Annotated in this window: 79 protein-coding genes and 7 pseudogenes; 49 read left to right on the top strand and 37 right to left on the bottom strand. The window is 71.7% G+C overall.

From position 1 onward, the window contains the following. Positions 1 to 1,042: 1,042 nt before the first annotated feature. Genes ABT245_RS15160 through ABT245_RS15145 form a run of 4 tightly spaced genes read right to left on the bottom strand, consistent with a single transcriptional unit; the run spans position 1,043 to position 3,634 of the window. Positions 1,043 to 1,768, bottom strand: coding sequence for a lysophospholipid acyltransferase family protein (locus ABT245_RS15160; RefSeq protein WP_351733520.1), 726 nt, complete (start codon positions 1,766 to 1,768; stop codon positions 1,043 to 1,045). A 51-nt stretch (positions 1,769 to 1,819) separates the two neighbouring features. Next, positions 1,820 to 2,365, bottom strand: coding sequence for a hypothetical protein (locus tag ABT245_RS15155; protein ID WP_351733518.1), 546 nt, complete (start codon positions 2,363 to 2,365; stop codon positions 1,820 to 1,822). Beyond that, positions 2,362 to 3,252 carry a hypothetical protein gene (locus ABT245_RS15150; RefSeq protein ID WP_351733515.1) on the bottom strand — a complete coding sequence of 297 codons (891 nt, stop codon included), beginning with the start codon at positions 3,250 to 3,252 and terminating at the stop codon, positions 2,362 to 2,364. The genes ABT245_RS15155 and ABT245_RS15150 overlap by 4 nt, the downstream gene beginning before the upstream one ends. A 13-nt stretch (positions 3,253 to 3,265) precedes the next feature. Then, positions 3,266 to 3,634 (bottom strand): hypothetical protein, encoded by a 369-nt coding sequence (locus ABT245_RS15145; protein WP_351733512.1) that lies wholly within the window; start codon positions 3,632 to 3,634, stop codon positions 3,266 to 3,268. 23 nt (positions 3,635 to 3,657) lie between these two features. Between ABT245_RS15145 and ABT245_RS15140 the strand changes: the two genes are divergently transcribed. From ABT245_RS15140 to ABT245_RS15115, 6 genes are all read left to right on the top strand, one after another. Beyond that, positions 3,658 to 6,534: a CHAT domain-containing protein gene (locus ABT245_RS15140; protein ID WP_351733510.1), complete on the top strand. Its 2,877-nt coding sequence runs from the start codon at positions 3,658 to 3,660 to the stop codon at positions 6,532 to 6,534. Between the two features lie 77 nt (positions 6,535 to 6,611). Then, the gene (locus ABT245_RS15135) at positions 6,612 to 7,727 is read left to right on the top strand and encodes a tetratricopeptide repeat protein (protein ID WP_351733508.1); all 1,116 of its coding nucleotides are present in this window, start codon (positions 6,612 to 6,614) and stop codon (positions 7,725 to 7,727) included. 436 nt (positions 7,728 to 8,163) lie between these two features. Beyond that, positions 8,164 to 8,679 (top strand): NfeD C-terminal domain-containing protein, encoded by a 516-nt coding sequence (locus ABT245_RS15130; protein ID WP_351733506.1) that lies wholly within the window; start codon positions 8,164 to 8,166, stop codon positions 8,677 to 8,679. Positions 8,680 to 8,766: 87 nt separating this feature from the next. Further along, positions 8,767 to 10,236, top strand: a complete 1,470-nt coding sequence (locus ABT245_RS15125; RefSeq protein ID WP_351733503.1) for a flotillin family protein — start codon at positions 8,767 to 8,769, stop codon at positions 10,234 to 10,236. A gap of 307 nt (positions 10,237 to 10,543) precedes the next feature. After that, entirely contained in the window at positions 10,544 to 10,939 is a 396-nt protein-coding gene (locus ABT245_RS15120; protein ID WP_351733500.1) for a DUF6153 family protein, read from the top strand. 289 nt (positions 10,940 to 11,228) lie between these two features. Next, positions 11,229 to 11,858: a DUF305 domain-containing protein gene (locus tag ABT245_RS15115; protein ID WP_351733497.1), complete on the top strand. Its 630-nt coding sequence runs from the start codon at positions 11,229 to 11,231 to the stop codon at positions 11,856 to 11,858. A 52-nt stretch (positions 11,859 to 11,910) separates the two neighbouring features. Here ABT245_RS15115 and rocD read toward each other — a convergent pair whose 3' ends face one another. The 3 genes from rocD to ABT245_RS15100 form a co-directional block, all read right to left on the bottom strand. Beyond that, positions 11,911 to 13,128 (bottom strand): ornithine--oxo-acid transaminase, encoded by a 1,218-nt coding sequence (gene rocD / locus ABT245_RS15110; protein ID WP_351733495.1) that lies wholly within the window; start codon positions 13,126 to 13,128, stop codon positions 11,911 to 11,913. Further along, positions 13,125 to 13,937 (bottom strand): dimethylargininase, encoded by an 813-nt coding sequence (gene ddaH, locus ABT245_RS15105; RefSeq protein ID WP_351733492.1) that lies wholly within the window; start codon positions 13,935 to 13,937, stop codon positions 13,125 to 13,127. The genes rocD and ddaH overlap by 4 nt, the downstream gene beginning before the upstream one ends. A 155-nt stretch (positions 13,938 to 14,092) precedes the next feature. Further along, positions 14,093 to 14,578 (bottom strand): Lrp/AsnC family transcriptional regulator, encoded by a 486-nt coding sequence (locus tag ABT245_RS15100; RefSeq protein ID WP_351733489.1) that lies wholly within the window; start codon positions 14,576 to 14,578, stop codon positions 14,093 to 14,095. Positions 14,579 to 14,655: 77 nt separating this feature from the next. Between ABT245_RS15100 and ABT245_RS15095 the strand changes: the two genes are divergently transcribed. From ABT245_RS15095 to ABT245_RS15080, 4 genes are all read left to right on the top strand, one after another. Further along, positions 14,656 to 15,408 carry a LytR/AlgR family response regulator transcription factor gene (locus ABT245_RS15095; protein WP_351733486.1) on the top strand — a complete coding sequence of 251 codons (753 nt, stop codon included), beginning with the start codon at positions 14,656 to 14,658 and terminating at the stop codon, positions 15,406 to 15,408. 11 nt (positions 15,409 to 15,419) lie between these two features. Continuing rightward, positions 15,420 to 15,773 (top strand): hypothetical protein, encoded by a 354-nt coding sequence (locus ABT245_RS15090; protein ID WP_351733483.1) that lies wholly within the window; start codon positions 15,420 to 15,422, stop codon positions 15,771 to 15,773. 21 nt (positions 15,774 to 15,794) lie between these two features. Then, complete coding sequence (locus ABT245_RS15085) at positions 15,795 to 17,510, top strand: sodium/solute symporter (protein WP_351733480.1); 1,716 nt, start codon at positions 15,795 to 15,797, stop codon at positions 17,508 to 17,510. A gap of 94 nt (positions 17,511 to 17,604) precedes the next feature. After that, the gene (locus ABT245_RS15080) at positions 17,605 to 18,810 is read left to right on the top strand and encodes a sensor histidine kinase (RefSeq protein WP_351733477.1); all 1,206 of its coding nucleotides are present in this window, start codon (positions 17,605 to 17,607) and stop codon (positions 18,808 to 18,810) included. Positions 18,811 to 18,834: 24 nt separating this feature from the next. Here the strand turns inward: ABT245_RS15080 and ABT245_RS15075 are convergent, their stop codons facing one another. From ABT245_RS15075 to ABT245_RS15055, 5 genes are all read right to left on the bottom strand, one after another. After that, the gene (locus tag ABT245_RS15075; RefSeq protein ID WP_351733474.1) at positions 18,835 to 19,005 is read right to left on the bottom strand and encodes a hypothetical protein; all 171 of its coding nucleotides are present in this window, start codon (positions 19,003 to 19,005) and stop codon (positions 18,835 to 18,837) included. A 116-nt stretch (positions 19,006 to 19,121) separates the two neighbouring features. Beyond that, positions 19,122 to 20,072 carry a cytochrome c oxidase assembly protein gene (locus ABT245_RS15070; protein ID WP_351733471.1) on the bottom strand — a complete coding sequence of 317 codons (951 nt, stop codon included), beginning with the start codon at positions 20,070 to 20,072 and terminating at the stop codon, positions 19,122 to 19,124. 440 nt (positions 20,073 to 20,512) lie between these two features. Next, positions 20,513 to 21,538 (bottom strand): 6-phosphofructokinase, encoded by a 1,026-nt coding sequence (locus ABT245_RS15065; RefSeq protein WP_351733468.1) that lies wholly within the window; start codon positions 21,536 to 21,538, stop codon positions 20,513 to 20,515. Between the two features lie 258 nt (positions 21,539 to 21,796). After that, positions 21,797 to 22,525 (bottom strand): type 1 glutamine amidotransferase, encoded by a 729-nt coding sequence (locus ABT245_RS15060; protein WP_351733465.1) that lies wholly within the window; start codon positions 22,523 to 22,525, stop codon positions 21,797 to 21,799. 30 nt (positions 22,526 to 22,555) lie between these two features. Beyond that, entirely contained in the window at positions 22,556 to 23,794 is a 1,239-nt protein-coding gene (locus ABT245_RS15055) for a MurT ligase domain-containing protein (protein ID WP_351733462.1), read from the bottom strand. Between the two features lie 151 nt (positions 23,795 to 23,945). Here ABT245_RS15055 and def point away from each other — a divergent pair, with 151 nt between their 5' ends. Further along, a complete protein-coding gene (gene def, locus ABT245_RS15050) occupies positions 23,946 to 24,485 on the top strand; it encodes a peptide deformylase (RefSeq protein WP_351733459.1) in 540 nt (179 codons plus the stop codon). Positions 24,486 to 24,907: 422 nt separating this feature from the next. On the opposite strand, the gene ABT245_RS15045 is transcribed toward def, so the two are convergent. Further along, positions 24,908 to 25,549 (bottom strand): TetR/AcrR family transcriptional regulator, encoded by a 642-nt coding sequence (locus ABT245_RS15045; protein ID WP_351733457.1) that lies wholly within the window; start codon positions 25,547 to 25,549, stop codon positions 24,908 to 24,910. Between the two features lie 161 nt (positions 25,550 to 25,710). Here ABT245_RS15045 and ABT245_RS15040 point away from each other — a divergent pair, with 161 nt between their 5' ends. Beyond that, a complete protein-coding gene (locus tag ABT245_RS15040; protein WP_351733454.1) occupies positions 25,711 to 26,937 on the top strand; it encodes an acyl-CoA dehydrogenase family protein in 1,227 nt (408 codons plus the stop codon). Between the two features lie 585 nt (positions 26,938 to 27,522). Here ABT245_RS15040 and ABT245_RS15035 read toward each other — a convergent pair. The 8 genes and pseudogenes from ABT245_RS15035 to ABT245_RS15000 all read right to left on the bottom strand — a co-directional run. Continuing rightward, a complete protein-coding gene (locus ABT245_RS15035; RefSeq protein WP_351733451.1) occupies positions 27,523 to 28,044 on the bottom strand; it encodes a cupin domain-containing protein in 522 nt (173 codons plus the stop codon). Positions 28,045 to 28,051: 7 nt separating this feature from the next. Beyond that, complete coding sequence (locus ABT245_RS15030) at positions 28,052 to 29,266, bottom strand: cytochrome P450 (RefSeq protein ID WP_351733448.1); 1,215 nt, start codon at positions 29,264 to 29,266, stop codon at positions 28,052 to 28,054. Positions 29,267 to 29,274: 8 nt separating this feature from the next. Next, on the bottom strand, positions 29,275 to 30,327 hold the full coding sequence (locus ABT245_RS15025; protein ID WP_351733445.1) for a type III polyketide synthase: 1,053 nt from the start codon (positions 30,325 to 30,327) through the stop codon (positions 29,275 to 29,277). An 803-nt stretch (positions 30,328 to 31,130) separates the two neighbouring features. Beyond that, positions 31,131 to 31,364: a DUF6213 family protein gene (locus tag ABT245_RS15020; RefSeq protein WP_351733442.1), complete on the bottom strand. Its 234-nt coding sequence runs from the start codon at positions 31,362 to 31,364 to the stop codon at positions 31,131 to 31,133. Positions 31,365 to 31,389: 25 nt separating this feature from the next. Further along, on the bottom strand, positions 31,390 to 32,775 hold the full coding sequence (locus ABT245_RS15015) for an NADP-dependent succinic semialdehyde dehydrogenase (RefSeq protein WP_351733439.1): 1,386 nt from the start codon (positions 32,773 to 32,775) through the stop codon (positions 31,390 to 31,392). A 441-nt stretch (positions 32,776 to 33,216) separates the two neighbouring features. Then, positions 33,217 to 33,687 carry an NUDIX hydrolase gene (locus ABT245_RS15010; RefSeq protein WP_351733436.1) on the bottom strand — a complete coding sequence of 157 codons (471 nt, stop codon included), beginning with the start codon at positions 33,685 to 33,687 and terminating at the stop codon, positions 33,217 to 33,219. Next, a complete protein-coding gene (locus ABT245_RS15005; RefSeq protein ID WP_351733433.1) occupies positions 33,684 to 35,222 on the bottom strand; it encodes an ATP-dependent DNA ligase in 1,539 nt (512 codons plus the stop codon). Before ABT245_RS15005 ends, ABT245_RS15010 begins: the two co-directional genes overlap by 4 nt. A gap of 29 nt (positions 35,223 to 35,251) precedes the next feature. Then, positions 35,252 to 35,725: pseudogene (locus ABT245_RS15000) on the bottom strand (FAD-dependent oxidoreductase); the annotation flags it as partial. Between the two features lie 224 nt (positions 35,726 to 35,949). Between ABT245_RS15000 and ABT245_RS14995 the strand changes: the two are divergent. From ABT245_RS14995 to ABT245_RS14970, 6 genes are all read left to right on the top strand, one after another. Further along, positions 35,950 to 36,312, top strand: a complete 363-nt coding sequence (locus tag ABT245_RS14995; protein WP_351733430.1) for a hypothetical protein — start codon at positions 35,950 to 35,952, stop codon at positions 36,310 to 36,312. 582 nt (positions 36,313 to 36,894) lie between these two features. After that, positions 36,895 to 37,191, top strand: a complete 297-nt coding sequence (locus tag ABT245_RS14990; protein ID WP_351733427.1) for a hypothetical protein — start codon at positions 36,895 to 36,897, stop codon at positions 37,189 to 37,191. Further along, positions 37,152 to 38,057 (top strand): endonuclease/exonuclease/phosphatase family protein, encoded by a 906-nt coding sequence (locus tag ABT245_RS14985; RefSeq protein WP_351733424.1) that lies wholly within the window; start codon positions 37,152 to 37,154, stop codon positions 38,055 to 38,057. Before ABT245_RS14990 ends, ABT245_RS14985 begins: the two co-directional genes overlap by 40 nt. A 200-nt stretch (positions 38,058 to 38,257) precedes the next feature. Continuing rightward, positions 38,258 to 38,998 carry a hypothetical protein gene (locus ABT245_RS14980; RefSeq protein WP_351733421.1) on the top strand — a complete coding sequence of 247 codons (741 nt, stop codon included), beginning with the start codon at positions 38,258 to 38,260 and terminating at the stop codon, positions 38,996 to 38,998. A 185-nt stretch (positions 38,999 to 39,183) separates the two neighbouring features. After that, a complete protein-coding gene (locus ABT245_RS14975) occupies positions 39,184 to 39,708 on the top strand; it encodes a hypothetical protein (protein WP_351733418.1) in 525 nt (174 codons plus the stop codon). Between the two features lie 47 nt (positions 39,709 to 39,755). Further along, the gene (locus tag ABT245_RS14970; RefSeq protein WP_351733415.1) at positions 39,756 to 40,166 is read left to right on the top strand and encodes an NUDIX domain-containing protein; all 411 of its coding nucleotides are present in this window, start codon (positions 39,756 to 39,758) and stop codon (positions 40,164 to 40,166) included. Between the two features lie 269 nt (positions 40,167 to 40,435). Here the strand turns inward: ABT245_RS14970 and ABT245_RS14965 are convergent. Then, positions 40,436 to 41,710, bottom strand: a pseudogene (locus ABT245_RS14965) (ATP-dependent DNA ligase); the annotation flags it as partial. 58 nt (positions 41,711 to 41,768) lie between these two features. Between ABT245_RS14965 and ABT245_RS14960 the strand changes: the two are divergent. The 5 genes and pseudogenes from ABT245_RS14960 (at position 41,769) to ABT245_RS14940 (ending at position 45,722) form a co-directional block, all read left to right on the top strand. Further along, entirely contained in the window at positions 41,769 to 42,395 is a 627-nt protein-coding gene (locus tag ABT245_RS14960; RefSeq protein WP_351733412.1) for a helix-turn-helix domain-containing protein, read from the top strand. 196 nt (positions 42,396 to 42,591) lie between these two features. Then, positions 42,592 to 43,569 carry an NADPH:quinone oxidoreductase family protein gene (locus tag ABT245_RS14955; protein WP_351733409.1) on the top strand — a complete coding sequence of 326 codons (978 nt, stop codon included), beginning with the start codon at positions 42,592 to 42,594 and terminating at the stop codon, positions 43,567 to 43,569. After that, a pseudogene (locus tag ABT245_RS14950) lies at positions 43,566 to 44,144 on the top strand (acyl-CoA dehydrogenase family protein); the annotation flags it as partial. The gene ABT245_RS14955 and the pseudogene ABT245_RS14950, both read left to right, overlap by 4 nt. Before the next feature lie 406 nt (positions 44,145 to 44,550). After that, positions 44,551 to 45,414, top strand: a complete 864-nt coding sequence (locus ABT245_RS14945) for a phosphatidylinositol-specific phospholipase C/glycerophosphodiester phosphodiesterase family protein (protein WP_351733407.1) — start codon at positions 44,551 to 44,553, stop codon at positions 45,412 to 45,414. A 113-nt stretch (positions 45,415 to 45,527) separates the two neighbouring features. Continuing rightward, a complete protein-coding gene (locus tag ABT245_RS14940; RefSeq protein WP_351733404.1) occupies positions 45,528 to 45,722 on the top strand; it encodes a hypothetical protein in 195 nt (64 codons plus the stop codon). Positions 45,723 to 45,813: 91 nt separating this feature from the next. Here ABT245_RS14940 and ABT245_RS14935 read toward each other — a convergent pair whose 3' ends face one another. Together ABT245_RS14935 and ABT245_RS14930 are read right to left on the bottom strand one after the other, a co-directional pair. Then, positions 45,814 to 46,173, bottom strand: coding sequence for a DUF779 domain-containing protein (locus tag ABT245_RS14935; RefSeq protein ID WP_351733402.1), 360 nt, complete (start codon positions 46,171 to 46,173; stop codon positions 45,814 to 45,816). A 157-nt stretch (positions 46,174 to 46,330) separates the two neighbouring features. After that, positions 46,331 to 46,454, bottom strand: a pseudogene (locus ABT245_RS14930) (VOC family protein); the annotation flags it as partial. A gap of 394 nt (positions 46,455 to 46,848) precedes the next feature. Between ABT245_RS14930 and ABT245_RS14925 the strand changes: the two are divergent. From ABT245_RS14925 to ABT245_RS14895, 7 genes are all read left to right on the top strand, one after another. After that, positions 46,849 to 49,320: a SpoIIE family protein phosphatase gene (locus ABT245_RS14925; RefSeq protein WP_351733399.1), complete on the top strand. Its 2,472-nt coding sequence runs from the start codon at positions 46,849 to 46,851 to the stop codon at positions 49,318 to 49,320. A gap of 224 nt (positions 49,321 to 49,544) precedes the next feature. Next, on the top strand, positions 49,545 to 50,342 hold the full coding sequence (locus ABT245_RS14920) for an SAM-dependent methyltransferase (protein WP_351733397.1): 798 nt from the start codon (positions 49,545 to 49,547) through the stop codon (positions 50,340 to 50,342). A gap of 377 nt (positions 50,343 to 50,719) precedes the next feature. Then, positions 50,720 to 52,462, top strand: coding sequence for a sensor histidine kinase (locus ABT245_RS14915; RefSeq protein ID WP_351733394.1), 1,743 nt, complete (start codon positions 50,720 to 50,722; stop codon positions 52,460 to 52,462). A 118-nt stretch (positions 52,463 to 52,580) separates the two neighbouring features. Next, entirely contained in the window at positions 52,581 to 53,000 is a 420-nt protein-coding gene (locus ABT245_RS14910) for a roadblock/LC7 domain-containing protein (protein ID WP_351733392.1), read from the top strand. Further along, positions 52,997 to 53,353 carry a DUF742 domain-containing protein gene (locus ABT245_RS14905; RefSeq protein ID WP_351733390.1) on the top strand — a complete coding sequence of 119 codons (357 nt, stop codon included), beginning with the start codon at positions 52,997 to 52,999 and terminating at the stop codon, positions 53,351 to 53,353. Before ABT245_RS14910 ends, ABT245_RS14905 begins: the two co-directional genes overlap by 4 nt. Continuing rightward, positions 53,334 to 53,951: a GTP-binding protein gene (locus tag ABT245_RS14900; protein ID WP_351733387.1), complete on the top strand. Its 618-nt coding sequence runs from the start codon at positions 53,334 to 53,336 to the stop codon at positions 53,949 to 53,951. Before ABT245_RS14905 ends, ABT245_RS14900 begins: the two co-directional genes overlap by 20 nt. Next, positions 53,948 to 55,204 carry a cytochrome P450 gene (locus ABT245_RS14895; protein ID WP_351733385.1) on the top strand — a complete coding sequence of 419 codons (1,257 nt, stop codon included), beginning with the start codon at positions 53,948 to 53,950 and terminating at the stop codon, positions 55,202 to 55,204. The genes ABT245_RS14900 and ABT245_RS14895 overlap by 4 nt, the downstream gene beginning before the upstream one ends. 324 nt (positions 55,205 to 55,528) lie before the next feature. Here ABT245_RS14895 and ABT245_RS14890 read toward each other — a convergent pair whose 3' ends face one another. Beyond that, entirely contained in the window at positions 55,529 to 56,755 is a 1,227-nt protein-coding gene (locus ABT245_RS14890) for a cytochrome P450 (RefSeq protein ID WP_351733383.1), read from the bottom strand. A gap of 266 nt (positions 56,756 to 57,021) precedes the next feature. Here ABT245_RS14890 and ABT245_RS14885 point away from each other — a divergent pair. From ABT245_RS14885 to ABT245_RS14830, 12 genes and pseudogenes are all read left to right on the top strand, one after another. Further along, positions 57,022 to 57,276, top strand: a pseudogene (locus tag ABT245_RS14885) (CoA transferase); the annotation flags it as partial. A gap of 309 nt (positions 57,277 to 57,585) precedes the next feature. Next, positions 57,586 to 58,320, top strand: coding sequence for a cupin domain-containing protein (locus ABT245_RS14880; protein ID WP_351733381.1), 735 nt, complete (start codon positions 57,586 to 57,588; stop codon positions 58,318 to 58,320). Further along, entirely contained in the window at positions 58,317 to 59,369 is a 1,053-nt protein-coding gene (locus ABT245_RS14875; RefSeq protein WP_351733380.1) for a hypothetical protein, read from the top strand. The genes ABT245_RS14880 and ABT245_RS14875 overlap by 4 nt, the downstream gene beginning before the upstream one ends. Beyond that, complete coding sequence (locus ABT245_RS14870) at positions 59,366 to 60,475, top strand: hypothetical protein (RefSeq protein WP_351733379.1); 1,110 nt, start codon at positions 59,366 to 59,368, stop codon at positions 60,473 to 60,475. Before ABT245_RS14875 ends, ABT245_RS14870 begins: the two co-directional genes overlap by 4 nt. Before the next feature lies 1 nt (position 60,476). Continuing rightward, positions 60,477 to 61,325, top strand: a complete 849-nt coding sequence (locus ABT245_RS14865) for a hypothetical protein (RefSeq protein WP_351733378.1) — start codon at positions 60,477 to 60,479, stop codon at positions 61,323 to 61,325. Between the two features lie 103 nt (positions 61,326 to 61,428). Beyond that, complete coding sequence (locus tag ABT245_RS14860) at positions 61,429 to 61,974, top strand: hypothetical protein (protein WP_351733377.1); 546 nt, start codon at positions 61,429 to 61,431, stop codon at positions 61,972 to 61,974. A gap of 77 nt (positions 61,975 to 62,051) precedes the next feature. Then, positions 62,052 to 63,821, top strand: coding sequence for an asparagine synthetase B family protein (locus ABT245_RS14855; protein ID WP_351733375.1), 1,770 nt, complete (start codon positions 62,052 to 62,054; stop codon positions 63,819 to 63,821). A 34-nt stretch (positions 63,822 to 63,855) separates the two neighbouring features. Next, on the top strand, positions 63,856 to 65,208 hold the full coding sequence (locus ABT245_RS14850) for an aldehyde dehydrogenase family protein (RefSeq protein ID WP_351733373.1): 1,353 nt from the start codon (positions 63,856 to 63,858) through the stop codon (positions 65,206 to 65,208). A 349-nt stretch (positions 65,209 to 65,557) separates the two neighbouring features. Then, positions 65,558 to 66,178, top strand: coding sequence for a DoxX family membrane protein (locus tag ABT245_RS14845; protein ID WP_351733695.1), 621 nt, complete (start codon positions 65,558 to 65,560; stop codon positions 66,176 to 66,178). A 121-nt stretch (positions 66,179 to 66,299) separates the two neighbouring features. Continuing rightward, a complete protein-coding gene (locus ABT245_RS14840; RefSeq protein ID WP_351733370.1) occupies positions 66,300 to 67,289 on the top strand; it encodes an Acg family FMN-binding oxidoreductase in 990 nt (329 codons plus the stop codon). Between the two features lie 170 nt (positions 67,290 to 67,459). After that, positions 67,460 to 69,169 carry an aa3-type cytochrome oxidase subunit I gene (gene ctaD / locus ABT245_RS14835; RefSeq protein ID WP_502982124.1) on the top strand — a complete coding sequence of 570 codons (1,710 nt, stop codon included), beginning with the start codon at positions 67,460 to 67,462 and terminating at the stop codon, positions 69,167 to 69,169. A 3-nt stretch (positions 69,170 to 69,172) separates the two neighbouring features. After that, the gene (locus tag ABT245_RS14830) at positions 69,173 to 69,736 is read left to right on the top strand and encodes a hypothetical protein (protein ID WP_351733368.1); all 564 of its coding nucleotides are present in this window, start codon (positions 69,173 to 69,175) and stop codon (positions 69,734 to 69,736) included. Positions 69,737 to 70,201: 465 nt separating this feature from the next. On the opposite strand, the gene ABT245_RS14825 is transcribed toward ABT245_RS14830, so the two are convergent. Then, positions 70,202 to 70,690 carry an inorganic diphosphatase gene (locus tag ABT245_RS14825; protein WP_351733365.1) on the bottom strand — a complete coding sequence of 163 codons (489 nt, stop codon included), beginning with the start codon at positions 70,688 to 70,690 and terminating at the stop codon, positions 70,202 to 70,204. Positions 70,691 to 70,938: 248 nt separating this feature from the next. On the opposite strand from ABT245_RS14825, the gene ABT245_RS14820 reads away from it, so the two are divergent. Next, complete coding sequence (locus tag ABT245_RS14820; protein WP_351733362.1) at positions 70,939 to 71,265, top strand: hypothetical protein; 327 nt, start codon at positions 70,939 to 70,941, stop codon at positions 71,263 to 71,265. A gap of 273 nt (positions 71,266 to 71,538) precedes the next feature. On the opposite strand, the gene ABT245_RS14815 is transcribed toward ABT245_RS14820, so the two are convergent. Beyond that, on the bottom strand, positions 71,539 to 72,147 hold the full coding sequence (locus ABT245_RS14815; protein WP_351733359.1) for an FUSC family protein: 609 nt from the start codon (positions 72,145 to 72,147) through the stop codon (positions 71,539 to 71,541). Between the two features lie 316 nt (positions 72,148 to 72,463). Here ABT245_RS14815 and ABT245_RS14810 point away from each other — a divergent pair, with 316 nt between their 5' ends. Together ABT245_RS14810 and ABT245_RS14805 are read left to right on the top strand one after the other, a co-directional pair. Next, entirely contained in the window at positions 72,464 to 73,261 is a 798-nt protein-coding gene (locus tag ABT245_RS14810; protein ID WP_351733356.1) for a MerR family transcriptional regulator, read from the top strand. Further along, on the top strand, positions 73,261 to 74,475 hold the full coding sequence (locus ABT245_RS14805; protein WP_351733353.1) for a glycosyltransferase: 1,215 nt from the start codon (positions 73,261 to 73,263) through the stop codon (positions 74,473 to 74,475). Before ABT245_RS14810 ends, ABT245_RS14805 begins: the two co-directional genes overlap by 1 nt. Positions 74,476 to 74,663: 188 nt before the next feature. Here the strand turns inward: ABT245_RS14805 and ABT245_RS14800 are convergent. Beyond that, positions 74,664 to 75,024: pseudogene (locus tag ABT245_RS14800) on the bottom strand (IS110 family transposase); the annotation flags it as partial. Between the two features lie 254 nt (positions 75,025 to 75,278). Here ABT245_RS14800 and ABT245_RS14795 point away from each other — a divergent pair. Further along, the gene (locus ABT245_RS14795; RefSeq protein ID WP_351733349.1) at positions 75,279 to 75,479 is read left to right on the top strand and encodes a DUF2191 domain-containing protein; all 201 of its coding nucleotides are present in this window, start codon (positions 75,279 to 75,281) and stop codon (positions 75,477 to 75,479) included. A 221-nt stretch (positions 75,480 to 75,700) separates the two neighbouring features. Here ABT245_RS14795 and ABT245_RS14790 read toward each other — a convergent pair whose 3' ends face one another. The 3 genes from ABT245_RS14790 to ABT245_RS14780 all read right to left on the bottom strand — a co-directional run bounded on the left by ABT245_RS14790 (position 75,701) and on the right by ABT245_RS14780 (position 76,803). Beyond that, entirely contained in the window at positions 75,701 to 75,955 is a 255-nt protein-coding gene (locus tag ABT245_RS14790) for a tetratricopeptide repeat protein (protein ID WP_351733690.1), read from the bottom strand. 108 nt (positions 75,956 to 76,063) lie between these two features. Next, a complete protein-coding gene (locus ABT245_RS14785) occupies positions 76,064 to 76,378 on the bottom strand; it encodes a hypothetical protein (RefSeq protein WP_351733346.1) in 315 nt (104 codons plus the stop codon). Next, positions 76,375 to 76,803, bottom strand: a complete 429-nt coding sequence (locus ABT245_RS14780; RefSeq protein WP_351733343.1) for a hypothetical protein — start codon at positions 76,801 to 76,803, stop codon at positions 76,375 to 76,377. Before ABT245_RS14780 ends, ABT245_RS14785 begins: the two co-directional genes overlap by 4 nt. Positions 76,804 to 77,805: 1,002 nt before the next feature. On the opposite strand from ABT245_RS14780, the gene ABT245_RS14775 reads away from it, so the two are divergent. After that, the gene (locus ABT245_RS14775; RefSeq protein WP_351733340.1) at positions 77,806 to 78,825 is read left to right on the top strand and encodes a hypothetical protein; all 1,020 of its coding nucleotides are present in this window, start codon (positions 77,806 to 77,808) and stop codon (positions 78,823 to 78,825) included. Between the two features lie 293 nt (positions 78,826 to 79,118). Here the strand turns inward: ABT245_RS14775 and ABT245_RS14770 are convergent, their stop codons facing one another. The 5 genes from ABT245_RS14770 to ABT245_RS14750 form a co-directional block, all read right to left on the bottom strand. After that, positions 79,119 to 79,490 (bottom strand): hypothetical protein, encoded by a 372-nt coding sequence (locus ABT245_RS14770; protein ID WP_351733337.1) that lies wholly within the window; start codon positions 79,488 to 79,490, stop codon positions 79,119 to 79,121. A 1,368-nt stretch (positions 79,491 to 80,858) separates the two neighbouring features. After that, a complete protein-coding gene (locus tag ABT245_RS14765; RefSeq protein ID WP_351733334.1) occupies positions 80,859 to 81,065 on the bottom strand; it encodes a hypothetical protein in 207 nt (68 codons plus the stop codon). Continuing rightward, complete coding sequence (locus ABT245_RS14760; protein ID WP_351733331.1) at positions 81,062 to 81,835, bottom strand: hypothetical protein; 774 nt, start codon at positions 81,833 to 81,835, stop codon at positions 81,062 to 81,064. The genes ABT245_RS14765 and ABT245_RS14760 overlap by 4 nt, the downstream gene beginning before the upstream one ends. Then, on the bottom strand, positions 81,832 to 83,970 hold the full coding sequence (locus ABT245_RS14755) for a hypothetical protein (protein ID WP_351733328.1): 2,139 nt from the start codon (positions 83,968 to 83,970) through the stop codon (positions 81,832 to 81,834). The genes ABT245_RS14760 and ABT245_RS14755 overlap by 4 nt, the downstream gene beginning before the upstream one ends. Before the next feature lie 38 nt (positions 83,971 to 84,008). After that, entirely contained in the window at positions 84,009 to 84,464 is a 456-nt protein-coding gene (locus tag ABT245_RS14750) for a hypothetical protein (RefSeq protein ID WP_351733325.1), read from the bottom strand. Positions 84,465 to 84,910: 446 nt separating this feature from the next. Between ABT245_RS14750 and ABT245_RS14745 the strand changes: the two are divergent. Beyond that, positions 84,911 to 85,081, top strand: a pseudogene (locus ABT245_RS14745) (transposase); the annotation flags it as partial. 243 nt (positions 85,082 to 85,324) lie between these two features. After that, entirely contained in the window at positions 85,325 to 86,530 is a 1,206-nt protein-coding gene (locus tag ABT245_RS14740) for an IS110 family RNA-guided transposase (RefSeq protein WP_351733322.1), read from the top strand. 897 nt (positions 86,531 to 87,427) lie between these two features. Here the strand turns inward: ABT245_RS14740 and ABT245_RS14735 are convergent. Continuing rightward, the coding region (locus ABT245_RS14735) for a transposase (RefSeq protein ID WP_351733319.1) at positions 87,428 to 87,753 on the bottom strand (326 nt) is incomplete at its 5' end.

Below are 87,753 nucleotides of genomic sequence, written 5' to 3'. Positions count from 1 at the left end.
TCCAACGGCTGAGGGCCGACGGCAGAGAACCAACGGCTGAGGGCCGACGGCAGAGAACCAACGGCTGAGGGCCGACGGCAGAGAACCAACGGCTGAGGGCCGGCGACAGAGGGTGGAGGCAGGGAGTGGAGGCAGGGGGTGGAGGCAGTGGGTGGGGGTCGGCGGCTGAGGACCGACGGCAGAGGGCCGGCGACAGGGGGTGGGGGTCGGCGGCAGAGGGCCGGCGACAGAGGGTGGAGGCAGGGAGTGGAGGCAGGGAGTGGAGGCAGGGGGTGGAGGCAAAGGGTGGGGGTCGGCGGCAGAGGGCCGACGGCAGAGGGCGGAGGCAGGGGGTGGGGGTCGGCGGCAGAGGGCCGACGGCAGAGGGCCGACGGCAGAGGGCGGAGGCAGGGGGTGGGGGTCGGCGGCTGAGGGCCGGCGACAGAGGGTGGAGGCAGGGGGTGGAGGCAGGGGGTGGGGTCGGCGGCTGAGGACCGGCGGCAGAGGCTCGGCGACAGGAAGTGGAGGCAGGGGGTGGGGTCGGCGGCAGAGGCAGAGGCAGGGGGGCCGGTGGCAGAGACAGGTGGCGGAGGGGCTGGCGGCAGCGGCGCGGCCGGGCGGGTGGCAGCGACATCGTGGGTCCCGTGGCTCGGTCGACGCCCGCGGATCCGCCGGCCGGCCCGCCGGGCGTCGCGCTGTCCGGGCATCGGCCGGATCCGTCTACCCGGCGGCAGAGGCCGGGCCGAAGCAGCGGGACAGAGGCCGAGGGCGCGGACCCGGTGGATCTGTGGTGTGCCGTTGTGCCTCTGCGGGTGTGTTGTGCCCGGTCGCGTAGTTTCCCGCGCTTCTTCGGGGCGCTGGTGCACTCGCCGTCCGCGTGAGCGGGACATGGTCGGCCCGGACGAGGCAGGCGAACCGGCCGGGGCGACGTGCAGGGCGGTTGTGCGGGGGGCTTCGTGGAGTCGGTGGCAAAGACAGGGGCAGAGGCAGCGGGGCAGAGGTCGGGGACAGAGGCAGCGGGGCAGAGGCCGGGGGCTGAGGGGGTGCGGGAGGGGCTGGGGGCTCAGCTCAGGGGGGCCCGGGGGAATCTCCGGCTCTTTGTGCCCTCTGCCGCGGCCTGTTCCGCCTTGACCACGGCCGCGTAGCGGTCGACGTACTCCTGCTCGGACAGCATCAGGATCGCGTACATGATCTCGTCGGTGACCGCGCGCAGCACCGCCTTCTGGTTCTCCATGCCGGCGTACCGGGAGAAGTCGAGCGGCTTGCCGAAGCGGATGACGACGGGATGGACGTTCGGGATGACCTTGCCCGGCGGCTGGGCCTCGAAGGTGCCGATCATCGCGCACGGGACGACCGGGACACCCGCCGTCAGCGCCATCACGGCGACACCGACCTTGCCCTTGTACAGGCGGCCGTCGTGCGAGCGGGTGCCCTCCGGGTAGATGCCGAGCAGTTCGCCCCGGCGCAGCACGCCGAGGCCCTCGCGGATCGCGGCCCGGCCGGCGTCCTTGCCGGAGCGGTCGACCGGGATCTGGCCCGCGCTGCGGAAGAAGAACGCGGTCAGCCGGCCCTTGACGCCAGGACCGGTGAAGTACTCGGCCTTGGCGAGGAACGTGATGCGCCGTTTGAGTATCGCGGGCATCAGGAAGTGGTCCGAGAACGAGAGGTGGTTGCCGGCGACGATGGCCGGTCCGGACGCGGGTACGTTGTCCAGACCCTCCGTGCGGGGCCGGAAGACCAGCCTGAGCAGCGGCCCCAGCAGCACGTACTTCAGCACGTAATAGAACACGGCTCGCCCCTAACGTCGCGTGCACCTGTAGTCATCTGTAACCGTCTTCGGTCAGGAGCCCGCCGGGTGCACCCGCATCACACGCACGCGGCGCCGCTGGAGCCCCGCGACGGTGTAGTCCTCGCGCCGCCACCTGCCGAGGGTGCCGCCCACCAGTTCCTCGGCCTGGTCCCGCCGCAGGTCCCGGTATCTGTGCTTGACCAGCGGCGGCTCGTAGCCGGGCAGCACGTCGAAGTCGTACACCTCGCAGAACCTCTCGCCGATGGGGCCGTCGGCGGCGTAGTAGGTGAGCCATCGGGCGTGGTCCTCCAGCCGGGTGGGGTGCACGCCCGGGTGGCCCAGCACCAGGCCGGCGACGAGGGCCGTGACCTCGGGGCACTTGTTGGTGATCGACGCGACGGGGTCGTTGTCCAGGTCGCCCATGACGACGACCGGCTTGGGCGCGGCCTCGGGCCTGAAGACCCGCACATGGTAGGTCGCGTGGCCGTACCAGTGCGGTGACCGGTACGGCAGCGCGTACTGGTCGATCACCAGGACCGCCTCGTCGCTCGGGGGCGGCGCGTCGGCGGACCCGCGGCGGCGGGAGAACAAGCTCATGTCCGTTTCCTCAGCAATGTGGTGATCTCGGCGCCGACGTCCTCGGTGAGCGGGCCCGCGCACGGAATGCCGAGTCCTTCCGCGAGCCCTCGCCCGTGCAGGTCGACGGCCGACTCGGCCAGTTCCGCGAACGCCACGCCCGCCGCCCGCGCCCGCCACCAGGCCGTCACGGCGGTGACGACGCCGACGATCACCGCCGGCCACCACACGACGCCCACGGCGAGATAGCCGAGCGCCCACGCCACCAGCCGGGACGCCGCGGCCAGACGCCCGCGGGCCGCGCCGATCTCGGCGCGCACGTCCTCGGGCAGCGTCAGCCACAGCCGTGGCCAGGCCGAGGTGAGGTCGAGCCGGTAGGCCGCCCAGACCCGGGTGTCCACCGCGGCGATCCGGTCGCCCAGCCAGAACGGACGGGTGGGCGGCGCGAGGCTGATCCGGTTGCGCCGGGCGTTCAGCTCACGGGCCCGCGCCGCGGTAGCTTCCGCCTCGGGGGTGTGCTCCGCCCTGGCCGCCGCGACCAGGGCGTGCTCGAACCGCTGCTGCGCGGTGTCCCAGCGGCGGCGGCGCCGGGCGGCGAGCCGGCGGGGCCGGGTGGCGAGCCAGGCCCGTTCCACCACGGCGCCCAGCGCGCTGACCGCAAGCCCGAGGCCCGCGGAGACGGCGAGCAGCCCTGCGAGGACGAGGACCAGCGTGCCGGTGTTCCGCAGCGCGGGCTGTGCCGACAGCCGGTCGAGCCGGTCCAGCAGCAGGCCGGTGTCGTACCACCGCCGGTGCCCGAGCGTCGCCCCGGCCGCGGTCGCGCTCATCAGCAGCACACTGGGGCCGAGCAGCAGGGTGAGCCAGCGTTCCGCCAGCTTGCCGCTCAGCGCCGTCAGGAATCCCGTCACGCCAGGAACCCCGTCACGACCTGAGCCTCGTGACCGTCATCGGTCGCCGGTGCACCAGGCAGTCCACCGGTGCCGCACCCGGCGCCTCGATGCGGGGGCAGGTGCCGCCGGGGCAGGCGAGAACTTCGAGGACGGCGCGCCCGTCACCGGCGCCGGGCAGCCGCTCGTAGCCACGCACCGGGCTGAGGCCGCCCGCGTGCCCGGCTCGCAGCAGCAGATCGTCCAACGCGTCGAAGTCGTCGGCGAGTTCCGCGGGCGTGGCGCCGCCACGGACCCGGTCGGCGATCGACTCCGCACGCGCCCGGATCTCCGACGAGGTGCGCACCGCGTCGGCGGCGTCGGCCAAGCGCTCGCACAGCACGGCGAGTTGGTCAGCGGTCACCGTAGTGAGGATAGCCTCGCGTGATGACCCCGACACCCTTCGACCACGAGATCGAGCGGAACCGGCGCCTGGCCGCGGAGGGCTCGGTGAACGCCATGCTCGACCTGGCCATGGGGCTGCGCGACCGCCACCGGCACACGGGAGATCCGACGGATCTGCTGGCGGGGATCACTCACCTGCGTACCGCACTCGGACATGTCTCGGGCCACCCGGTCGGCCATGTGCTGCGGGTCAATCTCGGCGCCCTGCTGCTGGACCACTTCGAGTACTTCGGAGAGGTGTCGGCGCTGCACGAGGCGATCGCCGCATGTGAGGAGGCCGTTCCGCACCTTGACGAGAAGGACCGGCGGGTGGCGGCCACGATGCGGGCCGAGGCGCTGCTCGTGCTGGCCGAGCACACCCGCGACGTCGCGTACGTCGACGAGGCCGTCGCCTCCGCGTCCCGACTGCCGCGCGTACCGGAGGTGCTGTTCGTGCTGGGCAGGGCCCTGTACCAGCGGTACATGCTGACCGACGACCCCTCCGCACTGCCCGACGCGGCCCGCCTGCTCGACGAGAGCGTCCGGACATCGCCGGGCGGCGACCTCAACCATCTGCTGCGGCTCAATCTGCTCGGTGATGTGCTGCAGACCACCGCCGAACACACCGGTGACGAGTCGGTGCGGGAGAGGGCCGTGCGGCATCTGCGGGCCGCGGTGGCGGGCGCCCCGAGCACATCGGGCCTGCTGCTGGACTTCAAGGTCGACCTCGCCGCCGCGCTGCGGGACCGCGGCCGGTACACCGGTGACCTCGCGGCACTGCGGGAAGGCGTGAGCCTCCTGCGCGACGTGCTCGCCGCCACCCCGGCCGACACCCGCCCGTGGGGCAACCGGTGCGAGAACTACCTGATCGCCGTGCACGACCTGATCGAACAGACGGCTGACATCGAACTGCTCGACCAGGCCGTGGAGTTCGGCCGGTCCGCGCGCGGCCGGGGCAGCAAGGACGCCACGATCCCGCTGCTGCTGGGACTGCTGCACCACAGCCGGTTCCTGCACACCCGGCTGCGATCCGACCTGGCAGCCGCGGTCACCGCCTTCACCGAGGTCGTCGAGTCGGCCCCGTACGGCGGTTCGGACCATATGGCGGCGCTGGGCAACCTGGGCCGGGTGTGGCTGTCCGAGTACCGCTTCAGCGGCGATCCGGCGGCGCTCGGCCGGTCCGTGACGGCGCTGGGCGGCGCCGTCCGGGCGAGCGCTCCCGGCACTCCCCGGCGCGGCGCGGCCCAGATCAACTACGGCGACGCCCTGTACGCCCAGTACGAGCAGAGCCTGGACCCCGCCGTGCGCGCAGCGGCGGGACACGCCTTCCGCGAGGCGGCGCGCACCGAGGAGTCGCAGCCCATCACCCGGATCAGGGCCGCACGGGCATGGGCCCGCACCGAGGCGGAGGCAGGACACTGGGAAAGGGCCCGGGACGCCTACGTGTTCGCGGTCGGCCTGCTGCCCCTCGTGGTGCCGCGCCGTCTTGCCCGCCTCGACCAGCAGCGGCTGCTGGAAGAGCTGAACGGTCTCGCCGCCGACGCGGCGGCCGGTGCGCTCTGGGCGGACGACCCGCAGACGGCGGTACGGCTGCTGGAACTCGGCCGCGGCGTGCTCGGCGGGCAGGTGCTGCAGAGCCGCAGCGATCTGTCCCGGCTGCGGGCCGTCGCACCCGAACTCGCCGAACGGCTGCGCGACGCGTTCGCCCGGCTGCCCCCCTCCGGGCCCGTCATGGGCGCCGCGGCGGACGAGCGGCACGGCCTGGACATCCAACTGGGGCGGCTGCTCGACGAGGCCCGCGCACTGCCCGGGTTCGGTGACTTCCTCGCCCCGCCCGAACTGGCCGACCTCCTCGCGTCCACGCGGAGCGGACCGGTGGTGCTCATCAATGTGAGCGGGTTGCGCAGCGACGCGCTCATCGTCGAGCCCTCGGGCGTCACGGTGGTCGAACTGCCGGGCGTGACACCGGACTCCGTGGCGCAGCGGGCCGCCGAGTTCGGTGCCGCGCTGCGGGCCGCGACCCGCCCCGGAGCGGGCGAGACCAAGGCCCAGAACACCGTCACCCAGGTGCTCGGCTGGCTGTGGGACGTCATCGCCGAACCGGTGCTGGAACGACTCGGACACACCACGGCGCCGTCCGGCAGCCCGCCGCGGATCTGGTGGTCGCCGGTGGGACAGCTCGCCCTGCTCCCCCTGCACGCGGCCGGCCGCTTTCCGGGCGACGCCACGGTCCTCGACCGGGCCGTCTCCGCCTACACCCCCACCCTGCGCGCCCTCGGGCACGCCCGCGCCCGGTACGCCCGGGCACGGGAGGACCTGGTCGTCGTGGCGATCGGGGACGCGCCCGGGGCGAAGGCGCTGCGCGGCGCGGAACGGGAGGCGAGCGCGATCGCCGACCTGACCCCGGCGACCCGGCTGACCGGCCCGCAGGCGACGGTCGGCGCGGTCCGCGCCGCGCTCGCCTCGCACGCCTCGGCGCACTTCGCCTGTCATGCGACAAGCGATCCCGACGATCCGTCAGCCGGGCATCTGCTGCTGCACGACGGCCCGCTGTCCGTGCTCGACGTGTCCGCACTGGACCTCGGCCATGTCCGGCTCGCGGTGCTGTCGGCGTGCGAGACGTCCCTCGGCACGCACCGGATCCCGGACGAGGGACTGCATCTGGTGTCGGCGTTCCAACTCGCCGGCTATCCGCAGGTCGTGGGAACCCTGTGGCAGGTCCACGATCGCGTCGCCCGGCTGGTCGCCGTGGATCTGCACCAGGGGATCGCACGGGGCGAGGACGTCGCGACGGCCCTGCACCACGCCGTGCGTCGCTGCCGGGAGCGCTACCCGAGGACGCCGACGCTGTGGGCGGCGTATCTGTACTCCGGTCAATGACGTTCATCTGACGGCCGAACGGTCACATGAACGTCAAACCCATGGGCAGACGACGGTTTCGCGAGCAAGCTGGTGGGGTGGCGTTCTGGGGCAGGAAGAAGACGAAACATGACCGGGCGGAGATCACCGACCACTACGTCGGTGATTTCGGCAGTGCCGAGATCACGACGACGGAGCGGCCCGGTGACGTGCCGCTGATCGACATCAAGCTGAAGGTGACCGAGGAGTTCGCCCGCGGCGCGGAGTTCGAGCGCAAACGCGAGGAACTGGGTCCGACGCACCCGGAGACACTGCATGCCCTGCATGTGTACGCGGTGGCCCTGGGGCGCAAGCCCGACCGGCGCAACGATGCCGTCGAACTGCTGGCTTGGCTGGTCTCCGTCCGCGCGGACGACGAGGAGAACAGGCTGCTGACGCTGAACGACCTCACCCGGCTCTTGCAGGAGGGAGGTCAGCCGGCGCTCGCCGAGCAGCGGCTGCGGGAGGCGCTGACCGGCTGGGAGCGGCTGCGCGGCCAGGACGACGCCCAGACCCTGACGATCGCGACGAACCTCGGGAACGTCCTGCTCGGCCTCGGCCGCCGGGAAGAGGCCGAAGGACTGATGCGGGACACCGTGGCCCGCCGCACCCGTACCCTCGGCGCCACCCATCCGGACACGCTGAGCAGCAGAAACACCCTGGCGGGTACGTTACGTGACTCGCCCGAGCGGCTTGCCGAGGCCGAGTACATGTACCGGGCGATGCTGGCCGACGTCGACGGCGGCAGCGACCTGGCCCTGACCGTACGGCACAACCTCGCCGCCGTGCTCATCCACCAGGGCAGGCACGACGAGGCGCTGGAGATGTACCGGGAACTGGTCGACGCCCGGTCGCGGTTGAAGGGCGAGCGGCACCCGGACACCCTGGTCGCCCGGCACAACTACGCGGTCGTACTGAACCGGCTCGGCCGCGCCAGCGAGGCGGAGACCCTGATCGCCGAGGTGCTGGAAGGCTACCGGCGGGCCTACGGCCACCGGCACGCCAGGACCCTCGGGGTCCAGGTCGATCTGGCGGCGATGAAGGCCAACCAGGGCCGCACCGCGGAGGCGGTGCCGCTGCTGCGGGACGCGATCGACGGCTACCGCAGCACGCACGGCCCCGACCACCCGAGGGTCCGCGAACTCACCGGCATCCTCGCGCAACTCGCCGGCTGACCGCCGCCCGACGGCGCCCGGACGGCCCGGGCGCCGGTGATCGCCGGCACGGTGCCCGCATGCTGCGGCGGACACGGTTCACCGGAGGGCCGCTCAGGCACCGAGCCTCGCGGCCGTCCTCGGTCCGCGCTCGCTCCCCGCGGCGGCCTACGGGTCCGGCGAGATCGCCCGGCGGCTCGGCGCCCCCGCGACCTTTCCGCTGTACGGCGCCGCCGCGGGCGCCCAGGCCACCGACGGCGACCTCGCAGGCCCCGTCACCGTCGCGCCCGGCGGACCTGACGGCCCCGCCGCGGGAACGCGGTCGCGGCACCACGGGGGTGGTATACGGCATCGAAGGGGCCGGAAGATTGCCGAGGCCGGGCAATGCCCGGGACGGTCGAGCCATGTGAACATCTGTTCACCGGCACGGTCGCCGCGCGGAAAGGGGGCAGGGCGGATGGCCTGGTTTCTCGGTCTCGGCATCGCAGGAGTCGTACTGCTCGCGCTGTCCCTCCTCTTCGACGGCATCCTCGAAGGACTCTTCGGCGGCGCCGACGCGCTCGACGGCCTCCTCGACGGCTGGCTGTCGCTCCCGGTCATCGCCGGCTTCGTGTCGATGTTCGGCTTCTCGGGGGCGATCGTCATGGGCGCCACCGGGCTGGGCGCGGCCGTCGCCACCGCGGTCGGCGTGCCCGCCGGAGTCGGCACGGGCTGGCTCGCCTACCGCCTCAGCCGTGTCCTGCTCGACGACCGGTCCGGCGCCGCGCCGCGCGAGGACGACCTGATCGGCGCCGCGGGCTCCGTGGTGACGGCCATTCCGGCGGACGGCTACGGCGAGGTGCTGATCCACCGGGCCGGCCAGCCGGTGAAGCTCGCGGCGAAGAGTCCCAAGCCGGTGCCGCGGGGAACCGAGGTCTGGGTCGCCCAGGCGCTGTCCCAGACGGCGGTGTCCGTGCTCCCGGTGGAACGCTGACCGGTCCGACCGCGCCCGGCGCCACCTGCTCAACCGAACCACCCGTAACGAACTGCCGTCCCCTGGGCGGGCTGAGGGGAATCCATCATGAGTCCAGTCGTCATCGCCGTCATAGGAGTCGTCGTACTCCTCGTCCTGCTCGGCCTGGTGGTCGTCACCCGCTACAAGGTGGCCGGCCCGAGCGAGGCGTTCATCGTCACCGGGCGGCGCGGCAAGAAGGCCACCGACCCGGAGACCGGCCGGGTCTTCACCGACAACAGCGGCCAGAAGGTCGTCGTCGGCGGTGGTGTGTTCGTCGTGCCGTTCGTGCAGCAGAAGTTCAGCCTCGACCTGTCCTCGCGGCACATCCCGGTCGCGGTGCGCGGCGCGGTCACGCTGCGCGGCGTCAAGGCCAACCTGGACGGTGTCGCCATCGTGAAGGTGGGCGGCACCGAGGACTCGATCCGCGCCGCCGCCCAGCGTTTCCTCATGCAGCAGGACGGCATCGTCGGGTTCACCCAGGAGGTGCTGTCCGGCGCGCTGCGCGCCATCGTCGGCCGGATGTCCGTCGAGGACGTCATCCGGGACCGGGCCGCGTTCGCCGGACAGGTCGCCGAGGAGGCGGAGGCCAGCCTGTCCGGTCAGGGCCTGGTGCTGGACGCCTTCCAGATCCAGGACATCACCACCGAGGGCTCCTATCTGGAGGACCTCGGCAGACCCGAGGCCGCCCGCGCCCGGCAGGAGGCCGACATCGCCGAGGCGGTGGCCCGGCGGGCCGCCGAACAGGCCCGGCTGAAGGCGGAGGAGGAGATCGCCGTCGCCCAGCGGACGTTCGCGCTGCGGCAGGCGGAGATCAAGGCCGAGACGGACGAGGCCACCGCCCGTGCGGCCGCCGCCGGACCGCTCGCCGAGGCCGCCCGCCGGCAGGAGATCCTCACCCAGCAGGAGAAGGTCGCCGAGCGGCAGGCCGCGCTCACCGACCGCCAGCTCGACACCGAGGTCCGCAAGCCGGCCGACGCCCAGCGGTACGCCGCCGAGCAGGACGCCGAGGCCAAGCGGGTGGCCCGGGTGAAGCAGGCCGAGGCGGAGCGGCTGGCCGGGATCGCCGCCGCGCAGGCGGAGGCCGAGCGGGCACGGCTGACCGGTGAGGGCGAGAAGCAGCGCCGCAGCGCGCTGGCCGAGGCCGTCCGGCTGGAGGGCGCGGCGCAGGCGGCGGCCATCGGCGCGACCGGCGAGGCCGAGGCCGAGGCGATGCGGAAGAAGGCCGACGCGTTCGCCCAGTACGGTGACGCGGCCGTGCTGCAGATGCTCGTCGAGGTGCTTCCGCACGTCGTCGCCAAGGCCGCCGAACCGCTGGGCGCCATCGACAAGATGACGGTCATCTCCACGGACGGGGCGAGCCAGTTGACCCGCACGGTCGCCGACAACGTCGCCCAGGGCGTCGAACTGCTCGGCTCCACCACCGGAGTCGACCTCGCCGAACTGCTGAAGGGCCTCACCGGACGGGTCGTGGGACAGGACCGCCCCACGGCCGCCGCCCGCTCCGAGGCCAACGGTAAGATCGAGATCGCCGACTGACACGGCTTCACCGAACCGATCGAGCAGCCCGGGCGGCCCCGCCACCCGGGCTTCACCGTGCCCGGTCCCGGAGACGCACGCGCGCACCCGGGCCTCGGGGTGCCGCACAGGCCGCCGACGCCGCCGACGCCCCGGACCTGATGGACCGGACGGCACCGGACATCTCCGGGTGGCACCGGACATCTCCGGGTGGCACCGGACATCTCCGGGCGGCACCGGACGTCGCCGGGTGGCGGACAGGCGTCCGGGTGGGCGGGAAGCGTGCCGCTTGCGGTCCGCCGGGACGGCGCTCCTAGGATGGGCGGCGATGATCGGACCCGAGCGGCACCCGTGCCCGCCCCCGCGGCGGTGGCGGGTGCTGCTTGTGCTCGGGCTGCTGGCCGGCCTGCTCGGCATGCACGCGCTGGCCCCCGGCGGCGCCGTCGCCCGCCCCCACCACGGCCCCGCCCCGAGGGTGACGGCCGCGGTCGCCACCGACCCGGACTGCCCGGACGACGGGCACTGCGGCGGACACCACGCGCGGCACGCCGACCCGACCTGTGCGTCGGGCGCCGTGAGCCGGGGACCGGACCTGCCCGCGCTCGTCCCGCACCCCGTCACCGCCGCCGTGCCCGCCCACCGGGCCGGCTCATACCCGGCCGCCGCCCCCGAAGGGGCCCGCGCGCCGCCGTCCCTGGCAGAACTCCAACTCCTGCGGATCTAGGGCGGGTTTCGAAAGTCCCGGCTGGCCCGCGACGCCTGGCACGGCACTCCCCCAGCCTTCGGCCGGGAGGTGCCCCCACGCCGCGTTGTCGGGATCGTCCGTGTACGCCCAGTACCCGGACGACCCTCCGCCTTGCGATGCACCGCACCGGACGCCGCGGTCCCCGCCCTCCGGGCGGACGACGCTACTTCCGAAACACGCCCTGATGCCGCCCCCACCGCTCCCGGACAGTCCGGACGACGCGGTGTTCGGCATGCCCACCATCCGTTCGTACAGCAGGAGTTCACGCATGACCATCCGCAGCACGACCCCCCGTACCCCGGCGCGCCGCGCGGCCCTCGTCCTGGCCGCGGCGGGTGCCGCACTCGTCCTCGCCGCCTGCGGCAGCGACGGCGACCGCGGCCACTCGGGCCACGGCGCCACACCGTCCGCGAGCGCGGACGCCACCGCCGCGTCCCACAACGCCCAGGACGTCGCCTTCGCGCAGGGCATGATCCCGCACCACGAGCAGGCCCTCGGCATGGCCCGGCTCGCCGCCGACCGTGCCTCCTCCGCCCGGGTCAAGGACCTCGCCACCCGCATCGAGAAGGCGCAGGACCCGGAGATCACCACGATGACCGGCTGGCTTCGGGCCTGGGGCGAGCGGGTGCCCGCGGCGGGCACGGGCCACACCGGTCACTCCGGCATGGCCGGGATGATGGACGACAAGGACATGACCGCGCTGGAGAAGGTCACCGGGCAGGACTTCGACACGAGGTTCCTGACCATGATGGCCGACCACCACAGGGGCGCCGTCGAGATGGCCACGACCGAGAAGTCCAAGGGCTCCTACGGTCCGGCGAAGGTCCTGGCCGACGCCGTCGTGACCGCGCAGAACGCCGAGATCGAGGAGATGGGCCGACTGCTCGGCCGGGGCTGACGGCTGGCTGTGCCCTCCCGGCCCCGCACGGCCGGGAGGGCACGGGCATGCCTCAGACCAGTACCTTCTCCAACGCCCCGAGCGCGGACCGCAGTTCGTCGGCGGTGATGGTCAGCGGCGGCGCCAGCCGGATCGTGGACCCGTGGGTGTCCTTGACCAGGACCCCCTCCCGCAGCAGCCGCTCGCCGACCTCACGGCCGGTGCCGATGGCCGGGTCGATGTCCACCCCCGCCCACAGCCCGCGCGAGCGGAACCCGACCACGCCCCGGCCCACCAGCGCGGTCAGCCCGTCCCGCAGGACCGCGCCCAGATCGGCCGCCCGGCGCTGGAACTCGCCGGTCTCCAGCAGCTCGACCACCGCCGTGCCGACCGCCGCCGCCAGCGGGTTCCCGCCGAACGTCGAACCGTGCTCGCCCGGCCGCAGCACCCCCAGCACCTCCCGGCCGGCCACCACCGCGGAGACCGGCACGATGCCACCGCCCAGCGCCTTGCCGAGCAGCACCACATCGGGCACGACGGACTCGTGTTCCACGGCGAGGGTGCGGCCCGTACGGCCGAGCCCCGACTGGATCTCGTCCGCGACGAACAGACACCCCGCGCGCCGGGTCAGCTCGCGGACCCCGGTGAGATAGCCGTCGTCCGGGATGACGACCCCGGCCTCGCCCTGGATCGGCTCGATCAGCACCGCGGCCGTCGTCTCGTCGACCGCCGCCTCGAGCGCGGCCAGGTCGTTGTACGGGACGATGCGGAAGCCCGGGGTGAACGGGCCGAAGCCGGTCCGCGCCGACTCGTCCGTCGAGAAGCCGACGATCGTGGTGGTACGGCCGTGGAAGTTCTCCGCCGCGACCACGATCGTGGCCCGGTCGGCGGGCACGCCCTTGACCTCGTACGCCCATTTGCGCGCGACCTTGATGCCGCTCTCCACGGCCTCGGCGCCGGTGTTCATCGGCAGCACCATGTCGTGCCCGGTCAGGCCGGCCAGCCGCGCCGCGAACCCGGCCAGCCGGTCGTGGTGGAAGGCACGCGAGGTGAGGGTCAGCCGGTCGAGCTGACGGTGCGCGGCCTCGATCAGCGCCGGGTGGCGGTGGCCGAAGTTGAGGGCCGAGTAGCCGGCCAGCATGTCGAGGTAGCGGCGGCCCTCGACGTCCTCCACCCAGACGCCCTCGGCACGGGCGACGACCACGGGCAGCGGATGATAGTTGTGCGCGAGGACCGGCTCCTCCGCGCGGATGAGGTCGGCGGACGTACGCGTGCGTGCGGGTGCTGTCATGAACGGATCTCCTGAGTGCAGCACTTGATGCCCCCGCCGGCCTTGTGCAACTCCGACAGGTCGACGGGGACGGGGACATAGCCGTGGTCGGCGAGACGCGCGGCAAGGGCCTCGGCCCGCGGCGCGATGAAGACATGACGCCCGTCGGAGACGGAGTTCAGCCCGAACGCCATCGCGTCGTCGCGGGTGGCGAGCACCGCGTCGGGGTACAGCCGCGCGAGCACCTCGCGGCTGCCGGGGGAGAAGGCCCCGGGGAAATAGGCGATGTTGTGGTCGTCCAGGACGAACAGCGCCGTGTCCAGGTGGTAGAGGTACGGGTCCACCAGGGTCAGGCTGATCACCGGCACACCGAAGAACTCCTGCGCCTCGCGATGGGCGTCCCGGGTCGTGCGGAAGCCCGTGCCGGCCAGCAGGTACCGGCCCGTCGGGACCAGGTCGCCCTCGCCCTCGCACACCGACCGGGGGCGGTACACCTCGTAGCCCGCCGTCTTGAACCACAGGTCGTAGTGGCTCGACTCGGGGCGGCGCTGGGGCGCGTGGAAGAGGGAGCCGAAGACACGGCCGCCGACGACGACCGCCGAGTTCGCGGCGAAGACCATGTCCGGCAGGCCGGGGACGCAGGGCAGGGTGTCGACCGTGTGCCCGTGGTCCAGGTAGGCGCGGATCAGCGACTGCCACTGCTCCTGCGCCAGATCGACGTCGACGCTGGTGTCGGGATGCATCCAGGGGTTGATCGCGTACTGCACGGCGAAGTGCCGGGGTGCGCAGACGAGGAAGCGCCGGGGGCGCGGCACACGGCTGTCGGGCACAGAGGTGTTCCTCCGCTCTCCTGCGGTGTCGACTGAGGGGTGGCACCAAGGTAGGAAACGGCGGAGACGGTGGACAAGAAATCAGAGCTGCGTGTGTGGGCAGGAATGCTGCGTCGTGGCTGGAAAATACGCAGCACCGCTGCGCGGGTCCGGGTTTACTCGGGCGCGACCTGGGTGGCGGCGGCCTCGGGGCTCTCCGGCAGCAGATGGGACAGCACCATCACGCTGATCGTCTTCCGGATGAAGGGCTCCACCCGGATCCGCTCCAGCACCTCCTCGAAGTGCTCGACGTCCCGCGCCCGCACATGCAGCAGCGCGTCCGCGCCGCCCGTCACCGTCATCGCGGCCGTGATCTCCGGATGGTTGCGCACCACCTCGGCCAGCCGCCGCGGCGGCGCCGCGCCCTCGCAGTACACCTCGACATACGCCTCCGTGCGCCAGCCCAGCGCCGACGGCTTCACGGTGGCCGTGAACCCGGTGATCACACCCGTCTCACGCAGCCGGTCCACGCGCCGCTTGACCGCGGTGGCCGACAGCCCGATCGCCGAGCCGATCTCGGCGAAGCTGCTCCTGGCGTTCGCCACGAGCGCGGTGACGATCTTCCGGTCGAGTTCGTCGAACGGGGCGGTCCTGCTGTTCATGCGGGCACTGTATCCAGCGGGAACGTCCACGCCCGGCACATGTCCACCCGTACGGATTCCACCTACACTCCACCTTCATGCTGCGCGCCCTCGCCGTCGACGACGAACGCCCCTCGCTGGAGGAACTGCTCTACCTCCTGCACGCCGATCCACGCATCGGCGGCGTCGAGGGGGCCGGTGACGCCACCGAGGCGCTGCGCCGCATCACCCGAGCGCTGGAGTCCGGCCCTGACGGACCCGACGCCGTCGACGTCGTCTTCCTCGATGTGCAGATGCCCGGCCTCGACGGTCTGGAGATGGCCCGGCTGCTCACCGGCTTCACGCATCCGCCGCTGGTCGTGTTCGTCACCGCGCACGAGGACTTCGCGGTGCGCGCCTTCGACCTGAAGGCCGTCGACTACCTTCTCAAACCGGTCCGCAAGGAACGGCTCGCGGAGGCCGTGCGCCGGGTCGCCGAGGTGCGCGGCGCCCCCCGCATCCCCGTGCACGAACCCGACCCGGACCAGTTGCCCGTCGAACTCGGCGGGGTGACCCGCTTCGTCGCCGTCGACGACATCACCCATGTCGAGGCGCAGGGCGACTACGCCCGGCTGCACACCGGCCGCGGCAGCCACCTCGTCCGCATCCCGCTGTCCACCCTGGAGGACCGCTGGCGCTCCCGGGGCTTCGTCCGCATCCACCGCCGTCACCTCGTCGCGCTCCGCCACATCGGCGAACTCCGGCTGGACGCGGGCACCGTGAGCGTCCTGGTCGGCGCCGAGGAACTTCAGGTCAGCCGGCGCCACGCCCGTGAGCTGCGGGACCTGCTGATGCGCCGCACCACCGGATAGAGGAGGCCGCGATGGAGCCCACCGAACGCCGGGTCGTCGTCACCGGACCGCCCCGCCGCGCCCGCCGTACCCCCGGCCACCACCGGCCGCGCACCGAGATCGATGAGCAGACCACCCTCGGCCACACCTATGTCCGCTCCCTGATGCGTACCCAACTGCGGGCCGCGCTGGCCGTGTTCGCGGTCCTGGTGCTGCTGGTCGGCCCGCTGCCCCTGGTGTTCGCGGCGGCCCCGCAGGCCCGCAGCCTCGAATGGCCGGTGCTCGGCTTCGGCCTGTACGCGCCGCTCGTCCTGCTCGCCCGCTGGTACGTGCGCCGCGCCGAACGCAACGAGCGCGACCTGGTGCGTCTGGTCGAGGACCGCTGAGACGGGGGATCGCAGACCACCGTGAACACCAGCTACGCCGTCACCGCCGTCGCCCTCGTCGTCGTCGCCACCGTCCTCGTCGGCGCGTTCGGCCTCAGGGTCTCGCGCACCACCTCCGACTTCTACGTCGCCTCGCGCACCGTCGGACCCCGCCTCAACGCCGCCGCCATCAGCGGCGAATACCTCTCCGCCGCCTCCTTCCTCGGCATCGCGGGACTGGTCCTGGTGCAGGGCCCGGACATGCTCTGGTACCCGGTGGGCTACACGGCGGGCCATCTGGTGCTGCTCCTGTTCGTCGCCGCACCGCTGCGCCGCTCCGGCGCCTACACGCTGCCCGACTTCGCCGAGGCCCGGCTCGCCTCGCAGGGCGTGCGCCGGCTCGCCGGGGCGTTCGTCGTCGGCGTCGGCTGGCTGTATCTGCTGCCCCAACTCGAGGGCGCCGGGCTCACCCTGACGGTGCTCACCGGCGCACCCGACCCGCTCGGCGGGATCATCGTGGCCGTGGTCGTGGTGGCGACGGTCGCGGCCGGCGGCATGCGCAGCATCACCTTCGTACAGGCCTTCCAGTACTGGCTCAAGCTCACCGCCCTGCTCGTCCCCGCCCTGTTCCTGGTCCTCGCCTGGCAGGGCGACGGCGCTCCCCGGCACGCCTTCGACGAGCCGGCCACCTTCCGGGAGCAGCGTTCCCTGCACGTCGAGGACACCCTCGACCTGCGGCTCGACCGGCCGCTGACCGTCACCGTGAGCGGCACGGTCGACGGCCGCCGGCACGACATGGACCGGGTCGCCCTGCCCGCCGGCACCCACCGCTTCGAACGCGGCACCCGACTGGCCTTCGCGCCCGGCGACCCCGTGCCGGCCGCCGTACAGGGCGCGGGCGGCGGCATGTCCACCTCGACGGCCGCGGGGCGCGAGGAACGCCCGCTGTACGCCACGTACGGGCTCATCCTCGCCACCTTCCTCGGCACCATGGGCCTGCCGCACGTCGTCGTCCGCTTCTACACCAGCCCGCACGGCGTCGCCGCCCGCCGCACCACCGTCGCCGTCCTCGCCCTGATCGGCGGCTTCTATCTGCTGCCGCCGGTGTACGGGGCGCTCGGCCGGCTGTACGCCCCCGAACTCACCCTCACCGGCGACGCGGACGCCGCGGTCCTGCTGCTGCCCGGCCGGATGATCGGCGGCCTGGGCGGCGACCTGCTCGGCTCGCTGGTGGCGGGCGGCGCCTTCGCCGCGTTCCTGTCCACCGCGTCCGGACTGACCATGGCCGTGGCGGGCGTGCTCACCCAGGACGTGCTGCCGTCCCGCGGAGTGCGGCACTTCCGGCTCGGCACGGTGCTCGCCATGGCGGTGCCGCTGGCGGCGAGCGTGCTGGTCGGCGGGCTGCCGGTCGCCGACGCGGTGGGGCTCGCCTTCGCCGTGTCGGCGTCGTCCTTCTGCCCGCTGCTCGTCCTCGGCATCTGGTGGCGGCGGCTGACCCCGCCGGGCGCCGCCGCGGGCATGCTGGTGGGCGGCGGTTGCGCGTTCGTCGCGGTGGCCGCGACCATGGCCGGCCTGCCCGGCACCGGTTCCCTGCACGCGCTGCTCGCCTGGCCCGCGCTGTGGTCGGTGCCGCTCGGTTTCCTCACCATGGTGCTGGTGTCGCTGGCCACCGCGGGCCGGGTGCCGCCGGGTACGGCGGCCATCCTGGCGCGGTTCCATCTGCCGGAGGAACTGCACGCCCCGCTGGAGGCGTCATGACGCGCCGTCGGACGTCCGCGGCGGTGCCGTGGCCGGTCGCGCACTTCCCCGTGCCCCTTCGGGGCGCTGCCGGGCCGCGCGCGGAGGCCCGACGATGACCGGTTTCCTCGCGGGCCTGTGCGTCGCCGCCCTCCCGCTGCTCGCCGCCGGCTTCTGGCTCGGGCGGCGCACCGCACGCCCGCAGAGCCTCGGCGACCTCGGCACGCCCGTCGAGCACGCCACCTTCCAGACCCTGCACACCGCCTCGCTCGCCGCGCCTCCACTGCGTGCGGGCCTCACCGAGGAGACCGCGCGCAGATCGGCCCGCAGGCTGCGCACACTGCTCGGCACCGACGCGCTGTGCCTGACCGACCAGAAGGAGGTCCTGGTCTGGGACGGCGTGGGCGGCCACCACCGCGGGGAGATCATGGAGCGGCTGGCGGGGCCGCTGGAGACCGGCCGCGGCGAGGCGTTCCCGCTGTCCTGCGCGACCCCCGACTGCCCGGTCCGCTGGGCCGTGGTGGCGCCGCTCACCGTCGACGACCGGGTGCACGGGGCGCTGGTCGCCTGCGCGCCGCGGGAGTCGGCCGTGCTGGTACGGGCGGCGGGCGAGGTGGCCCGCTGGGTCAGCGTCCAACTGGAGCTGGCCGACCTCGACCGGTCCCGCACCCGGCTCATCGAGGCCGAGATCAAGGCACTGCGGGCCCAGATATCCCCGCACTTCATCTTCAACTCGCTGGCGGTGATCGCCTCGTTCGTCCGCACCGATCCCGAGCGGGCCCGCGAACTGCTGCTGGAATTCGCCGACTTCACCCGCTACTCGTTCCGCAGGCGCGGCGACTTCACCACCCTCGCCGACGAACTGCACGCCATCGACCAGTATCTGGAGCTCGTCCGGGCCCGGTTCGGCGACCGGCTCGCCGTCACCCTGCAGATAGCGCCCGAGGTGCTGCCGGTCGCACTGCCGTTCCTGTGTCTGCAACCCCTCGTCGAGAACGCCGTGAAGCACGGCCTGGAGGGCAAGTCCGACGCCTGCCACATCCAGATCACCGCACAGGACGCCGGCGCCGAGGCGCTGGTCGTCATCGAGGACGACGGCGTGGGCATGGACCCCGAGGATCTGCGCCGGATCCTCGCCGGCGAGATCGGCCCCTCCGGCGGCATCGGCCTGTCCAACGTCGACGACCGGCTCCGCCAGGTCTACGGCGACGACCACGGCCTCGTCATCGAGACCGCGGTGGGAGCGGGCATGAAGATCACGGCCAGGGTGCCGAAGTACCGGCCGGGGGTGCACTCGGCGGCCCGGCGCACCAGCGAGTGAACCCGGCCGGGGGCGAGACGTCGCTCAGTCGCTCTGGGTCATGATCATGGCCAGGGTGAGCAGCCCCAGCACGACCCAGCCGAACCACAGCCAGCCGTTGCTGCCGAGCGCCACCGAGTAGGCCGTCACCACGACCAGTGCGCCGACGGTGAGCACCCCCATCGCCTTCGTGGAAGTGTGCGTGGAACCGGGCATCGCGACACCCTCCTCCTGGTCCGTTCCCTCCATGGTGCCCCGTACCCCGTGGGAACGAATCCGCCCGGTACGGGCCCGGCCGGAAAGAGACCTCGGCGGGCGCCGCCGGTCCGGGGTCAGCCCTGGCGGGCGTTGAGCGAGGCCAGGTAGGCGTTGTAGGCCTCCAGCTCCTTGTCGCCGTCCCGGTCGGCGGCCCGGTCCGTGCGCCTGGCCTGCCGCTGCTCGGAGCTGTACCACTGGAACAGCAGGGCGATCAGCACCAGCACCGACGGGATCTCACTGAACGCCCAGGCGATGCCGCCCGCGGCGCTCTGGTCAAAGAGCGCGTCGATACCGAGCGAGGCCGCAGGGTTGCGGAACGTGTCGACCATCGGCGTGGACGCCATCATCAGCGCGATACCGAAGAACGCGTGGAACGGCATGCCGGCGAACAGCTCCAGCATCCGCATCAGATGCCCGGGCCGGTGCGGGCCGGGGTCGACGCCGATGATCGGCCAGAAGAACACCACGCCCACGGCGAGGAAGTGCACCATCATCGCGATGTGCCCGGCCTTCGAGCCCATCAGGAAATCGAACAGCGGGGTGAAGTACAACGCGTACAGGCTCGCGATGAACATCGGGATGGTGAACGCGGGGTGGGTGACGATCCGCATATAGCGGCTGTGCAGCAGCGCCAGCAGCAGCTCGCGCGGGCCCTTGTGGCCCCGGGCCGCGACCGGCAGGGCGCGCAGCGCCAGGGTGACCGGGGCGCCCAGCAGGATGAGGATCGGCGACAGCATGCTGATCACCATGTGCTGCACCATGTGCACGCTGAACATGACCATGCCGTAGTCGTTCAGCTTTGTGCACATCATCAGCACGAGGGTGAGCACACCGAGGACGAACGACACGGTCCGTCCGACCGGCCATGCGTCACCGCGCCGCCGCAGCCGCACGACACCCCACGCGTACAGTCCGAGCCCCAGCAGACAGGCGACGAGAAAGAAGGGATCCGCCGACCATCCGAGCCCTCGTCCGAGGGTGAACGGCGGCAGATCCATGGTCATGCCATGCCCGCTGTGATCCATTCCGCAGGCTCCTGTTTCGTGGGGTTTGCGCGCTCTCTGTCCCCAGACAGCCTAGAACCGCCCCACCCACCCCCCAACGCCACCCCCCAAGGAGGCTCCCCCAGAGGGACCCCCGAGGGGCCCCGAGGGGCGCGGGGAACTGCGCGCTCAGCCAGACTCAACCCGCACCCGGCCACAAGGAACAACCCCTATGGCGGCCCCCCGAGGTGCGCGGGGAACTGCGCGCTCAGCCACCCCAAACCCGCACCCGGCCACAAGGAACAACCCCTATGGCGGCCCCCCGAGGTGCGCGGGGAACTGCGCGCTCAGCCAGACTCAACCCGCACCCGGCCATAAAGAACAACCCCAACGGCGCTTGCCCGAGGGGCGCGAGGAACCGCGTGCTCAGCCAAAATCAACCCGCACCCGACAACGAAACCCCACCCCCAGGGCGCCCCCCGCTAAAGCACACACTCCGCCTCGTCGTACCGCTCCACAGGCACCGTCTTCAGCGTCTCCACGGCCTCAGCCAACGGCACGGTCACGATGTCCGTACCCCGCAGCGCCGTCATCCTCCCGAACTCCCCCCGGTGCACGGCCTCCACCGCATGCCACCCGAACCGCGTGGCCAGCACCCGGTCGTACGCCGTGGGCGTCCCACCGCGCTGCACATGCCCGAGGATCACCGGCCGGGCCTCCTTGCCCAGCCGCTCCTCCAGTTCGAGGGACAGCTGCCGGGCGATCCCGGCGAACCGCTCGTGCCCGTACACGTCCCGGCCGCCCTCGTCGAAGTCCATGGTGCCGGCCTTCGGCTTGGCCCCCTCCGCGGCGACCACGATCGCGAACCGCTTGCCCGCCTCGAAGCGTGCGCCGACCCGGCGCGCCAACTCCTCGATGTCGAAAGGGCGTTCCGGTACGACGATGGCGTGCGCGCCGGCCGCCATGCCGGAGTGCAGCGCGATCCAGCCGGTGTGCCGTCCCATGACCTCCACGACGAGCACGCGCTGATGCGACTCCGCCGTGGTCTTGAGCCGGTCGAGGGCCTCGGTCGCGACACCCACGGCCGTGTCGAAGCCGAAGGTGACGTCCGTGACAGCGATGTCGTTGTCGATCGTCTTCGGCACGCCCACGATGGGCAGGCCGCTGTCCGAGAGCAGCCGGGCCGCCTTCAGCGTGCCCTCGCCGCCGATCGGGATGATCGCGTCCAGGCCCAGCTCCGCGACATGGCCGCGCGCCCGCTCCACCCCGTCGCGCAGATGGGACGGCTGGACCCGGGAGGAGCCGAGGATGGTGCCGCCGCGGGCGAGGATGCCGCCGACGGCGTCGAGGTCGAGCTTGAGCCAGTCGCACTCCAGCAGGCCCTTCCAGCCGTCCCGGAAACCGATGACCTCGTCGCCGTGGTCGACGACGGCGCGGTGCACGACGGACCGGATGACGGCGTTCAGGCCGGGGCAGTCGCCGCCGGAGGTGAGCACACCAATGCGCATAGCCCGAAATACCTTCTCGAAGTGGGCCGGGCGCCGGACCGCACTGTCCGGCTCGATCCCGGCCACCCTACCGGCGTGAAGGGGCCGCCCCCTAGCGAGCGTCCGCCTGCTGGACGCACTCGCACATGTGAGCGGACAGGCTGTCAACAGCGCCCCGAACAGGCGCGGGGAACGGCGTGACCAGTGCCGGACCCCCACAGCCGTGCAACGACGCTCCCGCCCCCGGCCGGAGTGAATCGCCGCACCCCTGCGGAGGCGTCACGCGGGTTGCTGCGCCGCGCTGATCCGCTCGTTGCGCAGCGCCTCGTACCAGTTGTCGTCCACCGGCGGCAGCGCGTTCACATCGAGTGCCAGCTTCAGCAGCAGATCGGCGATCTGCGGGTTGCGGGCGAGTACGGGCCCGTGCATGTACGTGCCGAAGACGGTGTCGTTGTACGCGCCCTCCGTGCCGTCCCCGGTGCCGTTGCCACGGCCCAGCCTGACCTGGGCGAGGGGGCGGGCCGTGGGGCCGAGGTGGGTGACGCCCTGGTGGTTCTCGAAACCGGTCAGCTGGGGCAGGCCCAGGCGCGGGTCGATGTCCCCGAGGACGTCGCCGACGCACCGCTCGCCCTCGCCGCGCACCGAGACCACGTCGAGCAGGCCGAGGCCGGGCTCGCGCTGGCCGAGGTCGTTGATGAACTCGTGGCCGAGGATCTGGTAGCCCGCGCACACCGAGAAGAGAATCGCGCCGTTCTCCACCGCCTTGTGCAGGCCCCCGTCGCGGCGCAGCCGCTCCGCCGCGAGCCGCTGCGGCCGGTCCTCGCCGCCGCCGATCAGATAGATGTCGCCGGATGTCGGGATCGGCTGGTCGCTGCGCACATCGAGCCGGGCCACGTCGAGTCCGCGCTGCCGGGCCCGGCGCTCCACGACGAGCGCGTTGCCCTGGTCGCCGTAGGTGCTCAGCAGGTCCGGGTAGATCCACACCAGACGCAGGCTGTTGTCGCTCATGAAGTGATCGTCCTTTGTGTCGGTGTGCCGTCAGTTTCCGACGCGGCGGCGCAGGTCCTGGAACGCGGTGTAGTTCGCGATGACCTCGATACGGCCCGGCGGGGACTGCTGGACCGCCTGGTCGAGGCTGTCGCAGACCTGGAAGTGCTGGTTCGCCACCTCCAGACGCACCGCGAGGTCCAGCTTCCGGTCGCCCATGACGACGATCGGGTGACCGGTCAGACGGGTGTAGTCGACGTCCCACAGCCAGGAGGTGTCGGTGCCGTCGGCGCCGCGCGCGTTCACGGAGAGGATCACCGGGGTGGGCGGCGGGTCGATCAGGGAGAAGGTCTCCAGCCAGCCCGCCGGGTTCTTCGCCAGCAGCAGGCGCAGATCGCGGCCCAGGAACTGGACGACGTCATAGCGCCCGGCGACGGCCTGCACCTGGTACATGCGCTCCAGGGCGACCTGCGGCGGCACACCGAAGACGGCGGCGACCGCCGCGGAGCTTGCGGCATTGGCCTTGTTGGCACGGCCCGGCAGCTGGAGATGGATCGGCCAGGCGGAACCGTGCGGATCGAGGACGTGGTCGCCGGACAGCGCCCAGCTCGGCGTCGGGCGGCGGAAACCGCACTCGCCGCAGTACCAGTCGTCGCCGGGGCGCTGCATCACACCGCCGCAGGACGGGCAGGACCAGGCGTCGTCCTTCCACATCTGGCCGGCCGCGACCCAGATCACATTGGGCGAGGAGGAGGCGGCCCACACCACCAGCGGGTCGTCGCAGTTGGCGACGACGACGGCCTTGGAACCGGAAAGGCCCTCGCGCCAGTTCTCGGCGAGCATCCGGGTCTCGGCGGCCCGGTCGAGCTGGTCGCGGGAGAGGTTCAGCAGCGCGATGCACTTCGGGTCGGTGTCCCGGGCCACGCCCGCCAGGTACTTCTCGTCGACCTCGATCACGCCGTAGCGCGCGTCCGAACCGCCCGCGAGGGCCGAGGTGATGCCGGCCGGCATATTGGCGCCGAGCGCGTTGGAGACGACCGGGCCCGCCGCGCGCAGCGCCTCGGCGATCAGCCGGGTGGTGGTGGTCTTGCCGTTGGTCGCCGACACCAGGACGACGTCCAGGTTCTGGGCGAGCCGGGCGAGGAGGTCGGGGTCGAGTTTCAGCGCGACCCGGCCACCGATCACCGATCCGCTGCCGCGCCCGGCGGCACGGGACGCCGCCGCGACCGCCTTGCCCGCGGTCACGGCCAGCTTGGCCCGCGGCGTGAGCGGGTCCGAGTTGCCTGCCATCAGTTCTCGATCCTCCTTGCGTACGCGCCGCGCGTGAGCCATCCGGCAACGTGGTGTGGACGTCAGCCTATCGAGATCCGTTCGCACACCCGAATCCCGGCCCACGCCTGCGCGGCGGGGTGTGGGCCCAGGGAACCGTACCCTTGCGGCCATGCGAAACGGTTCGATCCGGGGAGCCCGCGGGCGGGTCCGGCCCCTCACCCTGCACGGCGACCCGGTGCTGCACGCCCGCTGCGCGGAGGTGACCGACTTCGGCGCGGGGCTCGCGGAGTTGGTGGAGGACCTGTTTGCGACGATGTACGCGGCGCGCGGGGTGGGGCTCGCCGCGAACCAGGTCGGCGTGTCCTTGCGGGTGTTCGTCTACGACTGTCCCGACGACGAGGACATGCGTCACCTGGGGCATGTGGTCAACCCCCGGTTGGTGACGGCGGACGGGGTGGTGGTGCGCGGCCCCGAGGGCTGTCTGTCGCTGCCGGGCCTCGAAGCGGCGACACAGCGGTACGACCACGCGGTCGTCGAGGGGTTCTCGGTGACCGGCGAACCGGTCACCGTGCACGGCACGGGGTTCTTCGCCCGGTGTCTGCAGCACGAGTGCGACCATCTGGAGGGCGGCATCTACGCGGACCGCCTCAAGGGCTGGCGCCGCACCCGCCTGCTACGCCGGGCGAGCCGCGCCCCGTGGCACCCCTGACCTCCGCGTCGGACTGTTCCCGGTGCGGACGCGTATCGGGGCGTCGCGCGGGCGCGGGCGCGTTGTGGCCGACTGCGCGGTTCCCCGCGCCCCTTCGCCCTCGGGGGGCTGCCGGGGGGCGGGGGTGTGTGGTTCGGTCGGGCTGTGGTGAATTGTGGGTGCGGGTGCGTTGTGGCCGGTCGCGCTGGTCCCCGCCCCTTCGGGGCGCTGGCGGGTGTGGTTGGGCGTGAAGATCCCCGCGTTCCTTCGGGAGGCTGCCGGGGGGCGGGGGTGTGTGGTTCGGTCGGGCTGCGGTGAACCGCGGGTGCGGGTGCGTTGTGGCCGGTCGCGCAGGTCCCCGCGTTCCTTCGGGGTGCTGGCGGGGTGTGGTTGGGCGTGCAGGTCCCCGTGTTTCTTCGGGGTGCCGGCGGGGTGGGTGGTGGTCAGAAGCCCGGGCCGCCGAGCTTGTCGCCCGCCGCGGCCAGCCGGCCCCACAGCAGGTCGGCCAGGCTCTTCACCAACTCCGCGCGGGAACAGGGGCGTTCGCCCAGCCACCAGTCGCCGGCCGCGTGCATCATGCCGACGATCCCGTGTCCCCACACCCGGGCCAACTGCTGGGTGCCCGGCCCCAGGTCCAGCCGGTCCTCGATGACCTGGGCCAACTCCTCGCCCATCCGCCGCAGCAGCGGAGCGCTGTGCCTGCCGACGTCGAAGCCCGTGTCGCTCTGCGAGCCCTCCGCCGGATGCATGAGGAAGCGATACACCTGCGGCCGGGCCTCGATCGCCGCGAGATAGGTGTCCAGGGTGGACTCGACCCGCTCCCGCCGCTCCGCCGGGGCATCCAGCGCCGCCCGCAGCGAATCGAGCAACGCGTCCGTGTGCCGCTTGGCCAGGGCCGCGTACAGGCCGCCCTTGTCGCCGAAGTGGCGGTACAGGATCGGCTTGGTGATGCCGGCCTCCGCGGCGATGGCGTTCATCGAGGCCTTCGGGCCATCACGCAGCACCACTCTGTCCGCGGCCTCCAACAGCTCCCGCCGTCGGCGGTCGGCGGACCGCTGCTGATCGGTCCGCTGCGTGGTGTCCATGTGATCTCCCCACCCGTGCTGATTCGGTGACGCCTGCGCAAACTAACACTGTCGGTGCCCCTGACATCGAACGGGAGGGCGACGGGTCGGCGGGAGTTGACTTTTCCTACCAGTCGGTAACAGACTCCTGTTACCGCAAGTAACATGCCGCTGGAGGGAACATGGCCGAGTTCACCATGGAGCTCAACGACGAACAGAAGGAGGTCAAGGAGTGGCTGCACGGCTTCGCCGCCGATGTCATCCGCCCCGCGGCCGCCGAATGGGACGAGCGTGAGGAGACTCCCTGGCCGGTCATCCAGGAGGCGGCCAAGGTCGGCGTCTACTCCCTCGACTTCTACGCCCAGCAGTACTTCGACCCCACCGGGCTCGGCATCCCGATGGCCATGGAGGAACTGTTCTGGGGCGACGCCGGCATCGCCCTGTCCATCGTCGGCACCGGCCTCGCCGCCGTGGGTGTCCTCGCCAACGGCACCGAGGAGCAGATCGGCACCTGGATCCCGCAGATGTACGGCGACGCGACCGACGTCAAGGTCGCGGCCTTCTGCTCCTCCGAGCCCGACGCCGGCTCCGACGTGGCCTCGATGCGCACACGTGCCGTGTACGACGAGGCCAAGGACGAGTGGGTGCTCAACGGCACGAAGACCTGGGCGACCAACGGCGGCATCGCGAACGTCCACGTCGTCGTCGCCCAGGTCGATCCGGAGCTGGGCTCCAAGGGGCACGCCTCGTTCATCGTGCCGCCCCGAACCCGGGGGCTCACCCAGGGGCAGAAGTTCAAGAAGCACGGCATCCGCGCCTCGCACACCGCCGAGGTCGTCCTGGACGACGTCCGCGTGCCCGGCTCCTGCCTGCTCGGCGGCAAGGAGAAGCTGGACCAGCGGCTGGCCCGGGCCAGGGAGCGGGCGCGGGCGGGCGGCGAGCGGGTGAAGAACGCGGCGATGGCCACGTTCGAGGCGTCCCGCCCGGCGGTCGGCGCGATGGCCGTGGGCACGGCCCGGGCCGCGTACGAGGTGGCCCTCGACTACGCCGGGACGCGCGAGCAGTTCGGCCGGCCGATCATCGACAACCAGGGGGTCGCCTTCCAGCTCGCGGACATGCGCACCCGGATCGACGCGGCGCGGCTGCTGGTGTGGCGGGCGTCCTGGATGGCCGTCAACGGCAGGCCGTTCACCGCGGCCGAGGGTTCGATGTCCAAGCTGTTCGCCAGCGAGACCGCGAAGAAGGTCACCGCCCAGGCGATCCAGATCCTCGGCGGCAACGGATACACCCGCGAGTACCCGGTGGAGCGGATGCACAGGGACGCCGCCGTCTACACCATCTTCGAAGGCACCAGTGAGATCCAGCGCCTGGTGATAGCCCGCACCCTGTCGGGCCTGCCGATCCGCTGACATTCCGGCCCACCGACACCGGCCCCCGCGCTCCCGGCCGACTGAGCCGACCGCAAGGTGAAGGCCCGTTCTCGCCGTACGAGCGTGAACGATCCCCTCGGCACGGCGACCGCGCATGCAGGATGCCCCGATGGGCTGATGCGACAGGGTCCGGCGCGCCGGATACGACGGCCGGTTGAGTCGGCCGCGGCGCGGGGAGGGCCCCGCCGGGCCGCCGCGCGGTGGCCGAGGGCGTCGCTCAGTTGCTCTGCGGGGTCCTCGATGGGCTGATGTGGCAGGGTCCGGCGCGCCGGATCCGACGGCCGGCTGAGCCGGCCGGGGCGCGGGGTGTGCGTGAGCGCGGGGCTGTCGTCACGTCTCCGGGGGTATTGCTCGCTGCTCGGCGAAGCGGGGCCGGTCCCACCCTCCGGTCGCCCGGCGGCGGGGGCTGTTGACGGGGTGAGGTGGTGCCGGAGGTGGTCCGCTCGGCGGGGTCTCGATGGCCGGGGTCGGCGGTTCAGGGGCATGGGGCCAAGCTGGCGGACCCCGCCCGGGTGCCGGGCGGCCCGTGGCGGGGCGCGGCGGCTTCCAAGCGGGGCCCGTGGATCACTTGTGCCGTAGCGGGGTCAGTTGTTCGATGTCGTAGCGCTTGCGCAGCGCCTCGATCGCGTCGTGGTCCGGCGGACCCCCGTCGCCCAGGATCTCCAGCAACTCCTCGAAGTACCGCTCGTGATCGGGCGGGGGAGACGCCTGGAAGAACATCTTCGCGGGGTTGTCCGTCGGGTTGGCGAAGGCGTGCGGGCAGCCCGGCGGCACCACGATCACGGTGCCGGGCGTCGCCCGCACCACCTTGTTGCCGGAAGGCGACTCCCACTTGCGCCAGTTGTCGGGCGTGCGGATACGCGGTTCAAAGGCCAGCACGTCCAGCTCGCCCTCCAGCACGTAGAACAGCTCCTCGCTGCGCGTGTGCACATGGGCGCCGACGTCGAACCCGGGCGGGACCTCCACCTCGAAGGTGGAGGCGGTCCGCGAGTGCGTGCCGGTCACCTTGAACGTCACACGCTGGGCCGGCGCCTGGACGATGCGCCCGTGTCCCGGCGGTACGAGCAGCCCCTCCGTCGCGGTCATCGTCACCTCACCACGTCACGGGCAGCGTCTCGGGGCCGCGGACCACCGCGCCGCTGCGGAACGGAACCTCGTCCGGCGGCACCGCGAGCCGCATCCCCGGCACCCGCTCCAGCAGGGTGTCCACCAGGAGTTCCGACTCCAGCCGGGCCAGCATGCCGCCGGGGCAGTGGTGCGGGCCGAAACCGAACGCCACATGCGTGTCGGGGCCGCGGTCGAAGTCGACGGCCCGCGGGTCGGGGAAGACGTCCGGGTCGCGGTTGGCGGCCGGGTACGACACCTGGACCGGGTCGCCGGCCCGGATCCGTACGCCCCCGACCTCGACGTCCTCCAGGGCGATCAGGGGCAGCCCGACCGCGTTACGGTGCGGGATGTACCGCAGCAGCTCGTCGATGGCCCGGGGCCTGATCTCCGGCTCGGCGCGCAGCCGTTCGAGCAGATCGGGGCGGGTCATCAGCAGGTGGAACATCCGCCCGCTGTGGTGGGTGACCGCCTCGCCGCCGATCTGCAGGAGGACGGCCAGCCCGACCGCCTCCTCCAGCGACACCTCGCCGCGGCCCACCGCGCCGCCGAGCAGTGAGGCGACGTCCTCGGCCGCACTGTCCAGACGTACCCCGATGAGGTCCGCGAAGTACCCGTGCATCTCGTCCTCGGCCCGCTCGCTGTCCTGCTCGCCGTGCGCGCAGGACACGATCTGCCGCGTCCAGGTGCGCATGTCCTGCCGGTCGGGGCCGGGAACGCCCATCAGCTCGCAGATCACCGCGATGGGGAACGGGCCGAGGACCGTCGCGGTCAGATCGGCCGGCGGGCCCGCCCGGAGCAGGTCGTCGACCAGCTCGTCCAGCAGGGCACGGGCCTTGTCGCGCACCCGCTCCACGCCCTGCGCGGTGAACGCGGCGGCCACCGAGCGGCGCAGCCGGGTGTGGCCGGGCGGGTCGCGGAAGGCGACCGCGCCACGGGACGGGACGACATGTGGGGCCGGCCGGGTGACCTGCTGGTCCGGGACCGCCTCGCGGCCGAACCGGGGGTCGTCGGCCACCGCCCGCACATCCTCGTACCGGGTGACCAGCCAGGCCCAGCCCGCGCCGTCCGGCAGCCGGATCCGGGTGACCGGGCCCTCCCGCATCAGCTCGTCGAGCACCGGGTCGAGGGCGACCCCGGCCGGCTCGGGCGCCGGCCGGTTCCGTACGGTCGGCACGGACCCGGCGAGTGTCTCTTCCGCCATGTCGTCGCTCAGCCCCTCTGCACCCAGCTGCCCACGGTCATCTCGGCGGTGATGCCGGGCCCGAAGCCGGCGAGCAGCCCGCGTGCCCCCTCCTCGGGACCGCCCTCGTCGAAGAGCCGGCGCAACGCGTCCAGCACCACGGCGCTGGCGATGTTGCCGTACTCGGTCAGCGTGGACCGGCTGAACCGGAACGCGTGCGGCTCGACCTTCAGGAACTTGCTGAGGTCGTCGAGTATTCGGGGTCCGCCCGCGTGGATGACGTAGAAGTCCAGCGCGGACGCGTCCCAGCCGTGGGTGCCCGCGAGGTCCTGGAGCGCCGGGGCGAGCGGTTCCATCGTGGCGGGGACCCGCTTGTCCAGCAGGAAGTGGAAGCCCGTCGCGCGGACGTCGTAGGCGATCCAGTCCTCGGTCTTCGGGATCAGGTAGGACCCGTTGCGCTGCAGCTGCACACCGGTGCCGCCCTGACCGCGCACCACGGCCGCGGCGATGCCGTCGCCGAACAGGCCGTTGGAGAGCAGCGAGCCGACGCCCAGGTCGGTGGGCTGGTAGCACAGCGAGCAGAACTCGCAGGCCACGATGAGGGCGTTGGCGTCGGGGTAGGCCGTGCAGAAGTCGTGGGCCCGGTTGATGGCCGCACCGCCGGCCGCGCAGCCCAGCTGGGCGATCGGCAGCTGCCGGGTGGTGCTCGGGAAGTCCATCTCGTTGATCAGCCACGCGGTCAGCGACGGCATCATGAAGCCGGTGCACGACACATAGACGATGACATCGATGTCGGAGGTCAGGAGTTCGGCGTCGTCGAGTGCCCGCTGGATCACCGCGGGGACCCGGGCCTTCGCCTCCGCCTCGTAGAGCTTGTTGCGTTCCTCGAAACCCGGGTGCTTCAGGGTCTCCTCGATGGGTTGCACGATGTGCCGGGTGCGTACGCCCGTGTTCTCGATCAGTCGGAGGGCCAGTGGCAGCTGCGGATGGTCCGCGTGACGCGTACGCGCCAGTTCCAGTGTCTCCTCCATCGTGATCACGTTCTCTGGTACGGACACCGAGGGTCTGCACAAAGTCGCCATGAGCCGTCCCTGCTTTCGCCGTCCGGGGGTCTTCGCCCACCGGTGAGAAGGTGGTGCACTCAGGTTCGCCCGACGGGGCGACGATCTCGCGCCGGGTTACTCCGAACCGGGGACCACGGGTCGGGAACGGACGTCGGCGCACGGCGCCCCGGCGGGGGACGCGATGCCGCCAACGGCCAAGGAATCAAGGGCTTTCGCGGCCTTCCGGCCGGTCCACGAGCCGAGGGCGAATCGGCTCGTCCCGATGATCACGGAGCGCCGGACGAGCCGGGTCACGCTCGCCCGGCCGGCCCTGGAGCGGCGCTGGGCGGTGGTCGCGGACCGGCACGCTGTCCCGCACCCGGCCCAACGCGCCGCCGACCGCCCGAAGTCAACCACGTTCTTCACCCAGCCGGCCGAGTGCGGGCCGAGCGCAACGAGCAGATACCGTCGCCCACCCGGGGCATGCCCCGGCGGGTGCCGCGCCTCGCCGCCGGCGGCCGGGGGTGCCCCCACTGGGCGGTGGGGGCCGCGCCGGAAGCGGAACTTCTGGTCGGCGAGTTCACGGTGGATGCGGTTGGCCCAGGCGGTGGGTTGTTCGTCGTCCGCGCGCGGCGGCCGCCAACTTCTCGGCGCATAGCGGGTGTTACGCCCCGCATCGCGGACTTGCCGCGCCGTCACCACGGCTCGCCGGACAGACCCGCGCCCCCTTCGCGTTCTCCGCGTGACCGTCCCCCGCTGTCGCGGAGCGCGCCGTGAGGGGGACGCGGGTAGCCGCGAGCGCGCTCACGCACGGCTGCCGCGGCCGGCGCGGGGCGGTCGCGTCACGGGGGGCCGCTGCTGTGCGCGATGCATGCCACGTCGATGCGGTCGGCCAGCTTCGCGAGTTCGATCGTCAGCGCGGCCACCGTGTCCTCGTCAAGCCCGTCCTGCCCGGCCTCGACGAGTCGCAGCCATCGGCCGCCCACCGTGCGGAGCAGCTTGCTCACGTCGGCCGCGGCCACCTGCAGCGCACCGCGGTCGTCGACGATCAGAGGCAGGGTCACTTCGCGGTTCACAGATCGGATCGTAGCCCCGGAAACGTCACGGACCCTGCCATACCGTGGTGATGTTGCAGAACTCGCGGATCCCGTGCCCGGACAGCTCACGCCCGTACCCGGACCGCTTGACCCCGCCGAAGGGGAACGCCGGATGGGAGGCGGTCATCCCGTTCACATACACGCTGCCCGCCTCCAGGTCCGCCACGAACCGGTCGGTCTCGGCCTCGTCCCGCGTCCATACGTTGGAACTGAGCCCGAACGGCGAGTCGTTGGCGATCAGCACCGCCTCGTCGAGGTCGTCGGCCCGGTAGAGCGTGGCGACCGGACCGAACGCCTCCTCGCGGTGGATGCGCATCTCGCGGGTGACCCCGGCGAGCACGGTCGGCAGGTAGTACCAGCCGGGCCCCTCCGGGCGGTGACCGCCGCACAGCACCGTCGCGCCGCCGCGCCGTGCGTCGTCGACCAGCTCCTCCAGGTCGGCCCGCCCCCGCTCGGTGGAGAGCGGGCCGACGTCCGTGTCCTTGGCCATCGGATCGCCGACCGTCAGCGCCCGCATCCCGGCGACGAACCGTTCGGCGAAGGCGTCGTAGACGTCGCTGTGCACGATGAACCGCTTGGCGGCGATGCACGACTGCCCGTTGTTCTGCACCCGCGCGGTCACCGCGACCTGGGCGGCCCGGTCCAGGTCGGCGGAGGGCATGACGACGTACGGATCGCTGCCGCCCAGCTCCAGCACCGTCTTCTTCACCATCTCCCCGGCGACGGAGGCGACGGCCCGGCCGGCGGGTTCGCTGCCGGTCAGCGTGGCGGCCTTGACCCGTTCGTCGCGCAGCACGTCGGCGACGGCCCCGGAACCGATGAGCAGGGTCTGGAAGCAGCCCTCGGCGAAGCCCGCCCGGTGGAAGAGGTCCTCCAGGTAGAGGGCGGTCTGCGGCACGTTGGAGGCGTGCTTGAGCAGGCCCACGTTGCCCGCCGTCAGGGCCGGGGCGGCGAACCGGATCACCTGCCACAGCGGGAAGTTCCACGGCATCACCGCGAGCACCGGCCCGAGCGGCCGGTAGCGCACCCGCACGCTTGACGCGCCGGAGTCCCGCGCGTCGGAGCCGGCGGGTTCCTCGTCGGCCAGCAGTTCCTCGGCGTGCTCGGCGTACCAGCGCATCGCCTTGGCGCATTTCGCGGCCTCCGCGCGGGCCTGCCCGAGCGGCTTGCCCATCTCGGTGGTCATGGTCCGCGCGATGTCCTCGGTGTCCTCGTCCAGTAGGTGCGCGGCCCGCAGCAGCAGTCGTCCGCGCTCCTCGAAGCCGCTCGACCGGTAGGTGCGGAACGTGGCCTCGGCGAGCTGGAGCCGGCGCTCGATCTCCTCCTCGCCCATGGCCTCGTACGTCTTCAGCGTCTCGCCGTTCGCCGGGTTCACCGTCGCGATGGGCATGGCCGACCTCCCTCGGAGCGGTCTGTGCTACGACCTTCCCGCGCGGCCCGGGGCTCCGCAAGGTGTGCGGGGCGTGGTGCACCGCAGGGCGTATGGGCCGTGGTGCTCCGCAGGCTGTGTGGGGCGTGGGGTTCCGCAAGGCGTGCGGGCCGTGGTTCTCCGCAAGGTGTGTGGGGCGTGGGGTTCGGCAAGGGGCGGGTCCGCGGCGGCCGGCATGCCTGGCCCCGGCCGCGCACGGCGGAGGGCAACCCGGCCGCGTGCATGTCCAGGGGTGTGGGCGCGGTGCTCCGCAAGCTGAGTGGGGCGCGTGGGATTCCACAAGGGGTGTGGGCCGCGGTGCTCCGCAAGCTGTGTGGGCCGCGGGGTACCGCAAGGGGTGTGGGGCGTGGGGTTCCGCGAGGTGTGTGGGGCGTGGTGCTCCGCTGTCCCGCGGGGCGGCGCTCATCGGTCGGCCGCGTGCTGGGCCAGCCGGTCGAGGAACGCGGCCTGCGCCCGCACGATCAGCTGCCCGGCCCGATCGAGCCCGAACCAGGCCACCCGGTCCAGCTCCGGGAACTCCTGGAGCCGCCCGGAGCGCGGCGGCCACTCCATCCGGAAGGTGCCGGGCACCACGTCCGCGGGGTCCAGGTTCCCCTCCACCGCCCACGCCGTGACGACCTTGCCGCCCGCTTGTCTGACCTCGCCGAGCGCAACGGCCGTACCGTCCGGCGGCGGCAGGCCCAACTCCTCCTGGAACTCGCGCCGGGCCGCGTCCCAGGCACTCTCGTCACCCCCGTACTCGCCCTTCGGCACGGTCCACGCCCCGGCGTCCCTGCGGGCGAAGAAGGGGCCGCCCATGTGGCCGAGCAGCACCTCGAGACCGTCCTCGGCGTACCGGAACAGGAAAAGGCCCGCGCTGCGCTTGCCGGTCACGGCCGCACCTCGGGATGCGCGGCGAGCAGCGACTCGACGGTGTCGGCCTGCTCCGGCCGTTTGTCCTCGCGGTAGCGGATCACACGGGCGAAGCGCAGGGTGACCCCGGCCGGGTAGCGGGAGGACCGCTGCAGGCCGTCGTAGGCGATCTCGACGACGAGTTCGGGGCGTACGGTGACCACCCAGCCGTCGTCCGCGACGGCCAGCTCCCGCAGCCGCTCCGTCTGCCAGGTGAGCATCGCGTCGGTCAGGCCCTTGAACGTCTTGCCGAGCATGGCGAAGCCGCCGTCCGGGTCGCGCGCGCCCAGGTGCAGGTTGGAGAGCTTGCCGGTGCGGCGGCCGTGTCCTCGTTCGGCGGCCAGGACCACCAGGTCCAGGGTGTGCACGGGCTTGACCTTCAGCCAGGACGCCCCGCGCCGGCCCGCGCTGTAGGGCGCGTCCAGCGCCTTCACCACGACGCCCTCGTGGCCGCGTGCCAGGGTCTCGGCGAGGAACCGCTCCGCCTCCCGGACGTCCTCGGGGCCGGCCACCAGGGCCCGGCGCACCCGCATCGGCTCGGGCACCAGCCGGGCCAGCTCGGCGTGCCGCTCGGCGAACGGCAGGTCCAGCAGGTCGCGGTCGCCGACCGCGAGGGCGTCGAAGAACACCGGGGAGACGGGGACCTCCCGGGCGGCCCGTGCCACGTCCACCCGGGAGCCGACCCGCCCGGCCGTCTCCTGGAACGACCGGGGCCGGCCCGCCGGGTCGAAGGAGATCACCTCGCCGTCCAGGATGAACCGTTCGCCCGTCAGCTCCAGGGCGGCGGCCGTCACCTCGGGCAGCCGGCCGGTGATGTCGTCGAGCGTACGGGTGTGGATGCGCACCGAGTCGCCGTCCCGGTGCAGCTGGACGCGGATGCCGTCGAGCTTCTCCTCGACCGCGCAGCCGCCCAGCTTCTCGACGGCCTCCGCGACCGAGGCGGCGGTCCGCGCCAGCATCGGCTGCACCGGGCGGCCGACGGTGAGCCGGAACCGGTCGAGCGCGCCGGGGCCGTCCGCGAGCAGCGCCGCGGCGACCCTCTGGAGCGACCCGGCGAGCATCACCGCCCGCCGGACCTCCGCCGGATCCGCCCCGGTCGCCTGCGCCAGCCCCTCCACGGCGACGGCGTCCAGGGCGCCCTGCCGCACCTCGCCGGTGAGCAGCCCGAGCAGGAAGCGCTGTTCGTCCTCGGTGGCCGCGCCGAGCAGCGCGCCGACCAGCCGGGTGCGCTCCGCCTGCGAGCCGGGTCCGGCGAGCTTGCCCAGCTCGGTGAGGCGGGCGTCCACCTCGCGCACGGTGAGGGACGGCTCCGCGGCCGGTGGCACGCGCCGGCCGAGCACCTTCCAGCCGACGCCGAGCCGGCCCTGCGGCAGCCGGCCCGCCAGATACGGGATGACGATCGGCACGTCGTCCGGCTCCGCGTCCCGGAACAGTTCGGCGAGCAGGGCGGTCTTCCGGGAGCGGGCCGCGGTGGCCGCGACCTCCCGGGACACGTGGGCGAGCCGGGCCAGCAACATGCAGCCATGGTGCAACGGGGGCGCCGGGACTACACCCCCACGGCCGCGTCCAGATCGGCGAGGAGCAGCTCCCCGTTGATCGCCGCGCCCGCCCGGTAGCCGCGGCTCGCCGCGTTCACCACCTGCTCGGCGAACCCGCTCGCGTTGCCCGCCGCCCACAGACCCGGCACACTCGTCAGGCCCCGCTCGTCGACCACGGGGAAGGCGCCGAAGGGCGTCTCGCGCATCTCGGCGCCCAGCCGCACCAGCAGATCGGTCCGCGGCACCGCCCGCGGCGCCACGAACAGCACCTCGCGGTCGTGGACCGTGCCGCCCCCCGAGGAGGTGCCCGCAGCCAGCCGCACCCCGGTCAGCCGGTCGTCGGTGACCACGAGCCCCGCGACCTCGCCCGGGACCACCCGCACCCCGGCCGCCGCCAGCCTGCGCAGATCCTCGTCGGACAGCTCGTCCTCGGCGACCCGGTGCAGGACGAAGGTCACGTCCTTCGACCACTGGGTCACCATGTTCGGCCTCCAGCACCTGTACCTCGACATCTCTCGCGCCCTGTGGACGCGTGCGCAACGCAGGCGCGCGCACGCGCGCGATCAACCCAGCATCACTATCCAGTAGCAATGGCCGGACCCCACCCGGAGGAAAGAGCGATCATGACCGCAGACAGCCACTCGAACGACGTCTGTATCCGCTCGGCACTCGACCCGGAAACCCGCAAGGCGGCCTGCCTCGTCGAATGGGGCCCATACGGACCGTCATCACCCCGGAGACCGCCCACGCCACTGTCCGCGACCTGATGGCGGCCGCCGCCCACGCCGAAGCCGACATCGCCCTGATCGAGTCCTTCCGCAAGACACTCGACCTCGACCTGAACACCATCGGACGGATGATCCAGGACGTCCGCGCGCGGCGGCCCGCACCGCCCGGCACACCGGCGCTGCGGATCCACGCCGTCGCCGGTCTGCGCACTGGCCGCCCCCTCGTGCACATCGCCCGCGGCTCCATGAAGGCCGAACCCGGCACCGACCAGGCCCGCGAGGTGGCCCTGCACTGGCCCCAGACCGCGGCCGCCGCCGACATCGATGCCCGCCTGCGTTAGGCCCTCGGCGAGTGGGACCACCTCACCCCTGCCGATGCGGAGCGCCTGTTCAGCATCATGCAGAGCGTGCAGCGATGACCGCCTGCGGCCTGTGCTCCCGCACCGCACCGGACGGGCAGCACCTGTGCCTGGTCCACTCCGGGGAGTTGCGCGGCTGGCTCGCGGAACTCCCGTACCAGGCACGCCTGCTGCAGAAGGAATTCCTGGCACCCGCCGGACGGCCCGCCCAGGGCCGCCTCGGCGGCACCGGCCGCGCCACAGCACCCGTACCCGTGGACCTTCCGGGTCCTCAGTCTCCTCGTCGGCCCCGGCCGGTACGACCCGGCCGGGGCCGACGACGGCGGCCAGCCCCCCGTCACCGCCATCCTCGGCGCCTGGGCCGGCCACATCGCCTACCACTACCCCGCCTGCGGCCGCGATTCGTACGGCACCGCCCGCACCCAGCCGTGCGAACATGCCTGGCCACGCAACGGCGAGACCATCACCAGCTGGTGCGACTGGCACCTCGCCTACCTCCCGTTCGCCCTCACCCTCGCGCTCGCCGCAGGCCTCCACGAGGCCATCGGCGCCCTGGTGCACCGCATGCGCACCCTCACCCACACCACGCCCCGCCGCCGGACCATGGCCGCGCCCTGCCCCGCCTGCGACGTCTTCGCCCTGGTCCACGTCGACGGCCAGGACATCACCTCACGCAAGGACTTCGACGAGACGGCCATTCAGGCGAGCTTGCTGTCCCTCGTACAGGTGGCATTGCACGACGGTCTCGGTACCCGGAGGCAGCATGATCACGATCAAGTATGTGACGAGCGGTCGCTCGGCATTCCCCCGAAGGAGCTTTCATGTCGGCCCCTCACAGATTCACCCGACGTACAGGTCTGAAGGCCGCGTTAGCCGTGGCCGCTTCCGTGCCCCTGTCCAGTACCGTGCTGCCCACTGCGTCAGCGTCGGGGGCGGAACGCCAAGGCCCTCCCCTGCACATCATGTCGTTCAACCTGAAAGGCTCGAACACCGCCGCGCCCAGTTGGGGCGCGCGCAGACCGGTGACGCGTGAGCTGCTGCGGCGTGAACAACCCCATGTCATCGGCACCCAGGAAGGCGTCTACCAGCAGCTGCGTGAGATCAAGAACGATCTCGGATCGTCCTACGACTGGATCGGCACGGGCATCGAGGGCGGCAGCCGCGGCGCCGAGCACGCGGCAATCATCTACGACGTCCACCGTCTGGAACCGACCGAGCACTACACCTTCTGGCTCTCCGGCACCCCGGAGACAATCGGCTCCAACACCTGGGGCGGCGGCTACCCCCGGGTCGCCACCTGGGTCCGCTTCAAGGACCTGCTCGACGGGGGACGCCAGTTCTATGTGCTCAGCACCCACTTCGACCACAAGAGCCAGGACGCACAAAAGCGCAGTGCCACCCTGATGGCCCGGCGGATCGGCAAGCTCGCCCGCGTCGCGCCAGTCCTGCTGACCGGCGACTTCAACGTTGCCGCGCACAAGAGTCCGGTCTACACCGAGATGCTGCGCGGGGGACTCGTCGACACCTGGGACAAAGCCGCCGAACGCAGCGCGCTGTACGGCACCTTCCACGGCTACAAACCGCTCACTGCGAACGGCGACCGCATCGACTGGATCCTGTCCACGCCTGGGATCACGACCCAGCGGGCGTCGATCAACACGTTCTCCGTGAACGGCCAGTTCCCGAGCGACCACCTGCCTGTGCAGGCATGGGTCACCGTGAGATGAGCGGATGGCCCTGTGACCGGTGCGCGGTCACAGGGGCCCCGAAACGCCGTGCACGTCAGCCCTGCGTGCGACGGGGCGGTACGGGCACCTCCGCCGGTGATTTCTCGGCCGTTGCCGAGGCACTGCCGGAACTGATTTCGCTCCTGTCCGTCGCCGCGCAGACCGCGGCCGATGGGCGTGACCGGGAGCGTGCGCACAACATGATGGCCGAGATTGCGCGCACGACGGCGATCGTCGCCTACCGGCTCGGCTATATGGGTCTGGCACGGCAGGCTCTGGCCCGTATGGCGGCGGCCGCGCCGCACTCGGGTGATCCGCGGCAGGTGGCGGTCGAGCGGTACGAGCGGGCGATGATGACGCACGCGGAGACGGCCCGGCCCGACCGTGGCGTCGCTCTCGTGCGGGCAGCGCTGCGTGACCTGGACGACGACGGGGATCCGTCGACGCTGGCGATCCGGGGCACGCTGCTGCTGAGAGCTTCGGCGTTGTCGGCGGCAGCCGAGGACCACGCGGCGGCCGGAGACTGGCTCGGGCAGGCGCGTGACCTGGCCGAGGCCGCGGCCGCGGCGGACGCCGCCGAGCAACTGCCCGGTGCTCGGTACGCGCTCGCGTTCGGTGACCTCAACGTGCGGTTGGGCGAACTGGACATGGCGATCTACCGGGACGACTACGAGCAGGCCGTACAGGTGGCCGCCGGCGTGCGGTGGCCGGACGACTACCAGCCCACCCGGGTGGCCGGGTTCCTGATTCGCCGGGCCTCTGCTGAGGCATGGACAGCCCGCCACGACGACGCCCTCAAGTCGCTCCAGGGCGCGCGGGAACTGGCGCCTCAGCTGACCAGGTATCACCCGGAGGTGCATGAGACGGTGGGCACGCTCCTGCGGGCGCGGCAGCGCGCGGCCGACCCGCTCAGACAGTTCGCCGAATGGAGCGGCGTATAGCGCAGCGAACCGAAGATAGTCAACACGTGGGCCGCATGTCTCCGTTCACAATGTGTGAACGGAGACCCCTTGCTGTGTTGGCAGGCTGTGACGGTCAGCAAACGCACAGTAATGGGAGCATCGTCATGCCCCACGAAGATCGATCACACGAACTCGCACCTGCCACTGCCAGCCCCGGTGTAGTCGTGCACCCGAGCGCCGACCGGCGGTTGGCGGCCGAGCACTGGCTGCTGTCGACGCTCGACGGACCGCGCCGCGACTGGGCCCGGATGGAGTGGCAGCAGAACGGAGTGGCCCTGCTGCCGCTCGGAACGCTCTTCTCCGCGGTCCGGCTGCCGGGGCGCCTGGTGACGGCCGCCGCCGGCCCCCTCACGCCCGTGGAGTTAGACGCCTTCCTCGCGCAGGAACCTGGCGGCGGGCCGGTCATCTGTGACCCTCGTGGGCTGCGTTACTACGCGGTGGTGCCTGCCAGCATGCCCGTCACGTGGAAGCAGGAAGTCGATGACTGGCGGACAGTGGACGTCGACTGCCTGGGCCGCGGCACCTACCTGGGCGTACCGAGAGTCGACGCCACGCGGCTCGAACCACACGCCTTGGCGTCCTACTGGTCTGTGCCCATGGCTTCTGCCGCCCTGCTCTGCGCGCCCCTGACCGTCGCCCGACTGATCGCGGCCGGAAGGCACCGGATGCCCCAGGAGCCGGAAGCATGACGACGCCGCAGACTCAGGCTGGGGGTGGGACCGCGAGGCCGGAAGGCGTGCCCCTGATTGCGCGCGTGCTCCTCACCGACGAGCGCCGCCGGATCCTGATCGTCCATGCCACCGGCCGGCGGCCGCGCTGGGGACTGCCCGGCGGCATCATCGGCCCGTGCGAGCCCCCGCGCACCGCAGCGGAGCGCGAGATCCGCGAAGAACTCGGCCTGGACATCACCGCCGGCGCTCTCCTGGCCCAGGAGTGGGTCCCGCCGCACACCCCCGGCCGCCGCGCCCGCATGACCCTCTACTTCACTGGACCCCAGCTGAGCGAGACCGAGACCGCCCGCATCTCGCTCCAACCCGAGGAGGCTGATGACCACGCCTGGGCCTGGGCAACTCAGCCTGCGCGGCATGGTCTTCAGCCGCGACGGCTCGAAGTTCGTCCACGCTCATTTCTGGGGGGAAGGCCTTAACGACCCCGCGGTCTTGGGCTCCCGCGTCTGCGCCGAACTCCTGCGCCAGGGCGCCCGCGACATCATCGAGGGCATCCCGCACTGACAGCGGGCCCACCCTTCGGCCGCCTGAGCTGTAGGTAGGCCGCCGTAGACGCCCGCCCCGGTTGCAATCCCCGGCAGGAGCCGGCAGCCGGGACGGGCCCCTGGGCCCCGGTCGTCCGTTACCCCCGTGGCGGATGGCCGGGGCCCTTCACGTGTTCGCACATTCGTCTCTGAGGGACTTTCTAGGTCTTGCCGAGCATGGCGAAGCCGCCGTCCGGGTCGCGCGCGCCCAGGTGCAGGTTGGAGAGCTTGCCGGTGCGGCGGCCGTGTCCTCGTTCGGCGGCCAGGACCACCAGGTCCAGGGTGTGCACGGGCTTGACCTTCAGCCAGGACGCCCCGCGCCGGCCCGCGCTGTAGGGCGCGTCCAGTGCCTTCACCACGACGCCCTCGTGGCCGCGTGCCAGGGTCTCGGCGAGGAACCGCTCCGCCTCCCGGACGTCCTCGGGGCCGGCCACCACGGCCCGGCGCACCCGCATCGGCTCGGGCACCAGCTGGGCCAGCTCGGCGTGCCGCTCGGCGAACGGCAGGTCCAGCAGGTCGCGGTCGCCGACCGCGAGGGCGTCGAAGAACACCGGGGAGACGGGGACCTCCCGGGCGGCCCGTGCCACGTCCACCCGGGAGCCGACCCGCCCGGCCGTCTCCTGGAACGACCGGGGCCGGCCCGCCGGGTCGAAGGAGATCACCTCGCCGTCCAGGATGAACCGTTCGCCCGTCAGCTCCAGGGCGGCGGCCGTCACCTCGGGCAGCCGGCCGGTGATGTCGTCGAGCGTACGGGTGTGGATGCGCACCGAGTCGCCGTCCCGGTGCAGCTGGACGCGGATGCCGTCGAGCTTCTCCTCGACCGCGCAGCCGCCCAGCTTCTCGACGGCCTCCGCGACCGAGGCGGCGGTCCGCGCCAGCATCGGCTGCACCGGGCGGCCGACGGTGAGCCGGAACCGGTCGAGCGCGCCGGGGCCGTCCGCGAGCAGCGCCGCGGCGACCCTCTGGAGCGACCCGGCGAGCATCACCGCCCGCCGGACCTCCGCCGGATCCGCCCCGGTCGCCTGCGCCAGCCCCTCCACGGCGACGGCGTCCAGGGCGCCCTGCCGCACCTCGCCGGTGAGCAGCCCGAGCAGGAAGCGCTGTTCGTCCTCGGTGGCCGCGCCGAGCAGCGCGCCGACCAGCCGGGTGCGCTCCGCCTGCGAGCCGGGTCCGGCGAGCTTGCCCAGCTCGGTGAGGCGGGCGTCCACCTCGCGCACGGTGAGGGACGGCTCCGCGGCCGGTGGCACGCGCCGGCCGAGCACCTTCCAGCCGACGCCGAGCCGGCCCTGCGGCAGCCGGCCCGCCAGATACGGGATGACGATCGGCACGTCGTCCGGCTCCGCGTCCCGGAACAGTTCGGCGAGCAGGGCGGTCTTCCGGGAGCGGGCCGCGGTGGCCGCGACCTCCCGGGACACGTGGGCGAGCCGGGCCAGCAACATGCAGTCGCCCGCACGCTGCCGTATTGACAAACATGTTTGCCGAAACTGCAATAGACCCATGACGGGCGCGAACGACCGTGCCATGGGCCGCGCGGACGACGACACGGACGACGTACTCGCCGAGGTCGGCCCGCGCCTGCGGCGGATCCGCAAGGAGCGGGGTGCCACGCTCGCCGGGCTGTCCGCGGCGACCGGTATCTCGGTGAGCACGCTCTCGCGCCTGGAGGCGGGCCTGCGCAAGCCCTCCCTGGAACTGCTGCTGCCGATCGCGCGGGCGCACCAGGTGGCGCTGGACGAACTGGTGGGCGCCCCGCCGGTCGGCGACCCGCGGGTGCCGGCGGCCAGGCCGATCGAGCGGTACGGGCGCAAGCACTGGCCGCTGACCCGTCAGCCCGGCGGGCTCCAGGCGTTCAAGGTGCTCGAACCGCAGCGCCGCCAGGAGCCCGATCCGCGCACGCACGAGGGCTACGAGTGGCTGTACGTGCTCTCCGGGCGGCTGCGGATGGTGCTCGGCGAGCATGACGTGGTGCTCGCGGCGGGGGAGGCGGCGGAGTTCGACACCCGGGTCCCGCACTGGTTCGGGTCGACGGGGGAGGGGCCGGTGGAGTTCCTCAGCCTCTTCGGGCCGCAGGGGGAGCGGATGCATGTGCGGGCACGGCCGGCCCGGCGCGCCGAGGACGACTGACGGCGGCTGATCGCGGCTGATCGTGGCTGACGGCGGCTGGCCGTGGTACGGCGGCCGAACCGAGCCTGACGGTAGCCGACCGAGCCAGGCCGGCCGTGGCCGGCGGTGACTTGGGGCGGCTGTTCCCAAGGCGGCAAGCGACTGCTTAGTATGCGGTCGAGACCGGTCAGACGACGCAGTCCCGTGGAGGCCCCGCATGCAGGCATGGCAGGTGCACGAGATCGGCGAACCGAGCGAGGTGATGCGGCTGACGGAGACGGAGCGGCCCACGCCCGGCGCCGGCCAGGTCCTGCTGCGGGTGCGCGCCGCGTGCGTCAACTTCCCGGACGCGCTGATGTGCCGCGGCCAGTACCAGGTCCGGCCGCCGCTGCCGTTCACCCCGGGAGTGGAGGTCTGCGGCGAGACCGCGGACGGCCGCCGGGTGATCGCCACCCCGGCGCTGCCGCACGGCGGTTTCGCGGAGTACGCCGTCGCCGACGCCGCCGCCCTGCTGCCCGCGCCCGCCGCACTGGACGACGCCGAGGCCGCCGCGCTGCACATCGGCTACCAGACGGGCTGGTTCGGCCTACACCGCCGGGCCCGCCTGGAGGCCGGCGAGACATTGCTCGTGCACGCCGCCGCGGGCGGGGTCGGCAGCGCGGCCGTACAACTGGGCAGGGCGGCCGGGGCCACGGTCATCGGCGTCGTGGGCGGCGCCGACAAGGCCGCCGTCGCCCGGGAACTGGGCTGCGACACCGTCATCGACCGGCACGCCGAGGATGTCGTCGCCGCGGTCAAGCAGGCCACCGGCGGCCGGGGCGCCGATGTGGTCTACGACCCGGTCGGCGGCGACGCGTACGCCCAGTCCGCGAAGACCGTCGCCTTCGAGGGCCGTATCGTCGTCGTCGGCTTCGCGAGCGGCACCGTCCCGAGCCCGGCGCTCAACCACGCCCTGGTGAAGAACTATTCGGTCCTCGGCCTGCACTGGGGCTTGTACCGCACCAAGGACCCGGAGCTGGTCCTGCACTGCCACGAACAGCTCACCGAACTGGCCGCGCGGGGCGCGATCCGGCCGCCGGTGAGCGCGCGGCTGCCGCTGGACGGGGCCGCGGCGGCCGTCCAGCGCGTCGCCGACGGCGTGACCACCGGCCGGGTAGCCGTCGTACCGGCGCCGAAGAACGGGGCCGTCGCCTGACCGACGCCGATGAACTGCGCCGCCCTGTCCGCGCGTTGCCGGCCGGGCAGCCGCCCGCGAGCACCTGACACCTCGACTTCCTCCGGGCCCGCTTCGACGCGGAACTGGCCCGGGTGCACTGCCCGAAGGGACCCCGCGGCCTCGGCGCCCGCGCCCTCCGGGCGGTCGTGGACGCCGAACCGGAGGCCGCCGACGCCCCCGCCAACGACCCGCGGCGGATCGGCAGCAGCCTCGGCACGGCGGCGCCCAGCCACCTGCGCCACGACACCGAGGAGTAGCAGCGGCGCTTTCCGCGCCCCCTGTGGACGGGCGAGGAGGTCTGATGCCGGTTGTTCAGCGAGCCGGGCGCCGGATCCGACCTGGCTGCGCTCGGCACCCGGGCCGCCCGCGAGGGAGACACCCGGGTGGTCGACGGGCAGGGGGCGTTGGACGTCCAGCGCCCCTCTCGCGCGCTGGGCCGTCCTGATCGCCCGCACGGACCGGGACGTGCCCAAGCGCCAGGGCAGATCACCCACTTCGTCCGCGCTATGACCGAACCCCGCGTCAAGGTACGGCCGTTGCGTCAGATCACCGGCGTGATCTGGGAGCACCCGGTCCGTCTGTTGTCTCAAGCGGGCCGAGGCGGACTCGATCACCCTCGGTACGGCGGGCGCGTACCGCGCGGCGCCGGCCGAACCGGCCCAACGGGCGGAACCGGCCGACCTAGCGGAACCGGCTGAACCGGCTGAACCGGTCGACCCGGCTGAACCGGTCGACCCGGCTGAACCGGTCGACCCGGTCGGCCCGCGCGCGCCCCGTCACGGTCCGGCGGCATGCGGCGGCGGCCCGTCCCGGCTGGGGCGGGCCGCCCCGGGTGTCCCACTGGGGCGAAGTGAACGCACGGCGGCGGTCCGGCCAACTCCCCGCAGGAACAGGTCACTTGGGCCGCGACGGCACGCATACTCCCTTCGGTCCCACCCGGCCCTACCAGGGAGGCAGAGCATGGCCCTCACCACCCGTCGCAGAGCCCTCACGACCCTCGGCGCCGCCCTCGCGGGCGCGGTCGCCCTGCCCGCCGCGCAGGCGTGGGCGGGCGACGCCTCGCGCGGGCCGCGTCCGCTGTGGCACGCCCACGCGCACAACGACTACGAGCATCCGCGTCCCCTCTTCGACGCCCTTGACCACCGCTTCGGCAGCGTCGAGGCCGACATCTTCCTCGTCGGCGACCAACTCCTCATCGGCCACGACGTGACGGACCTCGACCCGTCCCGCACCCTCGAATCCCTCTACCTCGATCCGCTCGCCGCCCGTGTGCGGGCCCACCACGGCGCGGTGTACCGCGGAGCGCGCAGGCCCCTGCAACTGCTCATCGACATCAAGACCGAGGGCTCCTCGACCTACCTCGAACTCGACCGCCATCTGCGGCGCTACAAGCACCTGTTCACCACCTACGCGCACGGCCGGGTGCACCACGGGCCGGTCACCGCGGTGATCTCCGGTGACCGTGCCGCCCGTACGCCGATGGCCGCGCAGAGCGAGCGCCGCGCGTTCTACGACGGCCGGCTGACCGACCTCGGCGGCTCGGCACCGGCCTCTTTCATCCCGCTGATCAGCGACAACTGGACGCTCAACTTCAGCTGGCTGGGCGAGGGCCCGTTCCCGGCCGCCGAGCGGCAGAAGCTGCGCGGCATCGTGGGGGCGGCGCACGCGCGCGGGCAGCAGATCCGTTTCTGGGCCACCCCGGACGCGGCGGGCCCGGCCCGCAACGCGCTGTGGGCCGAACTGCTCGCCGCCGGCGTCGACTACCTCAACACCGACGACCTCGCGGGCCTCGAAGCGTTCCTGGACGCCCACGCCGCGGCGTAGCGGCACCCAGAACACCACTCGATCGGCGGACACGTCAGCCGCCCGGACGAACCCTCCGCTACGCCACACTTGCGGCCGAACGCCGCGAACTGGCGTGGCGGAGGAGGTTCGCGATGGCCGTTTCCATCTCTGTGGTGCTGCTGCTCCTGATCCTGGCCGTGGTCTTCCTGCGCAACGGCGCGCTGAAGCTCTCCCACGCCCTGGTCTGTGTGCTGCTCGGTTTCCACCTGGCCGGTACGAGCATGGCCCCGACCATCCAGAGCGGGCTCACCGCGACCGCCGACCTGGTGAGCGGCCTGCGGCCGTGACCCGCTGGGCGCGTGGACCGCGGTCGGACCGCTGCGGTGCGCGGGCGCACCGTCCACGGCGAGCGGCAGAGCCCGGTGTCCCGCGGGGTGCCTAGGCGTCGATCACACGGGAACGGGTGAGGAACCGCACGCCCTCGGGGGCCTCCAGGGAGAAGCCGCTGCCCCGCCCGGGCACCACGTCCACGATCAGCCGCGTATGGCTCCACCCCGCGTACTGGCTGCGCGACATCCAGAACGTGACCGGCTCGTCGACGCCCTCGACCTCCAGCTCGGCCAGCAGCACGTCCGAACCGCCGGTGCGGAACTCGCCGTCCGGGTAGCACATGGGGGCGCTGCCGTCGCAGCAGCCGCCGGACTGGTGGAACATCAGCGGGCCGTGCGCAGCGCGCAACCGGCGGACCAGGTCGGCGGCCTGCGGAGTGAGTTCGACGCGCGGAGTTTCCTGATACATGATCACCGTCCTGGTCGAGGGCTGTGCGGCCTCCAGTCTCACGGCTCGTCAGGTCACCGTCCACAGCGGCGAGTTGCCCGGCGGCGCCGAACTCGCGTGCGGGGCCGTCGCCCGGCCGGGCAGCCGACGGCTCGCGCGTCCTCAGCTGTGGCCGAGGACGTCCGTCGGGGTCCCGCACGAAGAAGCGGCGCACGCCCCCCCTCCTCGTCGGTGAGCGGACGCACGACCTCGGCGCCCCGTTTCCGCAGCGCGGCGTGGGCCGGGTCGACGTCGTCGACCTCGCCGCCGCCGAAGGCCGTCAGGCGGGCGGTCGGCAGCACGCCTGAAGGGCCGCGCCGCCAGGGTCCTGCGGGCGAGTTCCAGATCGAGGCCGTCCGTCATGCCCACCTCACTTCGCCGGTGAAGTGGGACGGGCGCGGGCCGGACCGTCCACCGGTCCCCGCCAGGGCACGGCGGGGTCGTGTTTCGCAGCCGTGCCGTCGTCCTCCGCCCCGGTGACCTGCCCGTCCTGTGTGCCGACCCGCTGGTCGCGGCCTGCCGCGACGCCGTTCCGCTCATCGCCCGGACCTTCGGTGCCGGCCCGCCGCCCGCCCGGTGCACGGGGGCGCCGGCGGCCCGGACCGTGCACATTCGGCGGCCAAGAAGGACCATATTGTGGTGTAAAGGATGGGATAGATGATATCTGGGCGAAATGGATCAGAAGCGCCGCCGACCGCCGGGCCGCGTGATCTCCTCGACGCGTCCAACGACGCGGTGGCGGTGATCTCCGCACGGGGCACCGTCGTCGCGTGGACCAGCGGCGCCGAGGCGCTGCTCGGCTATGGGGCGCCGGAGGTCGTCGGCCGCTCCGGCGCCCGGCTGCTGGCGCCGGCCGGGGACCCCCGGAGGCTCGCAGGCATCGTGGAGCGGTGCCGCGCGGGCATGGGCTGGAGCGGTCTGATCCCGCTGCGGCACCGGGACGGCCACCGCATCGAGACCGACCTGCGGGTGTCGGCGGCGTTCCGGGTCGGTGCGCAGGAGTGCTTCCTGGTGTCGGCCAGGGAACAGGTGCCGCAGTGGACGATGGGCCAGTCCGTCCTCGACGGGTTCCTGACCCGTTCCCCGGTCGGCATGGCCGTGATGGACCCCCAGCTGCGCTACCTCTGGCTCAACGACACCCTGGAGCGGTTCGGCGGCGTGCCCCGGGAACAGCGGCTCGGCAAGCGGCTGAGCGAGCTGCTGCCCGGTCTGCAGGCGGAGACGCTGGAAGGCCTGATGCGCAAGGTGATGGTGACCGGAATCCCGGTCATCGACTATGAGTACGAGGGCTGGAGCTGGGCGGACCCGCGCCGCCAGCACGCGTACTCCTCGTCGTTTTTCCCGCTGGTCGACGCCGCCGGCTCGCTCACCGGCGTCTGCTACATGGTCCTGGACATCACCGAGCGCTGGCACGCGCGCCGGCTCCTGTCCATGGTCAACGAGGCCGGGAGCAGCGTCGGCAGGACCCTCGACGTGATGCGGACCGCGCAGGAACTGGCGGACTTCGCGGTGCCCCGCTTCGCCGACTTCGTCGTCGTCGACCTGCTGGAGCCCGTGCTGAGCACAGAGGGTCACGGGACGTGGCTGTCCGACGCCGGACCGGCTACCGCACGGCCCGTGATGCGCCGGGCCGGCCTCAGCTCGGCGCGGGACGGCTGCCCGGAGGCGGTCGCGCAGATCGGGGACCGGGTGGACTTCATCCCGCCGCCGCACGACCTGAACCTGCTCGTCGAGGGCGACCCGATCTTCACTCCCGTCCTCGACGCCTCCGACCCGCTGTGGGTGTCCGAGGAGCCCGTCCGCGCGGCCCGGATGCGCGAGTACGGACTGCACTCCATGATCGCCGTGCCGATGCGGGCCCGGAACACCGTCCTGGGCCTCGCCACGTTCATGCGCTCGCTCAACCCGGTCTCCTTCCACCCGGACGACGTCCTGCTGGCCCGGGAGCTGGTCGCGCGGGCCGCGCTGTGCGTCGACAACGCCCGCCGCTACAGCCGGGAGCACACGGCGGCGGTCACGCTGCAGCGCAGTCTGCTGCCGCACGTCCTGACCGGCGGCACGGCCATGGAGGTGGCCTCCTCCTATCTGCCGGCCAACGCGACCGGCGGGGCCGGCGGCGACTGGTTCGACGTGATCCCGCTGTCCGGGGCCCGGGTGGGGCTCGTCGTCGGCGACGTCGTCGGGCACGGCATCCCCGCCGCCGCGACGATGGGCCGGCTGCGCACCGCCGTACAGACCCTCGCCGACATGGAGATGCCGCCCGACGAGCTGCTGGCCCACCTGGACGACCTCGTGCTGCGGCTCAGCGAGGAGGAGCCCGACGACGAGGCCGCCCACCAGACCGTGACCACGTTCCTCGGCGCGACCTGCCTGTACGCCGTCTACGATCCGGTGACCCGGCGGTGCGCGATGGCCCGCGCGGGCCATCCGCCGCCGGTGGTGGTCAGCCCCGACGGCCAGGTCTCCTTCCCGGAGCTGCCCGCGGGGCCGCCGCTCGGACTGGGCGGGGTGCCCTTCGAGGCCACCGAGATCGAACTGGCCGAGGGCAGCCTGCTCGGGCTGTACACCGACGGCCTGGTCGAGGGGATCGACCGCGACATGGGCGTGGGCATGGCCCGGCTCGGCCAATTGCTGTCCCGGCCGGCCCTCGACCTCGACACCCTGTGCCGCACCGCCACGCAGCAACTGGTCCCGACCCCGCAGCTCGACGACATCGCGCTGCTGCTGGCGCGCACGCACGGCCTGGGCGCCGCCCGGGTCGCCTCCTGGGAGGTGCCGCTGGACCCGGCGGCCGTCGGTGATCTGCGCGCCCGCGCGACCCGGCAGGTGACGCAGTGGGGCTGCCCGGAATTGGCCATGACCACCGAACTCATCGTCAGCGAGCTGGTCACCAACGCGATCCGCTACGGCTCGCCGCCCGTGCGTGTGCGGCTGATCCGCGACTCCCGGCTGACCTGCGAGGTCGCCGACGCCAGCAGCACCGCCCCGCGGCTGCGGCACGCGCGCAGCATGGACGAGGGCGGCCGGGGCCTGTTCCTCGTGGCCCAGACGGCCCATCGCTGGGGTGCCCGGTATGTGGCCGACGGGAAGATCATCTGGGCCGAGCAGGAACTCCCGCCGCCCTGCTGAGACCGCCCGGTGCATGGCGAACTCGTGGAGAATTGACGGGACTTGTAAAAGGTGACAAGAATTCAACTACTTCCCTCCGGCTCAAGCGGGCGAAGGGATGCCAGGGGCGTTCGGGGTCGCTGATCCGCCAACTGCCCCCGAAAATCGTGAAGTTGGTGTGAAAGGCTGGTGTGGTCCGGCCGCGGGCAAGGGGGCCGTGGCGGTCACCGAGAGGAGAGCGCAGCGTGCGACAGGACGGCTTCCGCGCCGAGGAGATCGACACCAGCAGGCCGCACCCCGCCCGGATCTACGACTATCTGCTGGGCGGCAAGGACAACTACCCGGTGGACCGCGACGCTGGCGACGCGCTCGCCGTCGCGGCGCCCGAGGTGCGCATCGGCGTCCAGGCCAACCGCGCCTTCCTGCGCCGGGCCGTCCGGTACGTCGTCGGCAGCGGTGTGCGCCAACTCCTCGACATCGGCACCGGGCTGCTCACCTCGCCCAATGTGCACGAGACGGCGGAGGAACTGGCCCCGGACGTCCGGGTCGCGTACGTCGACAACGATCCGATCGTGCACACGCACGCCGGCGCGCTGCTCGGCGGCTCCGGCGGGCGCGGCATCGTGCTCGGGGACCTGCGCGACCCGCGGGCCGTCGTGGACCATCCCGGCGTCCGCCGGGTCATCGACTTCGACCGGCCCGTCGCCCTGCTCCTGGTGGCCGTCCTGCACTTCCTCACCGACGCGGAGAAACCCGGGGACGTCGTAGCCGCCCTGCGCGACGCGCTCCCGGCCGGCAGCTACCTGGTGCTCTCGCACGCCACGGGGGACTTCGCCGACCGCAGCGCCGCCCAGGCCGTCTACTCCAGTGCCACCGCCACCCTGAACCTGCGCTCGCACGCCGCGGTCGAGGGGTTCTTCGACGGCTTCGAACTCGTCGAACCCGGCCTCGCCCAGGTCCCGTTCTGGCGCCCCGACGCCCCGCCGCCGGCCGGCTCCGAGGCGATCGGCTTCTACGGCGGCGTGGCCCGCAAGGCGGCCTGAACGGTCGATGCACGCCATCTCGCCAACCATAATCGGCCGAAAATAATCGCACCTTGGACGTGTAGAACGGCGGGGAAGTGGCTTGCGCCCTGTGCAGCGGAGAGCAACCCTTGTGAAAACTGGGGCTTTTGGGACATTACGCCGCTCGTTATCGGTCAAAAATCCTTACCACGCACTTCAGTTCGAGTGGCCATATTCCGACGAAGTTGGCTCCTGGGCGGACTGTGCAGCTTGTCCGGCGTTTGCGGTCGGCGGGATGGCTAGCATGTGCCGGGTGCCGGCCGGACGGACCCACTCTCCGTGGGAGCCGTTCTGACCTGCGGTCGATGCGTGCCGATCGACCTTGCCCTGCTCACAAGGACCAGAGGGACCGCGGAATGTCAGTGCCTGCTCCCACCAGCCAGCCCCGGACCGCCAAGGCGTCCCGCACCGCACGGGCTGTACCCCCGGCCGTGCTGCTGGTGACCGCCGCCGCGGCCGGTGGCGTCTCGGCGGCGGCGCCCGAAGCCGCCCGCGGCTGGACGCTGGCGGTGGCCGGGGCCTCCTGGCTCTGTCTGTCCTGCGCCGTCCTGGTCGGCTCCCGGCTCTCGCGGCGCGCCCGCCGCACGGCCGACCAGCAGGCGGCGCAGATCAGCGCCCTCAACGCACAACTGGCCCAGCAGCACGCGGCCTCCCTGCACGTGGCGAACGTCGCCCTGCCGGCCGTGGCGAAGCAACTGCTGGACGGGGCCGGCGCCGACGAGGCCCTGGCGGGCGCCGCCTCCGTCGCCGAACCCGAACTGCGGCGCATCACGCACACCTTCGCCACCCTCATGGAGGACGCCGTACGGCAGGCCGCCGAGGTCCGCTCCCAGTACGACGAGGCCCGGCGCGAGATGGCACAGGCGACGGCGGAGCTGGAACAGGTGACGCAGCGGACGATGCCCGCCGCCGTCGGCCGGCTGAGCGAGGGCGCCTCGGCGGAGGTCGTGCTGGCCGAACTGGACTGGCCCAGCCTGCCGTTGCTGCGCGAGCCCGCGCAGCGGTTCGTCAGGGACATAGCCCTCAGCGAGCGGCGTGCCGCCGCCGCGCAGGCCGCCTCCGCCAAGGCCCTGAGCCGGGTCCAGGCCAAGACCGTCAGCATGCTCGCCGACCTCCGCGAGATGCAGGAACGGCACGGGGAAGAGGTCTTCGGCGACCTGCTGCGCCTCGACCACAGCACCTCCCAGCTCGGCCTCATGACCGACCGGCTGGCCCTGCTCATGGGCGGGCGCTCCAGCCGCGCCTGGAACAAGCCCATCGTGATGGAGAGCATCCTGCGCGGCGCGGTCGGCCGGATCGCCGCCTACCAGCGGGTCCGGTTGCACTGCTCGACCCAGGCCGCGATCTCCGGCTACGCGGCCGAGGGCGTCATGCACCTGCTCGCCGAACTGATGGACAACGCCGCCAACTTCTCGCCGCCCATCGACGAGGTCCACGTCTACGTGGAGGAACGTACCGCCGGAATCGTCGTGACCATCGAGGACAGCGGCCTGAAGATGGCCGACGCCGCGATGCGGCACGCCGAGAAGGCGGTGGCGGGGCAGGCGACCGACCTCGCCTCGCTCCAGGGCACCCGGCTCGGCCTGGCCGTGGTCGGCAGGCTCGCCACCAAGTACCGGATCAGCATCAACTTCCGGCCCTCGTCGCGCGGCGGCACGGGCGTCGTCGTCCTGCTGCCGCCCCAGTTGCTCGCCCAGCAGCGCGAGCCCGCCCCCGCCACGACCGAGGCCCGCGTGGAAGCGGCGATCCCCACCCCGGGACCCGCCCCCGCCATAGAGAGCGACCTGTTCGGCCCGGACCGCTCGGCCACCCCGCGCGCGACCGAACCGGAGCCGTCCTTGCCACGCCCGTCCGGCTCCACCCCCAACGGGCTGCCGGTGCGCGCCCCCGGCCGGACCATGGCCGAGGCCGAACTCGAACGACAGCAGCGCAAGGCGGCCGACGACGGCCCCGCGCGCGACGCATCCCAGCCGGGCGACCGCGGGGCGGCACGCGACGCGGGCGCGCGGTTCGGCGCCTTCCACCGCGGACGCCGGTCCGGCGCGGGCGGCGGCGTCCCGTCCGGCGAGGCGGAGCCCGAGCCGCCCGCCTCGGAGTAGCACCACGGCGCCTTCCGCACGGGCGCCCAGAGCCCTGGCATCCCCTGCCCCCTCTTTGTGAGATTGGAGGAACGGGCCGGTGACCGGACAACCGGGCACCACCGTCCCATCACCTGCCATGCAGACCACTGACAACAGCCTGACCTGGCTTCTGCAGAACCTCCTGGAACGCACCCCCGGGACGCGTCACTCCCTGGTGCTGTCCCGGGACGGCCTGAAGCTCTGCTGGACCGTAAACCTGACGCTGGATCAGGCCGATCAGCTCGCCGCTATCTGCTCGGGCATCCAGGCCCTCGCCCAGGGCGCCTCCGTGGAGTTCGGCGACGGCACCGGCGGCGTCCGCCACTCCATGACCGAGTTCCACGGCGGGCTGCTGTTCATCGTGGAGGCGGGCGAGGGCGCGCACCTGGCCGTGGTCGCGGACGAGGACGCCGATCCGGGAGTGGTCGGCAACCAGATGACGGAACTGGTCGAGCAGATCGGCGAGCACCTGCGGGCCGAGCCCCGCCAGCCCATGGCGGGGAGTGCCTCCTCGTGATGCGCAGGCCCGTGGACACCGGTGATCCCGATCGGCTCTACACGGTCACGGGCGGGCGCAGCCGTGCCGACGATCCCTTCGACCTGGTCACCCTGGTGGTCAGCGAGTGCGAGCCGACCGCCGGCATGCAGTCGGAACACGTCAGGATCCTCGAACTGTGCCGGCATCCCACGGCCGTGGTCGAGATCTCCGCGGAGCTGAAACTTCCGATCACCGTGGTGCGCATCCTGCTCGGTGACCTGCTGGCCACCAGCCGGATCACCGCACGCCACCCGCGTGCGGCGCGATCCTTCGCTTCGCTTCCCGAAACCGCCCTTCTCAAGGAGGTGCTCGATGGGCTCCGCAATCTCTGAGCTGCCTTCCAGCCGTGCGCCCTTGGCCGATGCCGCCGAGACCGGACTCAAGATCGTCGTTGTGGGCGGGTTCGGGGTCGGCAAGACCACCTTGGTCCGCTCGGTGAGCGAGATCCGGCCGCTGAACACCGAGGAGGTCATGACGCAGGCCGGTGTCGGCGTCGACGAGATCAGCGGGGTGCGGGCGAAGACCACCACCACTGTGGCCTTCGACTTCGGCCGGATCAGCCTCAACGACCGTATGGTCCTGTATCTGTTCGGCGCCCCCGGGCAGGAGCGCTTCTGGTTCCTGTGGGACCGGCTCTTCTCCGGCACGCTGGGCGCGGTCGTCCTGGTCGACACCCGGCGGATGAACGACTCCTGGTACGCGATCGACCGTCTCGAACGGCACCGGACACCGTTCGTGGTGGCCGTCAACCGCTTCGACGACGACGGGTCGCGATACTCCCTGGACGAGATACGCCAGGCGCTCAGCCTGCCCGAGCACGTGCCGCTGATCGAATGCGACGCGCGGGTGCGCGCGTCGGGCAAGGACGTGCTGATCTCACTCGTGGATCACCTCTACCAGATGGCCGCGGTCAAGGAGGGCGCATCGTGACCGACACCGGATCCGACCCCACACCGCCCCCGGGCTGCCCGGCCCACGGAGGCGCAGTGCCGCTGGCCGGCCTGGAGTACCAGCAGACGCCCGCCCAGCTGTACCGCAGCCTGCGGCGCGAGCACGGCGCCGTCGCGCCCGTGCTGCTGGACGGGGACGTGCCCGCCTGGCTCGTGCTCGGCTACACCGAGGTCAGCTATGTGACCAGCCATGACGAGCTGTTCGCCCGGGACTCGCGGCGCTGGAACCAGTGGTCGGCCATTCCCGCCGACTGGCCGCTGATGCCCTTCGTCGGCTACCAGCCCTCGGTGCTGTTCACCGAGGGCGAGGACCACCGGCGCCGGGCCGGCGTGATCACCCAGGCACTGGAGGGCGTCGACCAGTTCGAACTCGCCCGTGACTGCCAGATCATCGCCGACCGGCTCATCGCCTCGTTCGCCGGCAGCGGCCGGGCCGAGCTGATGAGCGCCTATGTGCAGGCCCTGCCGATGCGGGCCGCGGTGCAGATGTGCGGGATGCCGCACGAGGGCACCGACACCCAGCAACTCGTGGACGACCTGCGGATGTCGCTGGACGCCGCGGAGGGCGACGACCCGGTCGCGGCCTACACCCGGGTGGGCGAGCGCATCCAGCGGCTGGTCAAGGAGAAGCGGGACAAGCCCGGCCCGGACGTCACCTCCCGGATGCTGCTCGACCCCGCCGGACTGACCGACGAGGAGATCATCCAGGACCTGATCTCCGTGATCGCCGCGGCCCAGCAGCCGACCGCCAACTGGATCGGCAACACGCTGCGGCTGCTGCTCACCGACGAGCGGTTCGCGCTGAACGTCTCGGGCGGCCGGCTCAGCGTGGGCGAGGCGCTGAACGAGGTTCTCTGGCTGGACACGCCGACCCAGAACTTCATCGGCCGCTGGGCCGTGCGCGACACCCAGCTCGGCGGGCGGCAGATCCGGGCGGGCGACTGTGTCGTGCTGGGGCTGGCCGCGGCCAACACCGATCCGCAGATCTGGCCCGAGTCGCACGTCGGCGCGGAGAACTCCGCCCATCTGTCGTTCGGCAACGGCGAGCACCGCTGCCCCTACCCGGCCCCGCTGCTCGCCGACGTCATCGCCCGTACGGCGGTCGAGACGCTGCTGGAGCGGCTGCCGGACCTGGTCCTGGCGGTGGAACCGGAGGAGCTGACCTGGCGCCCGTCCATCTGGATGCGCGGCCTGACGGCCCTGCCGGCCGTGTTCACCCCGGTGGTGCAGTAGCGCATCTCTCTCAGGCGGTGGCGCCGGGCGGTGGAGCACCGCCCCGGGACGGTGCCGGACGGCGAGCGGCACGGCGGACCGGGCACGACGCGCAGGTCGTGACCCGGTCCGGCCGGGCGCGGCGGCCCGTCCGGTCCGGGCTGAGCGCGGCGTGGACCGGCGTCGGGCTCGGCCGGCGTGCGTGACGGGCCGGTGGCCGTCGAGTCCGGGCACGCCGGACTCGGTGAGTTTCCAGCCCTCGTAACGCCCGAGCCCAAGGCGGCGCGGCGGCGTGCGGCCCGAGCCGGGCGGGCTCAGAGCGTGTGCGGTGTGAAGCGCGCGGGCTCAGGCGGCCTGTGGTGTGAAGCGCACCGGCAGCGACTGCGGTCCGCGGGTGAACACGCCCTGCTCCGCCGGGTCGAACCCGTCGGCCAGCCGGGCGTCGGGCATCGCGTCCAGCAACTGGTCGACGCCGATCTCGACCTCCGCCTTCGCCAGCAGCGCGCCCACACAGAAGTGCCGGCCGAGCGAGAACGCCAGATGGTCGGCCGCGGCGGAGAAGGCGGTCGTCGTGGTCAGGTCCGCACGGAAGATGTCGAACCGGTCGGGGTCGGCGTAGCGGCTCTCGTCGCGGTTGGCGGCGCCGATCAGGCAGGTGACGGTCGCGCCCGCCGGTATGGTGCCACCGCTGAGCGTGACCTCGGTCGCCGACTGCCGCATGATCATGTGGACGGGCGGTGTGTAGCGCAGCGTCTCGGCGAAGGCGCGGGGGATCAGAGTGCGGTCCTCGCGGACGGCCGCCAACTGTTCGGGGTGCGCGAGCAGATTGGCGAAGATGCTGGCGATCGCCTTGTCGGTGGTCTCGCCGCCCGCGGCGAGCAGCAGGCTGCAGAAGGCCTTGATGTCCTCGTCGTTCATCCGCACCCCGTCGACCTCGGCGGCGCACAGCGTGGACAGCAGGTCGTCGCCGAGGTTCTGGCGGCGCTCCCGGATGATCGGGAACATGTACTCGGCGAACTCCGCCCGGGTGCGCTCACCGGCCGCCGCGACCTTCGGGTCACCGGACAGGTTGCCCAGGAAGGCGATGACCGCCGTGTACCAGCCGTGGAACCGCTCGTGGTCGCCCTTGTCCAGGCCCAGCATGTCCGCGATGACGTTGACGGGGAAACGGGTCGCGTAGTCGTGGACCAGGTCCGCGGAGCCCGTGTGCCGGAAGGCGTCGATCAGCTCACGGGAGTTGCGCTCGATGACGGGCAGGAACTTCTCCTGCAGATCGCTGCCGCGGAAGGCCGGCGCCACCAGGGCCCGCCGTACGGAGTGCTCGCGACCGCTCAACTGCAGGATGGTCTTGCCGTGTACGGGCTCGATCTGCCAGTTGTAGTTGTCGGTCGTGAACTCCCCGTTCTTGTCCTTGAAGACGCGCTCCACGTCCTCGTAGCGGGAGATGATGTAGCTCTGGGTGACGTCGTGCCAGATGAGGGGCGCACTCTCCCGCATCACTCGGTAGGCAGGGTAGGGATTCTCGGCGAACTCGGGCGAGAGTATGTCGGGTACCTGCTGAGCGGTGGACATGGGGCTCCTAGAGTGAGTCATGGCCTGCGGACACAAGGTTATTGATCAACTACGCACCCCGATAGCCGTGTCTGCGCCTAATGGTCACCTTACGGCCACCCTTGGCCGAAAACGGCCCATGGGTACACGGTTGGGCGACCCGTCCGCGCGGCCGGCCGGACTCAGCGACCGTCGGCGGGTGGGCGCAGCCGGTCGACGTCGGCGCCGCCCGAGCAGAGCGTGGCCGCACCCCGACCGCACGCCTGCGGCCCAGAGGGGCGTGATGCATCGCCAACGCCGGCGTCAACGATGTCGCGGACTTCCTGGCGCACCCCGTGCTCAGCGGCCGGCGGCGCTGGCGGACCGTGGCGATCCCGGGCGGCCGGGAGATGTCCGCGCTGCTGCCGCCCGTCGACCTCGCCGGCACCGCACCGCGCATGGACCCCGTGCCCGCCGACGGCGAGCACACCACCGCCGTCCTGACCGAACTGGGCTACAGCCCCACTGACATCGAGGAACTGAGGACCGCGGGCGTCATCTGACATCCCGCCGGACGAGGAGCGGTTCGTCGCCGAGCCCCCCCGCCCCCGCCCCGGCCCTCGGCCGCGGCCACCAGCCACCCCGCTCGGGCGGCGCACGCGGACCTGCTCGGGCGGAATTCACCGGGGCCTGGTGTGCCGTACTCCCCGTTGCCAGGCTCCTGTTCACCCAGCGTTCGGCCGTGTGTCGGCCGTTGGTTCGCGGGCAACCTCGCCGCGTTCTGGATCAGCGGATTACCATGCGCATGCGTTCATGGTCGGAACATGGGGGAGGCGCGGTTGTCCGGCAGCTCGCGTGAAGGCTCGGCAGGCATGACGGCTCCGGGCACACGGACCGTGGAGGACGGCCGGGGAGGGTGGGCGAGGCTGCCGCGCGGTGTGCGGCTGTACCGGCTGCGATCCGACGGCTCCGTCCTGCTCGGCGACCGTGACGGCGCCCGGGAACTGGGACCCGAGCGGGACCTGCTCCGGTTCATCGACGACGGGCAGTTCGCCCACTATCTGGTCGGGGACGCCGCCACGTCCCCCGAGCGTCCCTCCAACGCCACCGTCAAACTCGGCATCGTCGGCCCGCGCAGCGCCTTCACCCCGCATGCGCACGGCGGGGAGCACTACGTCCTCAGCCTCGGGTACGCGGCCTGCGGCCTGTATGACGGCGAGCGCGGCCGGGTCACCGAAGTGCCTCTGGCCCCGGGAGAGTTGATCCGCATCCCGGAGATGATGCCGCACTCCTTCGCCAACCGGGACACCACCCCGCTGACCATCCTGGCCGCCAACACCGGCTACGGCATCGACCACGAGGACTACGCGATCACCGCACCCGAGGCGGAGCACAGGGCCGCCCAAGGGGCGTACGGCGCCGCCGGGTCCGCCGGGCCGCCCACGGGCACGAGCACCCTCGCCCGTACCGACTACCTCGAACTCGCCGCCGCCCTGCGCGACATCGAGCGGGTCCAGCAGGCCCGGGGACCGGGCGTCACCACCGCCCGCGAGCGGCTGGCCGCCCGACTGCGCCGGCTCGCACAGCGACTGGAGGGCCGTCGATGATCTGCCCGCACTGCGAGAAGTCCCTGCTGCGCAAGGAACGGCCCGGCAACGTCTGCGGCATGTGCGGACGCAGATACGCCCTCGACCCCAAGACCAACCCGCTGCGCCTGCACGACCTCCGGGTCCGCCGGATCGCCGCCCAGCTCACCCAGAACGGACAACTCCCGTGCACCCCGGGCCAGTTGTGGTACGCCCTGGCGCGCAAGTCGCTGCGGGAAACCCAAGTCGAGACGGGCTGCGGCATCGTGCTGGGTGTCTTCGGCGCCATCGCCTTTTTCATCGCCGTGGGCTCGGACGTCATGGCGTTCGGCGTCATCGGCGGTCTGTTGCTGCTCGCGGCGCTCGGCTTCGTGGTCGCACGGGTGATGGGCGTCGGCCGGGGCCGTCCCCGGCTCACCCGGGCCGAGTTCCGCACCGGCCCGCTGGAGGAATGGAAGAGCGTCTACGGCTCGCTGCCGCCCGGGGTGATCGACGACAAGCACTACCCGTCCCCGGACGCCGTCCCGCCGCACGGCGGAACCGACCCGGCACCGGCCACCCCGTCCGACGGGCTCGTGCTGGTCTGCCCCGACCGCTCCGTCGCCGTCTTTCTCGACGCGGCGGGCCTGACCGCCCGTCATCGGCTCACCCTCGTCGCCGACCCGGCCGCTCTGCCCGCCGCCCCCGGCACCGGCCCCGTACTGGTCCTGCACGACGCCGACGCCCGCGGCCTGCTGCTCGCCCGCCGTGTCCGCACCGCGCAGCCGGGGCGCCGGGTCGTCGACGTCGGCCTTCCGCTCGGCGCCGTGCACGGTCTCGCCCGGGCCGTGCCCGTGCGCGGCGAGCCGCCGGGTCCGATCGTCATGGCCCGGCTGCGCGACAGCGGGGAGTTCCACCGCGACCAGCTGAAGTGGCTGGCCAAAGGCTGGGGGTTCCCGCTCGTCGGGGTGCCGCCCGCCAAGCTGCTGGCCGTCGTCTCCCGGGCCGTCGAGCGGGCCGGCGCGGCGGCCGATACGCGGCGGCGGGCCGCCGACGTCGGATTCCTGACCTGGCCGCAGGAGGGCGGATGATCTGCCCCCACTGCCAGGCCTCCCTGCTGCGCAAGGAACGCGTGGGCGGTGTGTGCGCCGGCTGCGGGCGTGCCTTCGCCCTCGATCCCAAGGTGCACGGCCGCGGCATGCACGACACCCGCATCCGGCGCGTCGCCGAGAAGGCCACCGACGCGGGCCGCCGACAGGTCACCGTCACCCAGCTGTGGTACCTGGCCCGCAACGCCAACCGCACCTGGACGGCGGCCCCGGCGAGCGGACGCCCCGCGTGGGTGGGCCGTTCGGTGGCGGTGGTCCTCGTCGCCGGTCTTGTGGCGCTCGCGTTCCTGGTCGAAGAAAGGTCCCTCTTCGGCCTCCTCTGGTGGGCGAGCGCGGCCGTGGCCGCCCTCGTGTACAGGGTGGTCAAGGGCAAGCCGTACCGTCCCGCGCGGCGCGCCGGTGCCTATCTGTCGCCCTCGCTGCGGGACTTCCGGACGATGATCTGCGTGCGCTGGGTGAAGGCGTACGGAAGCCTGCCGCCCGCCGTCGTCGACGACGAGACGTACCGGGAGCCGGGCGCGGGCAGGGCGCGGCGCGCCGCCGGGCAACCGGAGCCGGAAGCCGTCGAGTTGCTCTGCCCGGACCGTGCCGTCCGCGTCTTCCTGTCGGCGAACGGCCTTCCCCGGCGGCTGAACCTGACGCTCGCCGCCGGCCTGGACGAACTCTCCGGGACCGGGCCCCTCGCGGTCCTCCACGACGCGAGCCTGCGCGGGCTCCAGCTGGTCGCCGACGCCCGCGCTAGCCGGCCGCCGCGGGCGGTCGTGGACGCGGGCCTGCCGGTGCGCGCGGTCCTGCGCAACCGCGCGGCCGTGACGCTCCACGAGGAACCGCCCGCGAGTGTGCTGCGCGAGACTCCGCCCTGGCTGGCACGGATCGCCCGGGCCGCGCCCGAGGAGGCGCAATGGCTGATGCAGGGCTGGCGCAGCCCTGTCTCCGCGGTCCCGCCCGCCCTGCTGGCCGCGGCCGTCGAGCGAGCCGTCCGCAAGGCCCGCGGCGCCGCCGCCCCGGAGCGGCAACAGGCCGCCGCGGTCGGCTTCATGAGCTGGCCGCGGCCCGCTGAACCACCGCTGACGAAGGACGGGACCTGACATGCCGACGGCCACGCGATCCACGAACCCGGTCGGCCGGCTGCTGCTGGAGCGGGCGATCACCGTCGCCGCGCGCCGCGCCGCCGCCCCCGGCGGCCTCCGCTTCACCGAGCGGCAGCTGTACTACGAGACCTGCCGGGTGCTGCGCCCGACGCCCGCGCCGGTGCGGCGCATCCCGTACAGTCCGGCACCGCCGCTGCGGCTGTCCCGGTTCACCGAGGTGCTGCACGGCAGGGAGCCGGCCGGACTGCTGCCCGCCGCGGCCGCGGGCCGCGCGCTCGGCGGGCCCTCGCGCGAGCCCGACCTGTACGCGTACGGGCTGCCCCGGCTGTTGGTCTGCCAGGACCGTGCCATCGCCGGGATGCTGCTGGCCAACCATGTGCAGCTGGAGGCGGCCTGCCCCGTGCTGAGCGCCGAGGACGATCTGCCGCTCGACTCCCGGCTGGTGGCGGCCCTGGAGCGGGCCGGCGACGCCGTCGTGCACGTCCTGCACGACGCCGGCCCCGCCGGGATCGCCCTGCCCGCGCGGGTGCGTGAGGCGCTGGGTCCGGTGCCCGTCCGGGTCGTCTCGCTCGGTCTTGTGCCCCGGCACGTCCAGGCGCTGCGCCTGGTGTCCGGGCGCAGACCCGGCCCGGTGCCGCCGCTCGGACCCGTGCCGCGCGGGCTCAGACCCTCGGAGGTCGACTGGCTCGCCGACGGCCGGTTCGCCGAGGTCGCCGCGGTCCCGCCCGCGCGGCTGCTGCGCGCCGTGCTGCGGCTGACCCGCGGGCCACGGCCGGCCCGCCACTCCGTCTGGGGCGAGCTGCGCGAGCTGCGCACCGCCGGCTTCCTGACCTGGCCCGACGCGTGATCTGCCGCGATGTCCGACCCGGCCGCGCAGCGTACCCACGCCTGACCCGACCCCGTCCCGAGGACCGTATGCCCGAGCACCGCAGACCCAAGGACCGAAGCGCATGATCCGCCCACGCGACATCGGCTACACGGACGAACTGCTCGCCGACCGCAGCGTCCACCGCACCTACGAGGACGGCCGGCAGGAATGGCGTCGCCGCGGCCCGGCCGGCCAGGTGCACTGGCGCGACGACCAGGGCGGCACGGGCACCGACGAACTGCTGGGCGACAAGATCGTCAAGCGTACGCTCGCCGACGGCACGGTGACCTACGGGCGGGACCTCGGCTACGGCCGGACCCTGTGGGGACGCGGCGAAACCCTCATGATCAACCGGACGTCGTTCGGCGGCCGGATGGGCGCCGTCCTCGTCGGCCTCGGCGTGGCGTCTCTCGCCGTCACCGCCGCCCAGCTGCCGCCGCTCAGCCTCACCCCGGAGGAGGAAGAGGAACTGCGCCGGCAAGCGCAGGCCTCGCCCTCCGGCGGCGGCGACGGCGGGGGCGACGCAGGCGGCGACGGTGGCAGCCACGACGGTGACAGCGACGTCGACTGGGACGGCGGGTACTGGGGCGACGACGGCGGCGGCTGGAGCGACGACGACTTCGGCTGACGGCCCGCCCCCTGAGCCGACGAAAGGACGCGCGTACCCGGGGTATCCGGGCGTGCGGCAACAGGAAAGGACCTCCGATGGCGCGCTTCTGCGTCTGTCTGGCGTCGGGAGCCGGGCCCGCCGACGGCCGGCCCGGCGCGGCCGATCTGCACCTCGCCGCCATGGGCGCCCCGCCCGTCGCGCCGGGACTCGCGCTCGTGCGGAACGAACCCGGCCACGCCCAGGGGCCGTTCGACGCGCACGGGATGCGAGCCGTCGGAGAGGTCACCCTGCACAACCGCGCCGAACTCCTCGCCGCCCTCACCGCCGACGGCGCCCCCGCCCCGCCCGAGGCCGCCGACGGCGAGCTGCTGCTGCGCTGCTGGGCCCGGCTCGGCGCCCGCGGCGTCGCGCTGGCCGAGGGCATGTTCGCGCTCGCCGTCCTCGACGGCGACGACCTCGTGCTGATCCGCGACCACGTCGGCGCCCGCACCCTCTTCTACGCCCGTGCCGCGGACGCCTGGGCGGCCGCCACCTCGCTGCGCGCCCTGCGCCGCTGGCCCGCCCTGGGCACCCGCATGAACCTGTCCGCCGTACGCTCCTTCCTCACCTTCGCCTATCTGCCCGGCGACGAGACGCTGCTGGCGGGCGTGCGCGAAGTGCTTCCCGGCCGGGTGCTGCGGCTCGCGGCCGACGGGACCGTGACCGAGACGGTCCACTGGGAACCCCGGGAGCGGCTCGACGGGCCGGCCGGCGGATCCGACGACCATGTCCTCACCCTGCGCGCCCTCCTCGAAGAGGCCACCGCACGGCGGCTGCCCGACGCCGAGGCCGTCGGCGTCCTGCTGTCCGGCGGGGTCGACAGCTCGCTCGTCACCGCGCTCGCCGCGAAGCTGCACAGCCACCCCGTGCACACCTACTCCATCAGCTTCGGCGACGAACTGCCCAACGAACTCGGCTACTCGGGCCTCGTCGCCGCCCACTGCCACACCCGGCACCGGGTGCTGACGGTGTCCGGCACGGCGGTCGCCGCCCGGCTCGCCGACACGGCAGCCCTGCTCGACAGCCCGGTCGGCGACCCGCTGACGGTGCCGAACCTGATGCTCGCCGAGGCGGTCGCCGGCGACGGGCTGCGCACCGTGCTCAACGGCGAGGGCGGCGACCCGGTGTTCGGCGGACCGAAGAACCTCCCCATGCTGGTCCAGGAGATGCACGCGGGGACTCCGGGAGCGCACGAGTCGCCCTGGTACGAGGACCGGGCCACCGCCTATCTGCGGTCCTACCGCAAGTGCTGGACCGACCTGCCGGACCTGCTGACCGCCGACGCGCTGTCCGCGCTGAAGTCGGCGCCGGCCCCGCAGCGCTTCGTCGAGCCGTACCTCACCGGCCCGGACCGGATGACCCACCTCCTCAACCAACTGCTCCACTGCAATCTGCGCACCAAGGGCGCCCATCACATCCTCACCAAGGTGGAACGGCTGACCGCGTCCCAGCAACTCCAGGGCCGCGCCCCGCTGTTCGACCGGCGCGTGGTGGACCACGCCTTCGCCACCCCGCCCGCGCTCAAACTCCGGGGCACGGCCGAGAAATGGGTGCTGAAGGAAGCCGTACGTGACCTGCTGCCCGCCACCGTCGTGGACCGGCCCAAGAGCGGGATGCGGGTTCCGGTGCAGCAATGGCTGAACGGGCCGCTGCGCGAGCTGGGCGGCGACCTGCTGCTCGGCCGGGCCGCGCGACAACGGGGGCTGTTCCGGCCGGACACCGTACGCACCTGGCTGCGCGGCGAGGGCACGCTGCTGCCCCGGCAGGGCGGCAAACTGTGGCTGGTGCTCACCCTGGAGCTGTGGTTGCGGGCGTACGACCTGTGAACCTCCACGCACGGACCGAGGAGACGACCGACTCGTGAACACCCATCTCATCGACCCCCGCACCGGCCGGGACCGGGGCACCGTCCCCGTCACGCGCGAGAGCGAGGTGCGGTCGGCGGTCGAGGCCGCCCGCGCCGCCCTGCCCGGCTGGCGCGGCCTGACCCCCAAGGAGCGGTCCCGGCGACTGGAGCGGCTGGCCGCGCTGGTGGAGCGGCACGCCGACGCGTATGTCGCACGGGAGGCCGCAGGCACCGGCAAGCCCGACAGCGAGACCACGGGCGAGGTGGAACACGTCGCCGACCTCTTCCGGTTCTACGCCTCCGCCGTCCGCGCCCAGTCGGCACCGGCCGCCGGACGGCTGGTCGACGGCCACGAGAGCTGGGTGCGCTTCGAACCCCTCGGGGTCGTGGGCGTCGTCGTGCCCTGGAACTACCCGCTGATGATGGCCGCCTGGCGGTGCGCCCCGGCCCTCGCCGCCGGCAACACGGTGGTCGCAAAACCCGCCGAGACCACCCCGGACACCCTGCGACTCCTCGCCGAGCACGCCGCCGAAGCGCTCGGCCCCGCCGTCCTCACCGCCCTGCCCGGCGACCGGCGGACCGGCCGGCTGCTGGTCGAGGCCGACGTCGACATGGTCGCGTTCACCGGCAGCGCGACGGCCGGGGCCGATGTGGCGGCGCGTGCCGCCGGACGCCGGGTCAGTCTCGAACTCGGCGGCAACGCCCCCGCGTTGGTGCTGCCCGACGCGCCCGACGACACCTGGACCCAACTGGCCCGCGCCTGCACCTACAACGCCGGGCAGAGCTGCGCCGCTCCCGCCCGGGTCATCACCCTGCGGGAGAACTACGAGCGGACGGTGGAGAACCTGGCCGCCGCGGCCCGTGACCGGCTCGCCGGACGGGACTTCGGACCGCTCAACAACCCCGACCAGCTGGCCCGTTACGACGGCATCGTCAAGGCGTCCGCCGCCGGCCGGAACATCGCCGCCGACATCGCCCCGCGGCCCGGCGAGGAGAACGGCTTCTGGCGGCCCACCCGGATCCTGGCCGACCTCCCCGACGACGACCCGGCGGTGGTGGAGGAGGTCTTCGGTCCGCTGCTCACCGTGCAGTGGGCCGAAGACCTGGACGCGGCCGTGGCGCTCGCCGGCTCCGTGCCGCAGGCGCTCGCGGCGAGCGTGTGGACCGGCGACCTGAACACCGGCCTGGATCTCGCCGGCCGCCTCGACGCGGGGGAGGTCTGGCTGAACTGCCACCTGGTGCAGACCGCCGAACTCCCGCACGGCGGCCGGGGCGCCTCGGGCCACGGCACCGACCTGAGCACACTGGCCCTGCCCGAGTACCAGCGCCCCAAGACGATCACGGCCCGCCTGACCTCCGGAACGTGAGCCCATTTCCACCCGCCTGACTCCGGAGCGGGTACCTGGACCCACGGCGGCATCGGTCGAGCGGGGTGTCCGGAACTTACGGCGGCATCAGGCGAGCGGGGTGGGCCCAGCGGGTTGCCGCTGACGGCGGGCCGGTGCCGGGCGGTCACGGGCCAGGACCGAAGCCCCCGTCGCCGGCGCCGCGCACGCGGAAGGTCGTGAAGCCAACAGGTCCCGGGCCACGGGACGTTCGGGCCCGTGGCCCGGGACCTGCAGCCCTTCAGCACGGTGTCGACCGCGCGGGAGATTGAAGGCGCAACGAGAGTCGACCGCATCCTGCGTGACACACCCTTCGGAAGGGATGAGCACCATGGCCGTGCACGACCAACCCCACCCGCACCGGGTATTCCGCTTCCCGTCCCCACGCAGGGCGGCAACGGCTCCCGACACCGACGAGACGACCGCCGCCGCGCCCGCCACCCGCGCGTACGCGTTCGCCGGACTCCGCATCCTGACCGGGTTCGTCTTCCTGTGGGCGTTCCTGGACAAGACGTTCGGCCTTGGCTACGCGACCCCGTCCGGCAAGGGCTGGATCGACGGTGGCTCGCCCACCGAGGGGTTCCTCAGCAGTGTCGCGGCCGGACCCATGCGGTCGACCTTCCACGACTGGGCCGGGGCAGCCTGGGCGGACTGGCTGTTCATGCTGGGTCTGCTCGGCATCGGCCTCGCCCTGATCGCGGGCATCGGCCTGCGGCTCGCCGCGGTCGCCGGCATCGCCATGATGGCGCTGATGTGGATCGCGGAATGGCCGCCCGCCAAGCACCTGTCCGACGGGTCGGCGAGCATGTCGACCAACCCGTTCGCGGACTACCACGTGATCTACGCCGTCGCCCTGGTCGCCCTCGCCGCCGCGGGCGCCGGCGCCACCTGCGGTCTGGGCAGGGCCTGGGCGCGGCTGCCCTTCGTCAGCCGTAACCGCTGGCTGCTGTGAGGGCCGCACGCCCTCCCCACCGGGGCACCCCCGCCCTCCGGCGGGGGTGCCCCGCACCCCTGCGCGCCCCCCGGCGGGACGACGCGGGGCAGTGGCCGATCACCGAGAAAGAGGAGGCGTCATGCGCACCCGAGCCGTGCTGGACCCAACCACCGTGGAGCCGCTGCTCGCGGCCGCCGTCGCGGCACCGTCGATCCACAACACCCAGCCCTGGCGATTCCGTGTGGACCCCGACAACCAGGTGCTGGAAGTCCACTCGTTGCCGGGGCGCACACTGCCGCTGACCGATCCGACGCACCGCGCCCAGTATCTGTCCGTGGGCGCGGCCGTCTTCAACCTCCGGCTCGCCGCCGTGCACCTGGGCCGGCGGGCCGAGGTGCGGCTGCTGCCGGACCCGCGGCAGCCCGGCCTGCTGGCCGCCGTACGACTGACCGACCCGCTCGGCACGGACGAGGAACGTCTGGAGCGTGGTCTGCACGAGGCCATCGCCCGACGGCACACGAGCCGGATGCCGTTCACCGGACGCCCGGTGCCCGAGCCGATCGTGGCGGAGATGGCGGCCGCGGCGCAGGCCGCCGCGGCCCGTCTGCATCTGCCGGACATCGCCGGTACGCGGCGGCTGCTGCGCCTGACCGCCGCGGCCGAGGCACGCAACCACGCCCACCCGGCACGCACGGCCGAGACCCTCGCCTGGATCAACGCCCCGGGTTCGGGTGCCCGTTACGGCATTCCGCTCACCGCCCTCGGCCCGCGCGACGCGGGCCGGCGGATACCGATGCGGGACTTCACCGGGCCCCTGCGTCTCGTCCCCCGGCCCGCCCTGTGGTTCGAACGCCATGTCCAACTGGCCCTGCTGTGGACGCCCCACGACCGGAGGGACGACTGGCTGCGGGCCGGGCAGGCGCTGCAGTACGTGCTGCTCACGGCGACCGCGCACGGTCTGCGCACTTCGCTGCTGCACCAGGCCATGGAATGGCCCGATCTGCGGGCCGCGACGGCCCCGCCGCACCACAAGCGGTGCCATCCGCACATATTGATCCGGTTCGGGTACGGACCGGACGGCCCCGGCACACCGCGAGGCCCCGGGCTGCCCGATCCCGCCGCCGTGTGAAGAGGGCCCGTTGGGCCCCTCCGGCGGCCGATCGGGGGCTGTTCGGCCCTATCAGCCCGGGGTGGCCCTGCGGCGATCATGAGGCGGCGGCCGGGAAGGCCAGGTTGACCACCCGCACCCGTGGCCTTCCCGGTTCGCCGTCCGATGGCAAAAGGGGAGGACACCGTCCGGTGGACGAGACGCAGCAACATCAGGTGGAGACCGAACGGTCGGGCAAGACGGCGGTGATCTCCGCGTCCGCGGGGACGTCCGGCGGCGTAGAGAGGGCGGTGGGCGCACGGCCGTCGTGGACGGACTGGCTGACGACCACGGACCACAAGAAGATCGGGACGATGTACCTGGTCAGCGCGTTCGTGTTCTTCATCGTCGGCGGGGTGATGGCGCTGCTGATGCGCGCCGAGCTGGCCCGGCCCGGTCTGCAGCTCATGTCGAACGAGCAGTTCAACCAGGCGTTCACGATGCACGGCTCGATCATGCTGCTGATGTTCGCGATGCCGCTGTTCACCGGTTTCGCCAACTGGATCATGCCGTTGCAGATCGGCGCGCCGGACGTCGCCTTCCCGCGGCTGAACATGCTGGCCTTCTGGCTGTTCCTGTTCGGCTCGTCGATCGCGGCCTTCGGCTTCCTCACCCCGGGCGGCGCCGCCGACTTCGGCTGGTTCCTGTACGCCCCGCTGTCGGACGCCGTGCACTCGCCGGGCCTCGGCGCCGACCTGTGGATCATGGGCGTGGCGCTGTCCGGCTTCGGCTCGATCCTGGGCGCGGTCAACTTCATCACCACGATCGTGTGCATGCGCGCGCCGGGCATGACGATGTTCCGGATGTCGATCTTCACATGGAACGTGCTGCTGACCGCGCTGCTGATCCTGATCGTGTTCCCGGTGCTGGCCGCGGCGCTGTTCGCCCTCGAGTGCGACCGCAAGTTCGGCAGCCACGTCTTCGACGCCGCCAACGGCGGTGCGCTGCTGTGGCAGCACCTGTTCTGGTTCTTCGGGCACCCGGAGGTGTACATCCTGGCCTTGCCGTTCTTCGGCATCGTCTCCGAGGTCATCCCGGTCTTCTCCCGGAAGCCGATGTTCGGCTACATGGGTCTGATCGCCGCGACCATCGCCATCGCCGGACTGTCCGTGACCGTGTGGGCGCACCACATGTATGTCACCGGCGGTGTCCTGCTGCCGTTCTTCTCCTTCATGACCTTCCTGATCGCGGTCCCGACCGGAGTGAAGTTCTTCAACTGGATCGGCACCATGTGGAAGGGCTCGCTGTCCTTCGAGACACCGATGCTGTGGACCACGGGCTTCCTGATCACCTTCGTCTTCGGTGGCCTGACCGGAGTGATCCTGGCGTCACCGCCGATGGACTTCCACCTCTCCGACTCGTACTTCGTCGTCGCCCACTTCCACTACACAGTCTTCGGCACGGTCGTGTACGCGATGTTCGCCGGATTCCACTTCTGGTGGCCCAAGTTCACCGGCAAGATGCTCGACGAACGCCTCGGGAAGATCACGTTCTGGACGCTCACCGTGGGCTTCCACCTGACCTTCCTGGTCCAGCACTGGCTCGGCGCGGAGGGCATGCCCCGCCGGTACGCCGACTACCTGGCAGCCGACGGCTTCACCGCCCTCAACACCCTGTCCACGGTAGGGGCGTTCCTGCTCGGCCTCTCGGTGCTGCCCTTCTTCTACAACGTCTGGAAGACCGCGAAGTACGGCAAGCCCGTGGAGGTCGACGACCCCTGGGGCTACGGCCGTTCGCTGGAGTGGGCGACCTCCTGTCCGCCGCCGCGCCACAACTTCGCCGGCCTCCCCCGCATCCGCGGTGAGTCCCCGGCGTTCGACCTGCACCACCCCGAGATCGCCGCGTTCGAGGAGGCGAGGTAGACCATGCCCCAAGCGGTTCTCGCCCTGGGACTCGCGGCGGTGACCGTGTCGGGCGCCGTCTGGTACCTGCCGGCGCTCGCCGACCTGCGCGCGGGAGCCGACCGGCCCGTCTCCCGGCGCGGTGCCGCGACGGCCTGTGTCAGCGGCTGGACCACGAGCGGGATCGTCGCGGCACTGCTGCTCGTCTCGCGGTCGTGGTGGACGCCTTGTGCCGCGGCGGTGGCCGGCGCGGTCGTCACGGTGGGCCTTCGGGCCCGCGCGGCCGTACAGCGCCGCCGCGAGACGCGTGAATCGGCGCGCGGCTGGGCGGAGTTGGGCCGGGCGCAGCAAGGACCCGGTCCCGCGCGTGCCCGGACCGTCGTCGCCCTGCTCATCGGCCTCGGGCCCGCTGCCGCCGTCGTGGCCCTCGGGGCGGTCGTGGTGCCCGAGCCCACAGCGGACCGGTGGCCGGTCGCCTTCCTCCCCGCCGCGGTGGTCGGGCTGTCGCTCGCCGCCGCCGTCGCGTACCTCCGGATGACCCGGAGCGCACACCGCCGCCGCCCCGGCACGGTCGCCCGCCGCCGATGAGGAACACGGCACCCGGCCGGGTGCCGTGCGGCCTTCCCACCGGCCGGTGGCTCACCTCTTCCGGCAGGCTCTGGCTGTGGTGATCACGGATCCGCCGCCGGTCCTCGTAACGCACCATCCCAGGCCCGAGCCGGTCCTGGTCGGTCGGGCTGAAGCAGACACCGCTCGACGACCACGCGTTGTCTTCCGCCGAGCCGTGCAGGACATGGGCCGCGACGGCGCCGGCGCTGGCGACGCGGCATGGCATCCGCCGTGAAACCGCCGGCCTCCTATCCCTCCGTCTCGTGATCGCGCCGCCCGCCCCCTGTGTCTCTGCCGGGAGAGACACCCGGCGGCGGTGAGCCGCCGAACCGCCGCCCGTCCCGTTCCACCGTGTCGCGGTCTCGTGGCCGGCGGGTCCGGCGACCGCGGCCTGACGATCGGGCCGCTCGTCGGGCGCGGCAAGGGCGGCCCGGGGGCGCGGCCCTATCGGGGGCCCTCGGCGGCACGCTCACGCGCCATGCCGATCTCCGCGTACGCCGCGTCCCGGCCCTCCCAGTGCGAGCCCTCGACCGACTTGCCCGGCTCAAGGTCCTTGTAGACCTCGAAGAAGTGTGTGATCTCCAGCCGGTCGAACTCGGGTACGTCGGTGATGTCCTGGACGTCCCGGTACCGGGGGTCGTGTGCGGGCACGCACAGGACCTTCTCGTCCGGTCCGGCCTCGTCCTTCATGCAGAACATGCCCACCGCCCGGCACTCGATCACGCACCCCGGGAAGGTCGGATCACCGGTCAGGACCAGGGCGTCCAGCGGGTCGCCGTCGCGGCCGAGCGTGCCTTCGATATAGCCGTAGTCGGCCGGGTACTGGGTGGAGGTGAACAGCATCCGGTCCAGCCGGATGCGATGGACGATGTGGTCCATCTCGTACTTGTTGCGGGAGCCCTGGGGGATCTCCACGATCACATCGAAGTCCACGACGTCCTCCTCATGTGGTTCCCCGTACCTCCAGTGTGCCCCTCCGCGGAGCCGGGGCCAGCCGTCGACGGGAGCCGATCGCCACTTTCTGTGCCCATTCGTCACGGAGGGGTACGGCCCAATCCAAATGGGCGGCGTCCACGTACCACAAGCAGAGGCCGCGGCGCGGGGTGCGCCGCCTGGTCGGCGGGTCTTCGTGCAGCGGCGTCCTTGATGCGACCTGCGATCGAAAAGAAGGAAGTATCCTCATGCGAGCGCAACACGTGATGCGTCTTGTCGCGGCGTCCACGGCGGGCGTCCTGATGGCCGGCGGCGCCGCGATCGGCGCGACGGGCACCGCCGCTGCGGCGACCCCCACCGTGCACACCCGTGTGACCACCGACCGGTGCTTCGACCGCGACTGCTTCGACAATCGCTTCGACAACGGCTTCGGTTTCGGTTTCGGCCACGGTTTTGACCGAGGCTTCCACCACCACTTCGACCACCGCTTCCACCACCGCTTCGACCACCGCTTCGGCCGCGACTTCGACGACCGCTTCGACAACGGAACCATCGTGATCATCGCCCTCCGGTAACGGTGGGCGCAGGAACAGGGGCAGCCGGACCGAGTGGGGCGCCTGACGGGCATCGGCCTGGTCAGGCGCCCCGCTCCTGGCGCAGTGTGCCAGGTGGGTCGGGTGGCGCCGCGCCACGCATGGATCCTCGGTGAGCGCGTCCGGGGCCGCGGTCACGGCGGCGACGAGGTGGGCCACGGGCCCGGCGCAGCGCCGCCCCGACGCGCAGCGGGCCGAGGTCCGCCCGCCACCGCGCGGACCGGGTCCTTGGCACGGGCAACGCCGCCAGGATCTTCAACGGCGCTGTGGCGATGCCCAGTCGATCGACGCGGTGGGCGAACCGGCCCCGTGCCGTGCGGATCGCCCGGGCGTCGTGCCAGTCGGCTTCCAGTAGTTCGCCCAGCCCGGCCAGCGCCGCCGCCGTCCGGCCCGCACCACGGCCGGTGTACGGATCGGCAGCACCAGCCAGGAGGCGGCGAGGCCCAGGACGGCCCCGACCGCGACCCCCGCGAGCCGGGTGCCCAGAAGATCCCCGGAGTCCTGCCCGAACCAGTCGTACAGCAGCGACAGCACGGCGGTCACGCAGCCCGCCCAGAACGCGTAGCTCAGTTCGCGCAGCCAGCCGGCCACGGCGAGCACTGAGAAGATCACCACGACCGCGGCATCCGACCTGGGCCCGAACGATCCGGCGACGGCGCCGGCCACGACCGTGCCCGCCGAGGCGCCGATCGTCCGCCACACACCCTTCACCAGGACGTCTCCGCGGCTGCGCGCGCCGCTGCACACGAGAAACGCCGTGAGCACCGTCCACGTCCAGTGGCCCGGCCACAGGGTGCGCTCGACGACGAACGCGCCGGCCAGCGCCACCGCCATCTGCAGCGCCATCCTGGTGCCGGCCCGCATACCCCTGCGTGTCGCAGCGGCCGGGTGGCCACCCAGCCTGGGAACAGCCCGATGCCTACGCCGACGACGTACACCGCGCGGTCAGGCTGGGCGGCTGAAACGTAGCTTGCGGTACTCCACCACTGCGACGCCGTGCGCCCGACACGGCCGTTGGTGTGCGTGGCAGCGGTGACGAACCGGAGGCCGGCGGAGTGCGGAACGCCCAGGGGCTCCGCGGCTCCGCCCGGCCGGCCCGGCACCCGCCCCGTCGCATCACGTCAGTTGACCCTCCCCTTGCGTCAGGCTTGAGGCTGTATGCCGACGAAAGGGCAGGTGGATGAGCTACTCCGTGGGGCAGGTCTCGGCCTTCGCCGGGGTGACGGTGCGTACGCTGCATCACTACGACAAGGCGGGCCTGCTCTCGCCCAGCGGGCGCAGCCACGCAGGTTACCGGCTCTACAGCGACGCTGACCTGGCGCGCCTGCAGCAGATCCTCTTCTACCGCGAGCTCGGCTTCTCCCTCGATGAGATCGCCGCGATCTTCGAAGATCCGCAGGCGAACGCCCTGAAGTATCTGCGAGCCCGGCAGCGGCAGCTGAGCGAGGAGATCGCCCGGCTGCGGCGGTTGGCCGAGGTGGCGGAACGGGCCATCGAGGTCCAGCAGACGGGGGTGTCCCTGACTCCCCGGGAACGTTTCGAGGTCTTTGGTGAGATCACCTTCGATCTGAGCTACGCCACCGAGGCAGAGGCGAAGTGGGCGCACTCGCCGGGACAGCGCGAGTCGATGGCGCGCGCCGCCGCCCACACCAAGGAAGACTGGCGGCAGCTCATGGGCGAGGCCGGTGCTTGGCGCGCGGAACTGCTCGCGGCCTTCGACGAAGGGGAACCCAGCGACGGCGAGCGGGCCATGGACCTTGCCGAGGAGCACCGCCTGCACATCTCACGCTGGTTCACCTCCTGCCCGCCCGACATGCACCGGCGTATCGCGGACGACTTCGTCGCCGACCCGCGCGCCTTCGCTCTGGTGGTACCGCCGTCGCAGCAACGCCCGGGCCTGGCCGCCTATCTGTGCAGGGCGGTCCACGCCAACGCGGCCCGCCACACAGGCAGCCGTACCGAATCCGAGGAGAGCTGATGAAGATCCTGATCGCCGCGGCCGGATCGCGCGGCGACATCGCGCCCTATACGGGCCTGGGCGCCGAACTGCGCCGGGCCGGGTACGAGGTCGCCCTCGCCACCACCGACACTTTCACACCCCTCGTACGCGGCGCCGGCCTCGAATTCCGCAGCCTCCCCGCCGACCCGCGGGCGCGCGGCGGCGTCACGGGCAAGCGTGAGCTGATGCGTGCCGCTGCCGCGTTCATCACCGAACTGGGCCAGGGGTTCGCCGACGCGATGGCCGACGACACGGATCTGCTCCTGCTGTCGACCACCACGGCCCCGCTCGGCTGGCACCTCGCCGAGGCCACGGGCACACCGAGCCTCGGCGTATACCTCCAACCCACCGCACCGACCGGCGACTTCCCGCCCGTCGTCACCGGCTCCCGCTCGCTGGGCCGCCCCGCCAACCTCCTGGCCGGACGCTTCGCTCTCCGCATGGCCGACCGCGTCTACGCGCAGGCGGTGGCGAAGCTGCGCCGGCGCCTCCAACTGCCCCGAGGCTCCGCCGCCGCGATGCGCCGCCGACAGGAACGGGCGAACTGGCCCATCCTGCACGGTTTCAGTACGGCACTGGTGTCCCGCCCCTCCGACTGGCGTTCCGGCCTGGACGTGGTGGGCAACTGGTGGCCCCATCACGATGCGGCCGAACGGCTGCCCACGGACCTGGAGGACTTCCTTCAGGCCGGACCCCGGCCCGTTCTCATCGGTTTCGGGAGCATGGCGGCCGGCGACGGGGAGCGGCTGAGCGGGATCGCCGTGCGAGCCCTGCGCCGCGCCGGCCTGCGCGGCATCCTCCAGGCCGGCAGTGCCGGGCTCGCCGCCGACGGCGACGACGTACTCACCGTCGGGGACGTACCGCACGCCCTGCTGTTCCCACGGCTGGCCGCGGTGGTCCACCATGCCGGGGCCGGCACCTCGGCCGCCGCGTTGCGCGCCGGAGTGCCCGCGGTCACCGTTCCGGTGAGCGCCGACCAGCCGTTCTGGGCAGGACGACTTGCCGCACTCGGCGCCGCCGCCGACCCGATCCCCTTCCGCTCCCTCACCGCCGAACGGCTCGCCGACGCACTCGACCAAGTCGTACGGCAGCAGACCTACACACAAGCGGCCGCGAGCAGCGCGCGACACATGGCGACCGAGGACGGAGCAGGCCAGGCCCTCAAAGCCATCCAGCAACTGACCAACGGTTGACGCCGATCCGCTCCAGCGCGCTCTGGGCGGCAGTAACGCGCAAGTACTCCAGGGTCGCCACCCAGGCGCGAGCCGAGCGCCGGGTACTCCACAGGCTTCGGAACTCCTCGCTGTTGCTCACCAGGTTTCGTTGTTCCGGCGGTCGAAGGGCCGGACCACCCGCCAAGGCAGCCCACATGGATGTCCGCGGCAAGCTGATCGGCGGTGCGAACGCTGCGGTTAGGGAGCCAGGTCTTCAAGCGCTTCGTGCCGAGCCGACGGAGGGCCGCTGGCGTCTGGGTGGCCGGTGAGAATCTTGAGTTCGGTGACGCTCTCGTCGCCGGTTCGTAAGGGGTGCGGTCGCGCCGGATGCGGACCTGATCAGCGATGACCGCGGCGTCCTTGGCGGCGCCCTGCCTTCGCCTCGGTAGCCAGCGGAGGCGCGGTTGACCCGGCCGGCGGCTCGTCGTCGGCGCCAACACGGGACAGCAGCCGGTGACCGCTCTCGTCGATTGCGAGGCAGCGGTGGTGGGCTTTGCCGGCGTCGATGCCGGCCCGGACCGCGGCCATGGTGCCTCCGCCGCGGTGGGATGTGCCGGCCGCCTCCCGACACACGACCTCGCTGTCGATTCCCTACGGCAAGGTCATCCGCACTTCCTGATGGCAGCCGAGTCGTCGTGGGGCGTCGGGCGGCCAATCACTCGAAGCCACAAGCGACAGAACTTCGACATCCCCGGTCCCAGGGAAGAACGCAGGGAATCTTGAGCGCATGCTACGGAACCATGAGCAGCTAGAGTGCGGATACGACGCGATGAGGGGGCACGGTGGCCAAGGTCAATATCAGTCTCGACGCCGAACTCGTAGTGGAAGTGATGGTCCTGGCGGGGATCGGCTCACCCCAAGACGCGATCGAGGCGATCGTGCGGGACTACATCGCCCGTGGCCACCGCACGGAGGCCCGCACCGAGCTGAAGGACCAGAGTCTGCGCAACCTCGACGTCAAGCCGCAGGAGCCGCAAGGCTGAGCCTCCCGCCACGTGCCGCCGCTCGGTGTCAGGGGAGAGCGTGTCCGCGCGCCGAGGCAGTTCTGCTGCTCGGCATCTTCACGCGGCAGGTCCCGAATCTGGAAAGGCCCCTGCTTCCGCGCGATGTTGTGGAACGCCGAGCCGAGCCTGAAAGTGTTCCACGCGACAAGTTTCTTCGCCCCCTGCGCTCCGTAGCGGCACCGGGTAGTGCCCCCTGCGAGTCAGTCCGGCCGCCTGGAAACCTCTGAGGGACGCGGAACGACGAAGGCGGTTGCTGAGCTTGCCGCATCCGGCTGCGGTACGGTCCTGGCACCTTGCCGAACTCTGGCGAGGGCGTTGCGGGTGTCCAGCGCCAGGGGATGGGCCTCGCCGAAGACTTGCTCGCATTGGGCGAGGGTGGCTACGTACAGGGCGATGGCCCGCTTCAGGTTACCTGCTTCCTGGTAGGCGGTGGCGAGGTTGTTGCGGGTGTTCAGTGTGGGGTGGGTGTCGCCGAGGACCCGTTCGCATGGGGTGAGGGTGGCCAGGTGATGCCCCTGGTGGACGGCGCCGAGGTGGAGGTCGTCGGGGTCTTAGGCGTTTGCTTAGGGCAGGGCGAGGGTGGTTTTGCCGGTGTCGCCCAGGCCGTGCACGGTCCCGCTCTGCGTGATCGCTCCCTCCCGTCGGCTGGTCAGGACACGGCGCGGCCAGGCCAGTTTGTCCTCGCGCATCGGGCAGAGCGCGGTCGGGGGCAGTTTCGAGGTGCCCGGTGCCGCACTGACTCTCTCCGGGCCGTACAGCGGTGCCTCGACGGGCACCACGACATCCCCCGTGGCGGCGACGCCGATCCGCTCGGCCGCGATCGACCGCTGGCCGGCGGTTTCCACCAGTGGCCCGGGAGTGGTGTCGTCCGCGGTCATGGCCGTGGCGGGGTGTGGCCGTCACCGGTGATCGCGGTGCCGATGTGCTGTGCGGCGATCGAACGCTCCCCGGAGGCGGTGATGTTCACTGCGTTCGCGGCCGGGGCGGGCAGCAGGGCGGTCAGCTCGTCGCGGAGTTCGGGGTCGTCCTGCAGAGCGCGTCTGAGCAGCCTGCCCAGCACGGCCGCTGTGTACGTGTCGTCCTGCTCGTCGGCGGCCTCGTCCACCACACGTTCCAGCTCGGCCCGGCCCGCCTCGTCCCTCCGGCGCCATACCGCTTGCAGGATTCGCTGTCCGAGGTTCACCGTGGCGTCGGCGGCGGCGTCCTGCGTCCGGGTCAGTACGGCCGCACCGTACGCGCCCACCGCGGCCGTCACCGCCGGCCCGGCCTGCTGTACCCACTGAACGATCTCGCCGCTCACCATGCCCAATCCCCGTCCGCCGCAGATCTGTTACGCAGCGCCTTGGGGCGCCCGCGTGGTCAGGATAGGCCCGCGCGGTTCCCGGATGCCGGGTACTCAACAGAGCTTGCGGGCCGGACTGAGGCATGCGGTGGGCGGCGTGCGCCTTGTGGCCGAGCGGTCAGCGGATTCGTCGGGCCTGGCCCGGAAATGCCTGGTGGTAAAGCGCCCCTTTTTGTGTCCAGAAGAAGCCCATTTTCTTCGGGGCGTACGACACCAGGAGGTTTTTCGTCTGCTGGTGGTACAGCGCTAGCAGCTCGCTGACCTGCAAATATGGCCGCCGTGGGGACCTTGCCGGGACTGCTGGTCCGGGAATGGTCCGGATCTTGACTGATGCAGACCTTGGGACTGAGGCACTGTTGGATCGGCCAAAGCCGCCCGCTCCGAGCTGCTGGCCCCGCCTGGCACAGGTTGTAGAGACCGTCTATGGGCGTCCACGCCAGTCCATGGTGTGTGCGTTGTAGCAGGTCAGGGCATCGCCGTCCGGGGGCGTCGGTGTAGTTGGTGACAGACGCGTGATAGGGCCGGTGATAGACCGAGGCTTTGCCGGGCAGCAACCTTGGTGGGCCTCTGCCCGGGGCCACGAGGCGACGCCCCACCGGAGCGCTCCGGTGGGGCGTCGCCGTGCAGTTGACTGTGCGTGCACGCGTGACGCGTTCGGCTCGTCATGCAGGTTGTCTACCAGTGCAGTTCTCCGGGACGCCGAATTTGTGATCGCAGCCATGACGGACGACGTGGTCCCAGGGGCAGCCGGGCGGGCTCCGTTGTGTGGAGGGTCGATGCGTTGTGCTCTGCTTGGCGAGGCCCAGTGGTGTGCCGGCTGGCCATGCGTGTCACGTGGTGGCCGCCGTTGATGCTGAATCTGTGACGCACGCTCGACTTGGTCTTACGCGTCGGATGTTCTGTGATGACAGGGCACAATAGTTTGCACGCGGTGGCAGGGGGACGGCTCTGGGGAGGGGTGTCGTGAAGTTCAGAAGGCGAACGCTGGAGATGCTTGGCGACCTTATATGCGGAAACCTCGGTGCGGCTGATCCGCAAGCTGATGCCGAGCCTGCGTATTTCCCGTATCGCTCGAGCATGTATATCACCGAGTTCTTCGCGGAGCTCGACATGGATTGGGAACACGACGGTTCGACGCGGCATCGCTGGGTTGCGGGTGTGCTGGAACAATTGTTGGCGGAGCCGCACGAGGGGCCTGTGCACCCGCCGGAGTCGTTCTGCAGGGTGATCGACCACCTGATGAATCCGGCGGATGCTCTCAATGAGGGCCTCGACCGGCCCCATGCCCTGCGCTTGCTGAATGATGCGATCGCCCGCGAGGGGTTCGAAGGCTTCTACGGGGAGGACAAGCACTGCTACCTGCGGCACATCGGAACGAACACTGTCTCGGTGTTGGCGAAGAACCCGCATCGTCCTCTGAGCGTCGCCGAGATGCAGCGGCGTACAGCGCTTGCCGCTTTCCTGGAAACGTGCAGTGAGGATGCACTGATTGAAGAAGTGCTGCTGCCGTTGTTCCGGCAGCTGGGTTTTCACCGGATCACTGCGGCCGGACACCGGGACAAGGCGCTGGAGTACGGCAAGGATATCTGGATGCGTTACACCCTGCCGACCCAGCACTTCCTGTACTTCGGCATCCAAGTGAAGCGCGGGAAGCTGGACGCTACTGGGAGGTCCAGGGCGGGTAACGCCAACATCGCTGAGATTCACAATCAGGCTCTGATGATGCTGGCGCACGAGATCTTCGACCCGGAGACCAACCGGCGTGTCCTTGTTGACCATGCGTTCATCGTGGCCGGCGGGGAGATCACCAAGGCTGCACGTAACTGGCTGGGCAACGCGTTGGACGCAGCGAAGCGGAGCCAGATCATGTTCATGGATCGCGACGACATTCTGAATCAGTTCGTGGTGACCAACCTGCCGCTTCCGGTAGGTGTGTTGCCGGGGGCGCGGCCCTCTGATGGTGCCGCATCAGCGCCGTTCTGAGGCGCTGATGCGGCTTCGTCCCCTGAGACAGCGTCTTGACGCTGGCGCGCGGCGTATGGCTGTACGAGGGCAGTCGCCGGTACCGAATGACCCAGGTTCGGCGAACGGACGGGCGAAGTTCCTGATGGCTTGGCATGTGCGTTTGGCGGCGGCCGGGGTCTCGTTCTCCGCCGCAGGGCGGTGGGGTTTGAAGGGGCATGGATGTCGGCTGCCGAGTCGTTGGCTGACCTCGCCCTTCGCCTCGCGTTGGTGTCGTTCCGTGATGCTGGGTGGGGCGTCAGACAGGTTTCGTGTTAGGGGCCATAGGGGCTCCAGTGTCCGAGGAAGGGCTTCAGGTCGTCGGCTCGTGGTTCGGGGATCTCGGGCATCCGGGGTGGCGTGCTCAGTGGGTCGAGGCGCTCGACGGTGGCTACCGCCCAGATGATCCATGCCTCGGCTTCGCTTCTGGTCTGGCCTGGAGGCAGGGTCTCGACTTGTGTGCGTGCGGCGCTCACGTATTCGGCCAGTCGGGTCGCGTGGCGCCATGCCGCTTCCTGCGCTTCGAAGTGCCTGACACGGTACGCCTCGGCGTATTGCACGCGGGCCTGTTCCATGGCGGCTTCCCAGCGGATGCGCTTCTGGCGCTGCCTCGAGTTCGTCCAGGCGTCGGCGTTCGGCGGCTTCACCGCGGAGTGTGACCTCTTGGGCGATCTCGGCGAGCTGGTCTTCGAGGAGGCGGCCGGGGGTGTCGGCCCATTCGCTCGTTCGGTGTGGCTGGCCGCCGTTGAGGACCAAACGGAGACGTTCGGACGGGGTGTAGTCGAAACGGGGGATTCTGCTCCAGGAGTACTTCTTGGCCTCGGCGAGTTCCTTCTCGGTCGCGACGTGCTCGGCCCGGTCCTGTTCCTGGAGGACGAGGAACCTCACTGTGAGCCCTTGAGCGGTGATGGTGAAGTGGGGAGATGCCCTGCGGCGGCGATGAGACGGGGGTGCAGAGCCTGTCCGTCCCGCCGCACAGGAATGTCCCTCGGACTCGGCGGCGGTGATCAGTGCCTGGATGAGCCTGAGGGCACGCCCTTGGACGGGCTTGGTCAGGCCCATCGGCCGGGGCTCGTTTTGCATGGCCCGTACCGCGCTGTGCGGCCGAGTGAGCCGGGAGGGGACAGGGACGGGGGCGAGGACGGCAAGGCGCCAGGCGGGAATGTCGACGAGCTTGATCTCGTACCCATCGCGGCACCAGCCCCCGTACAGTTCCTTGGTTTTCGGGACCTTTCCCGATCTACGGGCGGCGGCGATGCGGGATGGCCAGTTCACAGAGTCACGGCCGGTGCCGGGCTTGACGATCCGGCCGCCAGAGTCCGCGAGCTCTTGCAGCAGCTGCTCCGTGAACGTCACACGATTCTGCCGGGGAGGGCTTGGCTTTCGCCCGGCGGCCGGAGCGTTCTGCGTTCGGGTTGACGAGCGCTGTGGAGCTGCGGCCTGGGCTTTCTGCGGGCGCGGCCCTGGGGGAGGGTATGTGCCGTGCGCCAGATAGTACTGGCCTGCGCTCGTCAGGGCGACGTTCCACTGCCCGCCCTTCCGGGAGACCGCGACCAGGCCCCGGTTCTGCAGCGCCTGACAGGTGGTCTTGTAGGAGCTGGTCTCCCATACGCCGTCAGGGCAGCCGGCACCTACCCACTGCAACACCGCACGCTGCCGGCCGTTTACCTGCCGTTCCAACGGACCACCTTTGACTGTGTCTGGCGTTGACGGGGCGGATGCTGTCAGCAGTGGTGGCAACGGGGTGGGCTCTTCGCGCAGAATTCGCTCGAAGGAGCGGCCGATGTCGGCTCCTCCACGGGGCTCGATGCCGGGCGACAAAGTGGGCGGACGAGGATGCTGGCACCTGCTGCCTGCCTGGTAGCGGCAAAACTCATCTCAGCAACGACGTCTACGATAACGTTGGGATCGTCCGGCGTCGGACAGGCGTCCCGTGGCTTCAGCTCCGCCACACACCACCGGTCCGTTGACGTCTGCGGGTGAGACGGCAAAGTCCTGCTGGGGCACCGGTGGATTCAGGTGCGGTCGTCGCCGTGGCCGTGCAAGAGGTAGTGGGAGTCGCCCGGATGGTGTTGCACCCGGGACTGCCGCCAGGCGGCGTCGAACGACAGCTGCCGCGGAGGTGAGGCGTGTGTGCGGGCCCGGCGCATCAGGGCCAGGGCATGCCAGCTGGTGCGTGGGGACAGGAGGAGACGCCAGAGCGTTGTGTGCTTGGCGTTCACGACGCGTCCTCGGCCAGACCGGCAACGCCAGGCCACGGTGCTGGTTTCACCAGGGCTTCGGCCCGGTGAGCATGACCGGGCTTCCGGGCGGCACGCATACCGTTGGCGAGGAGCATCACTAGTAGTCGCTTCTGTTCTTCCTTGGGGAACTCGGCGAGAAAATCCCGTAGGATATCCAGGAGTTGCAGCTCCAGGGGTTCATCGCGGTCTTTCGGGTAGCCGCGCAGCCGTCGTGCGAGCGCTTCCAGCTCCGCTTCATCGGGCGGCTTGGTGATCTGCGCGTCCGGCTGCTGGAGCCAACGGGCCAGGAGAGCTGCTGGGTGGGCGAGTTCCCTGGCCAGCGTCTCCGTGCGCTGTCTGGTGAGGGTGTCCGTGGCCGCTTGGGCGCGTATGGCGGTGAGTAGTTCCTTGACTGCGGCACGGTCCTCGTCGGCGAGTTCGAGGTGAACGGAAGCGGTGACCTGAGTGGCTTGGTCCGGAAGGTCGAGAGCCTTAGGTCTGCGCAGATGCTGTGCGCAGGCATCCTGCGCGGCGGGGAGGTCGATCGGGTCCTGGTTGCGTACCGCGGCCGCCGCCGTGATGCGCAGGGCCGTGCGGACGCGGTCAGCGATCTCATCCGGGTCGTAGGGGCCTGAGGGTTCCGGGGTCAGGGTGGCGTGAATGGTGGCGGTGTAGTGGATGCCGGGCCGACTGCTGCGCAGCACTGCGGAGAAGGTGCTGATCTTGCGGCGGAGTTGCTTGCGGCGGGCCCGTCTGGAATTGCGTCTCATGCCTCGTCCTCCGTCCCGGTGCGAGGGGCGGGATCGTCTTCGGGGGAGGTTGCGTGGCGCGTCGGCGTCGGGGTCTGGCCGCTGTGCGGCTCGGTGTGGGTCGGCCGGGGGTCGTTCCAGCGCAGGATGAGGCGCTCGCGCAGGTCGACGACCGATTGGGAGGTGTATCCCGTGCCGGCTCGTCCGGCGATGAAGGTGGAGAGCGGGCCGGTCATCCAGTATTCGCGGATGACGTGGTTGAGTACTTCGACCACTGCGTCGGCGTCGAGTGCGCCGTCCGCCACTGCTTCGGCCCAGGCAGCGAGGACTTCCTCGCACCGTGTTTCCAGGGCTGGCACGGACAGGGCGGCGGACCAGCCCTGTACCAATTCATCTGCTGTGTCCGGGTGCCCCAGGGCATTGGCCAGCAGCAGGGTCGCCACAGGGTGCTCAACGGAGGGATCGAGCAGGGCCAGGACGGCGCGGCGTGCCGCGAGATGATTCCGATCGTCCGGCTGCTTGTATTCGGTCACCCATTTGCTGACCGTGTCCCATACGCGCGGTAGCAGCCGGATCTCCGAGCCCATGGCGCGCAAGACCTCTTCGGCTACGGATACGGCGCTGTCGTGTTCGGAACGGCCCAGGACCCAGCGCAGGCAGGTGAGCGCTTGGCGGGGGTATTCCTTCGAGAAAGGCCCTTGGCACACGACCGCGGCCACGGTGGCGTTGGCAAGGGTTCCCTGGCCGGCCCAGGACCGCAGTTTCGTACGGGCTTCCGGGCCGAGGGCGGGGTCTCTGGCGACGCGTGCGAGCAGACGGGACGCGCCGTCCTGCCCGGCGTCGCCGGCGGTGGCCCATGACTGGGCGACGTCCAGAGGGCGCAGGTCGCTTTCATCCACGGCGAGCTGGGCGAGCAGGTCCGCGATCTGGGGGATGCGCGTGGCGCCGAGCCCCTTGGGGGCGGTGAGTTGCTTGACCCACTGGATCAGGTTGGGCTGGATGTCGCTGAGCTGGCGCCAGAAGTGCCGCAGCACCGCGGCCGGGTACCCTGGCAGGTGGCCGAAGGAGACTCGCTGCCCGTCGATCTTCGCTTGGACTGCCTCCAGCCGGGTGACGAGATCGCGGCCGGTGAGAATGTCCCGGATGCCGCGCGTCTTCCGGTCATCGAGCAGCAGACGCGCCCCGGCCAGGACCTCGGCGGGGCTGAGCCCCTCCAAGAGCACGGCCGCCAGCAGCAACGCTCGGTCGTCCGCGCTGTCCTGCGTTTCGCGAAAAACGGTACTGACCCGTTCACGCCAGCGCAGAACGAGGTCGCGGGCGTCCTTGACCGTGCCACCCGAGTCGCTGATGCGGCTGAGTTCAAGAGCGAGTGCTGCGGCGTCACCCGGCTGCATGTCGGCTCGAAGGAGGCCGGCAAGCGGGCCTCGACGGTCCTCACCGTCACTCTCCTCACCCCGTCCGTCGGCTTCGTAGACGCTTTCCTGCAGCCATCCACGGTGTGCGACCCACGGATAGAGCCGCTCGATGTGGCGGCGCGCGATCTGGTCGCCCGGGGGTGCGCTGAAAGCTCGAACGACGGTGCGCCCCAGGACCGGGTCGTTCTCGGGCCAGCCGTGCTCACCCGCGACCACGACAAGGTAGGAGCCCTTCTTCCTCAGACTTTCGGCGTGACCGAGGAACTTCCTGGCTGTGACGTCCGGCTTTTCCCAGCGCGCGCTCTCGCCCGAAACATTGAGCAGATACCCTCGGCCGTGCTCGGCGGGGAGCAGAAACTTGTCCTTCTCGACCGATTCCCAGTCCGGCAGCACGTGCTCTAGGCGCAGCCGTAGCCTCGGCCCGCCGGTCCCGGGCAGTACGGGTCGCAGCTCGGACAGGGCGCGCAGTCCCGCTGCGGTCTTGCCCGCCCCGGGCGGGCCGACGATCACAACCACCCGCTCGTCCTGGCCGAACATGGCCAGCACTTCCGGGGCGGTCGCGATCTCCTTGCCATCGCTGTCCTCGGCGACCCAGGCACGGCGGACCGCGTCGATTTCCGCCGGGAACACGGGCTCGGTGGGAAGGGACTCTTGCTGATTGCAGGTTGATGTCCCGCCCGGCCTGCAGCAGAGTCGAGTAGGTGTTGTTGGCGGCGTGAATCCCGCTGCCGCCGGACACAAGGTTGTCGGGCGGCACAGTAGACGAGGTCACAGCCTGCTCACGCCCTCGGGTTGCGTGGCGGGACCCCGTAGTTGATGCCCCCACTGCCCGCGTCCAGGTTGCCGGACGCCTGCACGATCTGGCTGTTGGTGTTGTTCTGCGCCGTCAACGCCGGCGCGCCCGCTGCCGGCGTGCCGTCCTGTAAGGCCGACAGGAGCGCTGCCAGTTCCTCGCCCATGTCAGGGTAGCGGTCCAGGTAGGCCGCGAGTTGTAGGACGAGCCGTTGCTCCAGCCTGCTGCGCAGTTCGTCAGAGTCTTCCTCCGCCGCCTCGGCGAGGGTCTGCTCCGCCGTGTCGAGCAGTTCCAGCTGCCGCTCCACGGCGGGCTCCCCGTCCCGCCTGAAGAACCGGGCCAGGGATGAGCGCAATGTCAACCAGCCGCCCCTGGCCATCTCTGCCGCCACGGCACTCGCCGCCGGTACCGCCAGTGCCATCGCGTCCAGTTCCGAAGCCATCATTCCTCCTCATTCCGTACGCGGTCGCTGCAGGGCCGGAGAACAGTCTGCGATCATCCATGTACGCAGAGCAGCGGGATGGGGGAGTGTGACGGAAACGGGTAGGGTGGGCTGTGCGCGCGTACATCGCACACCTTGCCCGGAATAAGCCATTCCGTCGTAATTCGAGTTTCTTGCCTGCGCCCGTGAACAGCACGGCCGATCAAAGGTTCGACACGCAATCAGCCATCACGGTGTGCGCCGCACGAAACCGGAATCAGCGTGCGGCAACCGGCAAGATGGCTGAATTCGGGCTCCGCCACCGTGCTGGAACAACCGATGGGCGGACGTTTCCGATGCTCCGGACGCGCTCAGGGTGAACCCTCGGCAAGAGCAGCTTCCGTCGGCTCGTCGACGGCGCCATCCGCTTCGGCCGGAACATCCCGTGGAGGATGCGGTGACGGGCGTCCTCTGGCCGGCGGAGCACGCGCCGGCTCAACTACGGCGGCGACCGCCAGGCGAACGCGGCCCTGCACCGCATCGTCTTCACCCGGCTACGTCACGACCCGCGGACGCAGGCATACTACGAACGCCGCACCCAGGAGGGTGAGACCCGGCGTGAGATCATCCGATGCCTCATTGGGGAAGTATCGATGCTGCGGCCCAATCCATGGACCGTGACTCCCCGGTGAGTGTCGGGGGACGGCCTCGTTGCCGTGCCGCGCTCGACGGCCAGTTTGAGTATTGCCGCCCCTGACACGCCGAGGCCCCAGACCGGCGTCAAGGACATGCCCCACCGAGGGCCGAACAATGAGGAACCGGCAGCCGGGTCTCGTCACCTGCGGAGTCAACCACCAACTCCGGCAGAAGGGACGAGATTGATGTTCGTCGGATGGGACTGGGCCAGCGCCAGCCACGACGTGACCGTCATTGACGACAGCGGCACCGTGATCGACCACTGGGCCTTCCAGCACAGCGAAGACGACTTTTCGACTGCCTTGGCCCGACTGTCCAGCCATGGAACCCCGGCTGAACTGCCTGTCATCATCGAACGTTCCAGTGGGCTGATCGTCGACCGCCTACTCGAAGCCGGATACCCGGTCGTGCCCGTCCACCCCACCGCATTTCACGCTGCCCGACCTCGATGGGGCGCCTCCGGTGCCAAATCCGATCCCGGTGACAGCTACAAACTCGCAGACTACCTACGCACCGACGGCCACCGCCTGCGCCGCCTCGTGCCTGTCGACAGCGGCCTGCGAGAACTCCAGGCCCTCGTGCGCCTGCGCGACGATCACGTTCGTGCACGCACCGCCGCCGGCAACCAGCTCGGCGCTCTGCTCGAACAACACTGGCCCGGACCCAAGAACCTGTTCTGCTCGCTCGTCTCCGACATCGCTCTGAACTTCCTGACCGACTACCCCGCCCCCCAGTCCGCCGCCCGACTCGGCGAGGCCCGCATGGCCGCCTTCTGCAAGCGTCATGCCTACCGCGGCGGCAAGCCGGCATCCACACTGCCGGCCCGGCTCCGCTCCGCTCCCATCGCCCCCGTCAGCCTCCCCGCCGACGTCCTCACCGCCCTCATCACCGCGCAAGTCCAGCTCCTGCGCAGTCTGCAGACGACCATCGCCCAGCTCGAGACGACCATCAAGGACCGCCTCGCCCGGCACCCGCGTGCCATCCTCCTCGCCGCACTGCCCGGCGTGGGCACCATCAACCTCGCACAACTACTCGCCGAGGTCGGCCCGCTCCTTGACCGTGTCGAGTCCGCCGAACAAGCCGCCGCCGAGTGCGGAGCCGCACCAGTGACCAAAGCATCAGGTAAGTCACACGGCGTCTACTTCCGGTGGGCCGCCAACACACGCGCCCGCAAGGCCATCACCGCCTTCGCTCACAACTCCCGCATGCAATCACCCTGGGCCGCCAGCCTCTACGCAAACGCCCGCGCACGCGGAAAACGCAACCCGCACGCCACGCGGATCGTCGCCCGCGCATGGCTCCGTGTCATATGGGCTTGCTGGCACAACGCCACCCCCTACGACCCCTACAGCCCCCCCGCTACCCAACGCCACCGCAACCCACTGACTTGACTCAGAGGACTCAAGCGGTATGCCGCCCGCGAGGTCTTCAACCTGGTCAGACCGATTTCCCGTACCCCCGCATTATAGGGGCGTCCGTTCGGTGAGAAGCCCCGCAGATGCGGTCCGTCGGGGCTTTTCAGCCGGCGGGTTTCTGCGCCTGTCATGGGCGTTCTTCCGCTGGGGTTCTCCTCTCGGAGTACGGAGGCTGGGACGCGGTGATAACAGGACTCCACGGTCGAGTCGCAGCGTGGCCCGGGAATTCTGTGCGAACGACTGCGGCGCATGTCATTCGCTCCTGCAAAGTTGAACGAGAAATCGTGCGTGTCCACCCGCGTCCGAAACGGATTCTTAGGCTGGATCTTTCAGCGGATCTTCCGTCGATCCTGGATCGGCCCCAACCGTAAAATGCCAGTCGCCAGAGTCATCCTTGCCTTGTACGGCGAACGTTGAAAATGGATACTCAATTCCCCATCCGGCGGGGGAGGGCTGCTTGACCGGCCGCGGCAGGGGAGATGCATGGAGTCCCTCGCGAAGAGGCGCCGTAGCCCATGAATTCCTGTGCGCTCTCAGGCCCAGGGTACGAGATGGATCTGGCCGACCCACTTGTTCGTTTCGGAGAGGTCCTGGTAGGAACCTCGGTAGCCGATCGAGCGGAGTACCAGCAGTGCCAGGTAATGACGGGTGAGAAGCCAGGTCTCGGTGATCAGCCCTTTGACCGAATAGACGGGCTCTTGTGCCTCTTTAGCCTCGATCTTTCGTGACGGTCCGTCGGTTTCTCTGGCGGGCCGTTTCGGTCGTCCGGGCTGATCACGGGCAGGTGTATGGCCCGGCTGTCGCGTCGGGTGGGCGCCGGGTTCCACGTCTCCGGCCGGGGCGGTGCTGTTCGTAGGGACGGGAAGCTACTGGTCAGCCAGGGTTCGGCAGGGCAGCGAGCCGTTGCAGGGCTTCGGTGATCACGTCGGTCCAGGGCCAGTGCTTTGCGAGGCGGAGGATGCGGCGTCGGCCTGTGGTGACAAGTTGGGCTGCGGCGGAGAACAGCCGCAGCCTCAGGCGCTTGGGTTCCCACAGCCGGGCGGGGCCGGTCAGGGCGAGCATCGGCATCCAGGCCAGCAGGTCGAGGGCGATCTGGACGATCTCCAGCCAGATGCGGTTCTGCGCGGTGTCGTGGAGAGGCAGGTTGGTCAGGCCGGTGGCGCGGGCGGCGCGGATGCGGTCCTCGGCGCGGGCCCGCT

Origin of the sequence: Streptomyces sp. NPDC001508 (assembly GCF_040298665.1) — a bacterium.
Classification (GTDB): domain Bacteria; phylum Actinomycetota; class Actinomycetes; order Streptomycetales; family Streptomycetaceae; genus Streptomyces.
The sequence above is the reverse complement of the archived record's forward strand: the minus strand, read 5'-3'. Positions and strand labels throughout refer to the sequence as shown.

Bases quoted from the DNA above. Each gene is read 5' to 3' on its own strand.
- ABT245_RS15045 (WP_351733457.1), bottom strand. From the start codon at position 25,549: ATGGACACCACGCAGCGGACCGATCAGCAGCGGTCCGCCGACCGCCGA.
- ABT245_RS15005 (WP_351733433.1), bottom strand. From the start codon at position 35,222: ATGTTGCTGGCCCGGCTCGCCCACGTGTCCCGGGAGGTCGCGGCCACC.
- ABT245_RS14750 (WP_351733325.1), bottom strand. From the start codon at position 84,464: ATGGCTTCGGAACTGGACGCGATGGCACTGGCGGTACCGGCGGCGAGT.
- ABT245_RS15070 (WP_351733471.1), bottom strand. From the start codon at position 20,072: ATGGATCACAGCGGGCATGGCATGACCATGGATCTGCCGCCGTTCACC.
- ABT245_RS14830 (WP_351733368.1), top strand. From the start codon at position 69,173: ATGCCCCAAGCGGTTCTCGCCCTGGGACTCGCGGCGGTGACCGTGTCG.
- ABT245_RS15115 (WP_351733497.1), top strand. From the start codon at position 11,229: ATGACCATCCGCAGCACGACCCCCCGTACCCCGGCGCGCCGCGCGGCC.
- ABT245_RS15120 (WP_351733500.1), top strand. From the start codon at position 10,544: ATGATCGGACCCGAGCGGCACCCGTGCCCGCCCCCGCGGCGGTGGCGG.
- ABT245_RS15130 (WP_351733506.1), top strand. From the start codon at position 8,164: ATGGCCTGGTTTCTCGGTCTCGGCATCGCAGGAGTCGTACTGCTCGCG.
- ABT245_RS14925 (WP_351733399.1), top strand. From the start codon at position 46,849: ATGATATCTGGGCGAAATGGATCAGAAGCGCCGCCGACCGCCGGGCCG.
- ABT245_RS14960 (WP_351733412.1), top strand. From the start codon at position 41,769: ATGACGGGCGCGAACGACCGTGCCATGGGCCGCGCGGACGACGACACG.
- ABT245_RS15080 (WP_351733477.1), top strand. From the start codon at position 17,605: ATGACCGGTTTCCTCGCGGGCCTGTGCGTCGCCGCCCTCCCGCTGCTC.
- ABT245_RS14980 (WP_351733421.1), top strand. From the start codon at position 38,258: ATGATGGCCGAGATTGCGCGCACGACGGCGATCGTCGCCTACCGGCTC.
- ABT245_RS14990 (WP_351733427.1), top strand. From the start codon at position 36,895: ATGCGCACCCTCACCCACACCACGCCCCGCCGCCGGACCATGGCCGCG.
- ABT245_RS15090 (WP_351733483.1), top strand. From the start codon at position 15,420: ATGGAGCCCACCGAACGCCGGGTCGTCGTCACCGGACCGCCCCGCCGC.
- ABT245_RS14955 (WP_351733409.1), top strand. From the start codon at position 42,592: ATGCAGGCATGGCAGGTGCACGAGATCGGCGAACCGAGCGAGGTGATG.
- ABT245_RS15125 (WP_351733503.1), top strand. From the start codon at position 8,767: ATGAGTCCAGTCGTCATCGCCGTCATAGGAGTCGTCGTACTCCTCGTC.
- ABT245_RS14875 (WP_351733380.1), top strand. From the start codon at position 58,317: ATGATCTGCCCGCACTGCGAGAAGTCCCTGCTGCGCAAGGAACGGCCC.
- ABT245_RS15155 (WP_351733518.1), bottom strand. From the start codon at position 2,365: ATGAGCTTGTTCTCCCGCCGCCGCGGGTCCGCCGACGCGCCGCCCCCG.
- ABT245_RS14870 (WP_351733379.1), top strand. From the start codon at position 59,366: ATGATCTGCCCCCACTGCCAGGCCTCCCTGCTGCGCAAGGAACGCGTG.
- ABT245_RS14995 (WP_351733430.1), top strand. From the start codon at position 35,950: ATGGGGCCCATACGGACCGTCATCACCCCGGAGACCGCCCACGCCACT.
- ABT245_RS14890 (WP_351733383.1), bottom strand. From the start codon at position 56,755: ATGTCCACCGCTCAGCAGGTACCCGACATACTCTCGCCCGAGTTCGCC.
- ABT245_RS14815 (WP_351733359.1), bottom strand. From the start codon at position 72,147: ATGCGGGCCGGCACCAGGATGGCGCTGCAGATGGCGGTGGCGCTGGCC.
- ABT245_RS15095 (WP_351733486.1), top strand. From the start codon at position 14,656: ATGCTGCGCGCCCTCGCCGTCGACGACGAACGCCCCTCGCTGGAGGAA.
- ABT245_RS14845 (WP_351733695.1), top strand. From the start codon at position 65,558: ATGGCCGTGCACGACCAACCCCACCCGCACCGGGTATTCCGCTTCCCG.
- ABT245_RS14785 (WP_351733346.1), bottom strand. From the start codon at position 76,378: ATGACCGCGGACGACACCACTCCCGGGCCACTGGTGGAAACCGCCGGC.
- ABT245_RS14945 (WP_351733407.1), top strand. From the start codon at position 44,551: ATGGCCCTCACCACCCGTCGCAGAGCCCTCACGACCCTCGGCGCCGCC.
- ABT245_RS14820 (WP_351733362.1), top strand. From the start codon at position 70,939: ATGCGAGCGCAACACGTGATGCGTCTTGTCGCGGCGTCCACGGCGGGC.
- ABT245_RS15015 (WP_351733439.1), bottom strand. From the start codon at position 32,775: ATGCCCATCGCGACGGTGAACCCGGCGAACGGCGAGACGCTGAAGACG.
- ABT245_RS15060 (WP_351733465.1), bottom strand. From the start codon at position 22,525: ATGAGCGACAACAGCCTGCGTCTGGTGTGGATCTACCCGGACCTGCTG.
- ABT245_RS15040 (WP_351733454.1), top strand. From the start codon at position 25,711: ATGGCCGAGTTCACCATGGAGCTCAACGACGAACAGAAGGAGGTCAAG.
- ABT245_RS14940 (WP_351733404.1), top strand. From the start codon at position 45,528: ATGGCCGTTTCCATCTCTGTGGTGCTGCTGCTCCTGATCCTGGCCGTG.
- ABT245_RS15025 (WP_351733445.1), bottom strand. From the start codon at position 30,327: ATGGCGACTTTGTGCAGACCCTCGGTGTCCGTACCAGAGAACGTGATC.
- ABT245_RS14880 (WP_351733381.1), top strand. From the start codon at position 57,586: ATGACGGCTCCGGGCACACGGACCGTGGAGGACGGCCGGGGAGGGTGG.
- ABT245_RS14985 (WP_351733424.1), top strand. From the start codon at position 37,152: ATGTCGGCCCCTCACAGATTCACCCGACGTACAGGTCTGAAGGCCGCG.
- ABT245_RS15065 (WP_351733468.1), bottom strand. From the start codon at position 21,538: ATGCGCATTGGTGTGCTCACCTCCGGCGGCGACTGCCCCGGCCTGAAC.
- ABT245_RS14935 (WP_351733402.1), bottom strand. From the start codon at position 46,173: ATGTATCAGGAAACTCCGCGCGTCGAACTCACTCCGCAGGCCGCCGAC.
- ABT245_RS15030 (WP_351733448.1), bottom strand. From the start codon at position 29,266: ATGGCGGAAGAGACACTCGCCGGGTCCGTGCCGACCGTACGGAACCGG.
- ABT245_RS14900 (WP_351733387.1), top strand. From the start codon at position 53,334: ATGGGCTCCGCAATCTCTGAGCTGCCTTCCAGCCGTGCGCCCTTGGCC.
- ABT245_RS14840 (WP_351733370.1), top strand. From the start codon at position 66,300: ATGCGCACCCGAGCCGTGCTGGACCCAACCACCGTGGAGCCGCTGCTC.
- ABT245_RS14805 (WP_351733353.1), top strand. From the start codon at position 73,261: ATGAAGATCCTGATCGCCGCGGCCGGATCGCGCGGCGACATCGCGCCC.
- ABT245_RS14780 (WP_351733343.1), bottom strand. From the start codon at position 76,803: ATGGTGAGCGGCGAGATCGTTCAGTGGGTACAGCAGGCCGGGCCGGCG.
- ABT245_RS14865 (WP_351733378.1), top strand. From the start codon at position 60,477: ATGCCGACGGCCACGCGATCCACGAACCCGGTCGGCCGGCTGCTGCTG.
- ABT245_RS15035 (WP_351733451.1), bottom strand. From the start codon at position 28,044: ATGACCGCGACGGAGGGGCTGCTCGTACCGCCGGGACACGGGCGCATC.
- ABT245_RS14760 (WP_351733331.1), bottom strand. From the start codon at position 81,835: ATGAGACGCAATTCCAGACGGGCCCGCCGCAAGCAACTCCGCCGCAAG.
- def (WP_351733459.1), top strand. From the start codon at position 23,946: ATGCGAAACGGTTCGATCCGGGGAGCCCGCGGGCGGGTCCGGCCCCTC.
- ABT245_RS14810 (WP_351733356.1), top strand. From the start codon at position 72,464: ATGAGCTACTCCGTGGGGCAGGTCTCGGCCTTCGCCGGGGTGACGGTG.
- rocD (WP_351733495.1), bottom strand. From the start codon at position 13,128: ATGACAGCACCCGCACGCACGCGTACGTCCGCCGACCTCATCCGCGCG.
- ABT245_RS14910 (WP_351733392.1), top strand. From the start codon at position 52,581: ATGCAGACCACTGACAACAGCCTGACCTGGCTTCTGCAGAACCTCCTG.
- ABT245_RS14915 (WP_351733394.1), top strand. From the start codon at position 50,720: ATGTCAGTGCCTGCTCCCACCAGCCAGCCCCGGACCGCCAAGGCGTCC.
- ABT245_RS14855 (WP_351733375.1), top strand. From the start codon at position 62,052: ATGGCGCGCTTCTGCGTCTGTCTGGCGTCGGGAGCCGGGCCCGCCGAC.
- ABT245_RS15055 (WP_351733462.1), bottom strand. From the start codon at position 23,794: ATGGCAGGCAACTCGGACCCGCTCACGCCGCGGGCCAAGCTGGCCGTG.
- ABT245_RS15100 (WP_351733489.1), bottom strand. From the start codon at position 14,578: ATGAACAGCAGGACCGCCCCGTTCGACGAACTCGACCGGAAGATCGTC.
- ABT245_RS15140 (WP_351733510.1), top strand. From the start codon at position 3,658: ATGACCCCGACACCCTTCGACCACGAGATCGAGCGGAACCGGCGCCTG.
- ABT245_RS14860 (WP_351733377.1), top strand. From the start codon at position 61,429: ATGATCCGCCCACGCGACATCGGCTACACGGACGAACTGCTCGCCGAC.
- ABT245_RS15075 (WP_351733474.1), bottom strand. From the start codon at position 19,005: ATGCCCGGTTCCACGCACACTTCCACGAAGGCGATGGGGGTGCTCACC.
- ABT245_RS14740 (WP_351733322.1), top strand. From the start codon at position 85,325: ATGTTCGTCGGATGGGACTGGGCCAGCGCCAGCCACGACGTGACCGTC.